At 70.7% G+C, this 110,922-nt stretch carries 115 protein-coding genes, 4 tRNA genes and 1 riboswitch (2 of these 120 cut by a window edge); of the genes, 64 read left to right on the top strand and 55 right to left on the bottom strand.

Features of this window, described 5'->3' with window-relative positions:
- The 8 genes from HEK131_RS28440 to HEK131_RS28405 all read left to right on the top strand — a co-directional run.
- Positions 1-386: the 3' end of a menaquinone biosynthesis decarboxylase gene (locus HEK131_RS28440; protein WP_244337662.1), read on the top strand. It extends 1,072 nt beyond the left edge of the window; only the last 386 of its 1,458 coding nucleotides appear in the window; the start codon falls outside the window, past its left edge; the stop codon is at positions 384-386.
- The gene (mqnP, locus tag HEK131_RS28435; protein WP_217462939.1) at positions 383-1,288 is read left to right on the top strand and encodes a menaquinone biosynthesis prenyltransferase MqnP; all 906 of its coding nucleotides are present in this window, start codon (positions 383-385) and stop codon (positions 1,286-1,288) included. Before HEK131_RS28440 ends, mqnP begins: the two co-directional genes overlap by 4 nt.
- Before the next feature lie 75 nt (positions 1,289-1,363).
- The gene (locus HEK131_RS28430; RefSeq protein WP_244337660.1) at positions 1,364-2,014 is read left to right on the top strand and encodes a UbiX family flavin prenyltransferase; all 651 of its coding nucleotides are present in this window, start codon (positions 1,364-1,366) and stop codon (positions 2,012-2,014) included.
- Positions 2,015-2,064: 50 nt separating this feature from the next.
- A complete protein-coding gene (locus HEK131_RS28425) occupies positions 2,065-2,520 on the top strand; it encodes an Lrp/AsnC family transcriptional regulator (RefSeq protein WP_018543802.1) in 456 nt (151 codons plus the stop codon).
- A 60-nt stretch (positions 2,521-2,580) separates the two neighbouring features.
- Positions 2,581-3,744, top strand: coding sequence for an aminofutalosine synthase MqnE (gene mqnE, locus HEK131_RS28420; protein ID WP_030813748.1), 1,164 nt, complete (start codon positions 2,581-2,583; stop codon positions 3,742-3,744).
- A gap of 53 nt (positions 3,745-3,797) precedes the next feature.
- A complete protein-coding gene (locus HEK131_RS28415; RefSeq protein ID WP_217462941.1) occupies positions 3,798-4,331 on the top strand; it encodes a GNAT family N-acetyltransferase in 534 nt (177 codons plus the stop codon).
- A 100-nt stretch (positions 4,332-4,431) separates the two neighbouring features.
- Positions 4,432-4,719, top strand: a complete 288-nt coding sequence (locus tag HEK131_RS28410) for a DUF4229 domain-containing protein (RefSeq protein WP_217462942.1) — start codon at positions 4,432-4,434, stop codon at positions 4,717-4,719.
- 210 nt (positions 4,720-4,929) lie between these two features.
- Positions 4,930-6,936, top strand: a complete 2,007-nt coding sequence (locus HEK131_RS28405) for an AMP-dependent synthetase/ligase (RefSeq protein ID WP_432215682.1) — start codon at positions 4,930-4,932, stop codon at positions 6,934-6,936.
- Between the two features lie 2 nt (positions 6,937-6,938).
- Here HEK131_RS28405 and HEK131_RS28400 read toward each other — a convergent pair whose 3' ends face one another.
- Together HEK131_RS28400 and HEK131_RS28395 are read right to left on the bottom strand one after the other, a co-directional pair.
- Positions 6,939-7,589 (bottom strand): class I SAM-dependent methyltransferase, encoded by a 651-nt coding sequence (locus HEK131_RS28400; protein ID WP_244337656.1) that lies wholly within the window; start codon positions 7,587-7,589, stop codon positions 6,939-6,941.
- A 218-nt stretch (positions 7,590-7,807) separates the two neighbouring features.
- Entirely contained in the window at positions 7,808-8,011 is a 204-nt protein-coding gene (locus HEK131_RS28395) for a cold-shock protein (protein WP_030813734.1), read from the bottom strand.
- A gap of 285 nt (positions 8,012-8,296) precedes the next feature.
- Between HEK131_RS28395 and HEK131_RS28390 the strand changes: the two genes are divergently transcribed.
- The 6 genes from HEK131_RS28390 to HEK131_RS28365 all read left to right on the top strand — a co-directional run bounded on the left by HEK131_RS28390 (position 8,297) and on the right by HEK131_RS28365 (position 14,284).
- Positions 8,297-9,145, top strand: a complete 849-nt coding sequence (locus tag HEK131_RS28390; protein WP_217462945.1) for a menaquinone biosynthetic enzyme MqnA/MqnD family protein — start codon at positions 8,297-8,299, stop codon at positions 9,143-9,145.
- Positions 9,146-9,200: 55 nt separating this feature from the next.
- Positions 9,201-10,760 (top strand): serine/threonine-protein kinase, encoded by a 1,560-nt coding sequence (locus HEK131_RS28385; protein ID WP_244337654.1) that lies wholly within the window; start codon positions 9,201-9,203, stop codon positions 10,758-10,760.
- On the top strand, positions 10,753-11,472 hold the full coding sequence (locus tag HEK131_RS28380) for a prepilin peptidase (protein ID WP_244337652.1): 720 nt from the start codon (positions 10,753-10,755) through the stop codon (positions 11,470-11,472). Before HEK131_RS28385 ends, HEK131_RS28380 begins: the two co-directional genes overlap by 8 nt.
- Before the next feature lie 89 nt (positions 11,473-11,561).
- Positions 11,562-12,776 carry a cyclic dehypoxanthinyl futalosine synthase gene (gene mqnC / locus HEK131_RS28375; RefSeq protein WP_244337650.1) on the top strand — a complete coding sequence of 405 codons (1,215 nt, stop codon included), beginning with the start codon at positions 11,562-11,564 and terminating at the stop codon, positions 12,774-12,776.
- A 7-nt stretch (positions 12,777-12,783) separates the two neighbouring features.
- Positions 12,784-13,383, top strand: coding sequence for an imidazolonepropionase-like domain-containing protein (locus tag HEK131_RS28370; protein WP_244337648.1), 600 nt, complete (start codon positions 12,784-12,786; stop codon positions 13,381-13,383).
- Between the two features lie 205 nt (positions 13,384-13,588).
- Positions 13,589-14,284, top strand: a complete 696-nt coding sequence (locus HEK131_RS28365) for a demethylmenaquinone methyltransferase (protein WP_217462950.1) — start codon at positions 13,589-13,591, stop codon at positions 14,282-14,284.
- A 4-nt stretch (positions 14,285-14,288) separates the two neighbouring features.
- Here HEK131_RS28365 and HEK131_RS28360 read toward each other — a convergent pair whose 3' ends face one another.
- Both HEK131_RS28360 and HEK131_RS28355 read right to left on the bottom strand, forming a co-directional pair.
- Positions 14,289-14,597 (bottom strand): PASTA domain-containing protein, encoded by a 309-nt coding sequence (locus HEK131_RS28360; RefSeq protein ID WP_217462951.1) that lies wholly within the window; start codon positions 14,595-14,597, stop codon positions 14,289-14,291.
- 119 nt (positions 14,598-14,716) lie between these two features.
- Positions 14,717-15,223 carry a GNAT family N-acetyltransferase gene (locus HEK131_RS28355; protein WP_217462952.1) on the bottom strand — a complete coding sequence of 169 codons (507 nt, stop codon included), beginning with the start codon at positions 15,221-15,223 and terminating at the stop codon, positions 14,717-14,719.
- Positions 15,224-15,270: 47 nt separating this feature from the next.
- Here HEK131_RS28355 and HEK131_RS28350 point away from each other — a divergent pair, with 47 nt between their 5' ends.
- Positions 15,271-16,605, top strand: coding sequence for a geranylgeranyl reductase family protein (locus HEK131_RS28350; protein ID WP_244337646.1), 1,335 nt, complete (start codon positions 15,271-15,273; stop codon positions 16,603-16,605).
- A 113-nt stretch (positions 16,606-16,718) separates the two neighbouring features.
- On the opposite strand, the gene HEK131_RS28345 is transcribed toward HEK131_RS28350, so the two are convergent.
- Entirely contained in the window at positions 16,719-17,543 is an 825-nt protein-coding gene (locus tag HEK131_RS28345) for a C40 family peptidase (RefSeq protein ID WP_217462954.1), read from the bottom strand.
- A gap of 764 nt (positions 17,544-18,307) precedes the next feature.
- On the opposite strand from HEK131_RS28345, the gene HEK131_RS28340 reads away from it, so the two are divergent.
- Genes HEK131_RS28340 through nuoN form a run of 14 tightly spaced genes read left to right on the top strand, consistent with a single transcriptional unit; the run spans position 18,308 to position 34,236 of the window.
- Positions 18,308-18,667 carry an NADH-quinone oxidoreductase subunit A gene (locus HEK131_RS28340; RefSeq protein ID WP_030813697.1) on the top strand — a complete coding sequence of 120 codons (360 nt, stop codon included), beginning with the start codon at positions 18,308-18,310 and terminating at the stop codon, positions 18,665-18,667.
- A 14-nt stretch (positions 18,668-18,681) separates the two neighbouring features.
- Positions 18,682-19,236 (top strand): NuoB/complex I 20 kDa subunit family protein, encoded by a 555-nt coding sequence (locus tag HEK131_RS28335; RefSeq protein ID WP_161145939.1) that lies wholly within the window; start codon positions 18,682-18,684, stop codon positions 19,234-19,236.
- A complete protein-coding gene (locus tag HEK131_RS28330) occupies positions 19,233-19,976 on the top strand; it encodes an NADH-quinone oxidoreductase subunit C (protein WP_217462955.1) in 744 nt (247 codons plus the stop codon). Before HEK131_RS28335 ends, HEK131_RS28330 begins: the two co-directional genes overlap by 4 nt.
- Positions 19,973-21,295, top strand: a complete 1,323-nt coding sequence (locus HEK131_RS28325; RefSeq protein WP_161145937.1) for an NADH-quinone oxidoreductase subunit D — start codon at positions 19,973-19,975, stop codon at positions 21,293-21,295. The genes HEK131_RS28330 and HEK131_RS28325 overlap by 4 nt, the downstream gene beginning before the upstream one ends.
- Complete coding sequence (gene nuoE, locus HEK131_RS28320; RefSeq protein WP_217462956.1) at positions 21,292-22,152, top strand: NADH-quinone oxidoreductase subunit NuoE; 861 nt, start codon at positions 21,292-21,294, stop codon at positions 22,150-22,152. Before HEK131_RS28325 ends, nuoE begins: the two co-directional genes overlap by 4 nt.
- Positions 22,152-23,501, top strand: coding sequence for an NADH-quinone oxidoreductase subunit NuoF (gene nuoF, locus HEK131_RS28315; protein ID WP_254641431.1), 1,350 nt, complete (start codon positions 22,152-22,154; stop codon positions 23,499-23,501). The genes nuoE and nuoF overlap by 1 nt, the downstream gene beginning before the upstream one ends.
- Complete coding sequence (locus tag HEK131_RS28310; protein ID WP_244337644.1) at positions 23,498-26,002, top strand: NADH-quinone oxidoreductase subunit G; 2,505 nt, start codon at positions 23,498-23,500, stop codon at positions 26,000-26,002. The genes nuoF and HEK131_RS28310 overlap by 4 nt, the downstream gene beginning before the upstream one ends.
- Positions 25,999-27,360: an NADH-quinone oxidoreductase subunit NuoH gene (nuoH, locus tag HEK131_RS28305; protein ID WP_244337642.1), complete on the top strand. Its 1,362-nt coding sequence runs from the start codon at positions 25,999-26,001 to the stop codon at positions 27,358-27,360. Before HEK131_RS28310 ends, nuoH begins: the two co-directional genes overlap by 4 nt.
- The gene (gene nuoI, locus HEK131_RS28300) at positions 27,353-27,955 is read left to right on the top strand and encodes an NADH-quinone oxidoreductase subunit NuoI (RefSeq protein ID WP_030813678.1); all 603 of its coding nucleotides are present in this window, start codon (positions 27,353-27,355) and stop codon (positions 27,953-27,955) included. The genes nuoH and nuoI overlap by 8 nt, the downstream gene beginning before the upstream one ends.
- Positions 27,952-28,806 (top strand): NADH-quinone oxidoreductase subunit J, encoded by an 855-nt coding sequence (locus HEK131_RS28295; protein ID WP_244337640.1) that lies wholly within the window; start codon positions 27,952-27,954, stop codon positions 28,804-28,806. The genes nuoI and HEK131_RS28295 overlap by 4 nt, the downstream gene beginning before the upstream one ends.
- The gene (nuoK, locus tag HEK131_RS28290; protein WP_030742982.1) at positions 28,803-29,102 is read left to right on the top strand and encodes an NADH-quinone oxidoreductase subunit NuoK; all 300 of its coding nucleotides are present in this window, start codon (positions 28,803-28,805) and stop codon (positions 29,100-29,102) included. Before HEK131_RS28295 ends, nuoK (HEK131_RS28290) begins: the two co-directional genes overlap by 4 nt.
- A 15-nt stretch (positions 29,103-29,117) precedes the next feature.
- Positions 29,118-31,013, top strand: a complete 1,896-nt coding sequence (gene nuoL / locus HEK131_RS28285; protein ID WP_244337638.1) for an NADH-quinone oxidoreductase subunit L — start codon at positions 29,118-29,120, stop codon at positions 31,011-31,013.
- Between the two features lie 5 nt (positions 31,014-31,018).
- Positions 31,019-32,590: an NADH-quinone oxidoreductase subunit M gene (locus tag HEK131_RS28280; protein ID WP_244337636.1), complete on the top strand. Its 1,572-nt coding sequence runs from the start codon at positions 31,019-31,021 to the stop codon at positions 32,588-32,590.
- On the top strand, positions 32,587-34,236 hold the full coding sequence (nuoN, locus tag HEK131_RS28275) for an NADH-quinone oxidoreductase subunit NuoN (protein WP_217462963.1): 1,650 nt from the start codon (positions 32,587-32,589) through the stop codon (positions 34,234-34,236). Before HEK131_RS28280 ends, nuoN begins: the two co-directional genes overlap by 4 nt.
- Before the next feature lie 66 nt (positions 34,237-34,302).
- Here nuoN and HEK131_RS28270 read toward each other — a convergent pair whose 3' ends face one another.
- Positions 34,303-34,902, bottom strand: coding sequence for a Uma2 family endonuclease (locus tag HEK131_RS28270; protein ID WP_244337634.1), 600 nt, complete (start codon positions 34,900-34,902; stop codon positions 34,303-34,305).
- A 222-nt stretch (positions 34,903-35,124) separates the two neighbouring features.
- On the opposite strand from HEK131_RS28270, the gene recQ reads away from it, so the two are divergent.
- A complete protein-coding gene (gene recQ / locus HEK131_RS28265; protein WP_244337632.1) occupies positions 35,125-37,149 on the top strand; it encodes a DNA helicase RecQ in 2,025 nt (674 codons plus the stop codon).
- Between the two features lie 3 nt (positions 37,150-37,152).
- On the opposite strand, the gene HEK131_RS28260 is transcribed toward recQ, so the two are convergent.
- Positions 37,153-38,091: a M56 family metallopeptidase gene (locus HEK131_RS28260; protein ID WP_217462966.1), complete on the bottom strand. Its 939-nt coding sequence runs from the start codon at positions 38,089-38,091 to the stop codon at positions 37,153-37,155.
- A 145-nt stretch (positions 38,092-38,236) separates the two neighbouring features.
- Positions 38,237-39,454 carry a fumarylacetoacetase gene (fahA, locus tag HEK131_RS28255; RefSeq protein WP_244452168.1) on the bottom strand — a complete coding sequence of 406 codons (1,218 nt, stop codon included), beginning with the start codon at positions 39,452-39,454 and terminating at the stop codon, positions 38,237-38,239.
- A gap of 290 nt (positions 39,455-39,744) precedes the next feature.
- Between fahA and HEK131_RS28250 the strand changes: the two genes are divergently transcribed.
- The 3 genes from HEK131_RS28250 (at position 39,745) to HEK131_RS28240 (ending at position 43,110) form a co-directional block, all read left to right on the top strand.
- Complete coding sequence (locus tag HEK131_RS28250) at positions 39,745-40,971, top strand: ATP-grasp domain-containing protein (protein WP_432215681.1); 1,227 nt, start codon at positions 39,745-39,747, stop codon at positions 40,969-40,971.
- 43 nt (positions 40,972-41,014) lie between these two features.
- Complete coding sequence (locus HEK131_RS28245; protein ID WP_217462967.1) at positions 41,015-42,217, top strand: FAD-dependent oxidoreductase; 1,203 nt, start codon at positions 41,015-41,017, stop codon at positions 42,215-42,217.
- A 65-nt stretch (positions 42,218-42,282) separates the two neighbouring features.
- Positions 42,283-43,110: an HAD family hydrolase gene (locus HEK131_RS28240; protein WP_217462968.1), complete on the top strand. Its 828-nt coding sequence runs from the start codon at positions 42,283-42,285 to the stop codon at positions 43,108-43,110.
- A 76-nt stretch (positions 43,111-43,186) separates the two neighbouring features.
- Here the strand turns inward: HEK131_RS28240 and HEK131_RS28235 are convergent, their stop codons facing one another.
- Positions 43,187-43,666, bottom strand: a complete 480-nt coding sequence (locus HEK131_RS28235) for a transglycosylase SLT domain-containing protein (protein WP_217462969.1) — start codon at positions 43,664-43,666, stop codon at positions 43,187-43,189.
- A 5-nt stretch (positions 43,667-43,671) separates the two neighbouring features.
- A riboswitch (cyclic di-AMP (ydaO/yuaA leader) is annotated at positions 43,672-43,865 on the bottom strand.
- Positions 43,866-44,451: 586 nt separating this feature from the next.
- On the opposite strand from HEK131_RS28235, the gene HEK131_RS28230 reads away from it, so the two are divergent.
- From HEK131_RS28230 to HEK131_RS28215, 4 genes are all read left to right on the top strand, one after another.
- Positions 44,452-45,462, top strand: coding sequence for a polyprenyl synthetase family protein (locus HEK131_RS28230; protein ID WP_217462985.1), 1,011 nt, complete (start codon positions 44,452-44,454; stop codon positions 45,460-45,462).
- Between the two features lie 220 nt (positions 45,463-45,682).
- Entirely contained in the window at positions 45,683-46,885 is a 1,203-nt protein-coding gene (locus HEK131_RS28225) for a LolA family protein (protein ID WP_244337630.1), read from the top strand.
- A 48-nt stretch (positions 46,886-46,933) separates the two neighbouring features.
- Positions 46,934-47,932 (top strand): ABC transporter ATP-binding protein, encoded by a 999-nt coding sequence (locus HEK131_RS28220; protein ID WP_244337628.1) that lies wholly within the window; start codon positions 46,934-46,936, stop codon positions 47,930-47,932.
- Entirely contained in the window at positions 47,919-48,818 is a 900-nt protein-coding gene (locus HEK131_RS28215) for an ABC transporter permease (protein ID WP_244337626.1), read from the top strand. The genes HEK131_RS28220 and HEK131_RS28215 overlap by 14 nt, the downstream gene beginning before the upstream one ends.
- Positions 48,819-48,825: 7 nt before the next feature.
- On the opposite strand, the gene HEK131_RS28210 is transcribed toward HEK131_RS28215, so the two are convergent.
- Positions 48,826-49,407 (bottom strand): flavodoxin family protein, encoded by a 582-nt coding sequence (locus HEK131_RS28210; RefSeq protein ID WP_244452166.1) that lies wholly within the window; start codon positions 49,405-49,407, stop codon positions 48,826-48,828.
- 195 nt (positions 49,408-49,602) lie between these two features.
- Between HEK131_RS28210 and HEK131_RS28205 the strand changes: the two genes are divergently transcribed.
- Positions 49,603-50,676, top strand: coding sequence for a hypothetical protein (locus HEK131_RS28205; RefSeq protein ID WP_244337624.1), 1,074 nt, complete (start codon positions 49,603-49,605; stop codon positions 50,674-50,676).
- 7 nt (positions 50,677-50,683) lie between these two features.
- On the opposite strand, the gene HEK131_RS28200 is transcribed toward HEK131_RS28205, so the two are convergent.
- The 5 genes from HEK131_RS28200 to HEK131_RS28185 form a co-directional block, all read right to left on the bottom strand.
- A complete protein-coding gene (locus HEK131_RS28200) occupies positions 50,684-51,079 on the bottom strand; it encodes a hypothetical protein (RefSeq protein WP_244337622.1) in 396 nt (131 codons plus the stop codon).
- Between the two features lie 11 nt (positions 51,080-51,090).
- The gene (locus HEK131_RS28195; RefSeq protein ID WP_244337620.1) at positions 51,091-51,564 is read right to left on the bottom strand and encodes a VOC family protein; all 474 of its coding nucleotides are present in this window, start codon (positions 51,562-51,564) and stop codon (positions 51,091-51,093) included.
- A gap of 7 nt (positions 51,565-51,571) precedes the next feature.
- Positions 51,572-51,799, bottom strand: coding sequence for a hypothetical protein (locus tag HEK131_RS30375; protein ID WP_432215714.1), 228 nt, complete (start codon positions 51,797-51,799; stop codon positions 51,572-51,574).
- 79 nt (positions 51,800-51,878) lie between these two features.
- Entirely contained in the window at positions 51,879-52,835 is a 957-nt protein-coding gene (rarD, locus tag HEK131_RS28190; RefSeq protein WP_244337618.1) for an EamA family transporter RarD, read from the bottom strand.
- A gap of 154 nt (positions 52,836-52,989) precedes the next feature.
- Positions 52,990-53,844: an SDR family oxidoreductase gene (locus tag HEK131_RS28185; RefSeq protein ID WP_244337616.1), complete on the bottom strand. Its 855-nt coding sequence runs from the start codon at positions 53,842-53,844 to the stop codon at positions 52,990-52,992.
- Positions 53,845-53,948: 104 nt separating this feature from the next.
- Between HEK131_RS28185 and HEK131_RS28180 the strand changes: the two genes are divergently transcribed.
- Positions 53,949-54,347, top strand: coding sequence for a winged helix-turn-helix transcriptional regulator (locus HEK131_RS28180; protein WP_244337614.1), 399 nt, complete (start codon positions 53,949-53,951; stop codon positions 54,345-54,347).
- A 15-nt stretch (positions 54,348-54,362) separates the two neighbouring features.
- Here the strand turns inward: HEK131_RS28180 and HEK131_RS28175 are convergent, their stop codons facing one another.
- The 5 genes from HEK131_RS28175 to HEK131_RS28155 form a co-directional block, all read right to left on the bottom strand.
- The gene (locus HEK131_RS28175) at positions 54,363-55,421 is read right to left on the bottom strand and encodes a 2-oxoacid:ferredoxin oxidoreductase subunit beta (RefSeq protein WP_217462978.1); all 1,059 of its coding nucleotides are present in this window, start codon (positions 55,419-55,421) and stop codon (positions 54,363-54,365) included.
- Positions 55,414-57,342 (bottom strand): 2-oxoacid:acceptor oxidoreductase subunit alpha, encoded by a 1,929-nt coding sequence (locus HEK131_RS28170; protein ID WP_244337612.1) that lies wholly within the window; start codon positions 57,340-57,342, stop codon positions 55,414-55,416. Before HEK131_RS28170 ends, HEK131_RS28175 begins: the two co-directional genes overlap by 8 nt.
- Before the next feature lie 150 nt (positions 57,343-57,492).
- The gene (locus HEK131_RS28165) at positions 57,493-58,152 is read right to left on the bottom strand and encodes a response regulator transcription factor (protein ID WP_279614292.1); all 660 of its coding nucleotides are present in this window, start codon (positions 58,150-58,152) and stop codon (positions 57,493-57,495) included.
- 81 nt (positions 58,153-58,233) lie between these two features.
- Positions 58,234-59,553: a sensor histidine kinase gene (locus tag HEK131_RS28160; RefSeq protein WP_244337610.1), complete on the bottom strand. Its 1,320-nt coding sequence runs from the start codon at positions 59,551-59,553 to the stop codon at positions 58,234-58,236.
- 105 nt (positions 59,554-59,658) lie between these two features.
- Positions 59,659-60,858 carry a sensor histidine kinase gene (locus HEK131_RS28155; protein ID WP_244337608.1) on the bottom strand — a complete coding sequence of 400 codons (1,200 nt, stop codon included), beginning with the start codon at positions 60,856-60,858 and terminating at the stop codon, positions 59,659-59,661.
- 232 nt (positions 60,859-61,090) lie between these two features.
- Between HEK131_RS28155 and HEK131_RS28150 the strand changes: the two genes are divergently transcribed.
- From HEK131_RS28150 to HEK131_RS28090, 13 genes are all read left to right on the top strand, one after another.
- Complete coding sequence (locus HEK131_RS28150) at positions 61,091-61,507, top strand: NADH-quinone oxidoreductase subunit A (RefSeq protein ID WP_217463879.1); 417 nt, start codon at positions 61,091-61,093, stop codon at positions 61,505-61,507.
- The gene (locus HEK131_RS28145; RefSeq protein WP_244337606.1) at positions 61,498-62,112 is read left to right on the top strand and encodes an NADH-quinone oxidoreductase subunit B; all 615 of its coding nucleotides are present in this window, start codon (positions 61,498-61,500) and stop codon (positions 62,110-62,112) included. The genes HEK131_RS28150 and HEK131_RS28145 overlap by 10 nt, the downstream gene beginning before the upstream one ends.
- Positions 62,112-63,368, top strand: coding sequence for an NADH-quinone oxidoreductase subunit C (locus HEK131_RS28140; protein WP_432215680.1), 1,257 nt, complete (start codon positions 62,112-62,114; stop codon positions 63,366-63,368). The genes HEK131_RS28145 and HEK131_RS28140 overlap by 1 nt, the downstream gene beginning before the upstream one ends.
- Positions 63,365-64,333, top strand: coding sequence for a complex I subunit 1/NuoH family protein (locus HEK131_RS28135; protein WP_217461833.1), 969 nt, complete (start codon positions 63,365-63,367; stop codon positions 64,331-64,333). Before HEK131_RS28140 ends, HEK131_RS28135 begins: the two co-directional genes overlap by 4 nt.
- Entirely contained in the window at positions 64,334-64,915 is a 582-nt protein-coding gene (locus tag HEK131_RS28130) for a NuoI/complex I 23 kDa subunit family protein (protein ID WP_244337602.1), read from the top strand. It abuts the gene before it with no gap.
- The gene (locus HEK131_RS28125; RefSeq protein WP_244337600.1) at positions 64,912-65,508 is read left to right on the top strand and encodes an NADH-quinone oxidoreductase subunit J family protein; all 597 of its coding nucleotides are present in this window, start codon (positions 64,912-64,914) and stop codon (positions 65,506-65,508) included. Before HEK131_RS28130 ends, HEK131_RS28125 begins: the two co-directional genes overlap by 4 nt.
- Positions 65,508-65,879: an NADH-quinone oxidoreductase subunit NuoK gene (gene nuoK, locus HEK131_RS28120; protein WP_161146203.1), complete on the top strand. Its 372-nt coding sequence runs from the start codon at positions 65,508-65,510 to the stop codon at positions 65,877-65,879. The genes HEK131_RS28125 and nuoK (HEK131_RS28120) overlap by 1 nt, the downstream gene beginning before the upstream one ends.
- Positions 65,876-67,870, top strand: coding sequence for an NADH-quinone oxidoreductase subunit 5 family protein (locus HEK131_RS28115; protein WP_244337598.1), 1,995 nt, complete (start codon positions 65,876-65,878; stop codon positions 67,868-67,870). The genes nuoK (HEK131_RS28120) and HEK131_RS28115 overlap by 4 nt, the downstream gene beginning before the upstream one ends.
- A gap of 6 nt (positions 67,871-67,876) precedes the next feature.
- Positions 67,877-69,451, top strand: coding sequence for a complex I subunit 4 family protein (locus HEK131_RS28110; protein ID WP_244337596.1), 1,575 nt, complete (start codon positions 67,877-67,879; stop codon positions 69,449-69,451).
- Positions 69,452-69,531: 80 nt separating this feature from the next.
- Positions 69,532-71,031, top strand: coding sequence for an NADH-quinone oxidoreductase subunit N (locus HEK131_RS28105; protein ID WP_244452165.1), 1,500 nt, complete (start codon positions 69,532-69,534; stop codon positions 71,029-71,031).
- 145 nt (positions 71,032-71,176) lie between these two features.
- Positions 71,177-72,040, top strand: a complete 864-nt coding sequence (htpX, locus tag HEK131_RS28100) for a zinc metalloprotease HtpX (RefSeq protein ID WP_244337594.1) — start codon at positions 71,177-71,179, stop codon at positions 72,038-72,040.
- Positions 72,037-72,432 carry a YccF domain-containing protein gene (locus HEK131_RS28095; RefSeq protein ID WP_161146198.1) on the top strand — a complete coding sequence of 132 codons (396 nt, stop codon included), beginning with the start codon at positions 72,037-72,039 and terminating at the stop codon, positions 72,430-72,432. Before htpX ends, HEK131_RS28095 begins: the two co-directional genes overlap by 4 nt.
- Before the next feature lie 107 nt (positions 72,433-72,539).
- Entirely contained in the window at positions 72,540-72,806 is a 267-nt protein-coding gene (locus HEK131_RS28090) for a GlsB/YeaQ/YmgE family stress response membrane protein (RefSeq protein WP_217461840.1), read from the top strand.
- A gap of 8 nt (positions 72,807-72,814) precedes the next feature.
- On the opposite strand, the gene HEK131_RS28085 is transcribed toward HEK131_RS28090, so the two are convergent.
- Both HEK131_RS28085 and HEK131_RS28080 read right to left on the bottom strand, forming a co-directional pair.
- Positions 72,815-73,075 (bottom strand): hypothetical protein, encoded by a 261-nt coding sequence (locus HEK131_RS28085; RefSeq protein ID WP_217461841.1) that lies wholly within the window; start codon positions 73,073-73,075, stop codon positions 72,815-72,817.
- An 83-nt stretch (positions 73,076-73,158) separates the two neighbouring features.
- A complete protein-coding gene (locus HEK131_RS28080) occupies positions 73,159-73,647 on the bottom strand; it encodes a YajQ family cyclic di-GMP-binding protein (protein WP_161146195.1) in 489 nt (162 codons plus the stop codon).
- 223 nt (positions 73,648-73,870) lie between these two features.
- Between HEK131_RS28080 and HEK131_RS28075 the strand changes: the two genes are divergently transcribed.
- Positions 73,871-73,952 (top strand) — tRNA-Tyr (locus HEK131_RS28075).
- 174 nt (positions 73,953-74,126) lie between these two features.
- Here HEK131_RS28075 and HEK131_RS28070 read toward each other — a convergent pair.
- The 14 genes from HEK131_RS28070 to HEK131_RS28005 form a co-directional block, all read right to left on the bottom strand.
- Entirely contained in the window at positions 74,127-75,506 is a 1,380-nt protein-coding gene (locus HEK131_RS28070) for a tyrosine-type recombinase/integrase (protein ID WP_244337592.1), read from the bottom strand.
- 59 nt (positions 75,507-75,565) lie between these two features.
- Positions 75,566-75,754 (bottom strand): helix-turn-helix transcriptional regulator, encoded by a 189-nt coding sequence (locus HEK131_RS28065; protein WP_244337590.1) that lies wholly within the window; start codon positions 75,752-75,754, stop codon positions 75,566-75,568.
- Positions 75,755-75,926: 172 nt separating this feature from the next.
- Positions 75,927-77,075 carry a DUF3631 domain-containing protein gene (locus HEK131_RS28060; protein ID WP_244337588.1) on the bottom strand — a complete coding sequence of 383 codons (1,149 nt, stop codon included), beginning with the start codon at positions 77,073-77,075 and terminating at the stop codon, positions 75,927-75,929.
- The gene (locus tag HEK131_RS28055) at positions 77,072-77,488 is read right to left on the bottom strand and encodes a hypothetical protein (RefSeq protein WP_244337586.1); all 417 of its coding nucleotides are present in this window, start codon (positions 77,486-77,488) and stop codon (positions 77,072-77,074) included. Before HEK131_RS28055 ends, HEK131_RS28060 begins: the two co-directional genes overlap by 4 nt.
- Positions 77,485-78,378, bottom strand: a complete 894-nt coding sequence (locus HEK131_RS28050) for a bifunctional DNA primase/polymerase (protein WP_244337584.1) — start codon at positions 78,376-78,378, stop codon at positions 77,485-77,487. Before HEK131_RS28050 ends, HEK131_RS28055 begins: the two co-directional genes overlap by 4 nt.
- A complete protein-coding gene (locus HEK131_RS28045) occupies positions 78,375-79,676 on the bottom strand; it encodes a DNA cytosine methyltransferase (protein WP_244337582.1) in 1,302 nt (433 codons plus the stop codon). Before HEK131_RS28045 ends, HEK131_RS28050 begins: the two co-directional genes overlap by 4 nt.
- A gap of 48 nt (positions 79,677-79,724) precedes the next feature.
- Positions 79,725-80,189 carry a hypothetical protein gene (locus HEK131_RS28040; RefSeq protein WP_244337580.1) on the bottom strand — a complete coding sequence of 155 codons (465 nt, stop codon included), beginning with the start codon at positions 80,187-80,189 and terminating at the stop codon, positions 79,725-79,727.
- Positions 80,190-80,396: 207 nt separating this feature from the next.
- Entirely contained in the window at positions 80,397-82,511 is a 2,115-nt protein-coding gene (locus HEK131_RS28035; RefSeq protein ID WP_244337578.1) for an FtsK/SpoIIIE domain-containing protein, read from the bottom strand.
- A 56-nt stretch (positions 82,512-82,567) separates the two neighbouring features.
- On the bottom strand, positions 82,568-82,885 hold the full coding sequence (locus HEK131_RS28030) for a hypothetical protein (RefSeq protein WP_244337576.1): 318 nt from the start codon (positions 82,883-82,885) through the stop codon (positions 82,568-82,570).
- Positions 82,885-83,226 (bottom strand): RRQRL motif-containing zinc-binding protein, encoded by a 342-nt coding sequence (locus HEK131_RS28025; protein WP_244337574.1) that lies wholly within the window; start codon positions 83,224-83,226, stop codon positions 82,885-82,887. The genes HEK131_RS28030 and HEK131_RS28025 overlap by 1 nt, the downstream gene beginning before the upstream one ends.
- Positions 83,223-83,837, bottom strand: coding sequence for a GGDEF domain-containing protein (locus HEK131_RS28020; protein ID WP_432215679.1), 615 nt, complete (start codon positions 83,835-83,837; stop codon positions 83,223-83,225). The genes HEK131_RS28025 and HEK131_RS28020 overlap by 4 nt, the downstream gene beginning before the upstream one ends.
- On the bottom strand, positions 83,834-85,075 hold the full coding sequence (locus tag HEK131_RS28015) for a hypothetical protein (RefSeq protein WP_244337572.1): 1,242 nt from the start codon (positions 85,073-85,075) through the stop codon (positions 83,834-83,836). Before HEK131_RS28015 ends, HEK131_RS28020 begins: the two co-directional genes overlap by 4 nt.
- Positions 85,076-85,140: 65 nt before the next feature.
- Positions 85,141-85,467, bottom strand: coding sequence for a hypothetical protein (locus tag HEK131_RS28010; protein ID WP_244337570.1), 327 nt, complete (start codon positions 85,465-85,467; stop codon positions 85,141-85,143).
- Positions 85,464-85,733, bottom strand: a complete 270-nt coding sequence (locus tag HEK131_RS28005) for a DUF6284 family protein (RefSeq protein WP_244337568.1) — start codon at positions 85,731-85,733, stop codon at positions 85,464-85,466. Before HEK131_RS28005 ends, HEK131_RS28010 begins: the two co-directional genes overlap by 4 nt.
- 600 nt (positions 85,734-86,333) lie before the next feature.
- Between HEK131_RS28005 and HEK131_RS28000 the strand changes: the two genes are divergently transcribed.
- Positions 86,334-87,101, top strand: a complete 768-nt coding sequence (locus HEK131_RS28000; RefSeq protein ID WP_244337566.1) for a GntR family transcriptional regulator — start codon at positions 86,334-86,336, stop codon at positions 87,099-87,101.
- Positions 87,098-87,667: a GNAT family N-acetyltransferase gene (locus HEK131_RS27995; RefSeq protein WP_244337564.1), complete on the top strand. Its 570-nt coding sequence runs from the start codon at positions 87,098-87,100 to the stop codon at positions 87,665-87,667. Before HEK131_RS28000 ends, HEK131_RS27995 begins: the two co-directional genes overlap by 4 nt.
- Positions 87,668-89,225: 1,558 nt before the next feature.
- Here HEK131_RS27995 and HEK131_RS27990 read toward each other — a convergent pair.
- The 5 genes from HEK131_RS27990 to HEK131_RS27970 form a co-directional block, all read right to left on the bottom strand.
- Positions 89,226-90,590 (bottom strand): tyrosine-type recombinase/integrase, encoded by a 1,365-nt coding sequence (locus HEK131_RS27990; protein ID WP_244337562.1) that lies wholly within the window; start codon positions 90,588-90,590, stop codon positions 89,226-89,228.
- Positions 90,587-90,796 (bottom strand): helix-turn-helix transcriptional regulator, encoded by a 210-nt coding sequence (locus HEK131_RS27985; protein WP_244337560.1) that lies wholly within the window; start codon positions 90,794-90,796, stop codon positions 90,587-90,589. The genes HEK131_RS27990 and HEK131_RS27985 overlap by 4 nt, the downstream gene beginning before the upstream one ends.
- A gap of 246 nt (positions 90,797-91,042) precedes the next feature.
- Positions 91,043-92,440: a DNA primase family protein gene (locus tag HEK131_RS27980; protein ID WP_244337558.1), complete on the bottom strand. Its 1,398-nt coding sequence runs from the start codon at positions 92,438-92,440 to the stop codon at positions 91,043-91,045.
- A gap of 349 nt (positions 92,441-92,789) precedes the next feature.
- Positions 92,790-93,680 (bottom strand): bifunctional DNA primase/polymerase, encoded by an 891-nt coding sequence (locus tag HEK131_RS27975; RefSeq protein WP_244337556.1) that lies wholly within the window; start codon positions 93,678-93,680, stop codon positions 92,790-92,792.
- Positions 93,677-94,966, bottom strand: coding sequence for a DNA cytosine methyltransferase (locus tag HEK131_RS27970; protein WP_244337554.1), 1,290 nt, complete (start codon positions 94,964-94,966; stop codon positions 93,677-93,679). The genes HEK131_RS27975 and HEK131_RS27970 overlap by 4 nt, the downstream gene beginning before the upstream one ends.
- 133 nt (positions 94,967-95,099) lie before the next feature.
- Here HEK131_RS27970 and HEK131_RS27965 point away from each other — a divergent pair, with 133 nt between their 5' ends.
- A complete protein-coding gene (locus HEK131_RS27965) occupies positions 95,100-95,687 on the top strand; it encodes a restriction endonuclease (RefSeq protein WP_244337552.1) in 588 nt (195 codons plus the stop codon).
- Between the two features lie 6 nt (positions 95,688-95,693).
- Here the strand turns inward: HEK131_RS27965 and HEK131_RS27960 are convergent, their stop codons facing one another.
- From HEK131_RS27960 to HEK131_RS27925, 8 genes are all read right to left on the bottom strand, one after another.
- Positions 95,694-96,113, bottom strand: a complete 420-nt coding sequence (locus HEK131_RS27960; RefSeq protein WP_244452163.1) for a hypothetical protein — start codon at positions 96,111-96,113, stop codon at positions 95,694-95,696.
- 44 nt (positions 96,114-96,157) lie between these two features.
- Positions 96,158-96,352: a hypothetical protein gene (locus tag HEK131_RS27955; RefSeq protein ID WP_161187927.1), complete on the bottom strand. Its 195-nt coding sequence runs from the start codon at positions 96,350-96,352 to the stop codon at positions 96,158-96,160.
- Positions 96,353-96,355: 3 nt separating this feature from the next.
- Positions 96,356-96,628 carry a hypothetical protein gene (locus HEK131_RS27950; protein WP_244337550.1) on the bottom strand — a complete coding sequence of 91 codons (273 nt, stop codon included), beginning with the start codon at positions 96,626-96,628 and terminating at the stop codon, positions 96,356-96,358.
- A gap of 141 nt (positions 96,629-96,769) precedes the next feature.
- Entirely contained in the window at positions 96,770-98,989 is a 2,220-nt protein-coding gene (locus HEK131_RS27945) for a cell division protein FtsK (protein ID WP_244337548.1), read from the bottom strand.
- A gap of 161 nt (positions 98,990-99,150) precedes the next feature.
- The gene (locus HEK131_RS27940; RefSeq protein ID WP_244337546.1) at positions 99,151-99,546 is read right to left on the bottom strand and encodes an RRQRL motif-containing zinc-binding protein; all 396 of its coding nucleotides are present in this window, start codon (positions 99,544-99,546) and stop codon (positions 99,151-99,153) included.
- On the bottom strand, positions 99,546-100,193 hold the full coding sequence (locus HEK131_RS27935) for a GGDEF domain-containing protein (protein WP_244337544.1): 648 nt from the start codon (positions 100,191-100,193) through the stop codon (positions 99,546-99,548). Before HEK131_RS27935 ends, HEK131_RS27940 begins: the two co-directional genes overlap by 1 nt.
- A complete protein-coding gene (locus HEK131_RS27930) occupies positions 100,190-101,176 on the bottom strand; it encodes a DUF2637 domain-containing protein (protein WP_244337542.1) in 987 nt (328 codons plus the stop codon). The genes HEK131_RS27935 and HEK131_RS27930 overlap by 4 nt, the downstream gene beginning before the upstream one ends.
- Positions 101,173-101,442: a DUF6284 family protein gene (locus HEK131_RS27925; protein ID WP_244337539.1), complete on the bottom strand. Its 270-nt coding sequence runs from the start codon at positions 101,440-101,442 to the stop codon at positions 101,173-101,175. Before HEK131_RS27925 ends, HEK131_RS27930 begins: the two co-directional genes overlap by 4 nt.
- A gap of 863 nt (positions 101,443-102,305) precedes the next feature.
- On the opposite strand from HEK131_RS27925, the gene HEK131_RS27920 reads away from it, so the two are divergent.
- Positions 102,306-103,313: an XRE family transcriptional regulator gene (locus tag HEK131_RS27920; RefSeq protein ID WP_244452162.1), complete on the top strand. Its 1,008-nt coding sequence runs from the start codon at positions 102,306-102,308 to the stop codon at positions 103,311-103,313.
- On the opposite strand, the gene HEK131_RS30205 is transcribed toward HEK131_RS27920, so the two are convergent.
- From HEK131_RS30205 to HEK131_RS27900, 3 genes are all read right to left on the bottom strand, one after another.
- Positions 103,297-104,085 (bottom strand): NUDIX domain-containing protein, encoded by a 789-nt coding sequence (locus HEK131_RS30205; RefSeq protein ID WP_279614282.1) that lies wholly within the window; start codon positions 104,083-104,085, stop codon positions 103,297-103,299. The genes HEK131_RS27920 and HEK131_RS30205 overlap by 17 nt on opposite strands.
- Positions 104,086-104,245: 160 nt before the next feature.
- On the bottom strand, positions 104,246-105,145 hold the full coding sequence (locus HEK131_RS27905) for a hypothetical protein (protein ID WP_244337537.1): 900 nt from the start codon (positions 105,143-105,145) through the stop codon (positions 104,246-104,248).
- A complete protein-coding gene (locus HEK131_RS27900; protein ID WP_244337535.1) occupies positions 105,142-105,723 on the bottom strand; it encodes a DUF6932 family protein in 582 nt (193 codons plus the stop codon). The genes HEK131_RS27905 and HEK131_RS27900 overlap by 4 nt, the downstream gene beginning before the upstream one ends.
- Before the next feature lie 242 nt (positions 105,724-105,965).
- On the opposite strand from HEK131_RS27900, the gene HEK131_RS27895 reads away from it, so the two are divergent.
- A tRNA-Tyr gene (locus tag HEK131_RS27895) sits at positions 105,966-106,046 on the top strand.
- A gap of 122 nt (positions 106,047-106,168) precedes the next feature.
- Here HEK131_RS27895 and HEK131_RS27890 read toward each other — a convergent pair.
- Complete coding sequence (locus tag HEK131_RS27890; RefSeq protein WP_244337533.1) at positions 106,169-106,687, bottom strand: lamin tail domain-containing protein; 519 nt, start codon at positions 106,685-106,687, stop codon at positions 106,169-106,171.
- A gap of 336 nt (positions 106,688-107,023) precedes the next feature.
- Between HEK131_RS27890 and HEK131_RS27885 the strand changes: the two genes are divergently transcribed.
- Positions 107,024-107,236 carry a hypothetical protein gene (locus tag HEK131_RS27885; RefSeq protein ID WP_217461845.1) on the top strand — a complete coding sequence of 71 codons (213 nt, stop codon included), beginning with the start codon at positions 107,024-107,026 and terminating at the stop codon, positions 107,234-107,236.
- Between the two features lie 53 nt (positions 107,237-107,289).
- Here HEK131_RS27885 and HEK131_RS27880 read toward each other — a convergent pair whose 3' ends face one another.
- Entirely contained in the window at positions 107,290-107,946 is a 657-nt protein-coding gene (locus tag HEK131_RS27880) for an SDR family oxidoreductase (RefSeq protein ID WP_244337532.1), read from the bottom strand.
- 159 nt (positions 107,947-108,105) lie between these two features.
- Positions 108,106-109,362, bottom strand: coding sequence for an amidohydrolase family protein (locus tag HEK131_RS27875; RefSeq protein WP_244452160.1), 1,257 nt, complete (start codon positions 109,360-109,362; stop codon positions 108,106-108,108).
- A gap of 230 nt (positions 109,363-109,592) precedes the next feature.
- On the opposite strand from HEK131_RS27875, the gene HEK131_RS27870 reads away from it, so the two are divergent.
- From HEK131_RS27870 to HEK131_RS27850, 5 genes are all read left to right on the top strand, one after another.
- Positions 109,593-109,665: transfer RNA gene (locus HEK131_RS27870), tRNA-Thr, on the top strand.
- A gap of 46 nt (positions 109,666-109,711) precedes the next feature.
- A tRNA-Met gene (locus tag HEK131_RS27865) sits at positions 109,712-109,784 on the top strand.
- A 90-nt stretch (positions 109,785-109,874) separates the two neighbouring features.
- The gene (rpmG, locus tag HEK131_RS27860) at positions 109,875-110,039 is read left to right on the top strand and encodes a 50S ribosomal protein L33 (protein WP_003948671.1); all 165 of its coding nucleotides are present in this window, start codon (positions 109,875-109,877) and stop codon (positions 110,037-110,039) included.
- A gap of 99 nt (positions 110,040-110,138) precedes the next feature.
- Positions 110,139-110,591 (top strand): MaoC family dehydratase N-terminal domain-containing protein, encoded by a 453-nt coding sequence (locus HEK131_RS27855; protein ID WP_161146637.1) that lies wholly within the window; start codon positions 110,139-110,141, stop codon positions 110,589-110,591.
- Between the two features lie 6 nt (positions 110,592-110,597).
- A protein-coding gene (locus HEK131_RS27850; protein ID WP_244337530.1) for a MaoC family dehydratase crosses the window boundary here: on the top strand, positions 110,598-110,922 show its 5' portion. The gene runs 104 nt beyond the window's last position; only the first 325 of its 429 coding nucleotides appear in the window; it begins with the start codon at positions 110,598-110,600; its stop codon lies beyond the right edge, outside the window.

The raw sequence follows: 110,922 nt of genomic DNA, 5'->3' as shown, positions 1-110,922 counted from the left end.
ACTGCGCGATCGTCTCGATCGACAAGAAGTACCCGAAGCACGCGCAGAAGGTGATGTCCGCGATCTGGGGCGCGCACATGATGTCCCTGACCAAGCTGATCGTGGTCGTCGACTCCGACTGCGACGTGCACGACCTGCACGAGGTCGCCTGGCGGGCGCTGGGCAACACCGACTACGCCCGCGACCTGGTGGTCGCCGAAGGTCCCGTCGACCATCTCGACCACGCCTCCTACCAGCAGTTCTGGGGCGGCAAGGCGGGCATCGACGCGACGAAGAAGCTGCCCGAGGAGGGCTACACGAGGGACGGGGGCTGGCCGGACATGGTCCTGTCCGACCCCGCCACGGCGGCGCTGGTCGACCGGCGCTGGAAGGAGTACGGGCTGTGAGCACCTCGTCCGCCGCCGCGATCCCGCAGCCGGGGCGCACCAAGGCGTTCCTCCGTCTCGTGATGATCGAGCACTCGGTCTTCGCGCTGCCCTTCGCGTACATCGCCTCGCTCACCGCGATGTACCAGTGGGACAAGAACATCCACTGGGCGCGGCTGCTGCTGGTCACCATCTGCATGGTGGGCCTGCGCACCTTCGCCATGGCGGTCAACCGGATCATCGACCGCGAGATCGACGCCCGGAACCCGCGCACCGCCCACCGCGAGCTGGTCACCGGCGCGATGTCGGTCAAGCACGCGTGGACCGGCGCGCTGATCGCGCTGGTGGTCTTCCTGGGCGCGGCCGCGCTGCTGAACCCGCTCTGCCTGGCGCTGGCGCCGGTCGCGGTGATCCCGATGGTCGTCTATCCGTACGGGAAACGGTTCACCAACTTCCCGCAGGCCATCCTCGCGCTGGCCCAGGCGATGGGCCCGGTCGGCGGCTGGCTCGCCATCTCCGGCACCTGGTCCTGGGACGCGGTGATCCTCGGCCTCGCGGTCGGCATCTGGATCGGCGGCTTCGACCTGATCTACGCCTGCCAGGACGTGGAGGCCGACCGGGAGACGGGCGTCCTGTCGGTCCCGGCCCGCTTCGGCGTCCCGGCCGCGATCTGGGGCGCGCGGGTCTGCCACGCCATCACGATGGCCCTGTTCGTCTGGTACGCCGTCCTCACCCACGCCGGCCCGTTCCTCTGGCTGGGCCTGGCCATCGTCGCCTCGGCGTTCGTCTACGAACATCGCATCGTGAGGCCGCACGACCTGTCCCGCCTGAACAGGGCGTTCTTCAGTGTCAACGGCTTCATCGGCATCGCGCTCTTCGTGTGCGCGCTGCTCGATCTCCTGGTCCGGGGGCTCACCGTCTGACCAAGGCACACCCGGCCTGAACACGCGGCGTCACGCCGGTACTCTCAAGGTGTGAACGCAGGAGAAACGCAGCGCGTGCCTTGGATCGTGGGGGTTTCGGGAGCTTCCGGGACGCCGTACGCGGCGGCGGTGCTGCGGGCGCTGCTGGACGCCGGGGAGGACGTCGACCTGGTGGTCAGCCGGGCCTCGCGGCTGACGCTGCTGGACGAGACGGGGATCTCGTTCCGCGACGCCCACTGGCGCGAGGACCTGCGGGACTGGCTGGCGCGCGGCGCCGACGGCAAGCCGGACACCTATGAGCCGGACCTCGGCCGGGTGCGGTACTGGAACGCGGGCGACCTCGCGGCGGGACCGTCGTCGGGGTCGTACCGGGTCAAGGGCATGCTGATCGTCCCGGCCTCCACCGCCTGTGTCGCGGGGGTGGCCCTCGGCCTGTCCAAGGACCTGCTCCAGCGGGCGGCGAGCGTGACGCTGAAGGAGCGCAGGCCGCTGGTGGTGGCCGTGCGCGAGACCCCGTTGAACGGGCAGACCCTCCGGCAGCTCGTCGCGCTGGACGAGGCCGGGGCGAGCGTGGTCCCCGCCTCGCCGGCCTTCTACGCGGGCGCGACCCACATCCAGGACCTGGTGGACTTCGTCGCCGGCCGGGTGCTGGACGCGGCGGGCGTCGGCCACGGCCTGTACCGGCGCTGGAAGGGCGAGCTGGGCGGCGGCGCGCAGGACAAGTAGCGGTACCTCTCATCACGTAGGCAAATTTCACACCGGAAGGCTTCGATCGCATGGACGCGGTGGACAGGCAGCTCATCCAGGCCCTGAGGGAGAACGGCCGGGCCTCGTACGCGGAGCTGGGGCGCCTCGTCGGCCTGTCGGGACCCAGCGTCACCGACCGCATCAACCGGCTGGAGGCGGCCGGGGTCATCACCGGTTACCGCGCCACGGTGGACGCCGCCTCGCTGGGCCTCGGCGTGACCGCGCTGATCGGCATCTCGCTGTCCGACGCCGCCGACCACGAGGACGTGGCCCGCAGGCTGAAGGACCTCACCGAGATCGAGGACTGCTGGTTCATCGCCGGTGACGACTCCTTCATGCTCAAGGTCCGCTCCTCCGACGTGGACGGTCTGGAGAAGACCATCCGCCGCCTGAGCGGCACCAAGGGCGTCTCCCGCACCCGCACCACGATCGTGCTGTCCACGAAGTGGGAGAACAGGGTCGGGGAGCTGCCCGAAGAGGTGTGACAGCGGGTCAGGGGGTTCGGGGGAGTACGGTTGGTCAGGTTGTCGTGGAAAGGTGTTGGTATGGACGTCGGACTCAAGCGCGAGCTGGAGGACAAGGTCCGCTCCGGTGAGCGGCTGACCCGTGAGGACGGCATCGCGCTCTACGAGTCGGACGACCTGGCGTGGCTCGGTGGCCTCGCCCATGAGGTGCGCACGCGCAAGAACGGCGACGTGGTGCACTTCAACGTCAACCGTCACCTCAACATGACCAACGTGTGCACGGCGTCCTGCGCCTACTGCTCGTTCCAGCGCAAGCCGGGCGAGAAGGACGCGTACACGATGCGCATCGAGGAGGCCGTGAAGCTGGCCAAGGCGATGGAGTCGGAGAACCTCACCGAGCTGCACATCGTCAACGGCCTGCACCCGAACCTGCCGTGGCGCTACTACCCGCGCTCGCTGCGGGAGCTGAAGGCGGCCCTGCCGCACGTCTCCCTGAAGGCGTTCACGGCGACGGAGATCCACCACTTCGAGACCATCTCCGGCCTGTCGGCGTCCGAGATCCTCGACGAGCTGATCGACGCGGGCCTTGAGTCCCTCACCGGCGGCGGCGCCGAGATCTTCGACTGGGAGGTCCGCCAGCACATCGTGGACCACCGCACCCACTGGGAAGACTGGTCCCGCATCCACCGGCTGGCGCACGAGAAGGGGCTCAAGACCCCGGCCACGATGCTCTACGGCCACATCGAGGAGCCCCGCCACCGCGTGGACCACGTGCTGCGGCTGCGCGAGCTCCAGGACGAGACCGGCGGCTTCCAGGTCTTCATCCCGCTGCGCTACCAGCACGACTTCGTGGACATGAAGGACGGCAAGGTCCGCAACCGCCTCCAGGCGCGCACCCAGATGGCGACCGGCGCCGAGGCGCTGAAGACGTTCGCCGTCTCCCGGCTGCTGTTCGACAACGTCCCGCACGTGAAGGTGTTCTGGGTGATGCACGGTGTGCAGACCGCCCAGCTCGCCCTGCAGCACGGCGCGGACGACATGGACGGCTCGGTCGTCGAGTACAAGATCACGCACGACGCGGACAACTACGGCACGCCGAACAAGCTGACCCGTGAGGACCTGCTCGACCTGATCCGTGACGCGGGCTTCCGCCCGGTCGAGCGGAACACCCGCTACGAGATCATCCGCGAGTACGAGGGCCCGGACCCGCTGCGCCGCGAGACCCCGCAGGCGATGCGGGTCTGAGCGACCGCGAAAGCTGGTTGAGCCGGGGCCGAGGTAAGGATTACCTTGGCCCCGTGGCTCTTACCTTCACGCTGGACCCCTCCGTCACCCCGGATCTGCGCGACGGCCTGCTCGACCTGTGGGTGGACGTCACCAACGCGGGCGGCGCGGTCGGCTTCGTGCCGCCGGTCACGCGGGAGGACGTACGGCCCGAGCTGGTCCGCTCGCTGGCCCAGCTCGCCCAGGGGCGCGGCAGGCTGCTGGTCGGGCAGGACGACGAGGACGGGGCGGGCCGGGTCGCCGCGACCGCCTTCCTCGCCTTCAACAGTCACCGGCTGATGACCCACTGGCTGTGGCTGTACACGGTGATGGTCCACCCCAAGCACCAGGGCCGGGGGTACGGCCGCGATCTGCTCGCGGCCGCCGCGGACGCCGCGCGCGGGTTCGACGGCATCGAGTCCGTGCGGCTCGGCTGTCGGAGCGGCCTTGGCCTGGAGCGCTTCTACGCCTCCTGCGGCTACCGCGAGGTGGGCCGGGTGCCGGGCGCCATCCGGGTCGGCCCCGGCGAGTACCGGGACGACGTCACGATGCTGCTGGACCTCGGCTGAGCCCGCGCACCCCCTGCCAAGATCGGGTGGGGCGCGTGCTTCACTGGACGGTGCACGTCATGGGATTCAGGGTCATAACGACACGGAAGAGTGGATTGAGATGCTCCGCTACACGCTGATGCGCCTCGGCGTCTTCGCCGGCTGCCTCGTGGTCGCCTGGGGAGCGGTCTACTCCGGGATCTTCCCGCGCGGTTTCGGCGCCTCCAACCTCTTCTGGGTCGTCCTGCTCGCCATGGTGCTCTCGGCGCCCATCAGTTGGGTGGTGCTGCGCAAGGAGCGTGAGCGTGCCTCCCTCCAGGTCGCCGGCCGGGTGGACCGCATGAAGGCCAACCTGGAGGCCAGCCGCAGCCAGGAGGACGCGGCCGAGGCCCGGAGCCAGGCTTCCTGACGCCTGCCTGCCCGCCTTCCGGGCGGCGGCGGCCTTCGAAGCGGAACATCCCTCACCAAACCTCCGAGACTGCACACGCCCGGCTCCGGACCGACGCCTCGCGTGCACAGGGTCACCACAGGTGCCTCGTACGATCGCCAGCCTGAGCGGCGGCGCACCGTACCGACGGAAGGCCGCGCTGAACGCCTCGGTGCGCGAGGCGCGTATGTCATGCAGCAAGCAGTACACCGCTGCACGTCCCAGGAGCCGCCCGTGACCGCCCTGTACCCCAACGCCCCCGTCTCGCCCGCCCCGCACGTCTCGGCCCTCGACTACGACGGCCGCCCGGTGCTGGTGGAGCCCGAGATCCGGCGCCTGGACGGGGCCGTGCGGGAGGTGTCGGTGCCGCCGTTCGCACCCCCGGTGACCCACGGCTCGCTCGCCGACCTGCCGTTCGACAACGCCGAGGCGGCGCCCGGCGCGGTCGTGCTCAGCCGGAAGAACGCCGACGGCGAGTGGGAGGACGTGACGGCCGAGCGGTTCGCCGCCGAGGTGCTGGCCGTGGCGCGCGGGCTGGTCTCGGAGGGGCTGATGCCCGGCGAGCGGATCGCCGTCATGGCCCGCACCCGCTACGAGTGGACCCTGCTGGACTTCGCCGCCTGGGCCGCCGGCCTGGTCACCGTGCCGGTCTACCCGACCTCCTCGGTCTACCAGACCCGCTGGATCCTCCAGGACTCCGGCGCCGTCGCCTTCATCACCGAGACCACCGCCCAGGGCGCCGCCATCGCCCCCGAACTCGCCCAGCTCCCCGAGCTGCGGCACGTCTGGGTCATCGACGAGGGGCACGTGGAGCTGCTCGCCGAGGCGGGCTCGGGCACGCCGGACGGTGAAGTCGCCGTACGCCGGGGCATGCTGGGCCCCGACACCCTCGCCACCCTGATCTACACCTCGGGCACCACCGGACGCCCCAAGGGCTGCGCCCTGACGCACGGCAACTTCTTCGCCGAGGTCGACAACGCCATCGAACTCCTGCACCCGGTGTTCAAGGCGACGACCGGCGAAGAGGCGTCGGTGCTGCTGTTCCTGCCGATGTCCCACGTCTTCGGCCGCATGGTCGCCATCGCCTGCGTCCGGGCCCGCGTACGCCTCGGCCACGCTCCGAGTCTCAAGCCCGAGCATCTCCTGCCGGACCTGGCCGCGTTCCGCCCGACCTGTCTGCTGACCATCCCGTACATGCTGGAGAAGGTGTACAACACCGCCCGTGCGAAGGCCGAGGAGACCGGCAAGACCGCCGCCTTCGACCGGGCCGCCGCCACCGCCGTGCGCTACGGCGAGGCGCTGGAGGCCCGCCAGACCGGGACCGGCAGCGGTCCGGGCGCCGCCCTGAAGGCGAGCCGTTCCTTCTACGACCCGCTCGCCTATCGCAAGCTGCGCGCCGCCATGGGCGGCAAGGTCCGCTACGCCATCTGCGGCGGCTCCCCCCTCGGCCGCCGCCTGGCCGCCTTCTACGCTGGCGCGGGCATCGAGATCTTCGAGGGGTACGGCCTCACCGAGACCACCGGCGCGACCACCGTCACCCCGCCGCTGCGGCCCCGCCTCGGCACGGTCGGCTGGCCGCTGCCCGGCACCCGGGTCCGGATCGCGGCCGACGGCGAGATCCTGATCTCCGGCGACCATGTGCTGCGCGGCTACTGGGACCAGCAGGCGGGCGGTGTCGTCCCCGCGACCCGCGACGGCTGGCTGCCCACCGGCGACCTGGGGGAGCTGGACGACGACGGCTACCTCACCATCACCGGCCGCAAAAAGGAGCTGCTGATCACGGCGGGCGGCAAGTCGGTGGCCCCGGCGCCGCTGGAGAACTGGCTGCGCCAGCACCCCCTGATCTCCCACTGCCTCCTGGTCGGCGACGGCCGCCCCTACATCGGCGCGCTCATCACCCTGGACGCGGACGGCCTGCACCACTGGCGCCAGATGAACGGCAAGCACCCGGTGCCGGCCGAACTGCTCGTCAGCGACCCGGACTTGAACGCCGTCCTGCGGGACGCGGTGGAGCAGGCCAACCAGCTCGTCTCCCGCCCCGAGTCGATCCGCCGCTTCACCGTCCTGCCCGGCGACTTCACCGAGCACACCGGCCACCTCACCCCGTCCATGAAGCTGCGCCGCGCCCGCATCCTGCGGGACTTCGCGGACGAGGTGGAGGGCCTGTACGAGGGCTCGGGCCAGGTCACCGGCCCCTGAGGTCAGCGCACTCGGGCGAAGAGGCACGCCTGCGGGACGGGCTCCGTGGGGCCGGGCTCCCGTACCGTGCGGGAGCCGAGGGCGAACCCGGCGTCTTCCAGCAGCGCGGCCATCCGCTCCGGATCGCGGCGCAGGAAGTCGAGGCTGACCGGACGCCCCCAGGGCTGGTCGTGGCGCCGGGGCTCGTCCCCGGCCTGGAAGGCGAGCAGCAGATGCCCGCCCGGCGCCAGGACGCGGCGGAACTCGGCGAACAGCGCGGGCAGTTCCTCCGCCGGGGTGTGGATGCTGGAGTACCAGGACACGACACCGGCCAGCTTCCCGTCGGGGAGGTCCAGTTCCAGCATGGAGCCCTGCACGAAGCGCAGGCCGGGGTTCTCGCGGCGGGCGATGGCCAACATGGCGGGGGAGAGGTCGAGCCCGAACACGTCGAGGCCGAGGGCGTCGAGGAAGCCGGTGATCCGGCCGGGCCCGCACCCCAGGTCGGCCACGGCCGCACCCGCCCCCACCAGCTCGGCGAACACCCGCAGCAGGGCTCGGTCGAGGGGCTGGGAGATGTGCGCGTCCCGGAAATGATCGGCGTAGTCCTCGGCGACGGCGTCGTAGAACGTGCGGGTGGCGGTGAGGAAGTCGGCGGTGCCCAGGGAGTCGGTCATGGGGAGGGACCCTAGAGGGTTCCGGGCACTTCCCGCGGCCGTTCGGGTGAGAACTCCGGCGCCGGAATGCCACGGGTTCCGGCGGGCAATGGGCGGCACGCCGGGCGGGGAATTCGCCGGGAATTCATCGGGGCGTCACGGAGAAAGGCAGGAGCCCCGTCGCCGGAAGGCGTGGGGCTCCTTGGGTACTGCACTCAGGTTCTGCGATCAGGCAGTGATCAGACGGGGGTGACGTTCTCCGCCTGCGGACCCTTCGGGCCCTGCGTCACGTCGAAGTTCACCTGCTGGTTCTCCTCGAGGGAGCGGAAGCCGGTGGCGTTGATCGCGGAGTAGTGAACGAAGACGTCGGGGCCGCCGCCCTCCTGGGCGATGAAGCCAAAGCCCTTTTCGGCGTTGAACCACTTAACGGTTCCGGTAGCCATAAGCCCTCCTTGGGCCCAAAAGGGTTGCCCTGCTCCAGAACCTGCAAGTGCGAACGGTGCTGCACGACTGCATTCATCTGAAAACGACGAGAGCCCGCGGTCACATGCTCCGCAGGCTCTGTACTGCAAGGGAAACCAAACTGCAACTTGCGGCGAGCCTAGCACGCAGCCCCCGGAAAGCAATAGAGGTCAAGATCACGTCACCCGAATGTTTGAACCCTCCCTCGGGCCCGCTGACCACGGCCCGGTCCGGGCTTCGTATCGCAAGGGGTCTAGTCTCGCTATGTGGACAATTCTCGCACCCGGCCGCGCGTCGGCCACATCCAGTTCCTCAACTGCCTGCCCCTCTACTGGGGGCTCGCGAGAACCGGCACGCTCCTCGACTTCGAGCTGACCAAGGACACCCCGGAGAAGCTCAGCGAGCAACTCGTGCGCGGTGATCTCGACATCGGTCCGATCACCCTCGTGGAATTCCTGCGCAACGCCGGTGACCTGGTCGCCTTCCCGGACATCGCCGTGGGCTGCGACGGCCCCGTGATGTCCTGCGTGATCGTCTCGCAGGTCCCCCTGGACCAGCTCGACGGCGCGCGGGTCGCCCTCGGTTCGACCTCGCGGACCTCGGTCCGCCTGGCCCAGTTGCTGCTGGCCGAGCGGTACGGCGTCCGGCCGGAGTACTACACCTGCCCGCCCGACCTGAGCCTGATGATGCAGGAGGCGGACGCCGCCGTCCTCATCGGCGACGCGGCCCTGCGTGCCAACCTCCTGGACGCGCCGCGCTACGGCCTCCAGGTGCACGACCTGGGCGCGCTGTGGAAGGAGTGGACGGGACTGCCGTTCGTCTTCGCGGTGTGGGCCGCGCGGCGGGATTACGCCGAACGCGAGCCGGAGATCACCCGCAAGGTGCACGAGGCGTTCCTCGCCTCCCGCAACGTGTCCCTCGAGGAGGTCGGCAAGGTCGCCGAGCAGGCCGCCCGCTGGGAGGCGTTCGACGAGGCGACCCTGGAGCAGTACTTCACCACCCTGGACTTCTCCTTCGGGCCCCCGCAGTTGAAGGCGGTCGAGGAGTTCGCCCGCCGCGTCGGCCCCACGACCGGCTTCCCGGCCGACGTGAAGGTGGAACTGCTCGGGGCGTAATCACTACGCTGCGAGGGCGCGGCTTTACGGGGGAGCCCGCGGGGGAGGGGTCGCCATGCAGCCGCTCGGAGCGGACGAACCGGCCGCGGTCGGCCCGTACCGGCTGCTGGGCCGGCTCGGCTCCGGCGGCATGGGCCGCGTCTACCTGGGCCGCAGCGCGGGCGGGCGGACCGTCGCCGTGAAGATCGTCCACCCGCAGTACGCGCTGGACGAGGAGTTCCGGGCCCGCTTCCGCCGCGAGGTGGCGGCCGCCCGCAGGGTCGGCGGCGCCTGGACCGCGCCCGTCCTGGACGCCGACCCGGACGCCCCGGTCCCCTGGGTCGCCACGGCCTACGCGGCGGGCCCCTCCCTCACCCAGGCCGTCACCGCCCTCGGCCCCCTGCCCGAGCACACCGTGCGGGCCCTGGGCGCCGGTCTCGCCGAGGCGCTGGCCACCGTGCACGCACTGGACCTCGTCCACCGGGACGTGAAGCCCTCCAACGTGCTGCTCACCCTGGACGGCCCGCTGCTGATCGACTTCGGCATCGCCCGCGCCACCACCGGCACCGCCTCCCTCACCGCGACCGGCGCTTCTGTCGGCTCACCCGGCTACATGGCCCCCGAGCAGATCCTCGGCGGCCAAGTCACCGGCGCGGCCGACGTGTTCTCCCTCGGCGCGGTCCTGGCCTACGCGGCCACCGGCAACCCGCCCTTCCCCGGCGACTCCTCGGCGGCCCTGCTCTACAAGGTCGTCCACGAGGAACCGGAACTCGGTCCGCTGGACGGCGACTTGCGTGAGATCGCGGCCGCCTGCCTGGCGAAGGACCCCGCGCCGCGCCCCTCCCCGGCCGAGATCGCCCGCAGGCTTGCCCCGCACGGTGCGGCGGCCCTGATGACGGGTGGCTGGCTCCCCGGCGCCCTGGTCGAGCAGGTCAGCCGCAGCGCGGTCCGTCTCCTCAACCTGGAGGCGTCCGCCGACGCCCCGCCGGGTCCGGTGGACTCCCACACTCCTTCGGTGCCGGGGGAGTTCGGCCCCGCACCGGTGATGACACCGGCCGCGCAGACGGCCCCCGGCAAGGTGAGCGTCAGTCTCGCGGCGACCTCGGCACCGGGGCGGACGGGGCGCGGGCGCCGGGTGAGCTGCACGGTCGCCCTGGCCGTGGCGGGCGCGCTGGCCGCGGTCTCCCTCGGCGTCGCCACCCTGCTGGACCCGGGTGGCAGCGGCGGCAACGACACGGCGGGCGGCGCCCCTTCGGCACCGGGCGACGCCGCCGGCGCGGTCCCCGCCCGCTACCTGGGCACCTGGGAGGGCAAGGCCACCGGCCTGAACGGCACGCTGCCCATGGGCACCTTCCGCGTGGCCCTCCACCAGGCCGCCGTAGGAAAGGAGTTGGGCCGCCTGCGCCAGACGGACCAGCTCGGCGCGGTCTGCGTGGACGTCCTCACCCTGAAGCGGGCGACCCCCGAACACCTGCTGGCCACCTCCAAGGGAGCCAAGGGCAACCACGCGGGCTGCAACCCCACTCCCCACGAGGTGGAGCTGACCCCCACCGGCGACGACCTGACCTACACCTCCGCCAGCGAGGCGGAGGGCCGCCCCGAGGCCCGCCTGTCCAAGGTGACGGACGATGACTGACCTGCTCCCGGTGGTACTGGCCGCGCTGTGGGGCGCGCTGACGGGCGCCCTGCTCCCCAGGGCCGCGTACCGCTTCACGACCCCACAGGGCATGCCCTGGCGCACGGCGTGCGAGGCGGCGGACCACCCCCTGACCGGCTGGCTGGGCACGACCCCGTGCTCCCAGTGCCCGCACACGAAGGCGGCCACCCTCCCCCTGCTGACGGCCGCGATCTGCGCCCTCCTGGCCCTGGCCACGGGGCCACGCCCGGAACTCGCGGCCTGGCTGGCCCTGACCCCCGTGGCAGTACTCCTGGCCGCGGTGGACGTACGGGTGCACCGCCTCCCGGACCCCCTGACCCTCCCGCTCACCCCGGCGGTACTGGCCCTCCTGGCCCTCGCGGCGTGGCTCCCCGACCACACCGGGACCTGGCGCACGGCCCTCTACGGCGCCCTGGCCCTCGGCGCCGGCTACCTCGCCCTCCACCTCCTGAACCCCTCCGGCATGGGCTTCGGGGACGTGAAGCTGGCCCCGGCCCTGGGCGCGGCCCTCGGCTGGTACGGCTGGCCGACGCTGATGCTCGGCACCTTCGCCGCCTTCGCCACGGGCGCGCTGTACGGCCTGGCCCTCGTCGTCGCCCGCAGGGCGGACCGCAAGTCGGCCATCCCCTTCGGCCCTTTCCTCCTGACCGGCACCTTGCTGGGGGTCCTGGTGGGCGCGTACACCTCCTGAGCCCCCCACACGGCCTGAAGTCGGGTGATCCGTTCCCCTGGCGTAGGCTGGCGAGGTCCGTCCACAACCCTTGACGAAAGGGACGCCCGGTGACCGAGAAGGCCGAACTCGCTTCTTTGGATGTCGCAGCCGTGCTGGACCGAGCCGCAGCGGGCGGACGCATCACGCCCGAGGAAGCGCTCGTCCTCTACCGCGACGCCCCCCTGCACGCGCTCGGCGCGGCGGCCGACGCCGTGCGCCGCCGCAAGTACGCGGGTATCGAGCACATCGCGACGTACATCATCGAGCGCAACATCAACTACACGAACGTGTGCGTCACGGCGTGCAAGTTCTGCGCCTTCTACGCGGCCCCCAAGGACACCAAGAAGGGCTGGACCCGCGACCTCGACGACATCCTGCGCCGCTGCGCGGAGACGGTCGAACTGGGCGGCACCCAGATCATGTTCCAGGGTGGCCACCACCCGGACTACGGCGTCGAGTACTACGAGTCGCACTTCAAGGCGATCAAGGACGCGTTCCCCCAGTTGGTCATCCACTCCCTCGGCGCGTCCGAGGTCGAGCACATGGCCCGCATCTCGAAGGTCTCGGTGGAGGAGGCCATCACCCGCATCCACCAGGCGGGTCTGGACTCCTTCGCCGGTGCCGGGGCCGAGCTGCTCCCGGCCCGCCCCCGCAAAGCGATCGCCCCGCTGAAGGAGAGCGGCGAGCGCTGGCTGGAGATCATGGAGACGGCGCACGACCTGGGCGTGGAGTCGACGTCCACGATGCTCATGGGCACGGGCGAGACGAACGCCGAGCGCATCGAGCACCTGAGCATGATCCGGGACGTGCAGGACCGTACGGGCGGCTTCCGCGCCTTCATCCCGTACACCTACCAGCCCGAGAACAACCACCTGAAGGGCCGCACGCAGGCGACGCTCTTCGAGTACCTGCGCATGATCGCCATCGCCCGCCTGTTCCTGGACAACGTCCAGCACATCCAGGGCTCGTGGCTGACCACGGGCAAGGAGGTCGGCCAGCTCTCGCTGCACTACGGCGCGGACGACCTGGGCTCGATCATGCTGGAGGAGAACGTGGTCTCCTCTGCCGGTGCCAAGCACCGCAGCAACCGCCTGGAGATCATCGACCTGATCCGCAAGGCGGGCCGTACCCCCGCACAGCGGGCGACCACCTACGAGCACCTGGTGGTGCACGACGACCCGGAGAACGACCCGGTCGACGACAGGGTGGTCTCGCACATCTCCTCGACGGCGATCGAGGGCGGCACGGCCCACCCCGAGCTGAAGCTGATCGCCTCCAACTAGGAGCACGGTGCTGACACTTCACGTCGCCGAGCACTCTCCCGAGGCGGCGGTCCTGATCGACGGCGCGTCGGTGGTGGCCGTGGGCCCGTACGAGGAACTCACCGCCGCCGCGCCCCGGGCCAGGGTGCGGCGCTGGCCCGGCATCCTCCTGCCGGGCCTGCTGAACCCGTACGCCCCGGAACTCCTGGAAGCGACCTACCATCCGGACCCCCGCGAGGCGGACGACCTGGGTACGGAGCCGATCACCGGAGAACGCGCACAGGCGATCTTCCGCGCCGACCCCGCACGCCTGGGCGCGAGCGCCCGCAGGGGCGTACAGCGGATGCTGGCCCACGGCACGGTGGCGGTGGCCGGAGAGCTGCGCTCACGGGCCGTGGCGGACGTGGTGCGCAGAGCGGGCCTGGCGGTGGGCCGACGCCCCGACCGCCTCCCGGGCCCCCCGGCCCTGTCCCCACGCCCCCTGATCCTCCTGCCCCCGCCGGCCCCACAGGCCCCCGCCCGCTTCGCGGTGTTCGACGTGGCGACCCGCGCGGAACTGGTGGAACGCGGCGCCGGAACCTGCGTGGCGACGGTGATCGAGGGCCGCCTGGTGTACCGAGCCCGCTAGCCACGTACGACCGGCAGGCGGTGAACGGCGAGGAGGGGACGTGTCGGGGGGTGTCCGCCCGCAGCGTCCGGCGAGGGCCAAGCCGAACGCACCGTAGAAACAGAAGTCGCCGGACCGAGGACGGATACCCCCCGGCGCGGCCCCGCCCCCACGACGCACGCGTACCGAACCGAACCACGACGGACGGGCCTGCAACAATGACGAGGTGACCCGCGCCTCTCTGAACAAGCAGCCGCACGAAGTCGCCGAGATGTTCGACGACGTGGCGGAACGGTACGACCTGACGAACGACGTGCTGTCGCTCGGCCAGGACCGGCGCTGGCGCAAGGAGGTGGCGAAGGCGGTGGACGCCCGCCCCGCGCAGAAGGTCCTGGACCTGGCGGCGGGCACGGCGACGTCCTCGCTCCCCTTCGCCCGCACGGGCGCCTACGTGGTCCCCTGCGACTTCTCCCTGGGCATGCTCCAGGTGGGCAAGAAGAAGCACCCCTGGCTCCCGATCACGGCGGGCGACGCCACGAAGCTGCCGTTCAAGGACGACACCTTCGACGCGGTGACGATCTCCTTCGGCCTGCGCAACGTCCAGGACACGGATGCGGCGCTGAGGGAGCTGTACCGGGTGACGAAGCCCGGCGGCAGGGTGGTGATCTGCGAGTTCTCGCACCCCACGTGGACCCCGTTCCGCACGGTGTACACCGAGTACCTGATGCGGGCGCTGCCCCCCGTGGCCCGCTCGGTGTCGTCGAACCCGGACGCGTACGTGTACCTGGCGGAGTCGATCAGGGCGTGGCCGGACCAGCCGGCGCTGGCGGAGAAGCTCCAGAAGGCGGGCTGGTCGAAGGTGGCCTGGCGCAACCTGACCGGCGGCGTGGTGGCCCTGCACCGGGGCTTCAAGCAGCTCTGACCGCTCAGCGTCCGATCATCTCGAACGCGTCACCGGGCTCGCCCAGTTCACGCTGGAGCCCGCCGGAGGGCGGAGCGGGGAGCCGGGGCTCCCGCACGCCCCCGCCCCCTTCGCCCTCACCGAAGTCGAACCAGACGTAGACGACGGAATCCGGCGGGACTTCGGCGCCGGGCGCCGGGAACTGCCTTACGACGTAGTCCACGACCACGCCCTGGAACTCGGGCCGGTCCGGCGCGTTGAGGAACAGTCCCCGGGCCTGGGCGGCCGCGCGGGCGTCCACGGCCATGAGCCCGACGAACCGAGGCACCCGCACCTCGGACGTTTTGGGTGGTATTCGCACTGATGTCACCCCCAGTGGTACTGGCAGGGTAACTCCGGGCGGACCCACTCGGTAGCGCTCTCTGTCTTTCTGTGACAATCGGCTACCCAGAGTCACAACTCCAGGGAGTAGCAGTGCCCTTCCCGCTCGGAGGAGGGCGTCATGAATCTCTCGGACAGCCGCATCCCCAGCCGCCGCGTGACGGCGATGGACCGCTCGTTCTCGGCGTCGACCATGGCGACGACCCGCTCGACCCCGGCGGCGCGCACCCGGTCCAGACAGGCTGAGGCGGCGGCGGAGGCGTATCCCAGGCCCCAGTGCGCCCGGCCGAGCCGCCACCCGATCTCGATCTCCCCGGCGGGCCCCCAGGCGTGCGGCCAGGGCTGGGCCCCGGTGAAGCCCACGACGTCACCGGAGTCGTCCAGCACGGACCACAGGCAGAAGCCCAGCTCGGCGTCGTGCCGCCGCTGCCGCGCGGTCAGCTCCTCGTACACGGAGAGCTCGGCCGCCCGCCCCCCGTGGAACCGCATGACCTCGGGATCGGCGAAGACGCGGTGCCAGACGAAGGCGTCCTCGTCGGTGGGCACACGCAGCCGTACTACGGGGAGAGTTCGGTTCACGGAGCAGCCCTTCAGCCGGTTGATCAATTCTGCTGAATAGACTGCCCATGTCCAGTGCCCGTCGGCACGAAGATTTTCAACCTTGGGGAGAACCCGCCGTGACTGAGCCCCTCTCCGACAACACCGCAGACGTGATCGTCGTGGGCGCGGGGCCGGCCGGCTCCACCACCGCCTACCACCTCGCCAAGGCCGGACTCGACGTCCTGCTGCTGGAGAAGACCGAGTTCCCCAGGGAGAAGGTCTGCGGCGACGGCCTCACCCCGCGTGCGGTCAAGCAGCTCGTGGCCATGGGCATCGACATCTCCGAGGAGGCGGGCTGGCTGCGCAACAAGGGCCTGCGCATCATCGGCGGCGGCTCCCGGCTGCAGTTGGACTGGCCCGATCTCGCCTCGTACCCGAACTTCGGCCTGGTCCGTAAGCGCGACGACTTCGACGAGCAGTTGGCCCGGCAGGCGCAGAAGGCCGGCGCCCGCCTCTTCGAGCTGTGCAACGTCAGCGGGCCGATCATCGACGACCGTACGGGCCGTATCACCGGCGTGACGGCGAAGCTGGGCGACGAGAAGCGCCAGGTGACCTTCCACGCGCCCCTGGTGGTCGCGGCCGACGGCAACTCCACGCGGCTCTCCCTCGCGATGGGCCTGCACCGCCGCGAGGACCGCCCGATGGGCGTCGCGGTGCGTACGTACTTCGAGTCACCGCGTCACGAGGACGACTACCTGGAGTCCTGGCTGGAGCTGTGGGACCGCCGGGGCGCCCAGGACCGCCTGCTGCCCGGCTACGGCTGGATCTTCGGCATGGGCGACGGCACGTCCAACGTGGGCCTCGGCGTGCTGAACACCTCCGACTCCTTCAAGGAGCTGGACTGGCGCGAGGTCCTCAAGGCGTGGTGCGCGTCCATGCCGGAGGAGTGGGGCTACACCCCGGAGCACATGACGGGCCCGATCCGGGGCGCGGCCCTGCCGATGGCCTTCAACCGCCAGCCGCACTACACCAAGGGCCTGCTGCTGGTCGGTGACGCCGGCGGCATGGTCAACCCCTTCAACGGCGAGGGCATCGCCTACGCCATGGAGTCCGGCCAGCTCGCCGCCGACGTCATCGTGCAGGCCCACGCCCGCCCGACCCTGGCGACCCGCGAGATCGCCCTCCAGCGCTACCCGCGCGTCCTGAAGGACACCTACGGCGGCTACTACACCCTCGGCCGCGCCTTCGTGAAGCTCATCGGCAACCCGAAGGTCATGCAGATCGGCGCCCAGCGCGGCCTGACCCACCCCCTCCTGATGAAGTTCGTCCTCAAACTCCTCGCCAACCTCACCGACCCCACGGGCGGCGACGCGATGGACCGAGTCATCAACGGCCTCACCAGGGTCGCCCCGAAGGCGTGAGCCCGCGCTGAGGGCGCCTCGGCCGGCCCGCTGAGGCGCCCCCCGTCCACGAGACGTACGAAGGCCGCTGCCCCCCGAGGGCAGCGGCCTTTCGTGTGTGGGTGGGGTGGGGGTCAGAGGACCCGGACCGCGCCGGTGGGCGGGTCGTAGGAGAGGGGCTTCTCGGCCACGCCCGTGGAGGAGTTCTGGGCGCCGACGAACATGCCGTCGCCGACGTAGACGCCCACGTGGTACGCGCTGCCCGCGCTGCCCCAGTAGAGGATGTCGCCGGGCTGGAGGTTGCTCAGGGAGACCTGGGTGCCGGCCGTGGACTGGTCCTGGGAGACGCGCGGCAGGCTGATGCCGACCTGCTTGAACGCCGTCTGGACCAGGCCCGAGCAGTCGTAGGCGGAGGGGCCGGTGGCGCCGGAGACGTACGCCTTGCCGACCTGGGACTTCACGAACGACACGATGGCCGCGGCCGAACCGGTCGCGCTGGACGAGCCGGTGACGGTGGAGCTGCCCGCGTCGGTGCCCGCGCTCGCGGACAGGACGGTGCGCTCGGCGTTGCGGGTGGCGCGGGCGGCGGCCTCCTTACGGGCCTCCTCCTGCGCCTTCTTCTTGGCCTCGGCCTTCTGCTTGGCCTCGGCGAGGTCCGCCTTGGCCTGCTTCGCGGCGTCGGCGGCGGCCGCGTCACGCTCGGCCTGCAGCTCGTAGTTCGCGGCCGCCTGCTGGGTGGCGTCCGCGGACTGGGCGACCTGGGTGGCCACGTCGGCGGTGAGGGTGGGGAGTTCGAGCGTCTGCGTCACGGGCTCGGCCTCGGCCGCGTTCGCGTAGCCGGCCGCTCCGGCGACCGCCAGGGTGCTGAGGACGCCGCCGGCGACACCGGACCGCACGGCGATGGACGACGCGCTGCGGCGGGGCTTCCGGTGGCTGCGTATGTGAGCGGTGTGGGACATGGAAACAACCGGTACCAGGGGCTCCTTCATATCTTCAACAAACGTGTGCTGCGCCACAATTGTTCAATCGGATCCCCGAAACTTGTTCGCGTCACTCTTTATTGACGCCGTAACGGACATAGCGGACGGGGCCCATTGGGCCGTTGATCACGGTCTTTGATCATTACGTCCGAATTGCCCCGCACCTACCATCGGTTGGGGTGGATGGCCAAGCCCGGTTCCGGAACGGCCGCCACCGGTGTGGCGGAGGTCACGGAACGATCACCGGAGCGGTCGCGTCCGCGGTGGACGACCGGGCGGCCGGAGTTCGTGAACGCGCGCACATGCCCGGACCGCGTCCACACCGCGCCCCGGATCTCCCCCTGAGGTGTGAACGCCCTCCACTAGCAGTCACCTGCGTCCAACACCAATTTGCATGCAACGGAACCCTCTTGATATTGAGGCACCCGCTCCGCACCCCCTCTGGCCTGCATCGACGAGCGGGATTGTCACTTCTGGTGATCAACTGAACGCTTCGCGTACGAAGATCACCCATCCTCCGGCTTCATGATCCTTCGTCAGGTGGTGGAGATCACAAAGCTTGTGTAATACCCCGTGTCGCAGATCACAGAGCGTCGGGCATAAGATGCGGAGCAGTTGGGCTTGTGACCTGCTTCACATGTTCTCGATCTTCGCCGGGACAGGTGGGGTCAGTGGGACGGAAGAGGCAGATGTGAGCCCCTGAACCGCCACCAGTCAATGCCGACTGAAGGGAGCGAGGAGCGGTGAACGCGTACGCGCCCATCCTCGTACTGGGAGCCCTCGGGGCAGGCTTTGCGATCTTCTCCGTGGTCATGGCCGCGCTGATCGGTCCGAAGCGCTACAACCGCGCCAAGCTCGAAGCCTACGAATGCGGCATCGAGCCCACCCCCACGCCGGCCGGCGGCGGGCGCTTCCCCATCAAGTACTACCTGACGGCGATGCTCTTCATCGTCTTCGACATCGAGATCGTCTTCCTCTACCCCTGGGCCGTCACCTTCGACGCCCTCGGGGTCTTCGGGCTCGTGGAGATGCTGCTCTTCGTGCTCACCGTCTTCGTCGCGTACGCGTACGTATGGCGGCGCGGCGGCCTGGAATGGGACTGAGGGGCCTTTAAGTCATGGGACTCGAAGAAAAGCTGCCGAGCGGCTTTCTGCTGACCACCGTCGAGCAGGCCGCGGGCTGGGTGCGCAAGGCGTCCGTCTTCCCGGCCACCTTCGGACTCGCCTGCTGTGCCATCGAGATGATGACCACCGGCGCCGGACGCTACGACCTGGCCCGCTTCGGCATGGAGGTCTTCCGCGGCTCACCGCGCCAGGCCGACCTGATGATCGTCGCGGGCCGGGTCAGCCAGAAGATGGCGCCGGTGCTGCGGCAGGTCTACGACCAGATGCCCAACCCGAAGTGGGTCATCTCCATGGGCGTCTGCGCGTCCTCGGGCGGCATGTTCAACAACTACGCGATCGTCCAGGGCGTCGACCACATCGTGCCGGTCGACATCTATCTCCCCGGCTGCCCGCCCCGCCCCGAGATGCTGATGGACGCGATCCTCAAGCTCCACCAGAAGATCCAGGGCGAGAAGCTCGGCGTCAACGCCGAGGAGGCCGCCCGCGAGGCGGAGGAGGCCGCGCTCAAGGCCCTGCCCACGATCGAGATGAAGGGGCTGCTGCGGTGAGCGACGGAAACGGCACCAACGGCGTCAACCCCGAGAAGGACCTCTCGGCCTCCAACCTCCCCGGCCAGCGCGGCCAGGGCGGCGAGGAGATCCGCGTCCAGCGCGGCATGTTCGGCGCCGAGAACGGCGGCGACACCTCCGGCTACGGCGGCCTGGTCCGCTCCGTCCGGCTCCCCGGCCCGGCGGGCCGCCCCTACGGCGGCTGGTTCGACGAGGTCGCCGACGAGCTGGAGGGCGCGCTGGAGGAGCAGGGACTGCTCCCGGAGAACGCCATCGAGAAGACGGTCGTCGACCGCGACGAACTGACCTTCCACATCGAGCGCGAGCACCTGGTCCGCGTCGCCCGCACCCTGCGCGACGACCCGGCGCTCCGCTTCGAGCTGTGCACCGGGGTCAGCGGGGTGCACTACCCCGGCGACAAGGGCCGCGAGCTGCACGCCGTCTTCCACCTGCGCTCGATCACCCACAACCGGCTGATCCGGCTGGAGGTCAGCGCCCCCGACGCCGACCCGCGCGTGCCGTCCCTGGTCGCGGTCTACCCGACCAACGACTGGCACGAGCGCGAGACGTACGACTTCTTCGGGCTCGTCTTCGACGGCCACCCGGCCCTCACCCGGATCATGATGCCGGACGACTGGCAGGGCCACCCGCAGCGCAAGGACTATCCCCTCGGCGGCATCGCCGTCGAGTACAAGGGCGCCCAGATCCCGGCTCCGGACCAGCGGAGGTCGTACTCGTGAGCACTCCCCACGCAACCGGCCGCGCGACCACCGAGGGGACCGTCTACACGGTCACCGGTGGCGACTGGGACGAGGTCGTCCAGTCGGCGGCCAAGGCGGACGACGAACGCATCGTCGTCAACATGGGTCCCCAGCACCCGTCCACCCATGGAGTGCTGCGGCTGATCCTGGAGATCGAGGGTGAGACGGTCACCGAGGCCCGCTGCGGCATCGGCTATCTGCACACCGGCATCGAGAAGAACCTCGAGTACCGCACGTGGACGCAGGGCACCACCTTCGTCACGCGCATGGACTATCTGACGTCCTTCTTCAACGAGACCGCCTACTGCCTCGCCGTGGAGAAGCTCCTCGGCATCGAGGACCAGATCACCGAGCGGACCGACATCATCCGGGTGCTCCTGATGGAGCTGAACCGGATGTCGTCGCACCTGGTGTGCATCGCCACCGGCGGCATGGAGCTGGGCTCCACCACGATCATGATCTACGGCTTCCGCGACCGCGAGATGATCCTCGACATCTACGAGCTGATCACCGGCCTGCGGATGAACCACGCGTACATCCGCCCCGGCGGACTCGCCCAGGACCTGCCGCCCGGCGCGGTCGACCAGATCCGCGAGTTCGTCAAGAAGATGAAGAAGAACCTCCCGGAGTACGACAAGCTCGCCACCGGGAACCCCATCTTCAAGGCCCGTATGCAGGACGTCGGCCACCTCGACCTGGCCGGCTGCATGGCGCTCGGCGCGACCGGCCCGATCCTGCGCTCCACGGGCCTGCCGCACGACCTGCGCAAGGCACAGCCGTACTGCGGCTACGAGACCTACGACTTCGACGTGCCGACCGCCGACACCTGCGACTCCTACGGCCGCTTCCTGATCCGGCTGGAGGAGATGCGCCAGTCGCTCAGGATCGTCGAGCAGTGCCTGGACCGGCTCCAGCCCGGCCCGGTCATGGTCGCCGACAAGAAGATCGCCTGGCCCGCGCAGCTCGCGCTCGGCCCGGACGGACTCGGCAACTCCCTGGACCACATCAAGAAGATCATGGGCACCTCCATGGAGGCCCTGATCCACCACTTCAAGCTGGTCACCGAGGGCTTCCGGGTCCCGCCGGGCCAGGCGTACGCGGCCGTCGAGTCGCCCAAGGGCGAACTCGGCGTGCACGCCGTCTCCGACGGCGGCACCCGCCCCTACCGGGTCCACTTCCGCGACCCGTCCTTCACCAATCTCCAGGCCATGGCGGCGATGTGCGAGGGCGGCCAGGTCGCCGACGTCATCGTGGCCGTGGCGTCCATCGACCCCGTGATGGGAGGCGTCGACCGGTGACCACCTCTTCTTCCGAGCGGGGCGTCGGCCTGGGCATGCCGGAGCTGCCCCCGCCCGCCTACCCGGACGACGTCCGGGCCCGGCTGGAGACGGACGCGCGCGAGGTGATCGCGCGCTACCCCGACTCCCGCTCCGCCCTGCTGCCGCTGCTGCACCTCGTGCAGGCCGAGGACGGCTACGTCACCCGGACCGGCATGAAGTTCTGCGCCGACGTGCTGGAGCTGACCACCGCCGAGGTCACCGCCGTCGCCACCTTCTACTCGATGTACCGGCGCCGCCCCTCCGGCGACTACCAGGTGGGCGTCTGCACCAACACCCTGTGCGCCGTCATGGGCGGCGACGCCATCTTCGAGACCCTCCAGGAGCACCTGGGCGTCGGCAACGGCGAGACCACCGGCGACGGCAAGGTCACCCTGGAGCACATCGAGTGCAACGCGGCCTGCGACTACGCGCCGGTCGTGATGGTCAACTGGGAGTTCTTCGACAACCAGACCCCGGCCAGCGCCACCCGCCTCGTGGACGACCTGCGCGCCGGAGAGCCCGTGGAGCCCACGCGCGGGGCCCGGCTGTGCACCTTCAAGGAGACCGCCCGCATCCTGGCCGGCTTCCCCGACGAGCGCCCCGGCGCCGTCGAGGAGGGCGGCAGCGCGGGCCACGCCTCCCTGGTCGGCCTGCGCCTGGCCAAGGGCGAGGCGCACCCGGCACGCGTGGTCCACCCGCGCGACGCCGCCCGGCCCGAGGAGGACACGGTGCACGAGCCCTCGCCCGCCGAGCGCCTCAGCTCCCACGACCCGGTCGAGACCTCGGCCTCCGACCCCTCCCACCCGTCCGGTCCGACCGCAGAGGAGGGGGAGTGATGACCGTGGTGACCGACGTCAAGGACGACACCAGCCCCGAGAAGCTGCTCGCCCCCGTGCTCTCGGCCTTCTGGGACGAGGACCGGTCCTGGACGCTGGACGTCTACCGCAGGCACGACGGGTACGAGGGCCTGCGCAAGGCGCTCGCCATGTCCCCGGACGACCTGATCGCCTACGTCAAGGAGTCCGGACTGCGCGGCCGCGGCGGCGCCGGCTTCCCGACGGGCATGAAGTGGCAGTTCATCCCGCAGGGCGACGGCAAGCCGCACTACCTCGTCGTCAACGCCGACGAGTCCGAGCCCGGCACCTGCAAGGACATCCCGCTCCTCTACGCCAACCCGCACAGCCTGATCGAGGGCATCGTGATCGCCTGCTACGCGATCCGCTCCTCGCACGCCTTCATCTACCTGCGCGGCGAGGTCGTCCCCGTACTGCGCAGGCTGCACGAGGCGGTGCGCGAGGCGTACGCGGCCGGGTTCCTCGGGGAGAACGTCCTCGGCAGCGGACTCGACCTCGAACTCACCGTGCACGCGGGCGCGGGCGCGTACATCTGCGGTGAGGAGACCGCGCTGCTCGACTCGCTCGAAGGCCGCCGGGGCCAGCCGCGACTGCGTCCGCCCTTCCCGGCCGTCGAGGGCCTGTACGCCTGCCCCACCGTGGTGAACAACGTCGAGTCGATCGCCTCGGTCCCCGCGATCCTGCACCAGGGCAAGGACTGGTTCCGCTCGATGGGCAGCGAGAAGTCGCCCGGCTTCACGCTCTATTCGCTCAGCGGGCACGTGGCGAGCCCCGGCCAGTACGAGGCCCCGCTCGGCATCACCCTGCGCCAACTGCTCGACATGAGCGGCGGGATCCGCCCCGGACACCGGCTGAAGTTCTGGACGCCGGGCGGCTCCTCCACGCCGATGTTCACCGACGAACACCTCGACGTCCCCCTCGACTACGAGGGCGTCGGCGCCGCCGGCTCCATGCTCGGCACCAAGGCGCTGCAGTGCTTCGACGAGACCACCTGTGTGGTGCGGGCGGTCACCCGCTGGACCGAGTTCTACGCCCACGAGTCCTGCGGCAAGTGCACGCCCTGCCGTGAAGGGACGTACTGGCTGGTGCAGTTGCTGCGGGACATCGAGGCGGGCAAGGGCGCCATGTCCGACCTCGACAAGCTGAACGACATCGCCGACAACATCAACGGCAAGTCCTTCTGCGCCCTGGGCGACGGCGCGGCATCGCCGATCTTCTCCTCGCTGAAGTACTTCCGCGAGGAGTACGAGCAGCACATCACGGGCCGGGGCTGCCCCTTCGACCCGGCCAAGTCGACTGCCTGGGCGGACCGCCCGGAGGTGAACGCATGACCGTGACCACCAACGCCCCCTCAGGAGGGGGGCAGGCGGCGGTCCCGCCGGAGGACCTCGTCACGCTGACGATCGACGGCATCGGGATCAGCGTGCCCAAGGGCACCCTGGTCATCCGGGCCGCCGAGCAGCTCGGCATCGAGATCCCGCGCTTCTGCGACCACCCCCTGCTGGACCCGGCCGGTGCCTGCCGCCAGTGCATCGTGGAGGTAGAGGGCCAGCGCAAGCCGATGGCGTCCTGCACCATCACCTGTACCGACGGCATGGTGGTGAAGACCCAGCTCACCTCGCCGGTGGCCGAGAAGGCCCAGCACGGTGTGATGGAGCTGCTGCTCATCAACCACCCGCTGGACTGCCCGGTCTGCGACAAGGGCGGCGAGTGCCCGCTGCAGAACCAGGCCATGTCCCACGGCAACGCCGAGTCCCGCTTCGAGGGCCGCAAGCGCACCTACGCCAAGCCGCTGCCCATCTCCACCCAGGTGCTGCTCGACCGCGAGCGGTGCGTGCTGTGCGCCCGCTGCACCCGGTTCTCCAACCAGGTCGCGGGCGACCCGATGATCGAGCTGATCGAGCGCGGCGCGCTCCAGCAGGTCGGCACCGGCGAGGGCGACCCGTTCGAGTCGTACTTCTCCGGGAACACCATCCAGATCTGCCCGGTCGGCGCGCTCACCTCGGCCGCCTACCGGTTCCGCTCCCGGCCCTTCGACCTGATCTCCTCGCCGTCGGTGTGCGAGCACTGCTCGGGCGGCTGCGCCACCCGCACCGACCACCGGCGCGGGAAGGTCATGCGGCGGCTTGCCGCCGAGGACCCCGAGGTCAACGAGGACTGGATCTGCGACAAGGGCCGCTTCGGGTTCCGGTACGCGCAGCTCCGCGACCGGCTCGACACCCCGCTGGTCCGCAACGCCGAGGGCGTGCTGGAGCCCGCCTCCTGGCCGGAGGCACTGGAGGCGGCCGCGCGCGGCCTGGGCGCCGCCCGCTCCCGCGCCGGGGTGCTCACCGGAGGCAGGCTGACCGTCGAGGACGCGTACGCGTACAGCAAGTTCGCGCGCGTGGCCCTCGACACCAACGACATCGACTTCCGCGCCCGCGTGCACAGCGGCGAGGAGGCCGACTTCCTGGCCGCCCGGGTGGCGGGCCGGGGCCGCGACCTGGACGGCACCGGGGTCACGTACACCGCGCTGGAGCAGGCGCCGGCCGTGCTGCTGGTCGGGTTTGAGGCCGAGGAGGAGGCGCCCGGCGTCTTCCTGCGGCTGCGCAAGGCGTGGCGCAAGCACGGCCAGAAGGTCTACGCGCTGGCCACCCACGCCACCCGCGGCCTGACGAAGGCGGGCGGCACCCTGCTCCCGGCCGCGCCCGGCACCGAGCCCGAGTGGCTGGACGCGCTGGCCGGCGGGACCGGTCTGGAGGACTCCGGCACCGAGGCGGCCCAGGCGCTGCGCGCCGAGGGCGCGGTGATCGTGGTCGGCGAGCGGCTCGCGGGAGTAGCGGGCGGCCTGACGGCGGCCGCGCGCACGGCCGCCGCGACCGGCGCGCGGCTGGTGTGGATTCCCCGGCGGGCGGGGGAGCGCGGTGCCGTCGAGGCGGGCGCGCTGCCCTCGCTGCTGCCGGGCGGCCGTCCGGCCACCGACCCGCGTGCGCGGGAGGAGGTCGCCGCCGTCTGGGGGCTGGCCGAACTCCCCGCCCGCTACGGCCGCGACACCCAGCAGATCGTGGAGGCCGCCGCCACCGGCGAGCTGTCCGCGCTGGTCGTCGCCGGGGTGGAGGTCGCCGACCTGCCCGACCCGGCACGCGCGCGTGAGGCGCTCGACAGCGTCGGCTTCCTGGTCTCGCTGGAGCTGCGGCCCAGCGAGGTCACCGAGCGCGCCGATGTGGTGCTCCCGGTGGCCGCGGTCGTCGAGAAGACGGGCACCTTCCTCAACTGGGAGGGCCGGGTGCGCTTCTTCGAGGCCGCGCTCAAGCCCGACCAGATGACCCGCCGCCTCGCCCCCGCCGACGCCCGCGTCCTGCAGATGCTGGCCGACGCCATGGACGTCCACCTGGGCCTGCCGGACCTGCGCACCACCCGTGCGGAGATCGACCGGCTCGGGGCGTGGACCGGGGCGGGCGCCGCCGACCCGCTGCACAGCGGGGACGCGCTGCCCCGCCCGGCCGCCGGGGAGGCCGTGCTCGCCGGGCACCGGCTCCTGCTCGACCTCGGCGTCCTGCAGCAGGGCGACGAGGCGCTGGCCGGCACCCGGCACGCCGCCCACGCGCGCGTGTCCGCGGCGACCGCCGCCGAGGCGGGCGTCGGGGAGGGCGACGCGCTCGCCGTCACCGGACCCGCCGGGACGACCGAACTCCCGCTGGAGATCACGGAGATGCCCGACCGGGTGGTCTGGCTCCCGCTGGACTCGGTGGGCCGGGGCGTCGCCTCCGACACCGGGGCCCGGCCCGGCTCCCTCGTCCGTATCGGCCCGGCGGTCCACGCCGCCGAGGCCCCCAAGGAGGTTCGAGGATGAGCCCGTTCCTCGCCGCTGAAGACCTCTCGCTGTTCGGCCGCGACCCCTGGTGGCTGGTCGTCGTCAAGGCGGTGTTCTGCTTCGCGTTCCTGATGCTGACGGTGCTGTTCTCCATCGTCTGGGAGCGCAAGGTCGTCGCCTGGATGCAGTTGCGCATCGGCCCCAACCGGCACGGCCCCTGGGGCATGCTCCAGTCGCTGGCCGACGGCGTGAAGCTGATGCTCAAGGAGGACGTCGTCGTCAAACGCGCGGACAAGGTGGTCTACGTCCTCGCGCCGATCATCGCGGCCATCCCGGCCTGCATGGCGATCGCGGTGATCCCCTTCGGCCCCGCCGACAACGAGATCTCGATCTTCGGCCACCGCACCACGATGCAGCTCACCGACCTGCCGATCGCCATGCTGTACATCCTGGCGGTCGCCTCGGTCGGCATCTACGGCATCGTGCTGGCGGGCTGGAGCTCCGGCTCGACCTACCCGCTGCTGGGCGGCCTGCGCAGTTGCGCGCAGATGATCTCGTACGAGATCGCCATGGGCGCCTCGTTCGCCTCGGTGTTCCTCTACTCGGGGTCGATGTCGACCTCCACGATCGTGGAACAGCAGCAGGACCGCTGGTACATCCTGCTGCTCCCGGTCTCCTTCATCCTCTACGTCATCACGATGGTGGGCGAGACCAACCGCGCCCCCTTCGACATGCCGGAGTCCGAGGGTGACCTGGTCGGCGGCTTCAACACCGAGTACTCCTCGATCAAGTTCGCGCTGTTCATGCTCGCCGAGTACATGAACATGGTGACGGTGTCGGCGGTGACGGCCACCCTCTTCCTCGGCGGCTGGCGGGCCCCCTGGCCCATCAGCACCTTCTGGGAGGGCGCCAACCACGGCTGGTGGCCGATGCTCTGGTTCGTCATCAAGGTGCAGTTGCTGCTGTTCTTCTTCATCTGGCTGCGCGGCACGCTGCCCCGCGTCCGCTACGACCAGCTCATGAAGCTCGGCTGGAAGGTCCTCATCCCGGTCTCGGTCGTCTGGCTGATGCTGGTGGCGACCGTGCGGGTGCTGCGCAACGAGAACTACGACTTCGCCGACATCGCGCTCTACGTCGGCGGCGGGGTGCTCGCCCTGCTGCTGATCTCCTTCGTCGCCGACATGTTCCGCGAGAAGGCCAAGGCCGCCGAGGCTCCGGCCCCGCAGCCCGGATTCGATCCGCTGGCGGGCGGCTTCCCCGTACCGCCGCTGCCCGGACAGCAGTTGCCCGCGGTGCCCAGGCGCCGTCCGCGCCAGGAGCGGGAACTGATCGCCAGTGGCGGTGCGGACCCTGTCAGTGACGGAACTTCGGATGGAAAGGAGGCGTCCGATGGCTGAGGAGCCCAAGGAGACCGCACCCGGTTTCCAGAATCCCGTGGCCGGCTTCGCCGTGACCTTCAAGGCCATGTTCAAGAAGCGGCTGACCGAGCAGTACCCGGAGCAGAAGAAGACCACCGCTCCCCGCTTCCACGGACGGCACCAGCTCAACCGCCATCCGGACGGCCTGGAGAAGTGCGTCGGCTGCGAGCTGTGCGCCTGGGCCTGCCCCGCCGACGCCATCTATGTCGAGGGCGCCGACAACACCGACGAGGAGCGCTACTCGCCGGGCGAGCGGTACGGCCGCGTCTACCAGATCAACTACGCCCGCTGCATCCTGTGCGGCCTGTGCATCGAGGCGTGCCCCACCCGCGCGCTGACGATGACCAACGAGTTCGAGCTGGCCGACTCCAGCCGGGCCAACCTCATCTACACCAAGGAGCAGTTGCTCGCCGGTCTGGACGAGGGCATGGTCGACTCCCCGCACTCGATCTTCCCCGGCACCGACGAACAGGACTACTACCGGGGCCTGGTCACCGAGGCCGCCCCCGGCACCGTGCGCCAAGTGGCCACCTCCAAGGGCGAGAAGCCCGAGGACGAGGGGGTGGAGGCGTGAGCACCCAACTGGCAGCGGCCACTCTTTCCGCGGGCACCTCCACCGGCGAGGCGGTCCAGTTCTGGATCCTCGGCAGTGTCGCGGTGATCGGCGCCCTGTGCACCGTGTTCATGCGGCGGGCCGTGCACAGCGCCCTCTGTCTCGCCGGGACCATGATCATCTTGGCGGTGTTCTACCTCGCCAACGGCGCCTATTTCCTGGGGGTCGTGCAGATCGTCGTCTACACCGGCGCGATCATGATGCTCTTCCTCTTCGTGGTGATGCTCGTCGGCGTGACCGCGGCGGACTCGCTGAAGGAGACCATCAAGGGCCAGCGCTGGCTGGCACTGCTGTGCGGACTCGGCTTCGGCGTCCTGCTGGTGGGCGGCATCGCCAACGCCTCCCTCACCCGGTTCAACGGCACCGGCCAGGCCAACGCGGGCGGCAACGTGGAGGGTCTGGCGGCCCTCATCTTCACCAAGTACGTCTATGCCTTCGAGCTGACCGGCGCCCTGCTGATCACCGCCGCGGTCGGCGCCATGGTGCTCACCCACCGCGAGCGCACCGAGCGGGCCAGGACCCAGCGCGAGCTGGCCGACCAGCGGGTCCGCGAGGGCAAGCAGCTCCCGCCGCTGCCCGCCCCCGGCGTCTACGCCCGGCACAACGCGGTGGACATCGCGGGCCTGCTGCCCGACGGCACCCCCGCCGAGCTGAGCGTCAGCCGGACGCTGCGCGAACGCGGCCAGATCCGGGACGTCTCCACACAGGCCATGAGCGACCTCAAGGCGCTGGAACAGCGCTCGCAGGAACGCCTGGAGCGCACGGAGAACGAACCGGCGAACTTCAAGCGGACGGAGGACGCGGCCCAGTGAACCCCGTCAACTACCTCTATCTCGCGGCCCTGTTGTTCACCATCGGCGCCACCGGCGTGCTGATCCGGCGGAACGCGATCGTGGTGTTCATGTGCGTGGAGCTGATGCTCAACGCCTGCAACCTCGCCTTCGTCACCTTCTCCCGGATGCACGGCAACCTCGACGGCCAGATCATCGCGTTCTTCACGATGGTCGTCGCCGCCGCGGAGGTCGTGGTGGGCCTGGCGATCATCGTGTCGCTGTTCCGCACCCGCCACTCGGCCTCGGTCGACGACGCCAGCCTGATGAAGCTGTAAGGGGTCGGAAGAATCGTGGAGAACCTGATCGCGCTGCTCATCGCGGCGCCCCTGCTCGGAGCCGTCGTGCTCCTGCTCGGCGGCCGGCGTCTGGACGCCGTCGGCCACTGGGTCGGCACCCTGCTGTCGACCGCCTCCTTCGCCATCGGCCTGGTCCTCTTCGCCGGACTGCTCGGCGAGGACCCCGAACACCGCACCTGGACCCAGCACCTGTGGAACTGGATCTCGGTCGGTGACTTCCAGGCCGACGTCACGCTGCGGCTCGACCAGCTCTCGATGACGTTCGTGCTGCTGATCACGGGTGTCGGCTCGCTGATCCACCTCTATTCCATCGGGTACATGGAGCACGACGAGCGGCGCCGCCGATTCTTCGGCTACCTCAACCTGTTCCTCGCGGCGATGCTGCTGCTGGTCCTCGCCGACAACTACCTGCTGCTGTACGTCGGCTGGGAGGGCGTGGGCCTCGCCTCGTACCTGCTCATCGGCTTCTGGCAGCACAAGCCGAGTGCCGCGACCGCCGCGAAGAAGGCGTTCCTGGTCAACCGGGTCGGCGACGTGGGCCTGTCCATCGCCATCATGCTGATGTTCACCACCTTCGGCACCTTCGCCTTCGGCCCGGTGCTGGAGCGGGCGGGCGACGCCTCCGAGGGCCGGCTCACCGCGATCGGCCTGATGCTGCTGCTCGCCGCGTGCGGCAAGTCGGCCCAGGTGCCGCTGCAGTCCTGGCTCGGTGACGCGATGGAGGGCCCGACCCCGGTCTCGGCCCTGATCCACGCGGCCACCATGGTGACGGCGGGCGTCTACCTCATCGTCCGCTCCGCCGCGATCTTCAACGGCGCCCCGGACGCGCAGCTCGTGGTCACCGTCGTCGGCGGGGTCACGCTGCTGTTCGGTGCGATCGTCGGTTGCGCCAAGGACGACATCAAGAAGGCGCTGGCCGGTTCGACCATGTCGCAGATCGGCTACATGGTCCTCGCGGCCGGCCTCGGTCCGATCGGCTACGTCTTCGCCATCATGCACCTGGTCACCCACGGCTTCTTCAAGGCCGGGCTGTTCCTGGGCGCCGGCTCGGTGATGCACGGCATGAACGACGAGGTCGACATGCGCAGGTACGGCGCCCTGCGCAAGTACATGCCGATCACCTTCGTCACCTTCGGCCTCGGCTACCTGGCCATCATCGGCTTCCCGGGTCTGTCCGGCTTCTTCTCCAAGGACAAGATCATCGAGGCCGCCTTCGCCAAGGGCGGCACCGAGGGCTGGATCCTCGGCGGGGTGGCCCTGCTGGGCGCGGCGATCACCGCGTTCTACATGACCCGCGTGATGCTGATGACGTTCTTCGGCGAGAAGCGCTGGCAGCCGGACGCCGAGGGCCACGAACCGCACCCGCACGAGTCCCCGAAGACCATGACGATCCCGATGATCGTGCTGGCCGTCGGCTCGGTCGCCGGCGGTGCCTTCTTCGACGTGGGCGACCGCTTCCTGCACTGGCTGGAGCCGGTCACCGGGCACAGCGAGGGACACTCCCCGCTGAGCGCGCTCACCGTCACCGGCGCCACCATGGTCTGCCTGGTGGTCGGTGTCGGCCTGGCCTGGGTGCAGTACGGCCGCAAGCCCGTCCCCGCCGTCGCCCCGCGCGGTTCCGTGCTCACCCGCGCCGCCCGGCGTGATCTCTACCAGGACGACTTCAACCACGTCGTGCTGGTGCGCGGCGGCGAGCACCTGACGCGCTCGCTGGTCTACGTCGACCACACCCTGGTCGACGGTGTCGTCAACGGCACGGCGGCCGGTTTCGGCGGCCTGTCCGGGCGGCTGCGCCGTGTCCAGAACGGCTTCGCCCGTTCCTACGCGGTCTCGATGTTCGGCGGCGCGGCCCTCCTGGTCGCCGCGACCCTGCTGATGAGGGCGGTCTGATACCGATGTCCTTTCCTCTGCTGACAGCGACAGCGCTGCTCCCGGCTCTCGGCGCGGTGGCCACGGCCGCCGTGCCGGCCCGGCAGCGCACCGCCGCCAAGTGGCTGGCCCTGCTGGTCTCCCTGGCCACGCTCGCGCTGGCGATCGTCGTCCTGGTCCGCTTCGACCCGGACGGCGCCCGCTACCAGCTCACCGAGTCCCACTCCTGGATCAGGGACTTCGGGGTCCGTTACGAACTGGGCGTCGACGGCATCGCAGTGGCCCTGATCGGGCTGACCGCGCTGCTGATGCCGTTCATCGTGCTGGCGGGCTGGCACGACGCCGATCCGCTGGAGACCGGCAGCAAGCGGTGGCGCCCGACCCAGGGCTTCTTCGCGCTGATCCTGGCCGTCGAGGCGATGGTGATCATCTCCTTCGAGGCGACCGACGTCTTCGTCTTCTACATCTTCTTCGAAGCCATGCTGATCCCGATGTACTTCCTCATCGGCGGCTTCGGGGACCGGGCCCACAGCCAGGGCGAGGAGGCGGCTTCGCGGCAACGGTCGTACGCGGCCGTGAAGTTCCTCCTCTACAACCTGGCCGGCGGTCTGATCATGCTGGCCGCGGTGATCGGGCTCTACGTCGTCGCCGGGAGCTTCAGCCTCCAGGAGATCGTCCAGGCCCGCGCCGACGGCTCGCTCACCATGGCGACCGGCACCGAACGCTGGCTGTTCCTCGGCTTCTTCTTCGCCTTCGCCGTGAAGGCGCCGCTGTGGCCGCTGCACACCTGGCTGCCCAACGCCATGCAGGAGTCCACCGCGCCGGTCGCGGTGCTCATCACGGCGGTGGTCGACAAGGTCGGCACCTTCGCCATGCTCCGCTTCTGCCTCCAGCTCTTCCCGGAGGCGTCGAAGTGGGCGACGCCCGTGATCCTCGTCCTGGCCCTGGTCAGCATCGTCTACGGGGCGCTGCTGGCGGTCGGCCAGCGGGACATCAAGCGGCTGGTGGCGTACGCGTCGATCTCGCACTTCGGGTTCATCGTGATGGGCATCTTCGCCATGACGACCCAGGGCCAGTCCGGCGCGACCCTCTACATGGTCAACCACGGCATCTCGACGGCCGCGCTGATGCTGGTCGCCGGGTTCCTGATCTCCCGGCGCGGCTCCCGGCTCATCGCGGACTACGGCGGTGTGCAGAAGGTCGCCCCGGTGCTCGCCGGCACGTTCCTTATCGGCGGTCTGGCGACCCTGTCGCTGCCCGGACTGGCGCCGTTCGTCAGTGAGTTCCTGGTACTGGTCGGCACGTTCGCGCGCTACCCGGTGATCGGGATCATCGCCACCCTCGGCATCGTCCTCGCCGCGCTGTACACGCTGGTGCTGTACCAGCGCACGATGACCGGCCCGGTGAAGCCGGAGGTCTCGGCGATGCCCGACCTGAGGGTGCGTGAGGTGCTGGTCGTGGCACCGCTGATCGTGCTGCTGGTCTTCCTGGGCGTCTATCCCAAGCCCCTCACCGACATCGTCAACCCGGCGGTCAAGCAGACCATGTCCGACGTACATCAGAAGGACCCCAAGCCCGCGGTGGAGGCGGCCAAGTGAGCGCAGCAGCCGTCCACAGCCTGTGGACAACGGCGGCCGATCCGATCTCCAAGATCGACGCGCCGAAGATCGAATACGGACAATTGTCGCCGACGCTGATCGTGCTCGGCGCCGCCCTGATCGGGGTGCTCGTCGAGGCGTTCGTGCCGCGCCGCTCCCGTTACTACGCCCAGGTGTTCGTCTCCGCCGTCGCGCTGTGCGCCGCGTTCGCCGCGGTCGTCGCGCTCGCGGCGGGCGGGTACGGCACCACCAAGGCGCACATCGCGGCCATGGGCGCGATCGCGGTGGACGGACCGGCCCTGTTCCTCCAGGGCACGATCCTGCTCGCCGGGCTGGTCGGCCTGTTCACCTTCGCCGAGCGGCGCCTCGACCCGGCGGCGCACGGCAACCGGGTCGACTCCTTCGCCGCGCAGGCCGCGTCCGTGCCGGGCGGTGAGGGCGAACAGGCCGCGGTGAAGGCCGGGTTCACCACCACCGAGGTGTTCCCGCTGCTGCTCTTCGCGGTCGCGGGCATGCTGGTCTTCCCCTCGGCGAACGACCTGCTGACGCTGTTCGTGGCCCTGGAGGTGCTCTCCCTCCCGCTGTACCTGCTGTGCGCGCTGGCCCGCCGCAAGCGGCTGATGTCGCAGGAGGCCGCGGTCAAGTACTTCCTGCTCGGCGCGTTCGCCTCGGCGTTCACCCTGTTCGGCATCGCCCTGCTGTACGGCTACGCGGGCTCGGTGTCCTACGCGCGCATCGCGGCCGTCGTCGACGGCACGGTGAGCGGGGTCGACCCGGCGCTGGCGGACACCATGGGCAATGACGCGCTGCTGCTGATCGGCATGGCGCTGCTGGTGATGGGCCTGCTGTTCAAGGTGGGCGCGGTGCCGTTCCACATGTGGACCCCGGACGTGTACCAGGGCGCCCCGACCCCGGTGACCGGCTTCATGGCGGCCGCGACCAAGGTGGCCGCGTTCGGCGCGCTGCTGCGGCTGCTGTACGTGGTGCTGCCGGGGCTGCGCTGGGACTGGCGGCCGGTGATGTGGGGCGTGGCCATCGTCACCATGCTGGCCGGCGCGATCGTCGCCATCACCCAGACCGACATCAAGCGGCTGTTGGCGTACTCGTCCATCGCACACGCCGGCTTCATCCTCGCCGGTGTGATCGCCACGACGGAGGACGGCGTCTCGGCGGTCCTCTTCTACCTCGCCGGGTACTCCTTCGTGACGATCGGCGCCTTCGCGGTGGTCACCCTGGTCCGCGACGCGGGCGGCGAGGCGACCCACCTCTCCCAGTGGGCCGGTCTCGGCCGCCGCTCACCCCTGGTCGCCGCGGTCTTCGCCGTCTTCCTGCTGGCCTTCGCCGGCATCCCGCTGACCAGCGGCTTCGCGGGCAAGTTCGCGGTGTTCAAGGCGGCGGCGGAGGGTGGCGCGGCCCCGCTGGTCGTGGTCGGCGTGATCTCCTCGGCCATCGCCGCCTTCTTCTACATCCGCGTGATCGTCCTGATGTTCTTCAGCGACCCGAAGCCGGACGGGCCCACGGTCGCGGTCCCCTCACCGCTGACGATGACCGCCATCGCGGTGGGCGTCGCGGTCACGGTCGTCCTGGGTGTGGCACCCCAGTACTTCCTGGACCTGGCGGGGCATGCGGGGGTCTTCGTCCGCTGACCCGACACGACGGCCCGGCAACCCGCAGTTTCGGGGGCCGGGCCGTCGTGCGTGTGCGAGCGGTGGCTACTCGGCTGTGTCCCGGCGGGTCTTGATCCTGGTGAGGTCCAGGTCGACGGGGAACGGCGCCTCGACCTTCATCCGATCCCGGAAGATGCCCACGCTGGTGTACGTACCGGTGGTCGGCTCCAGCTCGAAGGCGTGGATCACGGCACGCCCCCGCTCGTTCTCGACGCGCCAGAAGTGCGGGATCTTGGCGCGGGCGTACTTCATCGGCTTGGTCTCGCGGTCGCGGGAAGTGGAGTCCGGGGAGACGACCTCGACGGCAAGGACCACGGCCTCTGCGGGAAACCTGGTCTGTTCGGGAGCCACGACATCGGCGCGAGCCACGACTACATCTGGCTCCGGCCGGTTCTGGTGGTCGATATCAATGGTGAATTCTCGGACGACCTCCAGTTCCACTGGTGCTACTGACTGGAGCTGCCACTCCAGAAAGCTCACCACACGACTGTGGAAGAAGGTTTGCGGACTCACGAAGACCAGGCTCCCGTCGATCAGCTCCGTGTGCGGAGGAAGATTCGGAAGCTGGTCCAGGTCGTCGGCGGTCCACCCGCCCTCCGGCGGGGTCGGCCAGGCGGGTGCGGACGCCTTCGGTGCGACGCTCATCAGTGCTCCCATGGGACGGAGTCTCGCCGGAGCATCCAGACTATCGACGGGAAACGGGCAGGTCTCCCGCGAACGTGTGAACTATGGCCGTGATCCGGACAAAACCAAAAGGCATATGCCTACGGCATTGATCTCCGGTGAGCCTGTGGATAACTCCCGGGGCTGTCGGCGGGGGCGCCTATGGTGGGTGGGGTGGTCGAGGGACGGCGCACGGGCTGGGCGATGAGCGGGACAGGTGGGATCGGCGGGATGGCAGTGGTGACCGAGGAATCGGGAGTGGGAGAGAGCGGGGCGCTGGCCGCGCTGCACCGGGTGTTCGGGTATGACGCGTTCCGGGGCGAGCAGGAAGCGATCATCGAGCACGTGGTGGCGGGCGGTGACGCCCTGGTGCTCATGCCGACCGGTGGCGGCAAGTCGCTGTGTTATCAGATTCCGGCGCTGGTCAGGCCGGGTACGGGCGTGGTCGTCTCGCCGCTGATCGCGCTCATGCAGGACCAGGTGGACGCGCTGCGCGCGCTGGGTGTGCGGGCGGGGTTCATCAACTCCACGCAGGACTTCGACGAGCGCCGCACGGTGGAGGCCGAGTTCCTCTCCGGTGAGCTGGATCTCCTCTACCTGGCCCCGGAGCGGCTGCGCGTGGACGCCACGCTCGACCTCCTCTCCCGCGGCAAGATCTCCGTCTTCGCCATCGACGAGGCGCACTGCGTCTCCCAGTGGGGCCACGACTTCCGCCCGGACTACCTGAACCTGTCGCTGCTCGGCGAGCGCTGGCCGGACGTGCCCCGGATCGCCCTGACCGCCACGGCCACCCGCGCCACCCACGAGGAGATCACCCAGCGGCTGAAGCTCCCCGAGGCCCGTCACTTCGTCGCCAGCTTCGACCGCCCCAACATCCAGTACCGGATCGTCCCCAAGGCCGACCCCAAGAAGCAGCTCCTCGCCTTCCTCCGCGAGGAGCACGCGGGCGACGCCGGCATCGTCTACTGCCTCTCCCGCAACTCCGTCGACCGCACCGCCGAGTTCCTCACCGCAAACGGCATCGCGGCCGTCCCGTACCACGCGGGCCTGGACGCGGCCACGCGCGCCCGGCACCAGTCCCGGTTCCTGCGCGAGGACGGCCTGGTCGTCGTCGCCACCATCGCCTTCGGCATGGGCATCGACAAGCCCGACGTCCGCTTCGTCGCCCACCTCGACCTGCCGAAGTCCATCGAGGGCTACTACCAGGAGACCGGCCGCGCGGGCCGCGACGGACTGCCCTCCACGGCCTGGATGGCGTACGGCCTGAACGACGTCGTGCAGCAGCGCAAGCTGATCCAGTCCGGCGAGGGCGACGAGGCGTTCCGCCGCCGCGCCGCCTCCCACCTGGACGCGATGCTCGCCCTGTGCGAGACCGTCCGGTGCCGCCGGGGCCAGCTCCTCGCCTACTTCGGCCAGGACCCCACCGAGGCGGGCTGCGGCAACTGCGACACCTGCCTCACCGCCCCGGAGACCTGGGACGGCACGGTGGCCGCGCAGAAGGTGCTCTCCACCGTGGTCCGGCTCCAGCGCGAGCGCGGCCAGAAGTTCGGCACCGTGCAGATCGTGGACATCCTGCTCGGCAAGCGCACCGCCAAGGTGATCCAGTTCGACCACGACCAGCTCTCCGTCTTCGGCATCGGCGAGGACCTCGCCGAGGGCGAATGGCGTGGCGTGGTGCGGCAGTTGCTCGCCCAGGGACTGCTGGCCGTCGAGGGGGAGTACGGCACGCTGGTGCTCACCGAGACCAGCGGCGAGGTGCTGCGCCGCGAGCGCGAGGTGCCGCTGCGCAAGGAACCCAAGCGCCCGACCACCGCCCGCTCCTCCGGCCGGGGCGAGCGCAAGGGCAGGACCGCGGCGGCGGATCTGCCCGCCGAGCTGGTCCCCGTCTTCGAGGCGCTGCGCGCCTGGCGCGCCGAGCAGGCGAAGGAGCAGGGCGTCCCGGCGTACGTCATCTTCCACGACGCCACGCTCCGCGAGATCGCCACCCTGCGCCCCGCCTCGGTGCGCGAGCTGGGCACGCTGAACGGCGTGGGCGAGAAGAAGCTCGCCACCTACGGCGAGGGCGTCCTCGCGGTGCTCCAGGCCCAGTCCGTCCCGGCCGGCGCACCGGAAGCACCTGCCTCCGCACCCGCGCCCGCATCCGCGCCCGCCTCCACCTCCGGCTCGGGGGAGTCCTCCGACCTCTACTGGCCCGAGGGCGAGGAGGAGCCGGAGCCGGACTGGTCCTGACCACTACGCCAGTGCTGTCAGCCCCGGCGCGAAGGTGATCAGCAGCGGCAGCAAGGGCACCAGCGCGGCCACGGCGGTGGTCAGCGCCCGGTGTCCGCGCGGCAGCCGGGGCGGGGGCTCCAGCAGCCGGTCCACGCGCTCGCCCAGCAGCCGGTGGCTGGAGGCGCAGGACAGCACGCCCCGGTGCTGGTTCAGCTCGATCAGGGCCAGCGCGGTGGTGACATGGCCGCAGCGCCGGGAGGCGGTGTCGTCGGCGGCCAGCTCCACCAGCCGGTGCGTCTGGTCGCAGAAGTGCGCGAAGAGCGGCACGCGCGGAAAGCCCGTGGCGAGCGCGCTCGACAGATGCAGCAGCCAGTCGTGACGGGCGCGGGCATGGCCCCGCTCATGGGTGAGTACCGCGTCCAACTGGTGCCCGGTGAGCCGGTGCAGCGCCCCCGTGGTCACGACCAGCCGGGCCGGATGGCCGGGCATCCACCAGGCGTCCGGGTACTCGTCCTCCAGCACCAGCAGCGGCCCCCGCGCCGGGGGCAGCCCGGCGGGCAGGTCCGGCGCCCGCTCCCGCAGATGCGCGCGGGCCACCCCGCGCCGCCGCCGGGCCTCGGTCCACTCACGCCCCAGCATCGCCGTGGTCCAGGCGGCGCCCGAGGCCAGCAGCAGGGTGAGTGCGGTGGCCCAGGCGGGCGCGGCGGAGAGGTCGTATGCCGCGGTGACGGCGGGCGGCGCCGGGGCGAAGACATGGTCGCGGACGGTGTGGAAGACGGCCGCCGCGCCCAGGACCAGCGCGGTCAGACAGCACAGCAGCACCGTGGCGACCAGGCACTGCCAGACCCACAGCGCCACCACCGGCTCCCGCTCCGGCCAGTCGGCGCGGGTCAGCGCACGAGGTGCCGGTACGGCGGCCGTCAGCGCGAGGACGGTCAGCAGGAGCAGGCAGACGGTCATGCCGGGGCTCCGGTTCCTGGTCGGACGTGCCTGGTCGGAAAGGGGGTACGGCCCGATGGGGCGGAAGGTGCGTGCCGCCCGGTTTCGTATGCCGTCAGTATGACGGCCCCGGCCCCCCGAAGTCAGGCGTAAGTCAGGCCCGCTCTCACCCGCTGACGATCCGCCCCTCGACCTCGCCCAGCCCGACCCTGCTCCCGTCCCTGCCCGGCGCCCAGGCGGTGAAGGTGACCACGTCGCCGTCCTCCAGGAACGCCCGCTTGCCGTCGGGGAGGTCGAGGGGGTCGCGGCCGTTCCAGGTCAGCTCCAGCAGCGAGCCGCGCTGCCCCTCGGCGGGTCCGCTGACCGTGCCGGAGGCGTACAGGTCGCCGGTGCGCAGCGAGGCCCCGTTCACCGTGAGGTGGGCGAGCTGCTGGGCGGCGGTCCAGTACATGGTGGAGAAGGGCGGCTCGGACACCACCTGGCCGTTGATCGCCACGGAGATCCGCAGGTCGTAGCCGCCGGGCCCGACACCGGGGGCGGAGTCGTCGAGGTAGGGCAGCAGCGGGTGGGTGCGCTCGGGCGGTGCCACGCGCGCGTCCTCCAGCGCGGCCAGCGGGGTGATCCACGCCGAGACCGAGGTGGCGAAGGACTTGCCGAGGAAGGGGCCGAGGGGGACGTACTCCCATGCCTGGATGTCCCGCGCCGACCAGTCGTTGAGCAGGCAGAGCCCGAAGACGTGGTCCCGGAACCCGGTCAGCGGGACCTGGGTGCCCTGTGCGGAGGGCACGCCGACCACGAAGCCGACCTCCGCCTCGATGTCCAGCCGGATCGAGGGCCCGAAGACCGGCGCCGGGTCGGCGGGCGCCTTGCGCTGGCCGGAGGGGCGCACGACATCGGTGCCGGAGACCACGACCGTGCCCGCGCGGCCGTGGTAACCGATGGGCAGGTGCTTCCAGTTGGGGGTGAGCGGGTCCGGCGAGTCGGGGCGGAAGATCCGGCCGACGTTGCGGGCGTGGTGCTCGGATGCGTAGAAGTCGACGTAGTCGGCCACCTCGAACGGCAGGTGCAGCGTGACCTGCGTCAACGGGTGGAAGTGCGGCTCCACGGCCGTCCGGTGGGCGGGACGTGTGACCCACTCGGTCAGTGCCTCGCGCACCTCGGACCAGACGGCGGGCCCGGCGGCCAGCAGCGGGTTCAGCGTCGGCCCGGTGAGCAGCCCGGCGTGCGGGGAGCCCAGCGCGGTGGCGGCGGCTCCCGCGTCCAGGACATGGTCGCCGAGGCGGACGCCGACCCGGCGTTCCGCGCTGTCGGAGGGCGAGAACACGCCATAGGGGAGGTTGTGCGGACCGAAGGGGTCGCCCTCGGGAACGTCGAACGGGGGCACGGGGGGCATGGGGTGCTGCCTCACTCTCATCCGCGTCTGCCTGGGTTGATGATCCATAGCGTCGGGCCACACGTTACGGCGGGAGGGTGTGTCTTGGGCAGGGTTCGGGGGCCGCTGCGGGCCATGTCTAAAGAGTTCGCAATGCCCGAATAGCACTTGTCGGAGGGATGTGTTCCGGCTTAGCGTCCTTCGGGGGACACGGACGGGGTGGGTCCGGTCCAAAAGGGGGACACGTGGGGGGACCCGTGGCCGGAGGCCGCTTCAGCGCGCCTTTCGAGCCGGATCGTGAAGTGCCTGGCCTGATAGTCAAGTTCGGTGGATACCCGCTGCACCACGGCGGGGTCGGCGCGATCCGCAGCCTCGGCCGGCTGGGCGTGCCGATGTACGCCGTCACCGAGGACCCGTACACCCCGGCCGCCGCCTCCCGGTATCTGAAGCGGGCGTTCGTGTGGCCGACGACCGGCGCCGAGGAGCCGGGACACCTGGTCGAGGGGCTGAACCGGATCGGCCGCCGCATCGGACGCCCGGCCGTCCTGATCCCGACCGACGAGGAGGCGGCCGTCCTGATCGCCGAGCACCAGGACGAGCTGTCCGGCGCCTTCCTCTTCCCACGCGTCGATCCCGCCCTGCCCAGGCGGCTCGCCAGCAAGCAGGGCCTGTACGAGCTGTGCCAGGAGCACGGCATCGCGACCCCCACGACCGTCTTCCCGCGCTCGTACGACGAGATCGTGGCCTTCGCGGACAAGGCGCTCTTCCCTGTGGTGGCCAAGAACCGCGAGGCGTTCGTCCGGCGCAGACGCCCCGCCGTGGGCGGCACCACCCGGATCGCCACCCGCGGCGGCCTGCTCGCGCTCGCCCGCGACTGGGGCGACGACCCCGGAGTGATCCTCCAGGAGTACCTGCCGAGGGAGGAGGCCGAGGACTGGATCGTGCACGGTTGCTTCGACGCGGACGCGGGCCCGCTCGCCGTCTTCACCGGCGTCAAGGTCCGCTCCTGGCCCCCGCACGCGGGGATGACGGCCAACGCCTATGTCGTCGACAACCCCGAACTCGCCGATCTCGCCACGCGGTTCGTCAAACAGCTCGGCTTCGCCGGGGTCGCCGACCTCGACCTGCGTTTCGACCGCCGCGACGGCCAGTACAAGCTGCTGGACTTCAACCCCCGTATGGGCGCCCAGTTCCGGCTCTTCGAGAGCGAGTCGGGCGTGGACGTCGTACGGGCCCTGCATCTGAACCTCACCGGCCGGACCGTCCCCGAGGGCGGGCAGCAGGCCGGGCGGCGGTTCGTCGTGGAGAACATCGACCTGCCCGCCCTGCTCGCCTACCGCCGCAGCGGTTACACCACGCCGCACGCCCCGGCGCGGGCCAGCGGGACGGAGCTGGCCTGGCTCGCGGGCGACGACCCGATGCCGTTCCTCACGATGCTCGCCCGCTTCGTCCGCCCCGGCGCGAAGCACCTCCACCAGCTCTGGCGGACCAGCCGCCGGGGCGGTGGCACAGCGCACTCCGCGAAGTAGGCAAGGCCACACACGTGGCGCACCGCGTCCTGGGAGGGACTTCGTGATCCGACCGGTTGCAGTCATCGGGGCCGGGCCGTACGGCCTGTCCACCGCCGCCCATCTGCGGGCGCGCGGGCTCCCGGTACGCGTCTTCGGCGACCCCATGGTCAGCTGGCGCGACCACATGCCGGAGGGGATGCTCCTGAAATCGACCCCGGCCGCTTCCAGCCTCGACTGCCCCCAGCCCGGCCACACCCTCGCCGACTACTGCGACGCGGCGGGCGTGCGGCGCCTGGTCACCGACGAGGACATCATCCCGGCGGAGACCTTCATCGCCTACGGGGAGTGGTTCCGGCAGCGGCTCGTGCCGGAGCTGGAGCAGGTCCGGGTGGTGTCGGTCGAGCGCGGGCGGCCCGGCGGCTTCGAGCTGAAGCTCGACTCGGGGGAGCAGTTCGCCGCCCGCGCCGTCGTGGTCGCCACCGGGCTGTCCGGCTTCGCCCACCTGCCCGCCGAGCTGGCCGGCGCCGCCCTCGGCGGGCCCGCGCTGGTCTCGCACAGCTCCCAGCACCACGACCTCGGCCGGTTCGCGGGCAAGGAGCTGATCGTCGTCGGCGCCGGGCAGTCCGCCCTGGAGACGGCCGCCCTCGCCGCCGAGGCGGGCGCGAAGGTGCGGGTCGTCTCGCGCGGCCGGGGCCGGGTCGCCTTCGGAGCGCCGCCCTGGAAGCAGCCCAGGTTCCGGCCCGAGTCGCCGTTCGGCCGCGCCTGGTCGCTGTGGGCGCTCAGCTACCACGCGCAGCCCTACCGCTTCCTGCCCGAGGCCGCCCGGCACCATCTGGTCCGCCGGGTCCTCGGCCCGCTCGGCGCCTGGTGGCTGCGCGAACGCTTCGAGGGGCGGGTGCAGGTGCGGGAGGTGGCGCGGGTCGTGGCCGCCGAGGCGGTGGACGGCGCCCCGGTGCTCACCGTGCGCACCCACGGCGGCCGCACCGACCGGCTCACCGCCGACCACGTCATCGCGGCCACCGGCTACCGGGTCGACCTGGCCGCGCTGGACTTCCTCGGCCCCGGTCTGCGCACCGGCCTCGCGGTCACCAGGGGCGCGCCGCGCCTCGGGCCCGGCTACGTCTCCTCGCTGCCCGGCCTCTACTTCACCGGCCTGCCCGCGGCCGCGTCGTACGGCCCGGTGATGCGCTTCGTGTGCGGCACGGAATTCGCCTCCCCGCGGCTCGCGGGGCACCTGGCGGCGGCACACGGCGCCCGGAGCTGAGCGACGCGTCAACTCCCGTGCTCACGTGGTGAGTCGGGGGGACCCATGGTCCGTATTCTCTGATCATGGCCGCACCCTCCCCTCCTTCTTGTCCCGCCCGTCGCTCACTCATCGCCACCGACCTGGACGGGACGCTGCTGCGCGGCGACGACACGGTCTCTCCCCGGTCGCTCGCCGCGCTCGCGGGGGCGGCACGCGCCGGTGCCCGGCACCTCGTGGTGACGGGCCGCCCGGCGCCCCGCGTACGCCCCCTGCTGGCCGCGCTCGGCGGCACGGGGCTCGCGGTGTGCGCCCAGGGCGCGCAGGTCTACGACGCCGGTACCTCAACCCTGCTGTGGTCCGTCCGGCTGGACCGGGAGCTGGCCGAGACCGCCCTCGGCAAGATCGAGGCCGAGGTGGGCCAGGTGCACGCGGCCGTCGACCAGGACGGGGTGGACGGGCTCACGCTGATCGAGTCCGGCTACCGGATGCCGCACCCGACGCTGCCCGCCGTACGGGTGGAGCGGCGCGAGCAGCTCTGGCGTGCGCCGATCAGCAAGGTGCTGCTGCGCCACGACGGTCTGTCCGACGACGAACTGGCGGCCACCGCCCGCTCGGTCGTCGGCTCGCTGGCCACGGTCACCATGTCGGGTCCCGGCACGGTCGAGCTCCAGCCGTGCGGGATCACCAAGGCGACCGGTCTGGCGCTGGCCGCCGAGCACCTGGGCCTGGGCCGCGCGGACACGGTCGCCTTCGGCGACATGCCGAACGACATCCCGATGTTCCGGTGGGCGGCCCACGGCGTCGCCATGGCCGACGCCCATCCCGAGCTGAAGGCGGTGGCCGACGAGGTCACCCTCTCCAACGAGGACGACGGGGTGGCCGTCGTGCTGGAGCGCCTGTTCGCCCTGTGACGGCGACGGCCCCCGCCGCACGCGTGAGGCGTGTGACGGGGGCGCGGTGCGGATCTGGCCGGGTGGGCCGGGCCGCCTAGTACGGGCCGTTGACGTTGTCGATCGAGCCGTAGCGGTGGGCGGCGTAGTTGCAGGCCGCGGTGATGTTGGCGACCGGGTTGTACGGGTCGAGCGAGGTGCCGGCCACGTGGTACGTGTTGAACGTGGGGTCGATCACCTGGAGCAGGCCCTTGGACGGGGTGCCGTTGATGGCGTTGATGTCCCAGTTGTTGATGGCCAGCGGGTTGCCCGAGGACTCCCGCATGATGTTGCGGTGGATGCCGTTGTAGGTGCCCGGGATGCCCTTCTCGGCCATGATCGCCAGGGACTGGCGGATCCAGCCGTCGAGGTTGTTCGGGTACACCGTGGTGGTGGCGGTCTTGGCGGCCGGGGCGGCGGAGGCGCTGGTGGCGCCGATGAGGGGGAGCGCGAACATCGCGGCACCGGTACCGGCGACGGCGAGCGTGCGGACGATGCGCTTGGTGCGGGCACGGCGCGGCTGAGCAACAGCAGACATGTCGAAGTTCCTCTCCGTCGCCTGCGAGGTGAGCTGTCGGGTTCGGGCGGGGAGGTGCCCGGCCGCGTCGTCCCCGGTGCCCGTCGGACACCGGGGACGAAATGGCTTCACCCCGAGCCGTTCCGGCGCGACATGTGTCGGCCGGTCCGGCGGCTTACCTGGGTCCCCCGCTCCTGCCGTACGAATGAGTTCGTGAATGGGTGTGCCAGGCGCGGCAGGATTCGGCGTTCGCCTGACAGGGCGGGAACGTATGCGACCGCACATGTCCGGAACAAGTACTTGATTCACCCAAAGACCTAGTTGACCTTGCTCTGTCCCAATTGGCCTACTTGATCCTTTGCGGTCGCCAATCCTCAACTTCCTTACCGGGCACGGTAAGAAGGGGGTGAGAGGGGGGTTTGCGCGGGTAGGCGCGAGGTGACGGTCCGCGTGAGCCAACTCACGGAATCGCAAAATACGCAAAATCAGACATGGGGGATTATGTGGATTTGAGCCGTCTGTGGGTATTAGGGAGTGTCGGTCCCCCTGGGGCGGAACCTCTGGGACGCTCCCGTTCGTTGGCTCGGTGTGACTCCCCGAGTGCCGGACCGTCCGACCGACTCCCCCCATATCGGTTCTTGTCCACCCATCCGGCACATGCCGGACGAAAACCGATACCTCATGAGCTGGACCGGTGGGTGCGATCGGTGATCCAAAGAGGACCGGATACGCTGACTTGACTGATGGCAGCGACCTATCGACAAGCCGTGAAGTCGCCAGCAGACACCAGCAGACAGGAGAACCTCGTGACCGTCGTCGGGCCGTTCGGGCTGAGCGTGCGGGACCAGGCACTGGAAGCCGATGTCCAGGCCGGACTGACGGCTGTCGAGGCGGGCCTGCTAGAGGCCACCAAGAGCGAGGTCCCCTTCATCACCGGGTCCGCCCAGCACCTGGTGCGGGCCGGCGGCAAGCGGTTCCGTCCGCTGCTCGTGCTGCTGTCCGCCCAGTTCGGCGACCGGCACGCCCCGCGCATCGTGCCCTCGGCCGTCGTCGTCGAGCTGACCCACCTGGCCACGCTCTACCACGACGACGTCATGGACGAGGCGGCCGTGCGGCGCGGCGTGGACAGCGCCAACACCCGCTGGGGCAACTCCGTCGCCGTGCTCACCGGTGACTTCCTCTTCGCCCGTGCCACGCAGATACTCGCCGATCTCGGCCCCGAGGCCGTCCGCGTGCAGGCCCTCGCCTTCGAGCGCCTCGTCACCGGCCAGATACTGGAGACCGCGGGTCCCCAGGACGGCCGCGACCCGGTCGAGCACTACCTCGACGTCCTCTCCGGCAAGACCGGCTCCCTGGTCGCCGTGTCCTGTCGCTTCGGCGCCATGATGTCCGGCGCCGACGAGAGCGTCGTCGACGTGCTCACCCAGTACGGCGAGCGGCTCGGCGTCGCCTTCCAGCTCGCCGACGACGTGCTGGACATCGCCTCCGACTCCGCCGAGTCCGGCAAGACGCCCGGCACCGACCTGCGCGAGGGCGTCCCCACGCTGCCCGTGCTGCGGCTGCGCGAGCGCGCCGCCCGGCTCGGCGAGCCCGGCGACCTCGCGCTGTGCGAGCTGCTGGACTCCGACCTCACCGACGACGCCCGGCTCGCCGAGGCGCTCGCCGCGCTGCGCGCGCACCCCGCGCTGGAGCAGGCCCGCCGCGACGCGGTGCGGTACGCGGAGGAGGCCCGCGCCGCCCTCGCCCCGCTGAAGGACTGCACCGCCAAGACGGCCCTGATCGAGCTGTGCGACGCGGTGGTCCACCGGGCCGGCTAGGGCGCCCTGCCCGACCCCTACGGGTCGGCGCGGGTGTCCGGTCCGTACGTCATACCGCAGGTGTACGCCGAGTTGGCTCCGTGGGCTGACGCTTGAGGACTGCGGAGTTGGTGTGATGGGAACCAGGGAAACCACCACTCCTCACCGATTCGGGTGAGAATGGCGGCTCAGGTGGACCACAGCGAGCGCAGCCGCCGCCGACGACGGAGGTAAGGCACACATGGCACCGTACGAATCCGACCACGCGACCGGCACCGGACCCGACGAGGACCCGCGTTCCGGACGCCGCAAGGCCGCCCGGTACGTCGTGCCCGTCGCGGTGGTGGGTGTCGCGGCGGCCACCATCGGGCTGGTCCCGGCGCTCGCCGCCTCCGGCGACCCGGACCTGCCGGAGATCAGCGCCCAGCAGCTCATCGAGAAGATCGCCAAGTCCGACGTCCAGCAGATGTCCGGCACCGTCAAGGTCAGCACCGACCTGGGCCTGCCCGACCTCGGTGCCCTGCAGAACGGCATGGGCTCCGAGGGCCGGGGCGACGGCTCCTCCGCCGACCCGCGGACCAAGCTCACCGAGCTGGCCTCCGGCACCCACACCCTGCGCGTGGCCGCCGACGGCCCCGAGCGGCAGAAGGTCTCGCTGCTGGAGCGGGACGCCGAGTACAGCCTCATCCACGACGGCAAGGACGTGTGGGGGTACGACAGCGCGAGCAACGAGGTCTTCCACACCACCGCGCAGCACTCCGGCGAGAAGGGCGACAAGCGCGGGCACCAGCCGTCCGCCACGCCCGACGACTTCGCCGAGGAGGCCCTGAAGTCGGTCGACGACACCACCTCGGTCACCGTCGACGGCACCACCCGGATCGCCGGCCGTGACGCCTACAAGCTGGTCATCAAGCCCAAGCAGGCCGGCTCCACCGTCCGCGCCGTCACCATCGGCGTCGACGCCAGGACCGGACTGCCGCTGAAGTTCACCCTCACCCCGAAGAGCGGCGGCGCCGCCGTCCTCGACGCGGGCTTCACCAAGGTCTCCTTCGCCGCGCCGCCCGCCTCCACCTTCGACTTCCGCCCGCCCAAGGGCGCGAAGGTGACCGAGCAGAAGCCGGGCGAGGAAGGCGAGCGGGAGCACGTGCCGGGGCTCGGCGAGGAGTTCGCGCCGGGCGGTCTGAAGGGCGCCGACACCATCGGCGAGGGCTGGACCACCATCGCCAAGTTCGACACCGGTGCCGAGGGCGGGCCCACCAGCTCCCAGGAAGGCGCGGTCGACGGCTTCCTCGGCTCGCTCGGCGACCAGGTCTCCGGCGACTTCGGCAAGGGCACGGTCTTCTCCACCCGCCTGGTCAACGCCCTGATCACCGACGACGGCACGGTCTACGCGGGCGCGGTGACCAAGGAAGCCCTGGTGAAGGCGGCCGACGCCGCCGAGTGACCCTCCGGGGCGCCAGGCCCCGGGGCCCGACGAAGCGAGGGGGAGCCGATGGAGCGACCGTCCGCCGCCGGACGGGTCACGGGCGAGCCCGGCTCCCCTCCCGGCCAGGACGAGGCGGCGCCGGTCATCGCCACCCGCGGACTCACCAAGCGGTACCGGGGCGGACAGCTCGCCGTGGACGGTCTCGACCTGACCGTCCCGGCGGGCAGCGTCTTCGGCTTCCTCGGCCCCAACGGCTCCGGCAAGACCACCACCATCCGCATGCTGATGGGCCTGATCGACCCGACCTCGGGCACCGCCCACGTCCTGGGCCGCCCGATGCCCGGCGCCACCCGCGCCGTGCTGCCCGAGGTCGGCGCCCTCATCGAGGGCCCCGCGCTCTACGGCTTCCTCTCCGGCCGGGACAACCTGCTGCGCTACGACGCCGCCGACCCGGCCGCCGACCCCCGCACCCGGCGCGCCCGCGTCGCCGCCGCGCTGGAGCGGGTGGGGCTCGCCGCGGCCGGGGGCAAGAAGGCCAAGGCGTACTCCCTCGGCATGAAGCAGCGCCTCGGCCTCGCCGCCGCCCTGCTCCGGCCGCGCCGCCTGCTCGTGCTGGACGAGCCCACCAACGGTCTCGACCCGCAGGGGATGCGGGAGATCCGGGGCCTGATCCGTGAACTGGCCGCCGACGGCACCACCGTCTTCCTCTCCTCCCACCTCCTCGACGAGATCGAGCAGGTCTGCACCCACGCGGCCGTGATGACCCGCGGCCGGCTCGTGATCCAGGGCGCGGTGGACGACCTGTCCGCCGGGGCGCGCGGCCGGCTCGCCGTGACCACCCCGGACCCGGCGGAGGCGGCCCGCGTGCTCGAGGAGCAGGGCGCCACCGACCTCAGCGTGACCGGTGAGACGGTCACCGGGGAACCGCCCGCGCGCGACCTCGCCGAGGTGAACGCGGCCCTGGTCGCGGCGGGCGTGCGGGTACGGGGATTCACGCTGGAGCGTGCCTCGCTGGAGGACGCCTTCGTGGCACTGACGGGGGAGGGCTTCGATGTCGCGGGCTGAGACGACCGGGGCGCCGGCCACCGAGGCGGCGCGTCCCACCGCGCTGCGGCCGCTGTGGACCCTCGGGCTGCTGCGCAGCGAGCTGGTCACCACCCTGCGCCGCTGGCGCACCCTCGTGCTGCTCGCGGTGCTGGCGGCGGTGCCGGTGCTGATCGGGATCGCGGTGCGGGTCGAGACGGGGGACGGCGGCCCGTCGGACGGGGGCGGGGGCGGTGGTCCGGCGTTCATCGCGCAGGTCACCAACAACGGCCTGTTCCTGGTCTTCACCGCGCTCGCGGCGACCCTGCCGTTCTTCCTGCCGATGGCGGTCGGGGTGATCGCGGGGGACGCCGTCGCGGGTGAGGCCGGCGCGGGCACGCTGCGCTATCTGCTGGTCGCCCCGGCGGGCCGTACCCGGCTGCTGCTGACCAAGTACGCGACCGTCCTGGCCTTCTGCCTGCTGGCCACCCTGGTCGTCGCCGTCTCCGCGCTGGCCGCCGGCGCGCTGCTGTTCCCGCTCGGTGAGGTCACCACGATCTCCGGCACCCGGATCGGCTTCGGCGAGGGCCTGCTCCGGGCGCTGCTCATCGCCCTGGCCGTCGCGGCCTCGCTGATCGGCGTGGCGGCGCTCGGGCTGTTCGTGTCGACGCTGACCAACAGCGGTATCGCGGCGATGGCGACCACCGTGGGACTGCTGATCACGGTCCAGATCCTCGACCAGATCCCGCAGCTCCACGCCGTCCAGCCCTACCTGTTCTCGCACTACTGGCTGTCCTTCGCCGACCTCCTGCGCGACCCGGTCCTCTGGGACGACCTGCGCAGGAACCTCGGGCTCCAGGCGGTCTACGCGGCGGTGTTCGGCACGGCCGCGTGGGCGCGGTTCACGACGAAGGACATCACGGCGTGAGCAGGGTTCAGCGGCCCGGGAAGCGGGCGAGGGGCGCCTCCCGCGCGAAGAAGGTCTTCGCGCGGGCCAGCGCCTCGGTGTCGCCGCGTACGTCGCCGGGTCCGCTGCCGTTGCCGAGCAGGACGCCGCCGAAGCGCATCTTCAGGTAGGCGGCGGAGTTGTTGAGGGTGCCGACGAGCGGCTCGGCGACCGAGGGGTCCCGGTCCGCGAGCGCCGTCACGCCCCACAGGGTCCGGCCCGCCATGGCGTCCTTGAAACCGGCGCCGGGGATGCGCAGCCAGCCCGACCAGTGGTCCAGGTACCGCTTGGTGAGGCTGGACACCGAGTACCAGTACAGCGGCGAGGCGATCACCACGTCCGTGGCGGCGAGGGTGGCGTCCAGCAGCATCCCGGCCGGGGTGTCGGCGGCGGGGCGTACGTGGTCGCTGTCGTGCCGCAGGTCCTCGGCCTCGGGCAGCGGGAGCCCGGCCAGCCGGACCCACTCCTGCTCCACCCCCTCGGGCAACTGCTCGGCTGCGGCACGGGCGAGGAACTCGGTGTTGCCCTGGGTGCGGGCGCTGCCCAGGACGAAGAGGAAACGACGGCTCATGGGGACCTCGGGGGCGCGTGCGGGTGAAGCCACGATAGATCTGTACGCATCTTATGCACATGCAAGTATCCCTCGGCAAGGACGGCTGGTGCGAGGCTGTGACGTCGCGGTGACGCGCGGGATGAGGCGGGCGGCGAGACTGGTTGTCAGGAGGCGTACGACCGGAGCGCGGCGCCGGGGGAGTGAGGGAAGCGGATGTCTCGACTGAGTTTCGAGAAGCGGCGCGGGGACCGGTCGGTCCAGGTCCGCGTCTCGGCCACCGGCACGGCATCCGTGTCGGGCACCCCGGTCCCGCGGGCTCCGGGCGAGGACATCCACGACGCCGTCCTCAACCACCTCCACCACCTGGCCACGGTCCATGGCACCCCGATACGGGCCACCATCCACGACGACGCGGCGGGCTGCCTGGTCCCGCTGGAGATCGCCCCCGACGGCACGACCCGGATGACGGGGACGCCGACGCGGTTGCCCGCGGCGCCGGGGACCGTGCAGCCGCCTCGGGGCGTTTTCGGGCCGCCGCCGGTGATGGGGGCGGGCCCGGCCGGGCCGGCGCCTTCGGCGAAGGGGGCACCGGTGCGGCCGACGGCGCCCGCGCCTTCGGCCGAACGGATACCTGACCCCCTTTCCGCACCCGCCGGCCACTCTCGGCCTCAGCCCGCGTCCGGCTCCCGGACCGAGCCGGGCCCCGAACTCGTCCTCGGCCCCAAGCCGGTCCCCGAACCCGACCCCGAGCCCGTTCCCCCGAGCCGTTTCGACGCCATCGCGGAGGAGATGCTCGCGGAGACGCCCGTGGCCGAGAGCGCGGAGGGGGCCCAGGCGTGGGCCGGTGCGTGGCAGCGGATCGGGGAGGCCGTGAGCGAGGGCCGGGTGGAGCGGGCGGCCGAGCTGGCGAGCCGTGCGGTGGCCGACGCGTCCGGCGCGCTGGGGCCGCGTCATCCCGAGGTGCTGCACCTGCGCGAACTGTCCGCGTACATCGCGTACCTGACCGGCGACCCGGCCCGCGCCTTCGCCCTCTCCCTGGACCTGGCCCGCAAGCGCGCGGAGGCGGGCGACCCGGCGACGGCGTACGGCAACGTACGCAGTGCGGCGACGGCATGGCGCGCGGTGCGGGACCCGGAGCAGGGGCTCCGGATGGGCCGCGACCTGATCGACGTGTGGACCTCGCTCGCGGCCGGGCCGGGTCCGGCCGCCGCCGACCCCCGCCCGCTGGAGTCGGCCCGTACCCGGATGACCCGCCTGACGGAGCGCGCGGCCGCGGCCGACGCGTGAGGTCACCTCACCGTAGGGCCGTGCCCTCGCAGCTCTCCGCGGCGCGCACCACGCCGAGGATCACGGGATAGTCGGTGATCTGCTGGTTCGGCCCCGGCCGGGTGTGGCAGATCTTCCACTCGGCCGGGTCGTCCACCGAACGCCCCTTCCCGCTCACGTCCTTGAGGGTGACCTCGGTGTCGGGGCCCATCTGCTCGACCGCGCGGCCGGCGTTGCCGCCGGTGACGTCCGGCATGGAGGCGGTGACCGGCTGGGGGTTCGCACCGACGGACTTCGAGGCGGCGGGCTTCGAGGCGGTCGGGGTGTCCGCCGGGCGGTCCGCCACGGACGCCCCGGCGCAGGCGGTGGCCGAGGCCAGCAGCGCGACGGTGAGGACGGGTCTCAGCAACTTGGTCATGGTCATGCCTATGTCTACTACTGGACGCAGAACTCGTTCCCCTCAGGGTCCGCCAGAACGGTCCACGACCCGCCGGGCTCACTCACCTCACGCAGTACGGTCGCCCCCAGCGCGGTGAGCCGCGCCACCTCCTGCGGCCTCCGCTCCGGGCCGGCGTGGACGTCGAGGTGCAGACGGTTCTTGCCGCCCTTCGCCTCCGGCACGCGCTGGAAGAGCAGCCGCCGCCCCAGCCCCGTCCCCGTCCCCGGGTCGTGCGGGTCGTCGGGATGACGTACGGCCACGAGATCCCGGAAGGCCGGCCGCCCGTGGTACTCGACCGTGGCCTCCCCGGACAGCGCCCCGGACGACAGCAGCCGTTCGATCAGCGCACTGTTGTCCTCGGGCTCGTAGTGCAGCGCGGCCCCCCAGAAGTCGGCCTGCGCATGCGGGTCGACCGCGTCGACCACGACCTTCCAGTGCAGCGGCTCGGGCCGCGATGAAGAAGTAGCCATGCAGCCCTTATAGCGCCGACCAGCGCCGACCACCCACCGAAGCGCCCGCTCGCCACACCTTCCCGCGACCGGGTCCGGTGCCCTCAGGGCGACCGGTAGACCCCGCCGGGCGTACCGCGCGCCCAGGCCGCGTACTCCTCGAAGCCCAGGTTGCCGATGCGTCGATGGCCGCCCCCGCCCAGGCCGGATCGACGACGAAGTGGAGGTGCGCCCCGTGCTGCCGCAGTGCCGCCATCACGCCCCGCCAGGCCCGGTCGTCGCCGTGGTCGGTCCTGATGACCACCGCGTCGAAGTCACCGCGGGTCCCCAGTCGGTCAGACATCGACCGCGTCCACCGCCGCCGCGGCCGGGTCCGTCGGGCGGGACGTCGCCACCACGCGTGCCCGGTGCGCGGAGCGCATCGCGTCCGCTGTCAGGAGGATCAGGGCCAGCCACACCAGGGCGAAGCCCGCCCAGCGCTCGGGCGGCATCGCCTCGTGGAAGTAGAGGATGCCGAGGAGGAACTGGAAGACGGGGGCCAGGTACTGGAGGAGGCCGAGGGTGGAGAGGGGGACGCGGATCGCGGCGGCGCCGAAGCAGACCAGGGGGAGGGCCGTCACGATGCCGGTGGAGGCGAGGAGGGCGGCGTGGCCGGGGCCTTCCGTGGCGAAGGTGAGGTCGCCGTGGGTGCTCAGCCAGATCAGGTACGCGAGCGCGGGGAGGAACTGGATCGCGGTCTCCGCGGCCAGGGACTCGACCCCGCCGAGGCCGACCTTCTTCTTCACCAGCCCGTACGTGGCGAAGGAGACGGCGAGGCAGAGGGAGATCCACGGCGGCTGCCCGTATCCCACGGTCAGCACGACCACCGCGGCGAAGCCGACGCCGACCGCCGCCCACTGCGTCGGCCGCAGCCGCTCCTTCAGCAGCAGCACGCCCAGCGCGATGGTCATCAGCGGATTGATGAAGTACCCGAGTGACGCCTCGACCACGTGACCGGAGTTCACAGCCCAGATGTAGACGCCCCAGTTCACGGTGATGACGGCGGCGGCCACCGCGATCAGCCCGAGACGGCGCGGCTGCCGCAGCAGCTCGCCCGCCCAGGCCCAGCGCCGGACGACCAGCAGCGCGACGGCGACGAAGACGAGGGACCACACCATCCGGTGGGCCAGGATCTCCATGGCGCCGGCCGGTTTCAGCAGGGGCCAGAAGAGGGGGACGAGCCCCCACATGCCGTAGGCGGCGATGCCGTTCAGCAGCCCTATTCGGTGTTCACCCTTGGACGTCCCGGCCACGGGCTCCTCCTTCTCGCACTTCGCGACGCGAGAACCTCGCGCATTCCGCCACGCGAGAACGAAGGTAGCGCCGCCCCGCCCCGCCTGTCATGCCCGTATCGCCATACGGTCATGACCGGGGGGCCGGGACGGCACCCGGAAGCCCCTCAGCCCTTCAGTCCTTAAGTGCTGCTTCCACCGCCACCGCCAGCGGCGTCGTCGGGCGCCCGATCAGGCGCGACAGCTCCCCGCCCGGCACCACCAGCTCGTCCCGCGCAATCGACGCGTCCACCCCGACCAGCATCTCCGCGAGCGCGTCCGGCAGCCCCGCACCGGCCAGGATGCCCTTGAGGGTCTCCCCGGACACGGACCGGTAGCTGATCGTCCGGCCCGTCCGCGCGCTCAGCTCGGCCGCGTACTCGGCGAAGCCCCACGCCTCGTCGCCGCCCAGCTCGTACGTGGTGTTCTCGTGCCCCTCGCCGGTCAGCACGGCGACCGCCGCGGCGGCGTAGTCGGCGCGGGCGGCCGAGGAGACGCGGCCCTCGCCCGCGGCCGTGACGACGGCGTCATGGGCGAGCACGGGGGCCAGGTTCTCGGTGTAGTTCTCGTGGTACCAGCCGTTGCGCAGCAGCGAGTACGGCAGCCCGGAGGCGAGCACCGCCTTCTCCGTGGCCCGGTGGTCGTCGGCCAGCGTCGCGGTCAGGGTGCCCGGCGCGCTGGTGTACGCGAGCAGCGCCACCCCGGCCGCCTTCGCCGCGTCGATGACGACCTGGTGCTGGGCCACCCTGCCCTTGTCGAACTCGTTGCCCGAGATCAGCAGCACCTTGTCGCCGGCCGAGAAGAGGCCGTCGAAGGTCTCGGGGGCGTTGTAGTCGGCGACGGCGATCCGCACACCGCGCTCCGCGAAGCCGGCGGCCTTCTCCTTGTCCCGTACGACGGCGGTGATCTCCTCGGCGGGAACCCGCTCCAGCAACTGGGCCACGACGTGGCGGCCGAGGTGTCCGGTGGCTCCGGTGACGACGATGCTCATGGTCTCTCCTCAGATGGACTTCAGATGGACTCCGTAGGTGCGTCACTAACCCTAAGAAGGGCGCTAACCAAAAGACAGTACCCACTTTCAAGTAAGGTACTGGCATGACGGTAAGCAACGAGGTCGGCGAGGCCCTGTGTCCGTACCGGCTGGTGCTGGAGCATGTGACCAGCCGCTGGGGCGTGCTCGTGCTCATCGAGCTGCTGGAGCGCTCCTACCGGTTCGGGGAGCTGCGGCGGGCGGTCGGGCGCGGGAGCGGGCGGAGCGTCAGCGAGAAGATGCTCACCCAGACCCTCCAGACCCTGGAGCGCGACGGCCTGGTGCACCGGGACGCCAAGCCCGTCATCCCGCCCCGCGTCGACTACTCCCTCACCGTCCTCGGCCGCGAGGCGGCCGAGCAGGTCAGAGGTCTGGCCGCCTGGACCCGCGACCGCATGGAGCAGGTGGAGACGGCCCGCCGCACATACGACGAGGTCCGGGAGGAGCGCTCCCGGACCTCGTGAGGCACCGCGCCGGACTCAGCCGACGACCGTCCAGGTGTCCCCGCCCGCCAGCAGCGTGGCCAGGTCGCCCTTGCCCTGCTGCTCGATCGCGGTGTCGAGCTGCTCGGACATCAGGCTGTCGTAGACCGGCCGGTCCACCGCCCGGAACACCCCGATCGGGGTGTGGTGCAGGGTGTCCGGGTCGGCCAGCCGGGACAGCGCGAACGCCGTGGTGGGGGAGGCCGCGTGCGCGTCGTGCACCAGCAGGTCGGCCTCGTTGTCCGGGGTCACGGTGACGACCGTCAGCTCCCCGGTCCGGTCCCGTACGACCCCGCGCTCCCCGTCCGCGCCGAACCGCACCGGCTGCCCGTGCTCCAGCCGGATCAGCGCCTCCTCCGCCCGCTGGTTGTCCTTGAGGGCGTCGAAGGCACCGTCGTTGAAGATGTTGCAGTTCTGGTAGATCTCGATCAGCGCCGTGCCCGGATGGTCGGCGGCCGCCCGCAGCACCTCGGTCAGGTGCTTGCGGTCGGAGTCGATGGTCCGGGCGACGAACGACGCCTCCGCGCCCAGCGCCAGCGACACCGGGTTGAACGGCGCGTCCAGCGACCCCATCGGCGTCGACTTGGTGATCTTGCCGAGTTCCGAGGTCGGGGAGTACTGGCCCTTGGTCAGCCCGTAGATCCGGTTGTTGAACAGCAGGATCTTGAGGTTCACGTTGCGGCGCAGCGCGTGGATCAGATGGTTGCCGCCGATGGAGAGGGCGTCACCGTCACCGGTCACCACCCACACCGACAGGTCCCGCCGCGAGGACGCGAGCCCCGTGGCGATGGCCGGGGCGCGGCCGTGGATGGAGTGCATCCCGTAGGTGTTCATGTAGTACGGGAACCGGGAGGAGCAGCCGATCCCGGAGACGAAGACGACGTTTTCCTTCGCCAGCCCCAGTTCCGGCATGAACCCCTGTACGGCCGCCAGGATCGCGTAGTCACCGCAGCCGGGGCACCAGCGCACCTCCTGGTCGGACTTGAAGTCCTTCATCGACTGCTTGCCCTCGGCCTTGGGCACCAACTGGAGCAGCTCGCGTGCGGAGTCAGTCATCGATGGCCTCCTTGAGCGCGGTGGCGAGCTGTTCCGCCTTGAACGGCATGCCGTTGACCTGGTTGAACGAGCGGGCGTCGACCAGGTACTTCGCCCGGATCAGGGTGGCGAGCTGCCCCAGGTTCATCTCCGGGACCACCACCTTGTCGTACCCCGCCAGCACCTCGCCGAGGTTTGCCGGGAAGGGGTTGAGATGGCGCAGGTGCGCCTGCGCGATGGACTCGCCGGCCGCGCGCAGCCGCCGTACCGCCGCGGTGACCGGGCCGTAGGTCGAACCCCAGCCCAGCACCAGCGTCCGCGCGCCGTCCGGGTCGTCCACCTCGACGTCGGGCACCTCGATGCCGTCGATCTTGGCCTGGCGGGTGCGGACCATCAGGTCGTGGTTGGCCGGGTCGTAGGAGATGTTGCCCGTGCCGTCCTGCTTCTCGATGCCGCCGATGCGGTGCTCCAGACCCGGTGTGCCCGGCACCGCCCAGGGGCGGGCCAGCGTGTGCGGGTCGCGCTTGTACGGCCAGAAGACCTCGGTGCCGTCCTCCAGGGTGTGGTTCGGTCCCTGCGCGAACTGCACCTGCAGATCAGGGAGTTCGTCCAGGTCCGGGATGCGCCACGGCTCCGAGCCGTTGGCCAGGTAACCGTCGGAGAGCAGGAAGACCGGGGTGCGGTAGGTCACCGCGATCCGGGCCGCCTCCAGCGCCGCGTCGAAGCAGTCGGCCGGGGTGCGCGGGGCCACCACCGGGACCGGCGCCTCGCCGTTGCGCCCGTACATCGCCTGGAGCAGGTCGGCCTGCTCGGTCTTGGTCGGCAGACCCGTCGACGGGCCGCCGCGCTGGATGTCGATCACCAGCAGCGGCAGCTCCAGCGAGACCGCGAGACCGATCGTCTCGCTCTTGAGCGCCACGCCGGGACCGGAGGTCGTCGTCACCGCGAGCGAACCGCCGAACGCCGCGCCCAGCGCCGCGCCGATGCCCGCGATCTCGTCCTCCGCCTGGAAGGTCCGCACACCGAAGTTCTTGTGCTTCGACAGCTCGTGCAGGATGTCGGAGGCCGGGGTGATCGGGTACGAGCCCAGGAACAGCGGCAGATCCGCCTGCCGGGAGGCGGCGATCAGCCCGTAGGCCAGGGCCAGGTTCCCGGAGATGTTGCGGTAGACGCCCGGCGGGAAGGCCCGCGCGGCCGGGGCCACCTCGTAGGAGACGGCGAAGTCCTCCGTCGTCTCACCGAAGTTCCAGCCCGCCCGGAAGGCGGCCACGTTGGCCGCCGCGATGTCCGGCTTCTTGGCGAACTTGGTGGTCAGGAACTTCTCGGTGGCCTCGGTGGGCCGGTGGTACATCCAGCTCAGCAGCCCCAGCGCGAACATGTTCTTGCTGCGCTCGGCCTCCTTGCGGGAGAGGTCGAACTCCTTCAGCGCCTCGACCGTGAGCGTGGTCAGCGGCACCGGATGCAGGTGATAGCCGTCCAGCGAGCCGTCGTCCAGCGGGGACCCGGCGTACCCCACCTTCTGCAGGGCGCGCTTGGTGAACTCGTCGGTGTTGACGATGATCTCGGCGCCGCGCGGCACATCGCCGATGTTGGCCTTCAGAGCGGCCGGGTTCATGGCGACCAGCACGTTCGGCGCATCGCCCGGAGTGAGGATGTCGTGGTCGGCGAAGTGGAGCTGGAAGGACGAGACGCCGGGCAGGGTGCCGGCGGGGGCGCGGATCTCTGCGGGGAAGTTGGGAAGGGTGGAGAGGTCGTTGCCGAAGGACGCGGTCTGAGAGGTGAACCGGTCCCCGGTGAGCTGCATGCCGTCACCCGAGTCCCCCGCGAACCGGATGATCACCCGGTTCAGGCGCCGCACGTCCTTGGCACCGCCCGGTCTGCGCTGCTCTTCGTCGGCGTTCTCGTCGGCCTGCTCCGCTGGGCTGCTGACCTGACTGGTCACTGAACTGGACCTCCTTCGAGGCGGCCGTCCGGGGGCGGTCTTCCCCCGGACCAATCCCAGGATCAACCCTACGTCGCTTAGGGTCGGCTTCCGAGGATCGCTGCGTATCTCCCGCTATATGGACTTCCTACGCCGTCCAGTCTCGGTCCGTCAGGAGTTCAGGTAGGTCAGCACCGCCAGAACACGCCGGTGGTCTCCGTCGCTCGGGGTCAGCCCCAGCTTCATGAAGATGTTGCTGACGTGCTTCTCCACCGCGCCGTCGCTCACCACGAGCTGCCGGGCCACGGCCGAGTTGGTCCGCCCCTCCGCCATCAGCCCCAGCACCTCCCGCTCGCGCGGGGTCAGCGCGGCCAGCACGTCCTGCTTGCGGCTGCGGCCCAGCAACTGCGCCACCACCTCGGGGTCCAGCGCCGTACCGCCCGAGGCGACCCGCTCCACCGCCGCGACGAACTCCCGCACGTCGGCGACCCGGTCCTTGAGCAGATAACCGACGCCCCGGCTGGAACCGGCCAGCAGTTCGGTGGCGTAGCGCTCCTCCACGTACTGTGACAGAACCAGCACCCCGAGCTCCGGATGGCGCCCGCGCAGCTCCACGGCGGCCCGCACCCCCTCGTCGGTGTGCGTCGGCGGCATCCGCACGTCCGCCACCACCACGTCCGGCAGCTCGTCCCGGCCGGCCAGCTCCGCGATGGTGGCGAGCAGCGCCTCCGCGTCCGCGACCCCGGCCACCACCTCGTGACCGAGGTCGGTCAGCAGCCGGGTCAGCCCCTCCCTGAGCAGCACCGAGTCCTCGGCGATGACCACGCGCACCCTGTTCTCCACGATTCCCCGAGCCCCCACACGCCTGCCGACAAGGAGGCCCAGCATTCCAGCAATCCGGTCCGGGCGTCCTCAGGTCCGCCAGGGCAGCTCGGCCGTGATCACGGTCGGCCCGCCGGGCGGTGAGTCGACCACCAGGACGCCGTCCACCGCTCCGAGGCGTTCGGCCAGCCCCGCGAGGCCCGACCCGTGTGCGGCGTCCGCTCCGCCGATTCCGTCGTCTTGGATTTGGAGCATGAGGTGGTGGGGGGTGTGCCAGAGGTCGAGGGTGGCGGTGTGGGCGTGGCTGTGTTTGCTGATGTTCTGGAGGAGTTCGCTGGCGGTGTAGTAGGTGATGCCTTCGATGGCGGGTGCGGGTCGGGTGGGGAGGTCGACGGTGAGGGTGACGGGGACGGTGCAGCGGGTGGCGATGGCGGAGAGTGCCGCGTCGAGTCCTCGGTCGGTGAGGACGGCGGGGTGGATGCCTCGGGCGAGGTCGCGGAGTTCTTTGAGGGCGGTTTTGACTTCGCCGTGGGCTTCTTCGACCATGCGGGCGGCTGTTTCGGGGTCGTGGTGGAGTTTTTCCTTGGCGAGGCCGAGTCCCATGGCGAGGTTGACCAGGCGGGCCTGTGCTCCGTCGTGGAGGTCGCGTTCGATCCGGCGCAGGTCGGCCGCGGCGGTGTCGACGACCACACCCCGGTCCGACTCCAGTTCCTCCACCCGTGCCGTCAGCCGCGAGGGGCCGAGCAGCCCGCGCACCAGCAGCCGGTCCACCGTCGTGAGCCCCCGCAGCAGCCACGGCGTGACCAGCGTGAACACCAGCCCGATCAGCGCGGTCACCGTGATCTCGAAGGGGTTGTCCAGGTAGACGCTGTGATGCGCGTCCCCGTAGACCTGGATGCCGCCCTGCCCGGCCCACATCGGGAACACCCAGAACCACAGCGGGTACGTCAGCAGCGCCCAGCCGTACGTCCAGAAGCTGATCGCCACCGAGAACGAGAACACCGCCCACGGGAAGTGGACCAGCGCGTACACCAGGTGCCGCCAGGACGAGCCGCTCTTGAGCACCGCGCCCAGCCAGGGCAGCAGCCCCGGTCCGCTGGGCCGCAGCGGCTCCGGCGTGGCCACCCGCACCTTGAGCAGCCCGCGCGCCCGCGCCCGCTCCAGCGCCCCGAAGCCCCGGCAGCCGACCAGGGCCAGCGCCAGCACGGGCACCCCGACGAAGGTCACCAGCAGGCCGGCGCCGAGCGAGACCATCGTGACCGTCCAGACGAACAGGGCGATGGCCACCGGCAGTCCGAGCAGTACGTATCCCAGCTCCCGCCAGGTGCGGGCCTCCAGGGGAGCGCGTAGCGCGGCGGGGACGCGGTGGTGGTCCCGCGCTTCCCGGTACGGCGTGTAGGGCGTGGCCATCGGTGTCGTCCCCGTTCTCCTCGTGGTGGCTTGCCCGCTCAGCGTGCCCGTCCGCACCGGGCGCGGACCATGGCGTGCGTCCCCGTCTCGGACAGGGGGTTTTCCCTACCGTCCGGCGCCGTGCTCGTCGTCCCGGTCCCGCCAGGGCACCTCGGCGGTGATCACGGTGGGTCCGCCCGGCGGTGAGTCCACGACGAACACCCCGTCGACGGCTCCGAGGCGTTCGGTGAGTCCGGCGAGGCCGGATCCGTGTGCGGGGTCGGCTCCGCCGATTCCGTCGTCTTGGATTTGGAGCATGAGGTGGTGGGGGGTGTGCCAGAGGTCGAGGGTGGCGGTGTGGGCGTGGCTGTGTTTGCTGATGTTCTGGAGGAGTTCGCTGGCGGTGTAGTAGGTGATGCCTTCGATGGCGGGTGCGGGTCGGGTGGGGAGGTCGACGGTGAGGGTGACGGGGACGGTGCAGCGGGTGGCGATGGCGGAGAGTGCCGCGTCGAGTCCTCGGTCGGTGAGGACGGCGGGGTGGATGCCTCGGGCGAGGTCGCGGAGTTCTTTGAGGGCGGTTTTGACTTCGCCGTGGGCTTCTTCGACCATGCGGGCGGCTGTTTCGGGGTCGTGGTGGAGTTTTTCCTTGGCGAGGCCGAGTCCCATGGCGAGGTTGACCAGGCGGGCCTGTGCTCCGTCGTGGAGGTCGCGTTCGATCCGGCGCAGGTCGGCGGCGGCGGTGTCGACGACCACACCCCGGTCCGACTCCAGCTCGGCTATCCGGCGCTCCAGCTCGTCCGACGGCGCCAGCAGCGCCCGCGCCAGCGCCCGGTCCACGTTGGACAGACCCCGCGCCAGGAACCCCAGCACCGGCCACAGCACGAAGAGCGAGGTCAGCACCGTGCAGAAGGTCAGCACGCCCCAGGGCAGCCGGATCAGGCAGTAGAGCAGCGAGCGCCAGCCCACCGGATCGCGCAGTGCCAGCCACAGCCGCCTCACCGCCCCGCCGCTGCGGGCGAACGGCAGCGGCGACGGCTCCGGCACCCGCACCCCGAGCAGCGCGCGGACCCGCGCCCGCTCCAGCCGGCCCAGCAGCCGGGCGCCCAGCAGGGAGCCCGCCAGCAGCGGCAGCCCGAGTACCGTGACGGTGAGGCCCCCGCTCACGGACAGCACGGTGACCGCGTAGGTGAAGCCCACCACCGCCAGCGGCAGGTTCAGCAGGAGATGCAGGATCTCCTTCCAGGTGTGCGCGTCGAAGGCGAGCCGGGCGGGCGGCGGACGGTCGGCTTCGCCGGCCGGTCCGGCGGCGGTAGCGGGAGCGGTCATGGCGGTCAGCCTGCCGTGCCCGGCGGGCCGCACGCCATGCGGTGGACCGCCTTCCGGCCCCTGGGGAAAACCCCACCCCCGGCCTCGCTGGGCGTGACGGGCTGCTTACCGGCGCTTTATCAGGGCCTAGACTCCCGTGCGTACGCAAACCTCCGGTCGTATCGCGTCACACCCGGCGCGAGGACCTCGGAGGTCACGAAGGACACGCGGGTCAGGGAAAGAGGGACGGACGGTGCGGGAGACGTTGGGGGCAACGACGGTCGTCGCGGCCGACACCGCGCCGGGCTACTTCGGGTCCTACTCGGTCGTGGGCCTGCTCGCCGTCCTCGGCGTGCTCTTCGTCGCCGCCGCCTTCGGCGCCGGCCGCCTGCTGCGGCCCGTGGTGCCCACCCCCGAGAAGCTCATGACCTACGAGTGCGGCGTCGACCCGGTCGGCGAGGGCTGGGCCCACACCCAGGTCCGCTACTACGTCTACGCCTTCCTGTACGTGATCTTCGCCGTCGACTCGATCTTCCTGTTCCCCTGGGCGACGGTCTTCGCCGCCCCCGGCTACGGCGCCGCGACCCTGGTGGAGATGTTCATCTTCCTGGGCTTCCTCGCCGTCGGCCTGCTGTACGCCTACAAGAAGGGCGTCCTGACATGGACGTGAACCCGGCCGCCCCCGAGCCGGTGCTGCTGCCCGAGCCGAAGAGGCTGGGCGCGCTCGCCCGGCTCGCCCCCGAGCCGATGAAGGTCGTCCTGAACTGGGGCCGCCGCTACTCGCTCTGGGTCTTCAACTTCGGCCTCGCCTGCTGCGCGATCGAGTTCATCGCCGCGTCGATGGCCCGGCACGACTTCATCCGGCTCGGCGTCATCCCCTTCGCGCCGGGCCCCCGCCAGGCCGACCTGATGGTCGTCTCCGGCACGGTCACCGACAAGATGGCGCCCGCCGTGAAGCGCCTCTACGAGCAGATGCCCGAGCCGAAGTACGTCATCTCCTTCGGCGCCTGCTCCAACTGCGGCGGACCGTACTGGGACTCCTACTCCGTCACCAAGGGCGTCGACCAGATCATCCCGGTCGACGTGTACGTGCCGGGCTGCCCGCCGCGCCCCGAGGCGCTGCTCCAGGGCATCCTCAAGCTCCAGGAGAAGATCGCCCGCGAGTCGCTGGCGGAGCGGTACGGCAAGGGGGGCGACGCCCGCCCGTCCGCCGCCGCGTTGCAGAGTGGCCTGGTCCGGCCGCCGGCCGCTCCCTCTTCGGACGGGGACGCGTGATGAGCACCGGCTGGCTGCCCGCCCCCGCCGAGGAACTGTTCGGCCCCGAGGCCACCGCCGAGGAGTCGTACGACGTCCTCACCGTCGACGTACCGCCCACCGCGTGGCTCACCGCCCTGGAGACGGCCCGTACGACGCTTTCCTGCACCTATTTCGACTGGCTGAGCGCGGTCGACGAACCCGGCACCGGGTTCAAGGTGTCCGCCCACGTCGTCGCCCTGCACCCGGTGCGCCGGCTGCTGGTGCGCACGACGGTCCCCCACGAGGCGCCGGTGCTGCCGAGCGCCGTCGGTGTGTTCGCGGGCGCCGCCTGGCACGAGCGGGAGACCCACGAGATGTTCGGGGTCGACTTCACCGGCCACCCCGCCCTGGACCACCTGCTCCTGCCGGAGAACTTCGAGGGGCATCCGCTGCGCAAGGACTTCGTCCTCGCCGCCCGCGTCGCCAAGGCGTGGCCGGGCGCGAAGGAGCCGGGGGAGTCGGAGCACGGCGGGCCCAAGCGCCGCCAGATGCTCCCGCCGGGAGTGCCCGACCCGAACGAGTGGGGCCCGCTGAAGGGGCAGTTGCCCCCGGCGCCGGCTCGTCCGGCGCGGGGCGCCGCGGGGGAGCGGCCCGTGCGGCGGTCCCGCACCGCGGCGGAGGGCAGCGGTGCCCCGGCCGCCGCGGAGACGGAGGCCGCTCGGCCGCGCCGGGCGCGGAGCGCGAGCGAGGGCTCGGCGAGCCAGGCGGCCACGGAACCGGGTGCGGCACCGACCCGCAGGATGCGGAGCGCCGGCGAGGGCTCGGCGAGCCAGGCAGTACCGGAGCCGGGACCGGGTGCGGCGCCGCCGCGCCGGACGCGGAGTGCGAGTCAGGGGTCGGTGAGTCAGGCCGCGCCGGAGGGCGCGGGGGGCGCGGAGGGCGCGGGGGGTCCGGCCGGGACGCCCACCGAGACGCCCACCGGGACACCGGCCGAGGCGCCGAAGGGGCCGCGCAGGTCGCGCAGCGCTTCGCAGGGGTCGTCCTCCCAGCGGGCTGAGACGCCGGAGCCTTCGGATCCCGGCGAGCCGACGAAGCCAGCCGAGCCCGCGGAGCGTAGAGCTGCTCCGCGCAGCGCGGACGCGCCCTGGCATCACGCCCGCCCCGCCTTCGCGGAGCCGGACGAGTCCCCGGCACCGTCCCCGGGCCCCGAGCGGAAGCCCACCGAGAACCCCGAGAACCCCGAAAAGCCCGAGAACCCCGAGAACCCCGACCACCCCACAGGAGGCTCGCAGTGAACGACGTGCTGGACGTCGCCCTGCGGCTCCTCGTCGTGTTCGTCGTCTTCCTGACGCTCCCGCTGGTCATCGGCCAGACCGAGCACAAGGTGATGGCCCATATGCAGGGCCGCCTCGGCCCGATGTACGCGGGCGGTTTCCACGGCTGGGCCCAGCTCGTCGCGGACGGTGTGAAGTTCGCGCAGAAGGAGGACGTGGTCCCGGCGGGCGCCGACCGCCGCGTCTTCCAGCTCGCCCCGGCCGTGGCCCTGCTGCCGTACCTCCTCGTGCTGCTCGCCATCCCGATCGGCCCCGGTGCGGGTGCCGTCGGCCAGGTGCTGGACGCGGGCATCTTCTTCGTGCTCGCGGTGATGGGCGTCGGCGTCCTCGGCTCGCTGATGGCGGGCTGGGCCAGCGCGAACAAGTTCTCCCTGCTCGGCGGTCTGCGCACCGCCGCCCAGTTGCTGGCCTACGAACTCCCGATGCTGCTCGCCGCCGCCTCCGTGGCGATGGCGGCCGGCACGGTCTCGCTGCCCGGCATCGTCGGCGCCTTCCACTGGTGGTGGCTGCCCTGGCAGATCACCGGCGCCGTCGTGTTCTTCGTGGCCGGACTCGCCGAGCTGCAACGGCCGCCGTTCGACATGCCGGTGGCCGACTCGGAGATCATCTTCGGCGCGTACACCGAGTACACCGGTCTGCGCTTCGCCCTGTTCCTGCTCGCGGAGTACGCGGGGATCGTCGTCCTGTGCGGTCTGACCACCGTGCTCTTCCTGGGCGGCTGGCACGGCCCCTGGGGCGCCGAGGGGCTCGGCTGGGTGTGGACCCTGGTGAAGACCGCCGTCCTCGCCTTCGTGGTGATCTGGCTGCGGGTCACCTACCCCCGGCTGCGCGAGGACCAGCTCCAGAAGCTGTCCTGGACCGTCCTCGTCCCGCTCGCCCTCGCCCAGATCGCCCTCACCGGCGTCGTCAAGGTGGTGACCGCCTAAATGTCCCCCGTCCCCGGCTCCGGCCTGGCCAAGGGCCTCGCCGTCACCCTGCGCACGATGACGAAGAAGACCGTCACCGAGCGCTACCCCGACGTGCAGCCCGACCTCCCGCCCCGCACCCGCGGGGTGATCGGCCTGTTCGAGGAGAACTGCACGGTCTGCATGCTCTGCGCCCGTGAGTGCCCCGACTGGTGCATCTACATCGACTCCCACAAGGAGACGGTCCCGGCCGCCACTCCCGGTGGCCGTGAGCGCAGCCGCAACGTCCTCGACCGGTTCGCCATCGACTTCTCGCTATGCATGTACTGCGGTATCTGCATCGAGGTCTGCCCCTTCGACGCGCTGTTCTGGTCCCCGGAGTTCGAGTACGCCGAGACCGACATCCGCGAACTGACCCACGAGCGCGACAAGCTCCGCGAGTGGATGTGGACCGTCCCGGCCCCGCCCGCGCTGGACCCGCACGCGGAGGAGCCGAAGGAGATCGCCGCCGCCCGCAAGAGCGCGGACAAGCTGGCCGCCGCCCAGGCCGCCGAAGCGGCGCAGGCCGCCGGACACGACCAGGAACAGGAGGGAGAGCAGTGAGCCTCGCCGCCCCCCACGGCTTCCTGTCCCCGACCGGCGTCGAGATCGCGTTCCTCCTCGTCGGCCTGGTCACCCTCGGCGCCGCGCTGATCACCGTCACCACCCGCCAGTTGGTGCACGCCGCCCTGTGGCTGGTGGTCACGCTCGGCGGACTGGCCGTCGAATACCTCCTGCTCACCGCCGAGTTCATCGCCTGGGTGCAGGTCCTCATCTACGTCGGCTCCGTCGTCGTCCTCCTGCTCTTCGGACTGATGCTCACCAGGGCCCCCATCGGCCGCTCCCCGGACGCCGATTCGGGCAACCGGGTGCCCGCGCTCGTCGTCGCGGTGGCCTCGGCGACCGCCCTGGTCTGGGTGGTGACGGACGCGTTCCGCGCCACCTGGATCGACCTGGACGGCCCGGCCGCCGGCACCACCCGCGTCACCGGCGAGAGCCTCTTCCGGCACTGGGTGCTCCCCTTCGAGGCGCTGTCCGTCCTGCTCCTCGCGGCCCTGGTCGGCGCGATCGTCCTGTCCCGCAAGAACAAGGCGGACCAGGCTCCCGAGGCGCCGAGCCTCACCAAGACCCCCGGCGAGAAGGAAGGCGCCCGCTGATGCACCTCGCCTACCCCGCCGTCCTCGCCGCCCTCCTCTTCTGCACCGGTCTCTACGGCGTCCTCGCCCGCCGCAACGCGATCCTGGTCCTGATGTCGGTCGAGCTGATGCTCAACGCCGTCAACCTCAACCTCGTCGCCTTCGACGTCTGGCTCAGCCGGGCCGCGAAGGACACCCTGCACTCCGGCCAGGCGCTGACCCTGTTCACCATCGCCATCGCCGCCGCCGAGATCGGCATCGGCCTGGCGATCGTCCTGGCCGTGTACCGCGACCGGGGCACCGCCGACATCGACAAGCTCCGCGACACCGCCGAGACCCCCGGCGACGACCCCGACGCTCCGGGGGCCGAGAAGGCTGAGGCCACCGCGTGACCACGACCACCCTCGCCGCCCTCGTCCCCCTCCTGCCCTTCCTCGGCGCCGTCGCCGGACTCCTGCTGGGCCGCACCGCGCCCGGCTTCGTCCGCCCGCTCGCCGTGGTGCCGCCGCTGGCCTCGCTCGTGCTGGCCGCGCTGGTCGCGGCCCGCCAGGGCGGCGGCCGGGCCATCGACGCGTACACCCTGCTGACGCCCACCGGCTCGGTCCCCGTCGACCTGGCGTTGCACATCGACGGCTTCGCCGCGCTCGTCGCGATCCTGGTGGCCTTCGTGGCGACCTGCGTGCAGATCTACTCCACCGGCTACCTCCGCGACGACCCCCGCTACCCCTCCTACGCGGCCCTCGTCTCCCTCTTCACCTCCGCGATGCTCCTCGTCGTCTACTCCGGCGACCTGATCGTGCTGCTGGTCGGCTGGGAAGTGATGGGCATCTGCTCCTACTTCCTCGTCGGCCACTACTGGGGCACCCCCGAGGCCCGCGCCGCCTCCCTCAAGGCGTTCCTCGTCACCAAGCTCGGTGACGTGCCGTTCCTGATCGGCCTGTTCGCGCTCGGCACCGACGCCGGGTCCTTCCGCATCACCCGCGTCCTCGACGCCGTGGCGAGCGGCGGGCTCGACCACCCCACCCTGATCGCCCTGCTGCTCCTGGCGGGCGTGGCGGGCAAGTCGGCGCAGTTCCCGCTGCACACCTGGCTCCCCGACGCCATGGCGGGCCCCACGCCCGTCTCCGCGCTGATCCACGCGGCCACGATGGTCGCCGCCGGTGTCTACTTCGTCGCCCGTCTCCTCCCCGTGTTCGAGGCGTCCGCCGCCGCGATGACGGTGCTCGCCGTGATGGCCGCGGTGACCATGGTGGGCTCCGGTCTCGCCGCGCTCGCCCAGGACGACATCAAGCGCGTCCTCGCCTACTCGACGATCGGTCAGCTCGGCTACATGACCGGCGCCCTCGCCGTCGGCGACCGCGGTGCCGCCGTCTTCCACCTCCTCTCGCACGGCGCCTTCAAGGCGCTGCTGTTCCTGGCCGCCGGAACCGTCATCCACGCCGCCGGCACCAACTCGCTGGCCGCCATGTCCCGGATGGGCCACCTGCGCGACCGGGTCCCGGACGCCTTCTGGACGATGACCGTGGCCCTGCTCGCGCTGGCCGCGATCCCGCCCTTCAGCGGCTTCTTCTCCAAGGAGTCCGTCCTCGGCGCCGCCGAGCACCTGGCCACCGGCCATGGCGGCCCCGCACCCGGCACCGCGGGCTGGATCGTGCTCGTCGCCGCGCTCGTCACGGCCCTGCTCACCGCCGCCTACGCCACCCGGCTCTGGCTGCTGGCCTTCCACGGCCGGGGCGCCGAGGCCCCCGACCACGGGCGCCAGCCGCTGAGCATGACCGTGGTGCTGTGGGTGCTCGCCGTGCCCTCGCTGGCCTTCGGCGCGCTCGCCTACCGCGTGCTGCCCGGCTGGTTCGACGGCCGCAGCCTCGCTCCCACCCTCCTCACCTCCATCCTCGGCACCGGCCTGGCCGTGGTCGGAGCCCTGCTGGCCTACGGCGCCTGGCAGCGCACCTCCGCGCTCGCCGCCCGTGTCCCGCTGGGCGCCGTCGCCGCCCATCCGGAGGGCGACGCGGGCCTGGTCGAGGCCGAGGCCATCGCCGCCCACGAACCGGCGTACGGCGACATCGCCGGGGCCCCCGACCCGGCCGACCCCGGCCGCCGGCTGCTCGGCCCGCTGTATGGGCCCGCCGCCGCGGGCTTCCACCTCGACGCCGTGTACTCGGCCCTGTTCGTCCGCCCCGTGCTGGGCGCCGCGAGCCTCGTCCGCTTCCTGGACCGCGAGGTCGTCGACACCTACGTACGCGGCGCCGCCGCCCTGCCCAGGCTGCTCGGCGCGGCCGTACGGCGGGCGCAGACCGGCAACGTGCAGACCTATGTGAGCGCGCTGCTCGCCGGCACCGTCGTCCTGACGGTCGCCGTCCTCCTCGTCGCCTCGGGAGCGTGAGCGGGCGTGATCGGTATCAGCGAATCAGTGATGCAGTTCCTTCTGGCGTTCGTCGTCGCCGTGCCGCTCCTCGGCGCGGCCGCCGCCCTCCTGCCCGCCCCGCCCGGACTGAAGGGCAAGTCGCCCGAGCAGGCCGTGCTCCGGCACGGCGTGACCGTGACCGGCGTGGTCCTCATCGCCGCGATCGTCCTCGCGCTCGGCTTCGACCACGACCACCCCTCGAAGATGCAGGCCACGACCGACATGAGCTGGATTCCCGCACTCCATGTGCGCATCCACCTCGGCATCGACGGCATCTCCCTCCCCCTTCTCCTCCTGACCGCGCTGCTGACCTTCCTCTGCGCGCTCTACTCCTACTTCAAGCCGCCCAAGGGGCCCTCCCCGAAGGCGTTCACCGCCCTGGTCCTGCTGCTCGAAGGCGGCACCCTCGCCTCCTTCGCCGTGCTCGACCTCGTCCTCTTCTTCCTCGCCTTCGAGACCGTGCTGATCCCGATGTACTTCCTCATCGCCCGCTGGGGCGGCGAGGGCCGGGCCCGCGCCGCGTGGAAGTTCATCCTGTACACGCTGCTCGGCTCCGTGGTCATGCTGCTCGGCCTGCTCCTCATCGGGACGAAAGCGGGCACATTCGACATGGTGGCACTCGCCACTGACAACGGCCGGTCGCTGACCACGTCCGTGCAGGTCATCGCCGTTCTGGCGATCGGGATCGGGCTCGCCGTGAAGGCCCCGATGTGGCCCCTGCACAGTTGGCTGCCGGACGCCCACACCGCCGCCCCGACCGTCGGCTCGGTGCTGCTGGCCGGCGTCCTGCTGAAGATGGGCACGTACGGGTTCGTCCGCATCCTGCTCCCCGTCGCACCCGAGGGTTTCCGGGTCTTCGCGCCCTACCTCGCCGCGTTCGCCGTCGTCGGCATCATCTACGGGTCCCTGGCCTGCCTCGCCCTCGCCAAGCGGGGTGCGAAGGGCGACCTGAAGCGGCTGATCGCCTACTCCTCGGTCGGCCACATGGGCTTCGTGCTGCTCGGCATCTCCACCATGACCCCGACCGGCGTCAACGGCGCCCTGTTCGCCAACATCGCCCACGGCCTCATCACCGGCCTCCTGTTCTTCCTGGTCGGCGCCCTCAAGGACCGCACCGGCAGCACCGACCTCGACACCCTGGCCGCGCACAGCGGCGGCGCCCTCTACGGCCGGGCCCCGCGCCTGGGCGGTCTGCTCGCCTTCGGCGCCGTCGCCTCGCTCGGGCTGCCCGGACTCGCCGGGTTCTGGGGCGAGATGCTGGCCCTGTTCGGCGCGTTCCAGCCCGCCGCCGGCCTCAGCCGCGCCGCCTACCTCGTCTTCCTGGCGATCGGCGCCTTCGGCACCCTGCTGACCGCCGCGTACCTGCTGGTCGTGGTCCGCCGCGTCTGCATGGGCGACCCGGACCAGGACCTGCCCGAACTCGCCGACGTACGCGGTTACGAGTTCGCCGCCTGGACCCCGCTCGTCGTCCTCACCGTCCTCGCCGGACTCTGGCCCAGGGCCCTGCTCGGCCTCAGCGACCCGGCCGTGCAGCAGCTCCTCTCAGGAGGCACCCGATGAGCGCCCTGGCCCAGTCCGTCAGCGGGCACGCCCTCCCCACGGCGGCCCGGCCCGCCGTCGAGCACCTGGCCGCACCGGCGGTGAACACGCTGGTCCAGTCCGTCGACTGGCTCGCCATCGCGCCGCCCGTCATCGCGGCCGTCACGGCCCTCGCCGTGCTCGTCGCCGACCTGTTCCTGCCCGAGCGCCGCAAGCCGCTCCTCGGCCTGCTCTCCATCGCGGGCCTGGCCGCCGCCGCGCTCATGCTGCTGCCCCTGCTGGACGGCGACCGGGTCACCTTCTGCCTGACCGGCTCCACGCGCGCGTGCAGCTACAGCGCCGACCACTTCACCGTCGTCATCCAGTTCCTCGTCCTCGGCGGCGCCCTGCTGGCGGCCCTGCTGTCCGTCACCGGCGTCCAGGACGACCGGCGGCGCGTCCCGGCCGGGGAGTTCTGGTTCCTGCTGCTCTCCTCGGCGGCCGGCGCCGCCCTGCTGCCCGCCTCCCGCGACCTGGCCACCCTGATCGTCGCCCTGGAGGTCGCCTCCCTGCCCGCCTTCGCCCTCGTCGGCATCCGGCACGGCGAGGCACGCTCGGCCGAGGCGGCCCTGAAGTTCTTCCTCTCCTCGGTCACCGCAACCGCCGTCAGCCTGATGGGCATCAGCTTCGTCTACGCCGCCACCGGCACCCTGCACCTCACCGAGATCGCCCGGCGCCTCCCGCAGACCGACGGCCAGCTCCACACCCTCGTGCAGACCGGTGTGGTCCTCACCCTGATCGGCTTCGCCTTCAAGACGGCCGCCGTGCCCTTCCACTTCTGGGTCCCCGAGACCTACGTGGGCGCGCCCCTGCCCGTCGCCGCGTACCTCTCGGTCGTCGGCAAGGCGGTCGGCTTCTCCGGCCTGATCCTCGTCACCGTGATCGCTTTCCCGTCGTACGCCGACGTCTGGGGCCCCGCCATGGCCGTGCTGGCCGCGCTCACCATGACCGCGGGGAACGTGGGCGCCCTGCGGCAGAGCGCCACGCGCGCGTACAGCGCCGTACGCCTGCTGGCCTGGTCCTCCATCGGCCAGGCCGGCTACCTCCTGGTGCCGATCGCCGCCGCCGGGTACACCAGGGACGGCCAGAAGGCGATCGGCTCCACCGTCGCCTACGCCCTGATGTACGCCGCCGTGAACCTCGGCGCCTTCGCGGTGGCCGCCCTGGTGGGCCGTACGAAGCGGCTCAACCGGATCAGCGACTACCGGGGCCTGTACGCCACCAACCCCGTCACCGCCGTCCTGCTGGCCTTCTTCCTGCTCTGCCTCGCCGGACTCCCGCCCGGCGTGATCGGGCTGTTCGCCAAGGTCACGGTGTTCTCCGCGGCCGTGGACGCAGGACTCGGCTGGCTCGCCGTGCTCATGGCCGTCAACGTCGTCGTCGCGCTGTACTACTACCTCCGGTGGACGGCCCTGCTGTTCCGCGTACCCGAGGGCGAACCCGTACGGCACCGCGTCCCCGCCCCCCTCACCGTCGCGCTCGCCCTCACCGGCGCCGTCGGCGTGGTCCTGTCGGGCGCACCCCAGTTGGTGCTGCGCTTCGCCGCCACGACCCTCTTCTGAGGGGCCCCGCAGGCCCCTCTCACTCGTACGGCTGTCCGTGCCACCGCGCCCACCTGGGAACTCGCCACCGTCGCCTGGCGTTGACCAGAGCGGGAGGGTCCACTGGACCGAAGGGTTCCCCCGCCGCACGACTTGGAGGGCTAGGGTGCACCGCCGGCACAACGGGCTCAGGACCGCAGTACTCCTCGGGGCACTGTCGGCGATCATCATCGTCATCGGCAGCTTCTTCGGCCGCACCGGGCTGATCATCGCCGTCCTGGTGGCGCTGGGCACCAACGCGTACGCGTACTGGAACAGCGACAAGCTGGCCCTGCGCGCGATGCGGGCACGGCCGGTGAGCGAGTTCGAGGCGCCCGAGCTGTACCGCATCGTGCGCGAGCTCTCCACCGAGGCCCGCCAGCCCATGCCCCGGCTGTACATCTCGCCCACCGAGGCGCCCAACGCCTTCGCCACCGGCCGCAACCCGCGCCACGCGGCCGTGTGCTGCACCGAGGGCATCCTCCGCCTGCTCGACCCCCGCGAGCTGCGCGGTGTCCTCGGCCATGAGCTGAGCCATGTCTACAACCGCGACATCCTCATCTCGTCCGTGGCCGGCGCCCTCGCCTCGGTGATCATGTTCCTGGTCAACTTCGCGTGGCTGATCCCGGTCGGCCGCTCGGACGACGACGAGGGTCCGGGCCTGATCGGCATGCTGCTGACCATGATCCTCGGCCCGCTCGCGGCCACCCTGATCCAGATGGCCGTCAGCCGCTCCAGGGAGTACGAGGCGGACGCGTCCGGCGCCCAGCTCACCGGCGACCCGCTGGCCCTCGCGGCGGCGCTGCGCAAGCTGGAGAGCGGCACCAAGCAGCTCCCGCTGCCCCCGGAGCCGCGCATCGAGACCGCGAGCCACATGATGATCGCCAACCCGTTCCGGCCCGGCCAGGGACTGTCGCGGATGTTCTCCACGCACCCGCCCATGGCCGAGCGGATCGCCCGACTGGAGAAGATGGCAGGTCGAAACCGGTGAAGACCCTACTGAACATCATCTGGCTCGTCCTGAGCGGCTTCTGGCTGTTCCTCGGCTACCTGCTCGCCGGCGTGCTGCTGTGCGTCACGATCATCGGCATCCCCTTCGGGATCGCCGCCTTCCGCATCGCCGTCTACGCCCTGTGGCCCTTCGGGTACACCACCGTCGAGCGCCGGGACGCGGGCGCGCCCTCGTGCGTCGGCAACGTGCTGTGGCTGGTGCTGGCGGGGTGGTGGCTGGCCCTGGCCCACATCACCACGGGCATCGCGCTGTGCCTGACGATCATCGGCATCCCGTTCGGCGTCGCCAACTTCAAGCTGATCCCGGTCTCCCTGCTCCCGCTGGGCCGCGAGATCGTCCGCACGGACGAACCGTTCGGGACGCGCGTATGAGGCGGCAACCGGACCCTTCCCGCCCGGCGTCCTAGGAGGGGACAGGGCACACCGACTTCTTACGGGGTCCGGTGTGCGGACGCGGTACGGGAGGGCAGGTTCCTGGCATGAGCATTCTCGGTTGGATCATCCTCGGCCTGCTGGCCGGAGCCATCGCCAAGCTGCTGCTGCCGGGCCGTGACCCGGGCGGCTTCATCGGCACGACCCTGATCGGCGTCGCGGGCGCCTTCATCGGCGGCTGGATCTCGTCGCGCTGGCTGGACCACCCGGTCTCCAAGCACTTCTACGACGGCGCGACGTGGGCGGCGGCGATCGGCGGCTCGCTGGTGCTGCTGATCCTGTACCGGGTCGTCTTCGGCAACTCCCGCGACTGAGCGGGCTCTCAGTCCTCGGAACGCCGCTCACTGCGATGCGTCCCCCGGGCCAGCTCCTGGAGGATCTCGTGCTCGGACCGCCGCGTCGTACGGGCCAGCGTGTGCAGCAGCGCCGCGCACAGGGCCGCCGTACCGTCCAGCAGCGTGTCCGTCGCCGCGGGGTCCTCCTGCCGCCGCTCCTCCAGATACTCCGTCAGGAGCTCGTCCCCGGAGACGTAGGCAGTCATGAACTCGATACCGGTGCGGACACGGTCGTAGTCACTGCTCATGCGGGAACGATCGCACATGGCGCGCCCCGCCGCCGGGGAAGCCGGGGCGGGGCGGGTGCTCGGTCGTGCGCGTACCGGAGGACCTACCGGTAGTTCACGAACTGGAGCGCGAAGTCGAAGTCCTTGCCCTTGAGCAGCGCGATGATCGCCTGGAGGTCGTCGCGGCTCTTGGAGCTGACGCGCAGCTCCTCGCCCTGGACCTGGGCCTTGACGCCCTTGGGGCCCTCGTCACGGATGATCTTCGCCACCTTCTTGGCGTTGTCCTGGGAGATGCCCTCCTCGATGGACGCGAAGATCTTGTACTCCTTGCCGGAAAGCTGGGGCTCGCCCGCGTCCAGCGACTTCAGGGAGATGCCACGCTTGATCAGCTTGGACTCGAAGACGTCCAGCACGGCCTTGACCCGGTCCTCGGAGTTCGCCTCCATGAGGATCTTCTCGCCGGACCACGAGATCGAGGCGCCCACGCCCTTGAAGTCGTAGCGCTGCGAGATCTCCTTGGCGGTCTGGTTGAGGGCGTTGTCGACCTCCTGCCGCTCGACCTTCGAGACGATGTCGAAACTGGAGTCGGCCATGTCCTGTGGCTCCTTGCATCGGGGGCGGAACGGGTGCGGACCGTGCGCCGGGGCGCCGGCCGCCGAGCCCGGCATCCAGCCGGACCGCATCCGCACCAGCCTAGCTACCCCGGGACCTCCGGGACGGCGATCAACCGGGTGGCGAAGCACCCCCGCGCATCAGGTATTGTTTACGTCGTTGCCAGGGAGCACCGCCAAGGCGGAACCCCTGACATCAACCCCCGGCGGTGTGCCCGAGCGGCCAAAGGGAGCAGACTGTAAATCTGCCGGCTCAGCCTTCCCAGGTTCGAATCCTGGCGCCGCCACACTGGGGAAAACCCCCTCCGACCAGCCTCAAGGGCAGGTCGGAGGGGGTTTCTTCGTTCCGGTGCCCGTTCGATTCGTTGTGGACGGAGCGCGGACGTGTCTCACCCCGTCTCGCCCGAATCCCACCTCTAATCAGTGCGTGTCCCCCAGGTGTCCCCCGGGGGAGAGCATGATCACTCCGGCTCGTTCCACTCCCGGAGGGCCGCGTCGATCCGGCTGTTCGCACGCTCCTGGGTCTGGTCGAGCACCTTGGCGTACACCTTGTGCAGCACCGCGATGCTGTGCCCAGCTCGGCGGGCGCACTCCATGGCGTCCACTCCGGAGCTGAGCCAGAAGGAGACCCCGGCGTGCCGTAGGTCGTAAGGGCGGCGGGCGAGCAGTGAGGCTGTCTCTGCCTCGGTCAGCACGTCCTTGCGGGCCTTTGCCCACACCTCCCCGTAGCCGGTCTCTTGAAGCGGGCCGTTGCGGTTCGTCCTGAACAGCCGGCCGTCCGGCGCCGTGCCTTCGGCGGCGATGTGCTGCCGCAGCATGCGGACGAAGTGCGGCGGGATGGGCACTGGACGGGAGTCCTTCTTGGCGCGGGCTTTCAGGTGGCGTGTCTCGTGAGCCGATCCGTCGTCGGTCCAACTGCGCCCAGCTCGCACGATGCCCTGCCTCAGGGTGAGTGTTCCCCATCCCGCTTCGGGGAGATGGCACTGGCCCACGCGGAGTCCGGTCGCTTCAGCGGGTCGCATGGCCGCGTAGTACAGGCACCCGAAGAACGCTTCCAGGTGTCGCCCGCGAGCCCCTTGCTCGCGGACTCCGGCCAGCAGCGCGCGCACCTGGCGCGGGTTGGCGACGCTCTCGGGGTCCACCTCCTCCACGGACTTCGGGGCGGTCCACTTGACGGTGGAGATCGGGTTGATTGGAAGGATGAAGTACTTCTCTTCCACGGCAAGTCCGAGAACGTCGCTCAGGCATGCCCGCTTCCGCTTCGCGGTGCGCGGGGAAGCCGTCTTGCCGTCCAGCCGCAAGGACAGAGCGTCCAGGGCCAAGCGGACGGTGGCCGGGTCTTCCAGTGCTGACACCGGCATTGAGTGCTTGGTGATCCATGCGAGGGCGCGGGCAACGTCATCCGGCGGGGTCTCGTCCCAGCGGTTCCGGTTGTACGCCCACCCGTACAACGCCCGTCGAAGGAGAGAGGCATCCGGCATTCCCACCTTCGTTTTCACGAGAGCGGGGGTGATGGTGGCCAGCGCGTCGGCGTAGTTCTTTCGCGACTTCGCCGGCGCCTGCGCCCACTTGCGGTCGATGTAGGTGCGGGTGTGCTCGTACCAGGTGACGGAACCCTGCTTCGCGCGCAACTCGGAGACGGGCAGGCCCGTTTCCTCGTCGAACTGGTCGCCACGGCGCACGGCGGACATCAGTTCCGAGCGGCGGCCTTCGGCCTGCACTTTGAGCGTGTAGCTCTTGGAGTGCTTGCGCTCACCGACCAGCCAGCGCAGGCGATAGGGCTTGGGGCGGTCCTTGCGGACTTCGATGGAGTAGAGGCGAACGTCGTAGGTCAGTGGCATGCAGACTCCAGAGGGGCCCGCTGGAAGCGGGCCCCTCTCATCTCGTGTGCGGGAGGCGGTCAGGCGGCGATGTCCTCGAAGGACGACCACCACGCGTCGAGGTCCGTGCGACGGCAGCGGAGCTGCCCGTTCGGGAGTTTGATGAGCTTCGGGGCCTGACCGCGGGCGCGCATGCGGTAGAAGGCGGCGCGGCTCATGCCGATCTCGGTGAGGACTTCGGGGAGCTTGAGCATCTTGGTGCCGGCCAAGGTGATGACTCCTTCGGGGTGTTGGGCCGTGGGGCCCCTCTCAGAAGTCCGCTACTTCCGCTACCGCCGCTACCTTGCAGGTCAGAGGGGCTGTCGGTGGTAGCGGACGGGGTGGCGGTAGCGGATGGGTAGCGGCAAGCTCCGGGGCTTGCCGCTACCGCGTTGGTGCAGGTCAGGCAGGGTTTTCGGTGCCGGGTAGCGGAGGTAGCGGACTTTCCGGGGGTGGGGGGCAGTAGCGCTGCCAGGCGTCCCAGAGGTCGGCGGCGTAGTAGCCCTTGAGGACGCTCGCTCCGGTCTTGATGTTGCGGGAGGCGATGGGCTCGTTGTCGGCCGTCATGTACTCCGCGAGCATCTTGGACAGGCGCCGGTTGTCGAGCGGCTTGCCGCCCATGTCGGCCCAGGGGGCGTCGTCCATGGAGTTGAGCCGGTCCAGGATGGCGACGGTGGGCAGGCGGTCGATGCCGGTCATGACGTGGTCGCGCAGGTCGGTGAGGAGCCTGACGCCGACGCTGCCCTTGTCGTTGGCGCGGGAGGCGGTCACGAGCGTGACGCACGCGGCGCGGGCCCGCTCGGGCCAAGTGCCGCCGACCGCGTCCGCGATGGCGAGCAGCGGCTCCCACACGTCGGCCGGCCGGTCGGTGACCCCGTCGGGCATCTCGGGCCAGGCGCCCATGACGAACCCGCGGGCGTGTTCGGCCCATGCCGCCAGCCGGTCACGGAGCTTGTGGCCCTCGGCTTCGTGGACGCGGGCCCTGAACGGCTCGACCGTCTCGTTGCGTGCGCGGCGGCGCATGCGGATGATGACCGACCGGCTCAGGATCGTGTCGGGCAGGGAGCCGAGTCCGGCGACCGCGACCGCGCAGTACGACGGGAACGCCTGGACGGTCTGCTGTCCGCCGTCCCCGATGCACCGGTAGGTGACTCCGGTGCGGCGGTGCCCGGCGTTCAGGAAGCCGCGCAGTTCCTCGTTGTCCCCGGCCTTGGGGCCGAAGACGGTGTCGATCTCATCGAACAGGATCGTCGGCTTGCCGTTACCGCTGGAGACGGACCGGAACAGCGCGGCGGCGGACGCGTTGACGGCCGTCATCGGCTGCGGGACCAGCGTTTCCACGATCTCCAGCGCCCGCGTCTTGCCCGACCCCGGTTCCGGGGACAGGAAGGCGATGCGGGGGGTGGAGTCGAAGCAGTCAAGCAAGTGCGCGTGAGCGTCCCACAAGGCCACGGCCACGTACGCGGCTTCGCTGGGGAAGACGTTGAAGCGGCGGTGGAAGGCTTCCACGTCGTCGAGTAGTGCGGCGCCATCAATGGGAGTGGGGGTCATGCGGCGGCCCTCCTCTCGGGCGAAGCGGCGTGCGTGCCGGTGCAGTTGGGCTTGTGGGCGTCGTACTCGGCAACGAGAGCGGCCACCTGGTGGGCACCCCTGGCCGTGCGGGTCTGCCCGCAGTGGCAGGCGTAGGCGGCGGTGGGGGTGTCGGCCCCGCGCTTGGACCAGCGGGCCCCGTCCCAGTGGTCTCGGTAGAGCGGTGGGGCGTAGATCCGCAGACCGGGCCGGTCGGGGGTGGGGTCGTCGCCGGTCGGGCGCGGCGTGTGGTGAAGGAGCAGTACGGGCGCCCTTCGGGCGGCGCCTTCCGGGTCGCCCACAGCCGCAGGCGGTGCGGCCGGTTCGGCGGCGCGCGGCCCGGTCGGGGTGGTGGTGATGCTCTTCAGGCGGGGGGAGAGGGGGTGGCGGCTCATGCCGCCGCCCGGCGTGCCTGGTTGTGGGCGATGGACCAGTTCAGGGCGCTGCGGAGGGTGGAGCGGCACTGGGACGCGGACAGTCCGGCCGCCTCCCCCGCCTCCTGAAGAGCCTGCTCGACCACGTGCCGGGGGAGGTCGCCCCATGCGACGAACCGTCCCAGGGCGCGTGCGGCCCGGAACAACGTGCCCTCTCGGGAGCCCTGTTGGGCCGACGCGACGTTCCGAGTCTCAGTGGTGAGCGCTACGTCCGCGTACCGGCGGGGATGCCCCGACACGGCCACCGAGGGCGCCTGAGGAGCCCTGGGGGCGGGTTGCAGGATGGCTTGGAGCCACGACGGCAGTGCGACCGCCTCGGGGCCGCACAGCGCCTCGTAGGGTCCGGCGGGAGTAATGCTGCCCACGGCGACGACGTACCCGCCCCACGCGCGAGTATCGACCGAAGTGGCCACGGTCCCAGCGGTGTTGGCGAGGCGTACCCCGGCCCGGACGGTGAAGTAGAGGTGCTCGCCGCCGCTCGCGGTCCGTACCCGGTAGGTGTCGGGGACGGCGTGGCCGGCGCGCTCGCAGAGCGCTCGGAAGGTCGTCGCGCCGTAAGGCGCGTCCGAACTGCTCTTGTCCTTGGGTACGTCAAGGTCGACCACCAGCAGCCCGGAAGGACCGCACGCGATACCGACGTTGAACGGCGCCCGCGACCAGGCGGTGCGGATGCGGTCGGGGTCGGTGGTGGCGCGCTGTTCCCACTTCACGTGCCCGGACGCGCACTCGCCGGTGCGGGCGCAGGAGTTCTCGCCGTGGAGGGCGGGGGGCTTTCCGCCGGGGCGCAGGGGGAAGACGTGCCAGCCGCGTGCGGCGGCGTCCAGGGCGGCGTGCATCAGGTGCTCGCTCATGCCGCCGTCTCCGTGTCGCCGGGGGCGGCCTGGTTCATGCCGAGGAGCAGGTTGTAGGCGTGGGCGGCCTGGTGGATGACGACGCCGTTGCCGAGGATCTTGAGCTGGTCGGAGCGGGACAGGCCCAGTTCCGGGTCGGTGACCCATCCGGGTTCGGCGCCCATCATCCATTCCACGAACGCGGGGGCCAGGCGGTGGTTGCCCTTGGTGCCCGGCTCGGTCGGCTCGGGTGCCGGGCGCCCGAGGACGGTTTCCCAGCGGCGGATGGCGGGCCCGTAGTCGGTGCCGTTGGTGGCCACCCACCGGTCGTCCAGGCGGACGGCCTGGCCGGGGAGGTAGTAGTTCCCGGCGGTGTCGCGCTGGTTGGGGCCGCCGTGCGGGCCGTCCGACGCCTTCGGCGTGGGCAGCAGGTTGACCACGACCTCGTTCAGTGGGCGGGAGTTGGTGCCGATGAGGTTGGAGGCGCCGGACTTCCAGTCCCGCGCGGCCGGGGTGGGCAGCAGGGTGACGGCGGGGCGCAGGTTCATCCCGCCCCGCCGTTTCGGGGAGGTGCCGGGTCCGCCGGTGCCGTCGGCGGCGGCCGGGGTGGGCAGCAGCCTCAGGGGTTCGCCGGGGGCAGCAAGAACACCACTTCGTCCTCCAGCGTGGGCCCGTGCCCGCCCGCCTTGCGCTTGTCGGGGTGCTGCGGTCCCCCGTTCCTGCCGAGTTGCGAGGTGGGGGTTTTCAGCAGCGGGATACGCGACGGCGAACCAGCGGTCGCGGCGGTGGCAGGCTCCGACCTCGGGGTCTCCAGCTCGAAGGCACATCCAGCGTGCGTCATACCCGATCGCGGCCAGGTCCGCGGCGACGACGTCGAGCCCGCGGGAGCGGATGGCGGCGACGTTTTCCAGGAAGACGAGTCGGGGTCGAAGTACGCGAACGGCGTGGGCGACGGTTTTCCACAGTCCCGAGCGGTCACCGGCGATTCCTCCCCGAGGTCCGGCGTTGGAGATGTCCTGGCAGGGGAAACCGGCGGTCACCGCCGCCGGGCGGGCCATGCCGGCGGCGACGGCGGGCCAGTCCACGGCGGTGATGTCACCGAGGTTCACCGCGTGCGGCAGGCGGGCGGCCAGCAGCCGGGAGGCGGCCGGGTCACGTTCGGCGACCGCGACCGTGGCCAGGCCGGTGACGGCTTCCACGGCCTGGTCCAGGGCGGCGGAGCCGGTGCACAGGCTGATGTTGCCGCCCTCAAGCGGCACGACGGGCAGATGGGTCATGCTGGAGGTCTCCAGTTCGTCGTCAGCGTGCTGGATGGGCAAGGGCGACCCCAGTTCTTTGGCGAGATGCGGGGGTCGCCCTTGGCGTTGCTAGCGGTGGAAGTGGTTGCGCTTGATCACGGCCTTGCGGATGCTCACCGTGGTCCCCTCGCCGTGGCGGCCGGCGGTGAGGACCTGAACGGCGATGAACCCGCCGAACAGCACCGCCGCCAGCGTGATGAGCTGGGTGATGAGCGCGGTGAGGGCGGTGATGAAGGTGGTGAGCAGCAGCAGTCCGCCGCACACGGCGAGGAACCCGACGCCCCCGAGGGCGACGTTCACCGCCGCCCGCGACACAACCGGCTTGGCCGTGACCGGCTCGGGGTGGGCGCTGGGAACGGCGTAGCCGGTGACGATCCGGCCGTCCGGGAGGACCACGCTCGCCACGGTCGGGACCGTGGCCGGCTGCACCGGCACGAGCGGCGCCGGGACGGCCACGGCGGGGGTGAGCGGGGTGGGGCAGTGGACCTCGGCGGCCCGCTGTGCGGGCGGGCGCGGGGTGTTCTGGGGGTACATGCGGAATCCCTTCCGGTGCTCGGTCAGGGAGGCGGGACCACCCCCTGTCGGGGTGGCTGTGGAGGGGGGTTCAGGGGTGCTGACCTGCGCGCCTCCCTGACTCCCTGGACGATCATTCGTGCAGGTCAGGACAAGGGAGGCGGGTCAGGGAGGCGGTCAGGGAGTTCTCCCTGCCTCCCTGACCCGTGAGGGTTCGGCTCCCTGCCGTCAGGTGCCGGAAGCGGAATCGTCGGCGTCGCGGTGGGCGAGGGCGCGGGTGATCTGGTCGCGGCCGACGACCATGCGGCCGTCGGACTTGTAGGGCTCGGCGCCGGTGCCGTCCAGGACGCGGGTGAGGTCGCCGGGCGACCAGTCCCCGTACGCGTCCGCGTCCAGAGCGGAGAGCCGCTTGATCACGTCCTGCGTCCGCAGCCGGGGCGCGTCCGCGATGACGGCGGCGATGTCCGCGAGCGGGTCACGGTCCTCGCCACGCTCGATCAGGGTGAGGGTGGTGACGCCGTCGCGCAGGGCCTTGGCCCGGTCGGTGAGGGCCACGGCCGCGTCGTCGTCCACGTAGTGGGTGCGCACGGTGATGGACGACTGGCCCTTGGGGATGTCGATGCCGGACGACGCGACGACGAGGGTGCCCTGATCCAGACCGGGGCGCAGCAGGTTCGGCGCCGCGCCGCCGTCGACGGCCTTGTCCCCGAGTGCCATCCGGGCCTGCGACTCGGTGCCCAGCGCGAGGGAGGCGCGGGTGTGGGCGCCCTCGCGGACCAGCTTGGGGAGGTTCTCGTTGGTGGGGTCCTGGGTTCCCTGCCACATCAGGACGTTGACGGCCCGCCCCTGGTTGTGGATCTTGCGGACGGCCATGTAGTAGCGGGAGGTGGCCTTGGCGCCGCCGTAGTAGCGGCCCTCTTCGTCCTTGACCGGGCACATGAACGCCACCTGCGCCTCGTCCACGAGCACGATCAGGGCGGGGAAGACCGTGCCGGGCGGGGCCTGGATGCGGCGGTTCATCTCCTCCACCGCGCCCTCGACCATCTCGGTCACCTGGATCACGTGCTCATCGGTCGGCCCCTGGATCAGGACGTGGGCCAGGCCCTCGAACATGGCCCAGTCGCCCACGCCCTTGAGGTCGCCCATGAGGAACTGCACCGACTTGTCCAGCGCCAGCCACAGCGCCAACGACCGCAGGGCGACGGTCTTGCCCTGGTTCGACAGGCCGGTGATGAGGAGATGGCGCTGGTACAGGCTCAGCGTCGCCGCGTCCCCGCGCAGGTCCTGCCCCCAGGGGGCACGGCCCTTGGCGTAGTCGGCGGTCATCGTGTCGTCGGTGACCAGCGGAGACGGACCGATCGGCTCGTCCAGCGCCCCCGAGTCGGCCACCCACAGCCGCACGGTCCGGGCGGCGACGGGGATGGTGATGAACACCTCGTGCTCATGCCGGGACAGGTTCTCCGTGAGCTTCCGCCGGCGCTGCTGCACCTCGTTGGTCGCCACCCCGGACGGCAGGGTCACGTCGACCTCGACCCCGCACCCGGCGATGGTGATCGGCCCGAGCATCGACGCCCCGGCATCCCCCATATCCTTGATGGCCTTGCGCAGCGCCGGGACACCGAGGTCGCGCAGAGCCTTGACCACGATGGACGGAGTGATCGGCTCACCCTCACCGTTGCGAATCCGGTCCGGGAGCGCCCACGCGGGGGCGGCCTGCTGCTTGCTGCCCACCGCCCACAGCGCCAGCAGCGCCAGGAACGGGGCGAGCGAGACGGACGGCCCCCAGACGACCTGGACGATGGTGACCATCAGGTTGATGAACCGGATCACGGCCATGAGCGGGGTGACGACCTCGGTGGCGTCGCCCGTGGCCATGGCCATGGCGACGCCGATGAGGACGAGTCCGCCGATGCCCATGCCGGTGGTGACGGCGGCGCCCTTCGCGGCGTCCAGCGGGGAGTGAAGGAGGTCCATGCGGCGGCGGTGGCGGGCGTCGCGGAAGCGCTGCCCGCGCTCCTCCCACTCCGCCGCCGCCTCGAAGTTCCCCGCGGCTTCGGCGGTGCGCATGTAGCGCTCGTAGCGGGCGGCCGTCCGGCCGTCCCACGCCCGCTTGGCCGCGATCCGGGCCCCGCCAGCCACGTACAGGCCGTGCCGGGCCACCGTGCGGGCGGCCGTCCGGGTGGTGTCGTGCGTGGCGGCGGTACGAATGGCGCTGCCGGACCGCAGCCACAGCGGGACGGGCTTGGCCGGGGCGGGGTCGGGGACCACGGTCAGGGTGGTCACCGGGTTCGGGGCGGCGGGGGGTTCGGGGTTCTTGTGCAGAGAGACGACGGTCTCGGTCATGACGGGACGACTCCTTACACCCCATCCGGGGCGGGAAGATGAGCGGGGGTGGGGGGTCAGAACCAGCCGGTGGACTTCTTCACGGCCTTGGCTCGCGCGTTCTCGCGGACGATCTGCGCCCGCTCCAACTGCATGGCGCTGATCTCCGCGACCAGTCGGGTCTCGGCGCTCTGCCAGGCGGTGTCCAGTCGCTGTTCCGCGCGGGAGGTGCTGCGGCCTCGGGTGGCGCGGTAGGAGCCGGAGACGGCGGCGCCGAGGACGGCGCGGCGCTCGCGGCCGTCGAGCGGCCACATCTCCCGGTTGCGGACCGCTTCGAGCTTGCGGGTCGCCGTCTGGATCTCGCGGTCCAGACGGCGGGTGTCGGGCTTGCCCATCAAGCACTCCTTGCGGTGGTGGAAGGGGAGTCGCAGGGCACGCAGGTGCCGAGCGAGACGGGGATGACGTAGCCCGCATCCGCACCGCATCGCGGGCAGATCCGGCGGGCGCGGTTGGCCTTGGCCAGTGCCGCCGACCGGCCCGGCGTCATCGGACGCACGGGCTTGGCCAGGTCGATCCGGTACAGGTAGGCGACCAGCGGGCCGCGTCGGCGGCGGGGGCGTTCGAGCTGGGCGGCCACGTCCTGACCGCCGGGCCGAAGCCCGGCGGCACGGAGCTGGCGGCGTGTGGCGTAGCCGTCCGGGGCGAGGCGCCACGGGTAGACCGGCAGCGTGCTCACGCCGCACCACGGCGGCCGGGACGGCGCCCGGCGACCGACGCGAGCAACCGACCGAACCGCGCCCGGCGGACGGACGAGGACGACCGCTTGGCCGCGTACATGGCCTCATCCGCCCGCCTCAGCAGACCGGGCAGCTCCTCGCCGTGGTGGTCGGCGGCACGAACCCAGCCCAGTGACACCGTGGTGTGCACCTGCGGGGCACCGTCGACGGGGCGGGCGAGGACGCGGGCGAGGGTGTCGAGCCGTTCCGGGGCGGTGTGGTCGCGGTCGATGAAGACGGCCGCGAACTCATCCCCACCCAGCCGGCCGACCGTTCCGCCGTGGCCGACGGCATGGGTGAGGCGGTGCGCGGTGGCGGCGAGCAGGGCGTCACCGGCGGCGTGGCCGTGGGTGTCGTTGACCTGCTTGAAGTGGTCCACGTCGGCCAGCAGGACGACCGCCCGCTTGTTGCGTAGCAGGCGGCGGGCCCGGCGGGTGAAGGCGTCACGCGTCCACAGCCCGGTCAGCGGGTCACGGCGCGCGGTACGCAGGCGGCGCACCATCCACACCGCGTGGACGCACCAGGCGACCCCGAGCACCAGGACGGGTGACGCGGCGGTGAGGGCGTTCACGGCTTCACCGCCGGCGTGGTGCGCTCGGCGAGGAGGGTGTCGCGCAGGGTGCGGGCGCGCTCGGAGGAGGTGTGGACGGCCTTGCGGATGCGGTCGGCCGTCAGGTGCTCCTCGGGCCATCCGACGGTCGCCTGCCGTGCCTCGGTGAGGAGTTGGGCGGGGGTGCGGGCGGGCCGTCGGGCGGGCCGGGCGGACTGAGGGAGTCGGCCGGTCGCCCGGCGGGCGGGTCGGGCCGACTGCGCGGCGACCGTGACCGGCCGTACCGGCTTGGGGTCGGCCGACGGCTTCAGCGACGGGGACGGCTTCAGGAACCCGACCGGCTGCGGCACAGGCAGGGCGGCCACGACCGGCGCGGGGCCGACTGCGGGTGCGGCCGAGTCGGCCGACTCTTGCAGGTCAGGGGTAGACCGTTCCGCCCTGCTTTCCTTCTTTTTCTGGCGCTTTCCAGTGCTTTTGGGAGTGGGGGTGAGGGCGTCTTCCAGGGCGGCGGCGGACTGGACCGCGCGGCGGTGCAGTCGGGGTGTCATGCCGGGGCAGTCGGCCCCGGTCTCGATGGCCCACGCCCGCGCCCACGCGTCTTCGGTGGGGAGGGTGCCTAGCGGGGCGGCGGACATCAGTCGGTCGGCTGTCCGGGCGACCGACCGGTGATGACGGCGCCGCACCCGCTCGTGCCGTCGGGCCGCCCGCGCCTCGGGTGTGTCGTCGTCCGAGGCGGCCAGGGTGCACACCCACTGCCGGATCTCGAACAGCAGCGGCCCGAGCAGCGTGACCGCCGCCAGCCCGATCCCGGCCGTTGACCGCTCGGCGGGAGACAGATCCGACAGGCCCGTGCCGTAGCCGTAGTTCACGGACGCGGCGAAGCCGGCCGCCGCCATGACGAACAGCCGCAGCAGCCAGCGCACCCACGCCGCGAGATGGCGGGAGTCCGCGAACGCCACCCCGGCCGCCATCACCCACGCCGCCCCCTCCAGGGAGAGCGGCAGCGGCAGCAGCATCGGGGAGATGTCCACGAAGTGCAGCACCTGTGCCGGCAGCGACGCCAGACCCGAGGCGACCACCAGGGCCAGCGTGCCGACCCGGTAGACGTTCTGCGGGGTCAGCATCCGCTCCCGCCGGGCGGCACGCTCGGCACGGCGCCGCGCCTTGTCGGCGGCACGCTGCCCGTCCAGCCGGGCGGCCCGCTCGTCGTCCGCGCGCTGCCGGTCCTGACGGCGCCGCTCGGCGGCGACAGCGTCCAAGCGCCGCTGCTCCGCCTGCGTCGCCCGGTCCGCCCGTGCCTCAGCGCGGTAATCGACCGTCACACTCATGCCGCACCGCCAGCCGCGACCTGCGTGTAGCCGGTCAGCTCGATGTGCGCGCCGCCGTAGAAGGTCTGCGCCTGCATGACGCCCGTGCGGCCGTCGCACTGCATGTGGAAGTCGACAGCGGCCGGGGCGATGCCGAGCGCGGCCCGCCACGCCTCGAACGAGGCGAAGCCGCCCTGTCCGTCGTGCAGCGACAGGGACAGCCGGTCCGGGAAGATGCTGCTCACGTCGACCACCGGGCCCGGCAGGTCCGGGAAGTCGACCGCCAGTAGCCGCAACGACTGCAGCGGCGCCGACAAGTCGTCCAGCGTGAGAACGGTGCTCATGCCGCACCCCCCGGCAGAGTAGTGCCGACCGTCAGGTTGAGCAGGGCGACGCGGGCGGCGAGCGCCTTGCGGCGGGCGCGGCGGATGCGGCGGGTGTCCAGTTCGGTCGGGGTGCGGTCGAGGGTGGCGATGTGGGCGTCCAGCAGGTCGACATCCGCCAGGATGACGGGCATCTCCCGCTCGATCGCGTCCAGCTCCGCGCTGGTCGGCTCCATGAAGTCCTCGAACGCCGTAACAGCGTCCTGAACAGTAACGATGTGGCTCATTGGGTCTGGTTCCTCTCAGACAGGAACGGCCCGAACAGCGGCCCCGGGTCTAGCCACCCGGGGCCGCGCGCCGTTGAAGTCGGTAGATCCGGCTCCCCTCAGCCCCGCCCGTACGGACCGCCGCGAGGGCGTCCGGACGGGCGAGGGAGGCAACCGGCGCAGCGATAGCCGCCGCGAAGCAGTCGAGATTGACCGGTCGGCCGTGACGCTCACGGGCCAGGGGGGAGAGCGGCGCCGCCGTGCCGGTCGATCACGGCCGCGCCCATCGCTTTCGTTGACTCACTGCCACTCCTTCGACTTCCTGAACAGGGAAAATGCACTGCAAAGGGGACTCGATCCCCACTCTCCGGCCGTTGCTCGCGGTCACCGGGCCACCTCGCCAGTACGGGCCGAAGCCCTGCTCCACCTGGCCTTTAGCGGGATTGCAGCGTCCCCGCCCTGTGCATCTACGCAGGCGAAAGCAACCCGAGGGAATTGCTCCGCTTGCTCAACTTGTTGGTACAAGCTGATGTAGTGATGCTGCACCCGCAGACGGTGAACCGTCAAGAGATTGGGGCCCACATGTACCAACAAGTTGAGCGAGTGCGTCATGATGGGCGCATGAGCAAGCAGCCGAAGTACCGACAGGTGGCCGACGCCCTACGTCGCGAGGTCGTGAACGGCGCGTTCGACCGCGACCGTCGGTTGCCCTCAGAGAGCGAGCTGTCAGCCCGGTTCGACGCCTCCCGTAACACCGTCCGGTCCGGGCTCGCCCTGCTGGTCAGCGAAGGTTTGATCACGTCCAGCCAGGGACTGGGGTACGAGGTTCGCTCACACGAGGTGTTCGAACTCAACGCCTCACGCTTCGAGAACCTGAACTTCCCGCACAACGGGGATGCCTACAACACCGACGTCACGAACGCGGGCCGTCGGCCTCACCAGACGTTCCGCGTGGAGATGCTGCCCGCACCCGAAGAAGTCGCCGAACGGCTGAAGATCGAGAAGGGAAGCAAGGCGGTTCTGCGGTTCTGCCACCGGTACGTGGACGACGTGCCGTGGTCCACGCAGGCGACCTACTACCCGGCATGGCTGATCGAGGAGTCGCCCCGCTTGGCCGAACCCGGGGACGTCGAAGAGGGGACCACGAGGTACCTGGCCGCTCGCGGTATCGAGCAGATCGGTTACTTCGACGAGATCGCTACGCGTATGCCTACGCCGGAAGAAGCTCGCCTTTTGGAGATGAGCGCCGGCGTGCCCGTATTGCTCTGGACGCGTACGGGCTACTCGGCAGAACGTCCCATCCGCTGCACCATCACGACGTTCCGGGGCGACCTGAACCGGATGAACTACGAAATTGGCGACCTTGCCGGCCGAAGCGAGAACACGTGATCATCACCCCCGCCGAACCGCACGACGTTGCCACGCTGCTGTCCTTTCGCGAGGAGGCAGCAGCTTGGTTGCGCGGCATCGGCTCCGACCAGTGGAGCCGCCCGTACCCGGCAGACAAGCTGTTGGCCACGATCGAAGCAGGCACGGTCTTCATGCTCCGCGACGGCCACACAACCGCGGGCACCATCACGCTCACGCCGGACGCGGAAGAAGGGCTGTGGACTGGTGACGAACTGGCCGAACCTTCCATGTTCGTCAACAAGCTGACCATTGCCCGCGAGTACGCCGGACAGAACCTTGGCGGCCGGTTGCTCGACTGGGCCGGCGACCGTTCGCACCGGGCCGGTGCGCGGTGGGTACGGCTGGATGCGTGGACGACGAACGAGGGACTCCAGCGGTACTACCTCGCGCAGGGCTTCAGCTATGTCCGTACGGTCCGGGAGGGGATCGCGGTGAACGGCGGACCGCGAGTCTCCGGGTGGCTCGCGCAACGGGCGGCGCGGCCGGCGGATCACGGTTTCACCGATCACACGCCGCCTCCCGCAAGACTGCCGTTCGCGGCGTGAGGTGAGGTTGCGCGGCACCCTTGTGGCCATCCTGCGGCCAGGATGCAGCCGTGCGCATGGCTCACGCAGTCGTAGCCACAGGTCAAAGACCATTTCACCGTGGGAAACCGGTCGGTCTTGAAAACCGTCGTGGCAGCGATGTCACGGTGGGTTCAAATCCCACCGTGCTCGCAGAGGTGAGGGGCGCCCCGGGGCAGGCGGGCGCCCCTTCTGTGACGGGATGCGTCTACCGGGGTAGTCGCTGGAGGGGTGACGCTTCCGGCGGCCGGGTCTTCGAGGTGGGGGTACTTCAGCCGTACCTCGATCGTCCTCTAGCCGGCGGCGACGAGGTCGAAGTACCGGCGGTAGAGGTTCAGTTCGCGGAAGCGCGCGGCGGCTGTCTCCGTCAGCGGGCGGGAGGGTACGGCGGCTCCCGTGTCTCCGGTTGGCTCGATCAGTGCCCAACGCGACCTTGCAGCCCCGACTTTGATGATGAGACACCTGCTTTCACGCCTGCTTCGTGATACGGCCCGCCGACAAGACGGCATTCCATCCGTGCGGCCAGCGAGAGTAAAAGTGATGTGGGTCACACCTGAATGCCGCGCGATGGCAACGGCGGACATTGCTGCCAGATGGCCTGTGCAGGAAGTGGGGGTGGTCGACGTGAGTGGGCGTCTGTGGCATTCCTGTATGACTGCGAGGTCGGCGCGCTTGTCACCTGCGGAACTGCTGACCGTACCCGTCTAAAGCATTGCAATGCCATGCCTAAACCGGTACGGCAAAGGGCGAGGTCAAACCCCACCCTAATGTATCCGCAAGTACATTTCACTGTGCAAATAGCAAAGAATGGGCGACGTGCGGAACGAGGAGGTCTTGGGCCACTCTAGGTGCGATCAGGGCGGCGTGGCAGATGGAGACGGCCCCCGCTGGAACGGGAGCCGCCCTGACCTAACCCATAGCGAGAGAAAGGTCAGTAGTGACAGTACCGACTGATGCCGAAGTCTCAACTTCTCAGGAACTCGAGCAGGCAGGGTTCCAGGCCCACGACGTGTCGCGCCGTCGTCGCATGACGCGCCGCCGGGGCGTGCTCCTGGCCGGCCTCGCTGGCGTAGCACTTGTCGCAGGAGTGCTCGTATACGCCTTCCCCTTCCTTGCCGTGCCTCTGGGTACCGCCGTTGCTGTGGTCGCCGTGGGGCCGCCGTTGGCGCAGTGGTTGGCAGGGCGCTAGCCGCCTTCGGTGAGACGAGGTAATCCTCTGCCGACTCAGTTCTGAGCTGAGTTGCGGGGACCTTAGGGGTATCTGCTTCCCCCAGGTGTCCCCCGGCGGAGGCAGGTACAGAAAGAACCCCAGGTCAAGAAGTGTGAGCCGGGCCCGCTGTAAATCTGCCGGCTCAGCCTTCCCAGGTTCGAATCCTGGCGCCGCCACACGGGAAACTCAGGGCCCGTGACCTGCTATCGCAGCAGGTCACGGGCCCTGAGTCGTTGATCGCCGTTTACGGGGTGGTGTCTCGCGCTGTCTCGCGTTCGACCGCCCCGTCTCGATTCTCACGGACAGGGCGCGGACAGGATTTCCGGCCCATCAGGTGTGCCGGTCCAGGCGCGCGGAGATCTTGGCGTTGGCCGCGTCGTCTCCGTCCTTGAGGAACTTGGCGTAGACGCGGAAGAGAACGGCCACGCTGTGCCCGGCCCGCGCGGCGACGAGCTGTGGTTCCACACCGGAGCTGAGCCAGGTGGACACCGCCGCGTGGCGGAGGTCATACGGGCGCTTGGCGAGCCGGGACTCGAACTCCGCCGGCGTCAGGGCCCGCGAACGGGCTTCGGCCCACACCTCTCCGTATCCGGTGTCCTGCACGAGTCCACCCCGCAGCGTCTGGAAGACGCGGCCGTCCGGTGCCGTGCCGTACGCCGTGAGGTGCCACCGCAGCAGCGCGACCAGTTCGGGCGGGATGGGCACGGGGCGGACCTCCTTACGAGGCCGATGCTTGAGGCCGCGCTTTTCGTGCGCCTCGCCGCTGTCTGTCCACGCGGTGCCTGATCGTGGGCGCGTGTCGTGAAGACGGATCACGCCCCACCCTCGCCGGGGGAGAACGCAATCCGAGGCGCGCAGGCCGATGACCTCGGCCGGCCGCGCGGCGGCGTAGTACATGCAGCCGAAGAACGCGGCGAGCCGCCGTCCCCGCTTGCTCTGGTCCCGCACTGCGGCGAGTAGCTTTCCTGCCTGCGCCGGGTTCGGTACGCACGCCGGGTCAACTTCCTCTACGACTTGCTCCGGCGCCTTCCACTTGATGCGGTCGAGAGGGTTGTCCGACAGCAACTCTGCATCGACCGCGAACTCAAGCGAGTTGTAGAAGATGGCCCGCTTGCGGCTGATGGTCCCCGGTGCAGCCGTCGCCCCGTCCAGCCGCTTCGACAGCGCCCGCAGGGCGTTCTTCACGAGCAGCCGATCCGAGAGGGCCGACGTGGGGAGCGACTTGCGCTCGAACCAGTTCAGCACCTGCGCCACGTCGGCCGGCGGCTCCCCGTCCCAGCGATTCTTGTTGAACGCCCACCCGTAGAGGGCCCGCCGCACAACACGAGCGTCGGGCATTCCCTTGGTGTCCTTGACGAACGCGGGCGACACGGTGGCCATCGCTTCGGCAAGGGTCTGACGGGTGTTGCCGGGGGAGTCGTCCCACTTCATTTCGATGTAGTTCCGCGCGTGCTCGTACCAACTGATGTCACGCGTCTTGGCGACCATCGACTTCGGGAGGCCACTGTCGATCTCGAACGGCTCGCCTTTTCGGGCTGCCGTCATGAGTTCCGATCGGCGGCTGTCCGCCAGCCCATGCGTCAGGAACGACTTCGCGTGTTCGCGCGTCCCCACCATCCAGCGCAATTGGAAGGGCTTCCGGGCCTTGCGCTCCCGGATGGCCCAGAACTTGACCTCGTAGCTCCACTCGCTCACGCAGCCTCCAATTCGTCCTTGAAGGCGTCCAGCGCGCTTCGGCGGACGCAGATGCGGCCGGACGGGGTGCGGCGTGCTTCCGGGCCGAAGCCGCGGTTGCGCCAGCGATACCAGGTCGGCCGGCTGATGCCGAGTTCGTCCAGGACGTTGGGCAGGGGGATCAACTCGTCTTTCGGGATGCGGCGGCGCCGGGTTGGCGTACTCATCGGAATCTCCAGGGAGCGAGAGCAAGTGAGGGGGACGCCAGGTTGGTGCGGTTGGCGTCACATTGCTTGGGGTCGCGGCCCATCGCGGCCCAAGCCTGTGACCTTCGGCTTTGTGCACCAAAGGCGCGGCCCATCGCGACCCATCCGGTTCCGGCGTGGGCAGCGATGGGCCGCGATCGGGGCGCGGTGAATCCGCAGATCAAGCAGGGTGGGCCGCGATGGGCCGCGACCCGAGGGAATGCGGAGTCAGCTTGTGAGGCTGAGCCCTTGGTACGTGGCGATCCGCTCGCCGGATGCCGCCCGCGGACGGGTCCGACTGATTTGGGGTACGACGGAGAGCAGGTTGCGGCCGAACATCTGCTTGGTGCCGGGGCGGACGCCGTTGTCTTCGGCCCATTCGCGCCAGACGGTCCACAGGGCGTCCACAGGGACAGTGCAGGTGGGTCCGGTGGTGCAGCGTTCGCGGAGGAACGCGGAGGTGGGTGAGGCGGTGTCCTGCATGGTGGTGATTGCCTCGCGGCTGGATACCGGGGCGGTGATCCGGCCGGCGCGCTGAAGGCGGGCCAGTCCGTCCAGTGCCCAGTTGAGGATGCCGGGCATTTCGGCGGCGAGGCGGTCGGTGAGGGTGGTGTCTTCCTTGCCGAGCCAGGACACGGTCATGCTCAGGACGATGAACCGGCGGGCGATGACCCCGGATGAGTCCCCGAAGTGCGGCAGTTCGTTGGAGAGCATCATCAGCCGCGTGGGCAGCTTGCCGGTCCACTGCTCCCGGTACTTGCGGTCGATGTCGATGGTGTCCTCACCGGAGATGGTGAGCAGCCGTTCCACGACCTGACTGCTGTCGTTGCCGGCTAGGCGGGCGTCGGAGATGACTGCGAGCGGCTTGCCGATCAGCGTGGCGAGACCGAAGTTCGTGCCGAGCCCGGCGAGCGTGGGTCCGGCCAGGTTGTCCTTGCCGACCAGCTCTTTCAGCACCCGCGCGATGGTGCCCTTGCCCGAGCGGGAAGGGCCGACCATGAGCATGATTTTCTGCTGGTCGGTGCGACCGGACAGGACGTAGCCGAACCACTCCTGGAGTGCGGCGATGGCGTCGGGGGCGTCCGGCCAGATCTGCGCCAGGAACCGTTCCCACGCCGGGGCCCGTGCGGCGGGGTCGTAGGCGAACGGCACGGAGACGAGGTTGAAGAAGCCCGGCCCGTGCGGCAGAAGCTCCCGGTCGCGGATGCGCAGCAGGCCGTTCGCGCACGCCACGATGGTTCCCTCGTCCCGGTCGACGGGGCCGCGGGTGCCGATCCAGGCGGGGGCGTCGGTGTCGGTGGGCAGGAGGGTGATGGCACCGAGGGCGTCGAGCAGGTTGCTGATCTTCTGCTTCGTCGGCGCCCACGCCCGCTCTTCCATCTGCCCGTCCTTGACCGGGACCCGGTAGACGGCGTGCTCCAGCCGCTCGTACATCGCGGCCCGCACCTGCGCTTCGTCCAGCTCCCGCCAGTGCGCACCGGTCCACCGCATCCACGAGCCGCGCCAGCGCCGGCAGGTGAGACGGCCGTTGTCGGTCTGCCAGTCCGGCAGGAGCCTGCGGGCCACGGCCAGGGGGTTGGACGGCGACGGCAGTTCCTCGCACTCGCTGTCGGCGGTGTCGGTCATGCTGCGGTCCTCCCTTCCTGTGGAGTGCGGATCGGGCAGTGGTCGCGGTGGTCGGCGTGGTCTGCGATGAGGGCGAGCACCCGGCGCTTGCCGAACGCCCGCTGGTCACGGCCGCACAGGCAGACCGACCATGCGGACGGCGTCGCGCCCTGTGGGGCCCGGATGTGCAGCCACGCGACGGGGTACCGCCCGTCTCCGGTCTGCGGGTCAGGGCGAACAGCAGAGGGGACGCCCTTGCGGGCGGCGCCTTTCGGCTCGCGCACGGTCGGTCGCGGCTGGGCTTGTTCGGCGGGGTGCGGCTGGTCGGGATGTGTGGGTTGGCCTTCCAAGCGGGGGGTTCGGCGGGGGTTCATGCCGCCTCCCGCGGGCGGGCTTTGCGGATGCTGTTGTCCAGGGCGCTGCGGATGGTGGTGCGGCACTCGGCAGCGGTGAGTCCGGCCGCCTCGCCCGTCCCTTGGAAGGCGTCCTCTGCCACCTGCCGGGGGAGGTCGCCCCACGCGACGAACCGTCCCACCTTGAACGCGGACCGGTTCAGCATCATGTTGCGGGCGCCCTTGGGGGCGGCGGCCACCATCGCGCACTCGCGTTCCAGCGCGGTCAGAGCAGCCCGGCTCCCATCCACTGCGGGCAGCCGCAACGGGGTCTCAGACGGCGCGGGGACGGGTTGGAGGATGCTCAGCAGCCATGCGGGCAGCGGAGCGGCATCAGGGGCGTTCAGCGGCTCGTAGGTTCCGGCCGGTGTGATGCTGCCGGCAGCGACGACGTAGCCGCCCCACGCTCGGGTGTCGACCGAAGTGGCCACGGTCCCAGCGGTGTTGGCGAGCCGTACCCCGGCCCGGACGGTGAAGTAGAGGTGCTCGCCGCCGCTCGCGGTCCGCACCCGGTAGGTGTCGGGGACGGCGTGCCCGGCGCGCTCGCAGAGCGCCGTGAAGGTCGCCGCGCCGCAAGGCGCGTCCGAACTGCTCTTGTCCTTGGGCACGTCCAGGTCGACCACCAACAGCCCGGAAGGACCGCACGCGATACCGACGTTGAACGGCGCCCGCGACCAGGCGGTGCGGATGCGGTCGGGGTTGGTGGTGGCGCGCTGCTCCCACTTCACGTGCCCGCGGGCGCACTCGCCGGTGCAGGGGCAGGACTGTTCCCCATGCAGTGCGGGCCGCTTGGTGCCGGGGCGCAGCGGGAAGACGTGCCAGCCGCGTGCGGCGGCGTCCAGGGCGGCGCGCATCAGGTGCTCGCTCATGCCGCCGCCCCCGTGTCGCCGGGCGTGGCCTGGTTGAGGCCGAGGAGCAGGTTGTAGGCGTGGTGGGCCTGTTGGGGGACGACGCCGTTGCCGAGGATCTTGAGCTGTTCCTTGCGCGGGATGCCGGGCACGGCGGTGACCCAACCGGCGGGCAGACCCATCATCCATTCCACGAACACCGGGGCCAGGCGGCGGTTGCCGCGGGTGCCCGGTTCGGTCGGGCAGGGCGCCGGCCGGCCGGTGACGTGCTCCCAGCGGCGGATGGCGGGTCCGTAGTCGGTGCCGTTGGTCGCTACCCACCGGTCGTCGAGGCGGACGGCCTGGCCGGGGAGGTAGTAGTTCCCGGCGGTGTCGCGCTGGTTGGGGCCGCCGTGCGGGCCGTCCGACGCCTTCGGGGTCGGCAGCAGGTTGACGACGACCTCGTTGAGCGGGCGGGAGTTGGTGCCGAGCAGGTTGGAGGCGCCGGACTTCCAGTCCCGGGCGGCCGGGGTGGGCAGCAGGCTGCGGACGGCGTCCGTCAGGGTGCTGCCGTACCCGTTTCCGTCCGGGGTGCCGTCGGTCCTGAAGTTCGCGGTCCCCCTCGAGTCGGCGGCGGTGGGGGTGGGGAGCGGGGTTACTCCGTGTCGGGCCACAGGGGCAGCAGGAAGACCACTTCGTCCTCCAGCGTCGGGCCGTGTCCGCCCGCCTTCCGCTTCGCCGGGGGCTGCGGGCCGCCGTTGGTTCCAAGCTGCGAGGTCGGGGTTTTCAGCAGCGGGATAGGCAACTGCGAACCAGCGGTCCCGCGTGTGCGGGGCGCCGACTTCTTCGTCACCAGCTCGTAGACATGTCCACCGGACGTCATACCCGAGCGCGGCCAGGTCCGCGGCGACGGTGTCCAGCCCCCGCGAGCGGAGCGCCGCCACGTTTTCCAGGAAGACGTAGCCCGGTCGAACGACGCCCACAGCCTCAGCGACGTTTTTCCAGACCCTCGACCACTGCCCATTGATCCCGTCCCTTCGTCCCGCGTTGCTGATGTTGCGGCACGGGAACCCCGCACCGATCACGTCCGGCGCGTACAGGTCCCGCACCCGCTGCCAGTCCACGGCGGTGATGTCCCCGAGGTTCGGCACTCCGACGTGGTGCGCGGCGAACACCGCCGCCGCGTGCGGGTCGTTCTCCGCGAACGCGACGACCTGGCCGCCGGTCCCGGCGGTGATCGCGGTCTCCAGTCCGCCGTAGCCGGCGCACAGCGCGAGCAGGCGGGGCGGGTAGCCGGGGGCTCGCCCGATGGGGATGGGTTGCGTCATGCTGGATGTCTCCAGTTCCTTATCGGGGTGCTGGATGGTGAGGGCGGCCCGGACTTTGGCGAGACGGGGTCGCCCTCGTTCATGTGGTGGAGAACTGCCACGCTGGATGATCAACGCAGGCAGAATGTGGCCGGTGAGCAGCGTGAAGCAGCGAGACAAGTCACCGGGCAAGGAGTTCTGGCGCAAGTTCGAGGAGGACGTCGAACGCGCCGTGGCCGACTTGGGGAACGCCCGCGTGGAACGTGACGTGCGCGTTCGGGGGGTGCTCAGCGGACGTCTTCGGCAGATCGACGTGATCGCCAGAGGTGAAGTAGCCGGGTGCCCCATGACCGTGATCTTTGAAGCGAAGTGCTACGCCGCACTCGTTCAGATCGGCAGAGTCGATGAGCTAGTGGGCAAGGCACTGGATGTGGCCGCCCAAAGTGCCGTTCTGTACTCGCCCAGGGGCTTTTCTCTTGGTGCGAGGGCCCGCGCGGCTGGAACGCAGGCCAGTCCACTCCGGGTTGGCCTGGCAGAACTTGAAGTTGAGTGGGCACGCCCCCCGGTCATCGATCTGGTGCTGAACAGCCAGGCACCCGACCAGACGCGGGAGCCGGAGAACGTTGTGTACGACATGCTCGGCCGCATACCGGATGTTGCTGCGTACCCGGTCCTCCCGACCGAGACCGAGGACTACGGCCGTTTCTTCCGCGGAGAAGCGCCGCTATACGTCTCGCGCTGATTGCTCTCAGCCGTGGAAGTGGTTGCGCTTGATCACGGCCTTGCGGATGTTGACCGTGGTCCCACCGCCGCGGCGGCCGGCGGTGACCTGCACGGCGATGAACCCCCCGAACAGCACCACGGCGAGGGTGATGAGCTGAGTGATGAGTGCGGTGAGGGCGGCGATGAACGTGGTGAGCAGCAGCAGTCCGCCGCACACGGCGAGGAAGCCGACGCCTCCGAGGGCGATGTTCGCCGCCGCGCGGGAGATGACCGGCTTGGCCGCGACCGGTTCCGGCTGTACGGGGTCGATGGCGTAGCCGGAGACGATCCGGCCGTCCGGGAGGACGACGCTCGCCACGCTCGGCACGGTGTGCGGCTGGACAGGGACGGGGGCCGCCGGCCGCATGACGACGGGGGCGAGCTGGTGGACGTCCGGGGCCGCCATGGGTACCGCGTGGCGGCGGGCGGGCTCGTTCACGTCAGGGCTCCCTACTTGCCGAGGGCGGACAGGGCGTCAGCGGACGCCTGCACGAGGTCGTGGATCGGGCCGTAGGCGCCGGTTCCGGCGGCGAAGAAGCCGAACAGGAACAGGACCAGAGCGGCGCCCGCGTTGGCGGAGCGGGTGCGCACGGCGAGGGCGGAGGCGGCGCCGAAGAGGAGCACGGCGGAAATGTCGAGGACCATCGATCAGAAGCCTTCCGGGCGAGGAGTGTCGGTGCCGGCGCGGTAGATGCGGGCCCACCGGTTGTAGAGCCAGCGGCCGGCGCGGATGCGCTTGCCGGTGGCGCGGCAGCGGCGGCAGTTCTTGCCGCGCTTCAACCGGCCCTTGCGGTCGTGCTTGAGCTTGTGACCCATGCCGTGACAGCGGCGGCAGTCACCGAACGGCGAGGCCGCACACAGCCCGCCGTAACCGAGCGTGACGGCTATCAGGCAGGTGATAGCAAGGACGATGGGGGTCATGAGGGTCCCTCCAGGCGGGTTTCCGGGGGTTTCCACAGGTGGGGTGCTATCCGCTAGATCACAGGTGAGACCCCGGATGGGGTGCTAGCGGGGGTGCTACCGGTAGCAGGCGTGGCTGCTACCGGTAGCAGCGGTTCGGGCCTATGCGGCGCCCGGCTTTTCGTTACGCTCCGCAATCGCCTTGAGGAGGTCGGCGCGGGTGATGCCGCGCCGGGTGGTGCGGGTGCCGTCGTCCGTCGTGCCGGCGACGTCCCGCGTCCGGATGCCGTGCGGCTTCAGCGCGGACGTGACGTTCTCGCCCTTCCACCCGGCGTAGACGTCGGGGCGGAGTTCGGCGAGGCGGGCGGCGATCCGCTCGTTCCACACCCGCTCTTCCTTCTCCGCGACGACCGCGGCGACGTCGGCGAGCAGGTCGTAGGCGGGGCCGGTCGGGGTTTCGGGTGCCTCGCCGAGGGCGTAGCCGGACAGCAGTCCGGCCTTCTCGCGGGTGGTGCGGGCGCGGGCGGCGATGGCGTCGGCGCCGGGCGCGTCCACGAAGGTGCTGGACACGATCCGGGCGTCGGAGCCTTCACCGACGAAGTAGTGCAGGCCCTTGTCACCCCAGGCAAACATGGTCGCGCGCACCCCGCGCTTGTAGGACGAGGTGCCGAGGACCATGTCGTTCTCGGTCTGGCCCATGACCTTCAGGCACCACCGGGCGCCCGCGTTCGCGCTGATGCCGGTGGGCAGGGACTTGGCGTCGGGCCGCTGAGTGGCCAGCAGCAGCACGATTCCCGTGGCGGGTCCGCGCTTGACCAGGTCGGTGGCGATCTCCTCGAACTCCTTGCCGTAGTCGGGGTGCTCGAACAGCACCTGGCACTCATCCACCCCGATCACGATGGGGTGCAGGCCAAGAGACCGCTTGGAAGCGAGTTCGCTGGTCACCTTCGACTCCGGGCAGATGTCCCGCGGCAGCGAGCGGATCACCTTCGTGCGGCGGCGCAGTTCCTCGCGCAGGGCGCGGAAGTCGGCCAGCGCGTACTGGAGGGTTTCGTCTTCCTCGCCGACACCGTGCCGGTGGGAGAGGGCTTCGCCGACCGGGTCGAGGTCGCCGGTGCCCTTCATGTCGTAGGAGTGCAGCTCCGCCCGCGGGTCCAACGCGGCGATGAGCAGCAGCAGACGCAGAAGGAACGTCTTGCCCATGCGCGGGATCGCCCCGATGACGCCGGCGATGAACATCAGCGTCACTTCAACCCAGCGTCCGCGCTGGTCGGTGCCGTATGGGACGGGCTTGAACAGGTCCACCGTCCCGGACTTCAGCAGCGGCCACACCGGCTTGCGCGCGGACTTCAGGTCCTGGTCACCGACCCACAACACCAGCCGGCCGGTGTGCTCATCCGGCACCGCTTCGGGCCACACGCAGCCCAGCGGGCGGCGCAGACCAGACGCGAGCCGGTCCCGGCGCTCGATCACGTCCGTGACCGTGACGCCATAGGGCAGATCACCTTCGGCGCGCCAGCCGGGCCCGTCCCGGGTGATCGGCGCGGTGAACGCGAACCCGTCCTGCCCCTTGCCCTGCGCATGATTGATCGCCGGAATCCCCAGCGCCCCCAGCGCACGCAGCACGATGTCACTGGTCAGCTTCGGCGCGTCCGGAAGCTCCACCGCCTTGTGGACGACCGGCGCGTCCGCCTTCCGACCAGCCGACCCGAGCGCCAGCATCAGGGCGCCGGTCGACAGGGCTTGCAGCCAGCCGGGGGCGAGCACGTAGATGGCCAGCGCCGCCCCGACCCCGATGAACAGGGCAAGCACGGCGACCAGGGTCCGCAGTCGGACACGGCCGTCGCGCTGTCGGGACAGCTTCAGGTACTCGGCAGCGTCCTCGCGGCGCACGGCGGCGAGTCGGACGGGCTCGCCTTCACGGTCGGCGACCCACCGCATCGAGCCGCCCACGAACCGCGCCGCACCGGCCGGCGCCTGAAGGGCCAGCCGCGCGGCATACACAGGGGCGCGCAGGGCGTGGTAACCGGCGGTGTGGGCGTAGTGCCGGGCCACCCACCCGGACGCGGTCTTCAACTCGGAGAGCGAGCGCAGCCAGAGCGGGACGACCGCGCGGCGCTTGGCTCCGGCGAGCCGACCGAGGTAGCCGGGACCGGCCGCCTTCACCGTCGGCGAGTCGACCAACAGCTTGGCGGTCGGGTCGGGCGACTCGATACCCGACCCACCGGGGCCGGAGTCGGGTACCCGGTCGGCGCGGGTGTCGGTCGACTCGGCGCGGGCCGATCGGGCGGCGTTCAGGTCGACCACGTCGCCGCCGGAGTCGGCGGCGATTTCGGCTTCCAGTCGGTTGAAGAGTTCGTTGTCGTCGTCGGGGTGCTTCACTGGGACTTCCTTCCGCTTACGGGCGTGAGGGAGCACGGGCCCGGCCGAACGCTGTAGGAGGTGAGCGGTCGGGCCCTGTCATGACTCTTGCGGCCGGCACCCTGGTCTGACCAGGTCTTCTGCCTGCCTTCTACCTGCCCTTTGGCCGCCCTTTTCGAGGCTCAGGCAGCGTGGGCAGCGGTGCGCTGTTCGTCGGGGTAGGCGCAGGCCACGCACACTCCGAGTGAGGTCGGGATGCAGTAGCCGTAGGTGATCCGGCAGTTGGGGCAGGTGCGGCGGGCCAGCATCGCCAGCGCGAGCGCACCCCACTTCCGGGACGTCATCGGCCGCACCGGCTTCGCGCGGTCGACGCGGTAGAGGAACGCCACCTGCACACCCGCCTTGCGGCCGCGGTGCGTGCGCATGATCTGCGCGGCCACCTCCTGCCCGCCCGGACGCAGGCCGGAGGCGCGCAACTGTCGGCGGGTGGCGTAGCCGTCCGGGGCGAAGTGCCACGGATAGGTGGGTATCCCGAACCGGGCCCCAGCAGGGTCGAAGCACTTGGCGTAGGCGGACATCAGACCGCCACCCCCACCGGGCCACCCGACCGGGCGCCAGCGCGGCCGGAGCGGCGCCCGGCGACCGTGGCGAACAACCGGCCCAGGCCCGCACGACGGGTGCCGGAGCGGGCTTGCTTGGCCGCGTACATCGCCTCATCCGCCCGGCGCAGCAGCCCGGACAAGTCGTCGGCGGGGAAGTCCGCGGCGCGCACCCAGCCCAGGGAAACCGTGGTGTGTATGGCGGGGTCGTGGCCGTCGATGGGGCGGGCCAGCACGCCGTGCAGCAGGGTCAGCATGTCGTCGGCGGTGCCGTGCGGGTCGATGAGCACGGCGGCGAACTCATCGCCCCCCAGCCGCCCGGCGACCCCGGTCCGGCCCACGTGGTGGGCGAGCCGGTCCGCGGTCGCCTTCAGCAGCACATCGCCCGCGGCGTGCCCGTGGGTGTCGTTGATCTGCTTGAACTTGTCGACGTCGGCGAGGACAACGACCGCCCGCGGGTCCTTCAGCAGGGCGGTCGCGCGGCGGGTGAACCCGTCGCGGGTGACCAGCCCCGTGAGCGGGTCCCTGCGGGCGGTGGTCAGGCAGCGATGCAGCCACCACACGTGAACGATCCAGCCCGCCAGCAGGGGCAGCGCGGCTAACAGGGCCGTGGTCAGGGTGCTCATGCCGCAACCCCCTCAGCCTCAGCCGGAGTGACGTTTACCGCGTGCAGGGAGCGGGCTTCCTGGCGTTCGGCGAGCAGGGCGTCACGCACCTGCCGCGCTGCTGCCGACCCGCACCGCAGCGCCTTCCGCAACGCTTCGGCGTTGACCGCGTCATCCGACCAGTCAGCCGCCAGCGTGCGGGCTTCGTCCAGCAGTTCGGCCGCGGTGCGCTGACCGGTGGCGGGCTTGGGCTTCGCGGACCGCTTGCGCGCCGGACGGGATGCTGGCGGCTCCGGTGCCTGTACGGGCTCCGGCTTTGGGTCGGGCTCGACCGGCGCGGTTGTGGCGGGGGTGAGTTCGCCCATGCGGAGCATCACGCGCTCACGCCGGGGCGTCTTCCGGCGCCAGCCGCGGCCGAACCGCTCGTGCAGGTCCGCACGGGCCAGCAGCCGTTCACGCTCCATGCCCAGTGCTGCGCTGTAGGAGGTGACCTCCCACAAGGTCATGCGCCGCCACAGAGCGAACGTCGACAACGGCGCCAGCAACCACCGCGAGAAGCGGATTTTCTCCATGCGCCGGCCAGTCGCGGCCCCGATCCGCACGGCGTAGATGTGAGCGCCGATCTCGGAGAACACCACCCACAGCAGCGGCATCGTGCCGTGCGCGACTTTCGCCCACACCGCGCTACCGGCGGCGATGTTCAGCCCGCACGTGACCAGGGTGAGCGCCCAGGGCACGAACCGCACCCACGCCAACGCCATGTCCATCCGGATCAACAGCAGGTTGGCCACCGTGAACACCGGGATCGCGGTGTCGATGCCGACTGGCAGCATCCATGGCTCACCGAACCCCCACCGCGCCGCGGCCAACGACACCGCGTCGAACGAGGAGATCAGACCGAGCGCGCCGACACCGGCCGCGGCCAGCGCACCCACACCGGCGAGCCCCGTTTCCGAGCGGGTCAGCGGCGGCACCGTCGCGCGTTCCACAGCCTGCGACGTCATGCCGCACCGCCCGGAGCTCCCGCGGCGGCCGTCCGGTTGAGCAGGGCTACGCGGGCGGCGAGCGCCTGGCGGCGGGCCCGGCGGATGCGGCGGGTGTCCAGCTCGGTTGGCGTGCGGTCGATGGTGGCGATGTGCGCGTCCAGCAGCTCAACGTCCGCCAGGATGACGGGCATCTCCCGCTCGATCGCGTCCAGCTCCGCGCTGGTCGGCTCCATGAAGTCGGCATACGCCGTGATGGCGTCCTGAAGTGTGACAACGTGGTTCATGGGTCGTGGTTCCTTCCACGGAGGAACGGCCCGAACAGAGCCCCCGGAGCTGCAACTCCGGGGGCTCACACCGTTGAAGTCGGGAATTCCGGCTCCCCACCACCCCGCCCGTACAGCCGACGCGCACGGCGTGGCCGGACGGGCGAGGGAGGCAACCGGCGCGGCGATAGCCACCGCGAGACGGAAGAGGACGACCGGTCGGCCGCCGCACTCGAACGAGGCGAGGGACTGAGGATGAAGCGGCGCGGTCATGCCGGTCGATCACGGCCGCGCCTAATGCTTTCGCCTGATCACAGGTATTCCTTCCGAGGCGACGAACAGGGGCTTCGCACTGCAAGGGGGACCGTTGTCCCCACTCTCCGGCCGTTGCTCGCGGTCGCCGGGCCACCTCGCCAGTACGGGCCGAAACCCTGTTCCACCTGGCCTTTAGCGGGATTGCAGCGTCCCCGCCCTCTGCGTCGGAGCAGCCCAAAGAAGGGCCCCTCCGATGCACCGCAAACCGGATGCGATCCCGATTTCTGGTGCGCACCAGAAGACTGCATCTGGTGCGCACCAGATGTCAACTGGTTCGCTGACTTCGGGGGTGATCCCCTGTCGTGGTGCTTCTTCAGGAGACCGCTCGGGGAGGGGTGGTCGGTAGCCAACAGCCCTTAACCATCGGCCTGTTAACCCCTTTTGACCTGCGCGAATCTGCGGCACCCTGGAGAGGCAGAGATCGGAACCGACACCAGGCGGGACCCGTGGACTCAGGACTTCGAAAAGCGCGAACGGCGCGCGGCTGGTCGCAGGAACGGCTCATCCGGGAGATCGAGCGATACGCCCGGCAGCACCTCACGGACATCGCTTCCACTGCGAGCCTGCGGGTGTACGTCTCCGAGTGGGAGAACGGCAAACGGACCATCTCGGATCGGTACGCCAGCCTGCTCCGCCAGCTTCTCGGCGTGACCGACGAGGAGTTGAGGGGTGCGCCCACTGTCCCGGTCGCGGCCACCGCTGACGGTTACGACGACCTGTTGAGCAGGATTGATGCCGCCAGCAACGTGGGCACTTCGATGGTGGACGCGTTCAACGCGCAGACGGAGCTTCTGCGGTCTATGGATCGCCAGATGGGTGCGGCCGGACTCATCGACCAGATGACGGGGCACCTTGCGGCACTCGAAGACGCCCTCAATTTCGCGGTCTTGCCGAGCGCACGCCGGCCGGTCGCGCTGGCGCTCGCGGGAGCATCGACACTGGCCGCATGGCAGGCCATCGACTCCGGAGCGGTTGAACGGGCATGGCGCCACTATGAGACAGCGAAAAGCGCCGCCCGCGACGCTGAGGCGCCCATGTACTTGGCGCACGCGATGGGGGAGCAGGCGTTCGTACTGTGTGCAGCCGGCCGCCCCGCGCTCGGGGTTGAACTGGTGCGGGACGCTCAACGGTCCTTGGGCCAGTCCGGGTCACCTCGTCTCCGGGCCTGGCTACACGCGACCGAAGCTGAATTGTGCGCCCACTCAGGCATGGTGGACGATTGCCGGCGCGCGCTGGACAAGGCTTCGGGATGCATCCCGGACGGCCCCGAAGACCGTGACCCGGACATGCTGAGCATCTTTCTGAATGGCTCACACCTGACGCGGTGGCGTGGCAACGTGCTCGGTCTGCTTGGAGACGCGGAAGCGGTGAGCAGCCTCTACGACGCACTGCAGGGTATGGACCCCACCTTTGTGCGGGCTCGGGCCGGGCTGCACACGGACCTGGCGCACGCCCACCTGGCGCGAGCCGAGTACGACGACGCGCAAACCCATCTCAGGCAGGCACGGCTACTGGCCAGCCGCACCGGATCGGTGCGGCAACGCCGGCGTGTGGATCTGCTCAGCGAGCGTCTGTAGGTGTAGGCCGGTTCCGGCTCGCAAGGATGTGCAGCAGCGCAACGAGAGTCCCTGAGCCGAGTAGCTCGCCCCGCGCCATGAGTCCCGGAACGTCGGATAGGGGGACCCACTCGATGTGCCCGGCCTCTTCCAGGTCGGTGGGCTCGCCCACCTTCTCTGCGCCGTGAGCTACGAAGATCTCGTGCGGGGAGTCCACCATGCCGACCATCGGTTGGTAGGTGACTACATGTTCCAGGGCGGACGGTCGCCAGCCCGTTTCTTCGACCACTTCCCGAAGTGCTGCGTCCGCCGGCGTCTCGCCCTTGTCCACGATGCCGCCTGGCAGCTCCCAGCCAAATCGGCCGGGGACGAACCGATAGCGCCACATCATGAGGACGCGCTCGTGGGCGTCCACGACGGCCGTGATTGCGACGTGCTGAAGCTTGACGACGTGATGCTCGAAACGCTCAACGCCGGGGGGCTCCACGTCCCAGAGTTGAAGCTTGACCCACTGGTTGTCGTAAAGGTCGCGCTCGCCGTGGATCCGCCATGGTTCGATCCCCTCGGGGGTGCTCACACTCACCGCGCCGGGCACGCGGTACGAACTGCGGCCTCGCACCTCTAGCGCCCCTTCGGAGACGAGGCGAGCCAGCACCTGCCGAAGTGCTGTCCGGCCGATGCCCAGCTCTTCCGTCAGGGAACGCTCAGAGGGGAACTTGTCGCCCGGTACGTACTGCCCCGACGTAAGCCGTTCCCGAAGCGTCTCGTAGACCTTGGCTGTTTTCGGACCCATACGCGAAGCACTCCCCGTTCTGCTGTGGTGCGTACCAGACTAATAGTTACAGACCGTGTTTGGCTGTGGCGTACAGTCGAGGAACGCTGGCCTGGTGCACGGAATAGGGCCCCTGCTGCATTCGGCAGGGGCCCGAACGGCGTGACGGGTCCGCTCAAACTTAGGATTCGAACAATCCGTCCTGCGTCTCGGCAATGCGCAGGAACCGGTACTCCTCCGAGCGGGCTCGGCCAAGTTTGTCCTTCTTCCGTACGACCTCAATTAGGAAGGAAACCGACATCCCAAGTTCGAGGTGCATTCCCATCAAATCGTCTGGCTCGATATGTACGTCGTAGGCTTTAGATTGGCGAGTGATGCCTGTCTTTACTTTCGCCATTCCTGACATGCGAAGTTCTGTGATCGTGCCAGCTACCGCCAGGCGTGAACGGTACGTCTTTAGCTCGCGAAGGCCCCGCACGTAGGTCTTGCCCCGACTCGATAGCTTGGAAGACCTGACGGTGCCGTCCAGGCTGTGCCAGCGCATTTCCATGGACAGATCAAATTTGTCCAATGCTTGTACGACGCCATCCAGGCCGGGGATTATGCGCTCCCATTCGCGTACGTCCTGCTCATTCTCGGCTGCGTTGACAAGCTTTAGCAGGTCACGCACTGCCGGGTCGGCAGCCGAAGAGTCAATTCTGCCTAGATGTGCTTCTTCATCGCTGTGCTCGACCTTGGGGCGGACATGCAGCACTGTGCTTCCGTGAGATAGGCCAGTCAGCTCTAGCTCAATGTCTTTGCGGGCCGCAGCAGCGACTCCGTCACGAAGCGGCTTGAGCAGTGCATCGCCCACACGGAAGTCCAATACTCCCCGATCGGCTACCTCGCCTCGTAGTCGGACGGTCAGCTCTTCCGAGAGGGTGGACTCGGGATCGTAGTGGCGGGCCGTCTCCAGCCAATGGCGCCGCAACTCCTCCTCGTAAGCATCGTCACTGGTCGGGGGGTCAGCCAGCTCTGAGAAGAAGCGCCTATTGGCCTCGCGGTTACGCTCTAGAGCACGTTGTCGCCAGCTCGTGCTCATAGGGTCACCTCCAGGTAGCCACGTCGCGGTGCCGCACTCTCGATGGTGGGCTCACTCTTGTCTACCCCAGGGGTACGACAGCGCTGCCACCAGTCATCCCACGCGCCTCTCTCCCGAAGGTACGCCTGATCCTCTGCGTCCAAACGCTCAGCTCGAAAGACAGAAGTGATCGGCCTGTAGCGCACGGGCAGCGGCGACACCCCGAACTCGGCGAGGCGCGCCTCACGCTTGAACGCAGAGAGTAGCCAGCGCGTGCCCGGAAGCCCCTTGATGGCCGAAGCTGCACGATCATCGATCAAGACCGTCAGGTCGATGTTCTGCGGGTCCACCTTTGTGCTGACATAGCTACCGCCCAGCCAGACGGCATGGATCAGCGAGACGCTGCCGACGACCTCACTGTGGCGTTCTTCGAGCTCGAAGAAGCGGCTGAGGTAGCTCTCAAGGCCGGTCCAGAGCCGAGCCCTGGTCTCGGACTCCTTGAAGAGCCGGTGCTTGACTAGCAGCTCCTCGGCGTCTTCTGGGCTGAGCCTGTACCTACCGGGCCGCAGAAACCCGTCATCCCCCCACTCAGGAATCACGCACCCCTCCCCTGAGCATGTGCCATGTACTGGGCACATGATCCAGGTTGTGCATGTATCGGGCAAGAGTTCCCGCAGCGGCGGCGTGAGGGGGGGGCTTCCCCTGTCCCTGGGCTGTAGGGGACGGGGTTCGGGTCTGCCCCGCCGCAAGCTGCCCGGTGAGGCGAGACCGGAAAGGCTGCGGACGAGGTGCGGACGAGAGGAGGTTACGTAGGGGAACCGTGCTCGGTTTTCGCTGCTCAGCGGCACTTCGACGGTGTGATCCGGGCGAGACTGTAAATCTGCCGGCTCAGCCTTCCCAGGTTCGAATCCTGGCGCCGCCACACGGGAAACAAAGGTCCCGTGACCTGCTACTCAGCAGGTCACGGGACCTTTGTCGTGCTGTGGAACGCGCGGGCGGCGCGGCACTCCCTGGGGGGAAGTGCCGCGCCGCCTGTCGTGAGGGTCAGCGGCGGTGGTGGCCGCGGCCGTCGTGGTCGCGGCCCTCGTGGTCGCGGTGGCCACGCTCGCCCCACGACGCGCTGTCGACGACGCGGCGGTTGTCGTTGCGCAGGGTCGCGGTGTCGCGGCGGTTGTCCCAGACGTAGTTGCGGCGGTCCTGGAAGAGGTCGTGCGCGGAGTCACGGCCGACGCCCGTGTGGACGCGGACCGACTCGTGGCCGCCGAGGCTGAAGTGGCGGAACGTGTAGGTGACCCCGCGCCGGTCCTCCGTCAGCCTCCAGCCGTCGAGGTTCACCCGGTGGCGGGAGTTGTTGGTGACCTCCACCCACTCGTTGTTGAGGGAGCGGTTGGAGCCGTTGTCCCAGCCCGGGGAGTCGTACTGCACGCGGCTGATCTCGACGTTCGCGCGGTGCGAGCGGTGGTCCGCGGCGGAGGCCGGCAGGGCCGCCGCTCCGATCAGCGCTCCGGCAGCGAGAGCGGCGGCGGCCAGGCGACGGGCGGTCACGGAAGACGAAGCAGTCACAGGATCTCCTGCAAGATGTGTGCGGATGGCGACCAGCTGGCCGCGCATTCACAACCTTGTCCGGGATGCGGATGAGATGTGGTGGATACGTGAACCGTGTTACCGATCGGCCATGTTTCCGTGACTCTTGCCTGTAACGTCCATTCATAGGAAAAATGCACCGAGTTGACGCCTTCGTCGGCCGACAATCCGTGTGATCACTGGGTCGAGGGGCCGTTTCGCCAGGTCACGCCACCCCGGCCCCTTCAGGGGCGTCACCCGAAAGTGGGTAACAGAGGTCCGTGGCGGAGGGCGGCCCCCGGTCGCCCTGTCAGCCCCTCGGGGCACACTGGCCCCATGTCCTCGCGCCGCAGAACCTGTCCCGTGTGCCACCGCGAAATCGCCGTCGTCGCCGGGCGCTTCGCGCGCCACGACCCGCCGGGCGGGCGGGAGAGCCAGGAGATGGTCTCCTGCGCGGGCTCCCGGCGGCACGCCCAGATCGGCGCGGCCCAGCCCACCCTGGACGGCTACGTCGTCCCCGACTTCCCCGGCCAGCTCCCGCTGTTCTGACGCGAAGAGCCGGAGGCGCGAACCCCGCTGAGGCCCCCTCAGTTCCCTGCGACTCAGTTCCCCGCGACCGCCTTCACCGCCACCGCCACCGGCGTCGACCCCGCGATCAGCTCCAGCGTCAGCCCCGCCGTCGACGAGGACTCCACCAGGTCCGCCAGCACGGCCGCCACGTCGTCCCGGGGGACCGGACCCCGCCCGGTGTGCGCCGCGAGCTTGACCAGCCCCGTGCCCGGCTCGTCCGTCAGCGAACCGGGGCGCAGGATCGTCCAGTCGAGCGCGTCCTGCCCGGTGACGTAGGCGTCCGCCTCGCCCTTGGCCCGCTGGTACACGTCGAAGACCTCGGTACCGGTGTTGTCGGGGTCCGCGCCCATCGAGGACACCACCACGAACCGGCGCACCCCGGCCCGCACCGCCGCGTCCGCGAACAGCACCGCCGCGCCCTTGTCCACCGTCTCCTTGCGGGCCGTACCGCTGCCCGGACCGGCGCCGGCTGCGAACACCGCCGCGTCGGCGCCCCGCAACTGCGCCGCGACCTCCTCCACCGACGCGGACTCCAGGTCCAGTAGGACCGGGTCGGCACCCGCCTCCCGCAGATCCGCCGCCTGTTCCGGCTTGCGGATGATGCCCGCGACCTCGTCCCCGCGCGCCGAGAGCAGCCGCTCCAGCCGCAGCGCGATCTGACCATGACCTCCAGCGATGACAATGCGCATGACTACGACCGTACGCCCGGCGCATCCCGTCCGCCGCGCGAGCCCGCGCCGGCCGGCGAACGTCCCCCTGACGAACCACGGCGCATGACGGCGAGCGGGGGCGCGCACGGCGCCCGCCGGCACGGCGGAGAAGCTCAACTACCCGCAGATAAAACGCTGTTACGACAGTTTCCCGCGCCCCTGCCGGGGCAGCCCCAGCTCCGCCTCGGCCGCCGAGCCGCAGTACTCCCGCACCGCGCTCGTCCGGGCCACCACCCGCCCCCGGTGCACGACGATCCGGCTGTAGGCCAGCGACAGCGCCCCCGCCAACTGGTCCCCGCGCACCGCCAGCAGCTCGGCCGGGAACCCCGCCTCCACCCGCACCTCCGGCAGCCCCAGCACCGCCCGCGCCGACGCGCTCACCGCGTCGTAGGCGTCGGCCGGGCGCATGCCGTGGCCGGAGGCGAGGAGGTACGCCGCCTCCAACGGGTCGCCGCGGCCCACCGGGTTGGCCGTGTCCCGCAGTGCGCCGCTGCCCGCCGCGACCCGTACCCCGGCCGCGCGCAGCAGCCGTACCGGCGCGGTGCCCCTGCGGTCGGTGCCGGCGCAGCCGCCCTGGGGCAGGCACACCACCGCGATCCCGGCCGCCGCGAGCCGGTCCGCCACGCGGTGGGCCGTCTCCGCGGGCAGCCGGGCGAGAGCCGCGCACGGGCCCAGCGCCACACCGGGACGCATCCCGCCCGCCATCGCCGCGAACCGCGAGAGCCGGGCCGAGTCCGCCGCGTCGGTGTGCAGATCGACCGGGCAGCCCTGCTCGGCGGCCACCTCCAGCGCCGCCTCCACGTAGCCGACGGGGTCGGGGTCCAGGTCGGGGCAGCCGCCCACCACGGAGGCGCCCATCTTCACCGCGTCCCGCAGCATCGCGAGACCGTCCGCCCCGGCCAGCCCGGTCAGCAGCCTCGGCATCGCCACCGTCGTCAGTTCCGCGAGCCCGCGCAGCGAACGGCGGGCCTGGAGCACCGCCTCCAGCGCGCCGAGCCCCTGCACGTCGCCGATGCGCACCTGCGCCCGTACCGCCGTCGCGCCGTGCCCGAGCTGGAGCAGGGTCGCTTCGGTCACTCTGCGTTGCACGTCCTCGGGGGTGTGCGAGGCCGGGCCGGGCGGTTCGGCGGACAGGCAGGTGTCGCCGTGAGCGTGCGGTTCGGCCGGGGCGGGGAGCAGCAGATAGCCGCTCAGGTCCACCCGCGGTGCGCCGGCCCGGGCCGGGCCGCACGCCAGGCTGCCCGCCGTGCCGACCGCCTCGATGCGCCCGCCGCCCAGCCGTACGTCCACCGTCCGCCCGTCGGTGAGCCGGGCCCCGCACAGCACGAGGGCGGCCTGGTCGGAGGGGCCCGGCGGGTCTGGAGAGGGATGCGGCGGCGGCTGGCTGTCGGGCATCGGGCTCGCGGACTCCAGGAAGCGGCGGACAGGGCTCAAGATCACGCAGAGCGTCGAGCGTAGGGTCGGCGGCCGCGCGGACCGGGGAGGAGGGCAATAGTCGTACCGGCGTGGCACGGCGTCCGGGGCGGTGCGCGAGGGGCTCGGGAGACCGGGGAGACGGCCCGTGATGGGCGCCCGGATACGGATTTGGGCGAACGGCGGCGGACCGTGTAATGTCTTCCTCGCTCGCCCCAATAGCTCAGTCGGCAGAGCGTCTCCATGGTAAGGAGAAGGTCAACGGTTCGATTCCGTTTTGGGGCTCTGGTGTGAGAGGTTCCCGCCGCGAGGCGGGTTCCGATCTCATCAAAGCGGTGTAGCTCAGTCGGTAGAGCAAGCGGCTCATAATCGCTGTGTCACCGGTTCAAGTCCGGTCACCGCTACTGACAGTAGCCGATTGCGGGGTCGGTCCTTCGATCGGCTACTCTTACATGCGTTGAACTAGCCCATCCGTTCGTCCTAGGAGCACTCACGTGGCTGCCACCGACGTCCGCCCGAAGATCACGCTGGCCTGCGTGGAGTGCAAGGAGCGGAACTACATCACCAAGAAGAACCGGCGTAACAACCCGGATCGACTGGAGATGAAGAAGCACTGCCCGCGTTGCAATGCGCACACCGCGCACCGCGAAACGCGATAATTTCAGGCTCGTACTTGAGGTCGTCCCCTGCACCATGGGGGGCGGCCTCAAGTCGTTTTTCCAGCAGTCATTCCGCTAGACCAGGAGGTGCCCGGGCCCATGGCGCTCGACCAGTCCTTCGTGGGGCGTACCTACCCGCCCACCGCGCCCTACGAGGTGGGCCGCGAGAAGATCCGTGAGTTCGCCGAGGCGGTCGGCGACACCAACCCGGCGTACACCGACCCGGAAGCCGCGAAGGCGTACGGGCACGCCGATGTGATCGCCCCGCCGACCTTCGTGTTCTCCATCACCTTCCGCGCCGCCGGACAGGTCGTCGAGGACCCCCAGCTCGGCCTGGACTACAGCCGAGTGGTGCACGGCGACCAGAAGTTCGCCTACACCCGCCCGGTGCGCGCCGGTGACCGTCTCACCGTCACCTCCACCATCGAGGCCATCAAGTCCATGGCGGGCAACGACATCCTGGACATCCGGGGTGAGGTGCACGACGAGTCGGGCGAGCACGTGGTGACCGCCTGGACCAAGCTGGTGGCCCGCGCGGCCGAGGAGGTCTGAGCAGCGATGACCGCGAAGATCGCGTACGACGACGTCGAGGTCGGCACCGAACTCCCGGCGCAGACCTTCCCCGTGACCCGCGCCACGCTGGTGCGCTACGCGGGCGCATCCGGGGACTTCAACCCCATCCACTGGAACGAGCGGTTCGCCAAGGAGGTGGGCCTGCCGGACGTCATCGCGCACGGCATGTTCACCATGGCCGAGGCGATCCGTGTCGTCACCGACTGGACCGGCGACCCGGCCGCGGTCGTGGAGTACGGCGTCCGCTTCACCAAGCCGGTCGTCGTGCCCGACGACGACAAGGGCGCGCTGATCGAGGTCTCGGCCAAGG

Source organism: Streptomyces seoulensis (assembly GCF_022846655.1).
Classification (GTDB): domain Bacteria; phylum Actinomycetota; class Actinomycetes; order Streptomycetales; family Streptomycetaceae; genus Streptomyces.
This window is presented reverse-complemented; position numbering and strand designations above follow the sequence as displayed.

Coding starts and splice junctions, on each gene's coding strand:
- HEK131_RS28425 (WP_018543802.1), top strand. CDS start 2,065: ATGGACGCGGTGGACAGGCAGCTCATCCAGGCCCTGAGGGAGAACGGC.
- mqnE (WP_030813748.1), top strand. CDS start 2,581: ATGGACGTCGGACTCAAGCGCGAGCTGGAGGACAAGGTCCGCTCCGGT.
- HEK131_RS28410 (WP_217462942.1), top strand. CDS start 4,432: ATGCTCCGCTACACGCTGATGCGCCTCGGCGTCTTCGCCGGCTGCCTC.
- HEK131_RS28405 (WP_432215682.1), top strand. CDS start 4,930: ATGCAGCAAGCAGTACACCGCTGCACGTCCCAGGAGCCGCCCGTGACC.
- HEK131_RS28400 (WP_244337656.1), bottom strand. CDS start 7,589: ATGACCGACTCCCTGGGCACCGCCGACTTCCTCACCGCCACCCGCACG.
- HEK131_RS28395 (WP_030813734.1), bottom strand. CDS start 8,011: ATGGCTACCGGAACCGTTAAGTGGTTCAACGCCGAAAAGGGCTTTGGC.
- HEK131_RS28385 (WP_244337654.1), top strand. CDS start 9,201: ATGCAGCCGCTCGGAGCGGACGAACCGGCCGCGGTCGGCCCGTACCGG.
- HEK131_RS28380 (WP_244337652.1), top strand. CDS start 10,753: ATGACTGACCTGCTCCCGGTGGTACTGGCCGCGCTGTGGGGCGCGCTG.
- HEK131_RS28350 (WP_244337646.1), top strand. CDS start 15,271: ATGTCCAGTGCCCGTCGGCACGAAGATTTTCAACCTTGGGGAGAACCC.
- HEK131_RS28345 (WP_217462954.1), bottom strand. CDS start 17,543: ATGTCCCACACCGCTCACATACGCAGCCACCGGAAGCCCCGCCGCAGC.
- HEK131_RS28335 (WP_161145939.1), top strand. CDS start 18,682: ATGGGACTCGAAGAAAAGCTGCCGAGCGGCTTTCTGCTGACCACCGTC.
- nuoF (WP_254641431.1), top strand. CDS start 22,152: ATGACCGTGGTGACCGACGTCAAGGACGACACCAGCCCCGAGAAGCTG.
- HEK131_RS28310 (WP_244337644.1), top strand. CDS start 23,498: ATGACCGTGACCACCAACGCCCCCTCAGGAGGGGGGCAGGCGGCGGTC.
- nuoH (WP_244337642.1), top strand. CDS start 25,999: ATGAGCCCGTTCCTCGCCGCTGAAGACCTCTCGCTGTTCGGCCGCGAC.
- nuoI (WP_030813678.1), top strand. CDS start 27,353: ATGGCTGAGGAGCCCAAGGAGACCGCACCCGGTTTCCAGAATCCCGTG.
- HEK131_RS28280 (WP_244337636.1), top strand. CDS start 31,019: ATGTCCTTTCCTCTGCTGACAGCGACAGCGCTGCTCCCGGCTCTCGGC.
- HEK131_RS28270 (WP_244337634.1), bottom strand. CDS start 34,902: ATGAGCGTCGCACCGAAGGCGTCCGCACCCGCCTGGCCGACCCCGCCG.
- recQ (WP_244337632.1), top strand. CDS start 35,125: ATGAGCGGGACAGGTGGGATCGGCGGGATGGCAGTGGTGACCGAGGAA.
- HEK131_RS28260 (WP_217462966.1), bottom strand. CDS start 38,091: ATGACCGTCTGCCTGCTCCTGCTGACCGTCCTCGCGCTGACGGCCGCC.
- HEK131_RS28240 (WP_217462968.1), top strand. CDS start 42,283: ATGGCCGCACCCTCCCCTCCTTCTTGTCCCGCCCGTCGCTCACTCATC.
- HEK131_RS28235 (WP_217462969.1), bottom strand. CDS start 43,666: ATGTCTGCTGTTGCTCAGCCGCGCCGTGCCCGCACCAAGCGCATCGTC.
- HEK131_RS28225 (WP_244337630.1), top strand. CDS start 45,683: ATGGCACCGTACGAATCCGACCACGCGACCGGCACCGGACCCGACGAG.
- HEK131_RS28220 (WP_244337628.1), top strand. CDS start 46,934: ATGGAGCGACCGTCCGCCGCCGGACGGGTCACGGGCGAGCCCGGCTCC.
- HEK131_RS28215 (WP_244337626.1), top strand. CDS start 47,919: ATGTCGCGGGCTGAGACGACCGGGGCGCCGGCCACCGAGGCGGCGCGT.
- HEK131_RS28210 (WP_244452166.1), bottom strand. CDS start 49,407: ATGAGCCGTCGTTTCCTCTTCGTCCTGGGCAGCGCCCGCACCCAGGGC.
- HEK131_RS28205 (WP_244337624.1), top strand. CDS start 49,603: ATGTCTCGACTGAGTTTCGAGAAGCGGCGCGGGGACCGGTCGGTCCAG.
- HEK131_RS28200 (WP_244337622.1), bottom strand. CDS start 51,079: ATGACCATGACCAAGTTGCTGAGACCCGTCCTCACCGTCGCGCTGCTG.
- HEK131_RS28195 (WP_244337620.1), bottom strand. CDS start 51,564: ATGGCTACTTCTTCATCGCGGCCCGAGCCGCTGCACTGGAAGGTCGTG.
- HEK131_RS30375 (WP_432215714.1), bottom strand. CDS start 51,799: ATGGCGGCACTGCGGCAGCACGGGGCGCACCTCCACTTCGTCGTCGAT.
- HEK131_RS28185 (WP_244337616.1), bottom strand. CDS start 53,844: ATGAGCATCGTCGTCACCGGAGCCACCGGACACCTCGGCCGCCACGTC.
- HEK131_RS28180 (WP_244337614.1), top strand. CDS start 53,949: ATGACGGTAAGCAACGAGGTCGGCGAGGCCCTGTGTCCGTACCGGCTG.
- HEK131_RS28175 (WP_217462978.1), bottom strand. CDS start 55,421: ATGACTGACTCCGCACGCGAGCTGCTCCAGTTGGTGCCCAAGGCCGAG.
- HEK131_RS28160 (WP_244337610.1), bottom strand. CDS start 59,553: ATGGCCACGCCCTACACGCCGTACCGGGAAGCGCGGGACCACCACCGC.
- HEK131_RS28155 (WP_244337608.1), bottom strand. CDS start 60,858: ATGACCGCTCCCGCTACCGCCGCCGGACCGGCCGGCGAAGCCGACCGT.
- HEK131_RS28145 (WP_244337606.1), top strand. CDS start 61,498: ATGGACGTGAACCCGGCCGCCCCCGAGCCGGTGCTGCTGCCCGAGCCG.
- HEK131_RS28140 (WP_432215680.1), top strand. CDS start 62,112: ATGAGCACCGGCTGGCTGCCCGCCCCCGCCGAGGAACTGTTCGGCCCC.
- HEK131_RS28130 (WP_244337602.1), top strand. CDS start 64,334: ATGTCCCCCGTCCCCGGCTCCGGCCTGGCCAAGGGCCTCGCCGTCACC.
- nuoK (WP_161146203.1), top strand. CDS start 65,508: ATGCACCTCGCCTACCCCGCCGTCCTCGCCGCCCTCCTCTTCTGCACC.
- HEK131_RS28090 (WP_217461840.1), top strand. CDS start 72,540: ATGAGCATTCTCGGTTGGATCATCCTCGGCCTGCTGGCCGGAGCCATC.
- HEK131_RS28085 (WP_217461841.1), bottom strand. CDS start 73,075: ATGAGCAGTGACTACGACCGTGTCCGCACCGGTATCGAGTTCATGACT.
- HEK131_RS28080 (WP_161146195.1), bottom strand. CDS start 73,647: ATGGCCGACTCCAGTTTCGACATCGTCTCGAAGGTCGAGCGGCAGGAG.
- HEK131_RS28070 (WP_244337592.1), bottom strand. CDS start 75,506: ATGCCACTGACCTACGACGTTCGCCTCTACTCCATCGAAGTCCGCAAG.
- HEK131_RS28060 (WP_244337588.1), bottom strand. CDS start 77,075: ATGACCCCCACTCCCATTGATGGCGCCGCACTACTCGACGACGTGGAA.
- HEK131_RS28055 (WP_244337586.1), bottom strand. CDS start 77,488: ATGAGCCGCCACCCCCTCTCCCCCCGCCTGAAGAGCATCACCACCACC.
- HEK131_RS28050 (WP_244337584.1), bottom strand. CDS start 78,378: ATGAGCGAGCACCTGATGCACGCCGCCCTGGACGCCGCCGCACGCGGC.
- HEK131_RS28040 (WP_244337580.1), bottom strand. CDS start 80,189: ATGTACCCCCAGAACACCCCGCGCCCGCCCGCACAGCGGGCCGCCGAG.
- HEK131_RS28035 (WP_244337578.1), bottom strand. CDS start 82,511: ATGACCGAGACCGTCGTCTCTCTGCACAAGAACCCCGAACCCCCCGCC.
- HEK131_RS28030 (WP_244337576.1), bottom strand. CDS start 82,885: ATGGGCAAGCCCGACACCCGCCGTCTGGACCGCGAGATCCAGACGGCG.
- HEK131_RS28010 (WP_244337570.1), bottom strand. CDS start 85,467: ATGAGCACCGTTCTCACGCTGGACGACTTGTCGGCGCCGCTGCAGTCG.
- HEK131_RS28005 (WP_244337568.1), bottom strand. CDS start 85,733: ATGAGCCACATCGTTACTGTTCAGGACGCTGTTACGGCGTTCGAGGAC.
- HEK131_RS28000 (WP_244337566.1), top strand. CDS start 86,334: ATGAGCAAGCAGCCGAAGTACCGACAGGTGGCCGACGCCCTACGTCGC.
- HEK131_RS27985 (WP_244337560.1), bottom strand. CDS start 90,796: ATGAGTACGCCAACCCGGCGCCGCCGCATCCCGAAAGACGAGTTGATC.
- HEK131_RS27980 (WP_244337558.1), bottom strand. CDS start 92,440: ATGACCGACACCGCCGACAGCGAGTGCGAGGAACTGCCGTCGCCGTCC.
- HEK131_RS27975 (WP_244337556.1), bottom strand. CDS start 93,680: ATGAGCGAGCACCTGATGCGCGCCGCCCTGGACGCCGCCGCACGCGGC.
- HEK131_RS27970 (WP_244337554.1), bottom strand. CDS start 94,966: ATGACGCAACCCATCCCCATCGGGCGAGCCCCCGGCTACCCGCCCCGC.
- HEK131_RS27960 (WP_244452163.1), bottom strand. CDS start 96,113: ATGGCGGCCCCGGACGTCCACCAGCTCGCCCCCGTCGTCATGCGGCCG.
- HEK131_RS27955 (WP_161187927.1), bottom strand. CDS start 96,352: ATGGTCCTCGACATTTCCGCCGTGCTCCTCTTCGGCGCCGCCTCCGCC.
- HEK131_RS27950 (WP_244337550.1), bottom strand. CDS start 96,628: ATGACCCCCATCGTCCTTGCTATCACCTGCCTGATAGCCGTCACGCTC.
- HEK131_RS27940 (WP_244337546.1), bottom strand. CDS start 99,546: ATGTCCGCCTACGCCAAGTGCTTCGACCCTGCTGGGGCCCGGTTCGGG.
- HEK131_RS27935 (WP_244337544.1), bottom strand. CDS start 100,193: ATGAGCACCCTGACCACGGCCCTGTTAGCCGCGCTGCCCCTGCTGGCG.
- HEK131_RS27930 (WP_244337542.1), bottom strand. CDS start 101,176: ATGACGTCGCAGGCTGTGGAACGCGCGACGGTGCCGCCGCTGACCCGC.
- HEK131_RS27925 (WP_244337539.1), bottom strand. CDS start 101,442: ATGAACCACGTTGTCACACTTCAGGACGCCATCACGGCGTATGCCGAC.
- HEK131_RS30205 (WP_279614282.1), bottom strand. CDS start 104,085: ATGGGTCCGAAAACAGCCAAGGTCTACGAGACGCTTCGGGAACGGCTT.
- HEK131_RS27905 (WP_244337537.1), bottom strand. CDS start 105,145: ATGAGCACGAGCTGGCGACAACGTGCTCTAGAGCGTAACCGCGAGGCC.
- HEK131_RS27885 (WP_217461845.1), top strand. CDS start 107,024: ATGTCCTCGCGCCGCAGAACCTGTCCCGTGTGCCACCGCGAAATCGCC.
- HEK131_RS27880 (WP_244337532.1), bottom strand. CDS start 107,946: ATGCGCATTGTCATCGCTGGAGGTCATGGTCAGATCGCGCTGCGGCTG.
- HEK131_RS27875 (WP_244452160.1), bottom strand. CDS start 109,362: ATGCCCGACAGCCAGCCGCCGCCGCATCCCTCTCCAGACCCGCCGGGC.
- HEK131_RS27855 (WP_161146637.1), top strand. CDS start 110,139: ATGGCGCTCGACCAGTCCTTCGTGGGGCGTACCTACCCGCCCACCGCG.